Origin of the sequence: Cronobacter sp. EKM101R, assembly GCF_963888145.1 — a bacterium.
GTDB lineage: Bacteria > Pseudomonadota > Gammaproteobacteria > Enterobacterales > Enterobacteriaceae > Cronobacter > Cronobacter turicensis.
Map to the genome: position 1 here is coordinate 1 of NZ_CAWPHW010000023.1, position 114,004 is coordinate 114,004.

Genomic DNA, 114,004 nt, shown 5'->3' on the forward strand with positions numbered 1-114,004 from the left:
GCTGTAGCGCGGTGGTCCCACCTGACCCCATGCCGAACTCAGAAGTGAAACGCCGTAGCGCCGATGGTAGTGTGGGGCCTCCCCATGCGAGAGTAGGGAACTGCCAGGCATCAAATTAAGCAGTAAGCCGGAACAATAATCCGGTGGTGTGAAGAAATTCGGTGGAGCGGTAGTTCAGTCGGTTAGAATACCTGCCTGTCACGCAGGGGGTCGCGGGTTCGAGTCCCGTCCGTTCCGCCACTTATTAAGAAGCCCTGAGTATTTACTCAGGGCTTTTTTTCGTCTGTGCAATGATCATTGCTGTATTGGCAAAAAAGTCTGCTTTTATTGCTTTTCCGCTTCAGTTATTCCTCTCATAATCGCCGTCTCTTCAGAAGAGAGGTAAATCATGAGCTGTGCCCATATCAGCAAAACCGTAAGGTGGTTATATAGGCGCAGGTGGAGGGTATTCATATTACTTCTTATATGACGCTGACCTATGGCAACGCGCTTAAGGATGAAACGTTTATCCGAATCGCACAAAAGCATAATGCCACGCCAGCGCAGATTATCCTTAGCTGGACAATAGCTCTGGTCTATTCCGTGATCCCGTCCTCCACGAAGCGCCAGAACTTACACAGTAATCCGGGTGCTTTAACGATCACGCTTGATGCTGACGATATAAAAGCTATCGCGCCTGGTAAGCCCGGACGGCCTGGCGCCTGAATGGGATTGAAGATAGCCCCTGTTGGGGCTATTTTTTTATCTGCTCGCTCAGAAAATCAATGAATGTCCGGATTCGCGTGCTGACGGCACGATCGCTGTAATAGACCGCGCTGAAGGGCATTTCTACTGGCAGACGATACTCTGCCAGTAACTCCACCACGTCTCCCCGCTTAATTTCTTTATCAATCATATAATCTGAAAGACAGGCAATGCCGTTGCCGGTGAGACACAATTGCTTGAGCGTTTCGCCACTGTTCGAGGTCATTCCCGGCGTAATTTCCAGTAACTGGCCGTCTTCACAGGCGACCGGCCACGTATTCAGGGATACAGGCTCCGTGAAGCCAAGGCAGATATGTTCTTTAAGATCGCAGATGGTTTCTGGCACCCCGTGGCGCGCCAGATAGTCGGGCGACGCAACAATTTTCCGATAACTGATAAAGAGTGGTCGCGCGCGCAGGCTGGAATCGGTCAGCGTACCCGCACGGATGGCTACGTCCACTTTGCGCTCTATCAGATTGATAAAGGTTTCCGAAGAGACCAGCGAAAGCGTGACGTCAGGGTAGCGTTCGCGAAAGGGCTTAATCATGGGCAGCAGCAAATGGAGGATCACCGGCGTAGCGGCGTCAATCCGCAACAGCCCGCGCGGCGTCTGCCGGCTTTCCATCAGTTCGGTTTCCGCCGATGCCATCTCCTGTAAAACTTGCTGGACACGGCGAAAATAACGCTCGCCTTCCTCTGTCAGGCTCAGCTGACGCGTCGTGCGATTCAGCAAGCTCACCCCAAGTTTCATCTCAAGCTTCTTCACCGCGCGGCTGACGGCGGAGTTCGCGAGGTTGAGCTGTTCTGCCGCCCGGCTGAAACTCCCGCTTTCCACGACGGCGACAAAAATAATCAGTTCATCAGAAGAGGCTTTCATTATTGCTCCGTCGACAAAATTTCAGGGCGATTTTAGAATTTTTTGTCATTTAACCACAGCGCCATACGGCGCGCCATTAACGACGCGGTAAGGCGGCGTACCGGCGCGAATTCTCGTCGCGTCTTACATGTAGCACCCATATGGCTTTCATCCCGCCCATTGCATCTGTGAGCTAAAATCCCTATAACAGGTAAAGGTCGCTTATCTTGCGAACACATCTACAGGGGTTAGCAGCGAAACGTGCGAAAAAATACTTATGCCATGCGCTATGTCGCCGGTCAGCCAGCAGAACGCATTCTGGCGCCAGGATCGTTTGCGAGTATAGGAAAGGCATTGCCCGCCGGCGCCCCCTTGCCCGGAGACGGTTCGCTCCGGGTGCTGGTCTGGAATATCTTCAAGCAGCAGCGCGCTGAATGGCTCTCGGTCCTGCAAAATTTCGGTAAAGAGGCGCACCTGGTATTGTTGCAGGAGGCGCAAACGACGCCAGAACTGGTGCGATTCGCCACGTCCAATTATCTGGCGGCCGATCAAGTTCCTGCCTTTGTGCTGCCGCAGCACCCGTCAGGCGTGATGACGCTCTCCGCCGCGCATCCGGTCTATTGTTGCCCCCTTCGCGAGCGTGAGCCTATCCTGCGTCTCTCTAAATCGGCACTGGTGACGGTCTACCCGCTGCCCGACGGTCGTTTGCTGATGGTGGTAAACATTCATGCAGTCAATTTCAGTCTCGGAGTGGATGTCTACAGTAAACAGCTGGGACCCATCGGCGATCAGATAGGCCATCACAGCGGCCCGGTGATTATGGCCGGCGATTTCAACGCCTGGAGCCGCCCGAGGATGAATGCGCTCTACCGCTTCGCGCGTGAAATGTCGCTGCGTGAAGTGCGTTTTACCGATGACCAGCGCCGCCGCGCGTTTGGTCGCCCGCTCGATTTCGTGTTTTATCGCGGTCTTGCCGTACAGGAAGCTTCCGTTCTGGTTACCCGCGCCTCCGATCACAACCCGCTACTCGTCGAATTCAGTCCCGGCAAACCTGAGCAGAAGTAAGGTGTGTCAGGTCTGCCGTTGGGCAGACCCTGCGCCTGCCCTTTCTTTTACTCAACGCAAGGACATGACAATGGCAACACAATCTCATCACGACAACGTCGAAAAGCAGTTTGGCTCCCAGGCGAAGGCCTACTTAACCAGCCAGGTGCATGCTACAGGGCGCGATCTCGTTCATCTGCGCGAACGGCTGGCGGCATTCCCGCAGGCGCGCCTGCTTGACCTCGGGTGTGGCGCAGGGCATGCCAGCTTTACGGCGGCGGAGCAGGTAAGGGAAGTGGTGGCTTACGACTTATCTTCTTCCATGCTTACGGTCGTGGAGGAGGCGGCGCGTGAACGCGGGCTTACCCATCTGTCGACCTGTCAGGGTTATGCCGAATCGCTGCCTTTTGAGGCGGAGAGTTTTGATATTGTCATCAGCCGTTATTCGGCGCACCACTGGCACGATGTCGGGCTGGCGTTGCGTGAGGTGAAGCGTGTTCTGAAGCCCGGCGGCATGATGATCATGATGGATATTCTGTCGCCGGGCCATCCGGTGCTGGATATCTGGCTGCAAACCATCGAGGCGCTGCGTGATACCTCACATGTCCATAACTATGCCAGCGGCGAATGGTTACAGATGTTCAATCAGGCGGGGCTTATCACCCGAGAGGTGCGTACCGACAGGCTGGAACTGGAGTTTGGCAGCTGGATTGCGCGTATGCGTACGCCAGACGTGCTGGCGCAGGCAATACGGCTTTATCAGCAAAGCGCGTCGGCTGAAGTGCAACGCTATTTTGCGCTGCAGGAGGACGGCTCCTTTACCAGCGATACCATCATCGTTGAGGTAAACAAGGCGGCGTAACGTCATAAAAGAAAAAGGCACCGGGGGAATCGGTGCCTTTCTTGATCATGCGGCTTGTCGTCAGGAATCAGGCGTTGAACTGTTCTTCACAAACAGGGTGATTTGATCGCCCGGTTGCAGATTGTCCGTATCACTGTTCCAGCGCAACACATCCTTGATGTTAACGCCATGACGCTTAGCGATGCTTGCGAGCGAATCGCCCTTACGCACTTTGTAGGTGATGCTGTCATTGTTGCTTGCCAGTTCACCCGCGCCGCTAACCGTGCCGACAGAGAGCGTCTGGCCTGGTTTCAGCTTCGCGCCGCGCAGATTATTCCAGCGCTGCAAATCTTTGGTGCTGACGTTCATCCGTGCGGCAATCGCGGAAAGCGTATCGCCAGACCGGACTTTATACGTCCGCGCAGACAGCGAATTATCCGCAACCAGCGTCGGCTGAACCGCGGCGATTTCACCGGCTGCCAGAGACGTGCGCAACTGCTGCGCATGTTTCTGCGGCACCATTACGTACTGTGGCCCACTTACGCCAAGGGTAGAGCCCTTAACGCCTGCATTAAAGGTTTTCAGTTTATTCACTGAAATCCCGGCCATTTCCGCCAGCTGTTCCATTTCCACCGGATTATTGACCTTCACGCGTGCCAGCGCGCGGCTTTCATCCGTTGACGGTAAACGCACCCCATACCTTTTGCTGTTTTTGAGTATGTCACTCAGCGCCAGCATTTTCGGCACGTAAATTTTGGTTTCCTGTGGCAGTGAGAGCGACCAAAAATCCGTGGGTTTGCCACGTGCTTTATTCGCTTTCATTGCCTTCAATACACGACCTTCACCGCTGTTATAAGCCGCGACAGTGAGTAGCCAGTCGCCGTCAAACATACGGTTCAGACGTTGCATCATATTCAGTGCTGCAGTGGTTGAGGCCACCACGTCACGACGCGCGTCGTAATTTCGGGTCTGTTTTAAACCATAATTCCGCCCCGTGCTCGGGACAATCTGCCAGATGCCTGCGGCATTCGCGCCAGATGTCGCGTGGGGGTTAAAAGCGCTCTCCACTATGGGTAGTAGTACCAGTTCCATTGGCATATTACGTTTTTTAATCTGCCCGGCTATCCAGTACATATACGGCTCTGCCCGTAAAGTTACATCGTGGAGATAGCTCTTATTACTCAAGTATTTCAGTTTTTGTTCGCGGATCCGGTCATTTTCCGGAATCCCCATCTTTAGCTCGTCGCCAATGAAAGTCCACAGGTCCTGATCTTGCGCGAGGAACGTTCCATCGTCCATCCACCGCGCAGAAGCCGCTCGACCAGCGAACTTTCCTGCTTCCCCTTGACCAGCCGCAGAAAGGCTCTGTGCATGCTGTTGGACACCGCCGTCATGTTGAGACGCCTGGCACCCCACAAGCAGGACAGAGGCGAGTAAGATCGCTTTTGCCTTCATGTGTGTGTCAATAGTTGCTTAAAAGACGAGCAATGATAACGGCGAAGTTTCCCGAATACAAGTAAGAATTTTTAGAAGTTATCTTTCTTTGACCTTAACCACGCGAATCTCTCCTCAGGGGTTGACAACCGCAGATCTGGATTAATTTTATCAATCAAATCATCATCTTCCAGACGCAGGTAAAGATTTATTTGACGCTCATTTTTAAGAATTGAGGGGAGTGTTTTTTGATTTTTCGCACGTAACTCATTAACTTCTCGATAATATTGGGTTAAAACCGGATCGCCCGGCAAAATAGCCACTAAAAACTTAAGATTGCTTAATGTGTACTCGTGGGCACAGCAAATGAGGGTATTTTCAGGCAGCGCGTTTATTTTCTGGAAGGATTGATACATCTGCGTGGGCGTGCCTTCAAACAAGCGCCCACAGCCGGCCGAGAACATCGTGTCACCGCAGAAAAGATAAGGGAAACTGAAATATGAGAAATGTCCTAAAGTGTGACCTGGCGTAGAGAACGCGAGGAATTCACAACCCAGAACGTTGAACTTCTCACCATCGTTGACTATAACCTGCGCGCCTTTGCTGCGGGTCTCTTCCGGCCCGTACACGATGAGATCCGGAAACCGCGCCACTAACGCTTTTACGCCGCCCGTATGGTCGTGATGATGATGCGTAAGCAGGATTGCCACCGGCTGCCACTGGTTTTCCTCAATGGCGCGAAAAACGGGTTCCGCCTCGCCCGGGTCGACAATCAGGCATTTTCCTTCATCATCATTCAACACCCAGATGTAGTTATCCTCGAAAGCAGGAATACTGTTAAGATTCATAAATCACCTCTTATGCGTTACGGAAGGTAGTGATGAAACCGGCAAGGACACCCGCGACACTCAGCGCACCGGCCCACTGGGATGCATTTTCCTGGGGCGACCATTACCGCGCTACGCTTGAGCGGGAACTCCAGCCCTGGCTTGGGAAAATGTATGGCTTTCATTTACTTAAGATAGGCAATCTCAGCGCGGAGATAAATACCGAAGCCTGCGCTATTTCGCATCAGGTCAATGTCGCCCTGCAGGGAGACGCGTTGCAGGTGCAGGGCGATCCGCTGCATCTGCCGTTTGCCGCGAAATCCGTGGATGCCTGCCTGCTGGCGCATACGCTGCCCTGGTGCCCCGATCCGCACCGTCTGCTTAATGAGGCGGACCGGGTGCTGATAGACGACGGCTGGCTGATTATGACGGGCTTCAACCCGGTCAGTCTGCTCGGGGCCGCCAAACTTCTGCCGGTCGTGCGCAAACGCGCGCCGGTGAATAGCCGGATGTTTACGATGATGCGCCAGATGGACTGGTTGTCGCTGCTTAATTTCGAACTGCTTTATTACAGCCGCTGCCAGGTGTTGCCGTGGTGTCGGCAGGGCGGAAAGATGCTGACCAAACATCTGCCGGCGCTGGGGTGTTTACAGGTGATGGTGGCGCGTAAGCGCACCATCCCGCTGACGATGAACCCGTTAATGAAGGCGCGCGCCCGCACGCATCTGCGCCCGGCGGTCGGCGCCACGCGCCAGTACCGTAAACCTTAGCTGGCCGTCGCTTCCGGCTGATAGCCGGTATCTTCAAGCGTGGGCGCCATGGCGGCGGCGCGGGCCAGTTCGTCGCAGCGCTCGTTTTCCGGGTGACCGGCGTGGCCTTTCACCCATTCCCATTTGATTTCGTGCTGGCTCAGCGCCGCATCCAGCCGCTGCCATAAATCGACGTTTTTCACCGGCTTCTTCTCGGCCGTCTTCCAGCCGCGTTTTTTCCAGTTATGGATCCACTGCGTGATGCCCTGGCGCACATACTGGCTGTCAGTGCTCAGCGTCACAATGCAGTGCTCGCGCAGCGCCTCAAGGGAGACAATCGCCGCCATCAGCTCCATACGGTTATTGGTGGTCAGGCGATAACCCGCGCTGAAGGTCCGCTCATGCTGTTTGTAGCGCAGGATAGCGCCATAGCCGCCCGGCCCTGGGTTGCCGAGACAAGATCCATCGGTGAAAATTTCTACCTGTTTACGCATCTCTGGTAGACTTCCTGTGAGTAAAAAGCCAAGTCTGACATAAACGAGCGCTATGAGCACAGCTATTACACGACAGATCGTTCTGGATACCGAAACCACCGGTATGAACCAGATAGGCGCCCATTATGAAGGGCACCGCATTATTGAGATCGGTGCGGTCGAAGTCATCAACCGCCGCCTGACCGGCAATAACTTCCACGTTTACCTCAAGCCCGACCGGCTGGTGGACCCGGAAGCCTTTATGGTTCACGGGATCTCCGATGAGTTCCTGATGAATAAACCCGTTTTCGGCGATGTGGTGGAAGATTTTCTCGATTACATCCGCGGCGCTGAGCTGGTCATCCATAACGCCTCGTTCGATATCGGCTTTATGGATTACGAATTCGGTATGCTTAAACGCGGCCTACCGAAAACCGAAACGTTCTGCAAAATCACCGACAGCCTGGCGCTGGCCCGTAAAATGTTCCCGGGCAAGCGCAACAGCCTCGATGCGTTATGCTCGCGTTATGAAATAGACAACACCAAGCGTACGCTGCACGGGGCGTTGCTCGATGCCCAGATTCTCGCGGATGTCTATCTGGCGATGACCGGCGGGCAGACCTCCATTGCGTTCGCGATGGAAGGGGACGGGCAACAGCAGCGGGACGATACCGGTATTCAGCGCGTGGTGCGCCAGGCCTCTCGCCTGAAAGTGGTCAGGGCCTGCGATGAAGAGCTGGCGGCGCATGAATCGCGTCTCGATCTGGTGCAGAAAAAGGGCGGCAGCTGCCTCTGGCGCGCCTGATTGTACTGAAAACGCTGACAAATTCGCCGCGCGGGCGATTTTTAAAGCAAACGATTCAAAATGTGAGAAAAAGCGTTGACGGCACAGGGGCCAGTCCGTAATATTCGCCCCGTTCCCCAGGGAACACAACGCGGAGCGGTAGTTCAGTCGGTTAGAATACCTGCCTGTCACGCAGGGGGTCGCGGGTTCGAGTCCCGTCCGTTCCGCCACTATTCAGAAAGCCCGAATCAGCAATGATTCGGGCTTTCGTCATTTCCGCGTCAGGAAAACCGGCGGGCCGCAAAGGGCCCGTGGTGGTTTACCCCAGCGTAAACGGGTCGGCGTCCTGCCAGGCCGGGAATTTCTCACGATAATCTTTAAGCGACTCCAGCGACAGCTCGGCTTCCACGCGTACCGCCTGATGCGCCTCGCTCGCGGCGATGATTTCGCCCTGCGGGTTGATAATGCGGCTGTCGCCGCGATAGTGATGACCGTTGCCGTCGCTGCCGACGCGATTACAGGCCGCGACATACGCCTGGTTTTCGATAGCGCGCGCCGTCAGCAGCGCCTGCCAGTGCAGGGCGCGCGGAGCGGGCCAGTTCGCCACATAGAGCGCCAGGTCATAATCGTCGCGGTTGCGCGACCACACCGGGAAGCGCAGGTCGTAACAGACCAGCGGCAGAATGCGCCAGCCGCGCCACTCCACGACCAGCCGTGCGTCGCCCGCCACATAATGCTGATGCTCATCGGCCATGCGGAAGAGATGCCGTTTATCGTAGCGATGCACCGCGCCCTGCGGCTCCACCAGTAAAAAACGGTTCACTGGCCCGCGTTCGCTCTGCAACGCCGCGCTGCCGGCCACCATCGCGCCGGTCTGGCGGGCTTTTTCCTGCATCCAGGCGACGACGGTCTCTTCAGGCAGCGACGACTGCGCGGCTTCCATCGCAAAGCCCGTGGTAAACATCTCCGGCAGCACAATCAGATCCCGTCCCTGCACCTTTTCCAGCAGCACGTCGAAGTGGCGCAGGTTAGCGGGACCGTCCATCCAGCTCAGCGGCTGCTGCATCAGCGAAATTTTTAAACCAGACACGTTCAGACTCCCCCGTCATTGGCAACTCAGGTCACTTTATCATGCACGCAACAGGATGCGAGGCAATAAAAAACCCCGCCGGAGCGGGGTTTTTTAACAGGGCTGGATCAGGCGGCTTCAACTTTACGTACCGTCTCCGGCAGCTTTACCGGCTGTGTCGCCAGCGCATCCGGCTCGAAATCGTCAACGTTAATGCTGCGCAGACGGCTCTCTTCAGCGCGGATAAGAATGGCGGCCTCGTCTTCATTGATACGGCCTTCTTTCAGCGCGCGTTTCGCCAGCTCATCAAGACGGGTAAACGGCAGGTTTTTGCCCATCTCTTTGCAGATCCGCTGGTGGATAGGATCGGCGGCCATTACCTCCAGCAGCGCCTGCTCCAGCAGCCCGACCGGGTTATGTTCGCTTGGCGTCAGGTACTGACCGCGGCCGATGCGTGAACGGGTCGCCGACGGCGTTTGCAGGATCTTCGCAAGCTTATGGTCAAGCTTATCGGAAGGCGCATCGTAACGGCGGCCCGCCGGGAAAATCGCCAGACTCAGCAGGCCTGCCACCGCGCCATTCGGGAAGTTACGCAGCAGATCGCTGATCGCCTGTTCGGCCTGATGCAGCGCATCCTGCACGCCCCAGTGCACCAGCGGGAGATCCGCTTCCTGACGGCCTTCGTCGTCATAGCGCTTGAGCACCGCCGAGGCCAGATAGAGCTGGCTCAGCACATCGCCCAGACGCGCCGAGATACGCTCGCGACGCTTCAGGCTGCCGCCCAGGACTGCCATCGACATGTCGGAGAGCAGAGCCAGGCTGGCGCTCAGGCGGTTGATATGCTGATAGTAGCGGCGCGTGGCGTCGCGGGTCGGGCTGCGGCTGGTCAGGCCGTTGGTCAGGCCAAGCCAGAAGCTGCGCACCATGTTGCTGCCCACGTGGCCGATATGGCGGAACAGCAGCTTATCGAAGGCGTTAACGTCGTTATTCTGCGCCGCCGCCATCTCTTCCAGCACATACGGATGGCAGCGAATCGCGCCCTGGCCGAAGATCATCATGGTGCGGGTCAGGATATTCGCGCCTTCCACGGTAATGGCGATAGGCGCGCCCTGATAAGCGCGGGCCAGGAAGTTGCCCTCGCCGAGCATAATGCCTTTACCGCCTGCGATATCCATCGCATCAATAATGGATTGTTGACCGCGGTGGGTGCAGTGATATTTCACAATCGCCGACAGGACCGCCGGTTTTTCGCCAAGCATAATGCCGTAGGTGATAAGCGATGCAGCGGCGTCCATCACATAGGCGTTACCGGCGATGCGCGCCAGCGGCTCTTCAATCCCTTCCATCTTACCGATCGAGACTTTGAACTGACGGCGAATATGGGCGTAGGCGCCGGTGGCCAGCGCAATCGACTTCAGGCTACCGGTCGAGTTAGACGGCAGCGTAATGCCGCGGCCCACCGAGAGGCATTCCACCAGCATACGCCAGCCCTGACCGGCCATTTTCGGGCCGCCAATGATGTAATCGATAGGCACAAAGATATCGTTGCCGCGCGTCGGGCCGTTCTGAAACGGCACGTTGAGCGGGAAGTGGCGTCGGCCGATTTCCACGCCCGGCGTGTTCGTTGGGATCAGCGCACAGGTAATGCCGAGCTCCTGCTCGCCGCCCAGCAGACGATCCGGGTCAGAGAGTTTAAACGCGAGGCCCAGCACGGTGGCGATAGGGGCGAGCGTAATGTAGCGCTTGTTCCAGGTGAGGCGCATGCCGAGCACCTGTTCGCCCTGCCACTCGCCCATACAGACCACGCCGGTATCCGGAATGGCGCCCGCATCGGAGCCCGCTTCAGGGCTGGTCAGCGCGAAGCAGGGGATTTCCACGCCACGCGCCAGGCGCGGCAGGTAGTGGTTCTTCTGCGCTTCGGTGCCGTAGTGTTGCAGCAGTTCGCCAGGGCCGAGGGAGTTTGGCACGCCGACGGTGATGGCGAGAATGCCGGAGACGCCGGAGAGTTTTTGCAGCACGCGGGACTGCGCGTAAGCCGAGAACTCCAGACCGCCGTACTCTTTTTTGATGATCATCGCAAAGAAGCGATGCTCTTTCAGGAACGCCCACAGCTCCGGCGGCAGATCCGCCATTTCATGCGTTATCTGGAAGTCATTCGCCATGCGGCACGCTTCTTCCACCGGGCCGTCAATAAACGCCTGCTCTTCGGCGGTCAGCTTCGGCTGCGGGTAGTTATGCAGCTTCTGCCAGTCCGGGTTGCCGCGGAACAGATCGCCTTCCCACCAGGTCGTCCCGGCGTCGATCGCTTCTTTCTCCGTGCGCGACATTGGCGGCATCACTTTACGAAAGCCGCGGAACACGGGCGCGGAGATCAGCGACTTACGCACCGGCGTAAGATTCAACGGCACCAAAATAATCGCCAGCGGCACCAGCAGCCACAGCGACCACAGGCCGACGGCGCCCAGGGCGGCGGTCCAGGCGAGCAAGATCAGACTGCTGAGTGGCAGGCTGACGCGATGGTAAAACAGCGCACCGATAAGAACGAGGGTGGCAACGATACTCAAGATCATCATAAAGAAAAGCTCCCTTGCTTGTAGGAGGTCTGACCACTTGTGATGATATGGTTGTAGAGGATGTTGCTTTTTTTAGCAATGCGTTCACAAAATAATTACAACCTGGCTCACATTGTTGCCGCACGTAAACGCAAAACCTGTAAGCCCGGCGAGGCGTAGCGCTTCTCGCTCCCGGCACTATCCGCTACACTGCATCCGGTTACTTTTTAATGCTGAAGGATATCCCTCATGTACCAGGATCTGATTCGTAACGAGCTGAACGAAGCGGCCGAAACGCTGGCTAACTTTCTGAAAGATGAAGCCAATATTCACGCTATCCAGCGTGCGGCGGTATTGCTGGCGGACAGCTTTAAAGCGGGCGGCAAAGTGCTCTCGTGCGGCAACGGCGGTTCGCACTGCGACGCGATGCACTTCGCCGAAGAGCTGACCGGGCGCTACCGTGAAAACCGTCCGGGCTACCCGGCGATCGCCATTTCCGACGTCAGCCATATCTCCTGCGTCGGCAACGATTTCGGTTACGACCACATCTTCTCCCGCTATGTCGAAGCGGTAGGGCGCGAGGGCGATGTCCTGCTCGGCATTTCTACCTCCGGCAACTCCGGCAACGTTATCAAAGCGATTGACGCCGCGCGCGCCAAAGGCATGAAAGTCATCACGCTGACCGGTAAAGACGGCGGCAAAATGGCGGGAACGGCGGATGTGGAAATTCGCGTGCCGCATTTCGGCTATGCTGACCGTATTCAGGAGATTCACATCAAAGTGATCCACATCCTGATCCAGCTTATCGAAAAAGAGATGGTCAAAGCCTGATAAGGCGCTGTCGCCGGGCGCGCTCGACGCACGACCGGCTTGCCCCAGTGACGCCTTCCGACAGGAAGGCGGCGTGTGATGAGGTGATCTATGTGCGAACTGCTCGGGATGAGCGCCAACGTGCCGACGGATATCTGCTTTAGCTTTACCGGCCTCGTGCAGCGGGGCGGGGGAACCGGCCCGCATAAAGACGGCTGGGGCATTACCTTCTACGAAGGCAAAGGCTGTCGCACCTTTAAAGATCCGCAACCGAGCTACAACTCGCCCATCGCAAAGCTGGTGCAGGATTACCCGATCAAATCCTGTTCCGTAGTGGCCCATATTCGTCAGGCGAACCGCGGCGAAGTGGCGCTGGAAAACACGCACCCGTTTACCCGCGAGCTGTGGGGCCGCAACTGGACGTACGCCCATAACGGCCAGCTTACCGGCTACCGCGCGCTTGATACCGGCCCGTTTCGCCCGATTGGCGAAACCGACAGTGAAAAAGCGTTCTGCTGGCTGCTGCATAAACTCACCACGCGCTACCCGCGAACGCCAGGCAACATGACGGCGGTCTTTCGCTATATCGCGGAGCTGGCGGGCGAACTGCGGGAGAAGGGCGTTTTCAATATGCTGCTGTCCGACGGGCGCTATGTGATGGCGTTCTGCTCCACCAATCTCTTCTGGATAACGCGCCGCGCGCCGTTTGGCGTGGCCAAACTGCTCGATCAGGATGTGGAAATTGATTTTCAGGAGGAGACCACACCCAATGATGTGGTCACGGTGATCGCCACCCAGCCGCTGACGGGCAATGAAACCTGGCACAAGATCATGCCAGGCGAGTGGGCGTTATTTTGTCTCGGGGAGCGTATAGTTTGACGCCAGCTGCGGGTGCACCACGCTGCTGTTGAGCGGCTTGCTGACCACGTAACTGCCGTTCACTACTGAAACCACCGGCGGCTGACGGGTCGTCATAAAGTAATCGTAGCCGGGCTTAAGCTGTTTCCAGAAGCCGATATAGTACGAGTACTTGTGGCGCTCCATATTGGCGTCGGTCATGCGGAACGGATAGATGCTGACCTGCACGTTCGGCTGACCAAATACCAGCGCGCCGGTGACGAACTGGAAAATCTCATCGATATTTTTATCGGTCATCGCGTAGCAACCCACGGAAACGCACGCGCCGTGAATCATCAGATATTTCCCTTCATACCCGTTAGCGCGGTCAAAGGCGTTCGGAAAACCGATATTGATCGCTTTATAAAAACGGCTGTCGGGTTTGAGCTGGCTGCGCTGCACGCTATAGAAGCCTTCCGGGCTTTTGAAATCGCCCTGACGGCGTTTCGGCCCAAGACCGCCGGAATAGTTGCAGATGTTATAGCTATCCAGTAACTGATACTGCTCGCCCATCTTGACGTACAGCTCAAGCTTGCGCTCTTCCTTAAAGATCTGGATATAAACCGGGGAACCCATTAACTGCTGTTTTAATTCTTTTTTTATTGGGGTGACGCTGTCGCTACTGACTGTACTGGCCCATGAAAAGCACGACACCAGAAGCATCGCAATTAACAATGCGATTTTACGCATACTGCTTGTTTCCTTGATAAAGCTAAGACCGATGCCGAAAGGCGAAGGGATCCAAAATAAGACTATTCTGGTTCAGGAGCGCTCACATTAGCACCGCTATTATTTTTCGCAAGCGCTGCCTGCTGCGTTTACAATTAAGTTCCGCTTAACTTCCTCACGCCCCACGGAATTTACTCACTTACGGTGGAATAAGGAAGGTCGCCGCCGCAGTACGGCGGCGTTATTCGATTAACGCGCGCGGGCGCTGAACTGGGCCGGCGAATCAACCATCACGCCGTCCGCGTTCAGCTCCACGGCTTTCTGGTAATCCTGCGGCGAGTTCACGCCAAACAAAATAATGTGCGCATCGCCGTGGGAGCGGAAACAGTCCATCGCCTCTTTATCCCACGTCAGCGTGGCCGGTGAAACGCCTTCGCCAAGCGTAAATTTCTCCACCACTTCCACTTTGCGGTTCAGCTCCAGGCCGTACCAGCGTGATGGTTCATCGGCGCCCGGCGCCGGGCACTGATGAGCGAGGGACACGTTCGCGAGCCGGGTGCGGGTTTCGCTGCGGGTGACGAAGCGCGCAATGGCGGGGGGCAGCGCCTGGAGATACTTATCTTCGGTGGAGTAGACGCGCACCCGCCCGAGGCTATGCGTTTTCTCCAGTACCGCCAGAAGCTGTCGCCCCATGACGTCCGGCGCGGCGTCCGGCGATTTAATGTCGATGTAAAACGGCGTCTGCGGCCATTTTTGCAGCACGCTCTCAAGCGTTGGGATAGCCGCCCCTTTGCCGCGCCACGGGTGTGTGTTGTCGCCCCATTTCCAGCCCGCATCCACGGCGCCCAGCTCTTGCGCCGTGAAACGGGAAACCGGACCGCTGCTGTTGGTCAGCGCGCTTAAGTCGCTCGGACGGTAGAGCACCGGCACGCCATCTTTGCTGAGCTGCACCGTTACCCATATCGCGTCGGCGCGGTTTTGCAGCGCCAGCGCAATGGCGGGCAGGGTATTTTCCGGCGCGTCGCCGGTGCCGCCCCGGTGGGCTATCAATTGCGGGCTGGCGCAGGCCAGCGTGGCGGTGGTCAACAGCAGCGCGGTAAGCGAAACTCGAATCATGTTTTCTCCTTAATCCCTGTGATTCAACGCAGTAGTAGCCATGTTGATATCACAGCTGTGTGACAGCCCGTGGCGGACAGTTGCCGCCGCGCCCATTTTTTGCCAGACTGTATGGACATACAGTGCGGGGTTTCGCGATGCGCAAAATCATTCATGTCGATATGGACTGCTTTTTCGCGGCGGTAGAGATGCGCGATAATCCAGCCCTGCGCGATATTCCGCTGGCGATTGGAGGCAGTCGCGAACGGCGCGGCGTTATCAGTACCGCCAACTACCCGGCGCGTAAATATGGCGTGCGCAGCGCCATGCCCACCGGCATGGCGCTCAAGCTCTGCCCGCATCTCACGCTGTTGCCGGGGCGTTTTGAGGCTTATAAAGAAGCGTCCGCCCATATCCGGGAAATATTCTCGCGCTATACCTCGCTGATTGAACCGCTCTCGCTCGACGAGGCTTATCTGGATGTCTCCCACAGCCCGCACTGTTATGGCTCGGCCACGCTGATGGCCAAAGAGATCCGCCAGACGATTTTCGACGAACTCCAGCTCACCGCGTCGGCGGGTATCGCGCCGATCAAATTCCTCGCCAAGATCGCCTCCGATCTCAACAAGCCCAACGGGCAGTATGTGATCACGCCAGAAGAGGTGCCGGCGTTTTTGCGCACGCTGCCGCTTGGCAAGATCCCCGGCGTCGGCAAGGTGACGGCGGCGAAGCTTGAGAGCCTCGGCCTGCGTACCTGCGAGGATGTGCAGAAGAGCGATCTCGCCGCGCTGCTCAAGCGCTTTGGCAAGTTCGGGCGTGTATTGTGGGAGCGCAGCCAGGGCATAGACGACCGGGAGATCAGCAGCGACAGGCAGCGTAAATCGGTCGGCGTCGAGCGTACCCTGGCGGAAGATATTCATGAATGGGCGGAGTGCGAGGCGATCGTGGAGCGGCTTTACCCGGAGCTTGAACGCCGCCTCGCCGCCGTTCAGCCGGATCTGCGCATCGCCCGCCAGGGCGTGAAGCTGAAATTTAACGACTTCCAGCTCACCACGCAGGAGCACGTCTGGCCGAAGCTTAACAAAGAGGATCTGCTCGCCACGGCGCGCAAAACCTGGGAAGAGCGCCGCAGCGGGCGCGGCGTGCGGCTGGTGGGGCTGCATGTAACGCTGCTCGACCCGCAAATCGAGCGGCAGCTGGTGCTGGGGCTGTAGCTTTTTGTCGTCGGCCCCGGTGGGTGCGCTCACGCTTACCCACCCTACGTGATGATAACTGTCGGGAAGCGTAGGGCGGGTAAGCGCAGCGCACCCGCGGTTGGTGCCCACCATTAAACCCCACAGGGCGGGTAAGCGGAGCGCACCCGCGGTTAGCGCCCACCGTTAAACCCCGTAGGGCGGGTAAGCGTCAGCGCACCCGCCACCGAACCCCTACCTGAACTAATAGTTATCCGTGTCCATCATTGTACCGGCATACCGCACTCGTTATGATGCAGGCCGTTTTTCCCCATTCTCTTCATCTGCAAAGGAGGCACATCATGACTTACACCACGCTGATTACGCTTTGCAGACTGACCCAGGACTAATTCCGCTTTTTTCATTGCCCGGGTTTTCGTCTGCCACATCCTTATTTTTTTCCACATTATGGATTGGTATATGGGCAATTTTATTCGTCCCTTGTCTGACGCTGTCGCATATCTTGCGTCGGACGATCTCTGGATTGAAAGCGCCGCCACGCAACAACTGTTAACCACCGCCAGGCTTGCGGGAATGACCCGCGTGGTCGGCATGCCGGATCTGCATCCGGGGCGCGGTTACCCCATCGGCGCGGCCTTTTTCTCCGTTACTCGTTTTTACCCGGCGCTGGTGGGTAATGACATTGGTTGCGGCATGGCGCTGTGGCAAACCTCGCTGTTAACCCGCAAGCTCAACCTCGATAAACTCGAAAAGCGCCTGCAAACCTACAGCGATATCGCCCCGGCCGACTGGCTGGAAGCGGCGCTGCCGCCAGCGCTTGCTGCGCATCCGTATGCGGCGTCGCTTGGCTCGGTGGGCGGCGGCAATCACTTTGCGGAGCTGCAGCAAATCGACAGCGTCTATGACGACGACGCGATTGAGGCGCTCGGCATTCGCCCTGCGCAGCTCCTGTTGCTGGCGCACAGCGGCTCGCGCGGTTTTGGTCAGCAGATCCTGCGCGCCCACGTTGAGCGCTTCTCCCACGACGGGCTGGACGCGGGCAGCGAAGAGGCCAGCGAGTATCTGGCGCAGCATCAGCAGGCGCTCGATTTCGCGGTCGCCAACCGTGCGCTTATCGCGCGTCGTTTGCTGGCGCATATCAAAGAGACCGGCGAGCCGGTGCTTGATGTTAATCATAACCTGCTGGCGCCTTACACCTTAGGTGACACGCAGGGCTGGCTGCATCGTAAAGGTGCGACGCCCGCCAGTCTCGGCCCGGTCGTTATCCCTGGCTCGCGCGGCGATTACAGCTATCTGGTGCAGCCGACGGGCGGCAGCGAGGCGCTCGATTCGCTGGCGCACGGCGCAGGCCGTAAATGGATGCGTACCGAGTGCAAAGGCCGTCTTTCCGGTAAATTCAGTCCGGCGCAGCTCTCCCGCACGGCCTTTGGCAGCAGGGTGATTTGCCGCGACCGTCAGCTTATCTACGAAGAAGCGCCGCAGGCGTATAAATCGATAGAGAGTGTAATGCAGTGTCTGACGGGCGCGGGGCTGGTGAAGCCGCTTGCGCGCCTGAAACCGGTGCTGACTTTAAAAACCAGCGGGGAGCGAAGCGAATGATCTTATTGCAACTCTCTTCCGCGCAGGGGCCGGACGAATGTTGTCTGGCCGTCAGCAAGGCGCTGGAGGCGCTGCGCAAAGAGGCGGCGCAGGCGCATGTCGCGCTGTCGGTCATAGAAGAAGAGCCGGGGTCCCGCGCCGGTACGCTGCGCTCGGCGCTGGTCTCGCTTGAAGGCGAAAACGCGCAACCGCTCGCGCAGCGCTGGTGCGGGACAGTACAGTGGATATGCGAAAGCCCGTATCGCCCGCGTCATGCCCGTAAAAACTGGTTTATCGGCGCGGCGGTGTTTACGCCGGTGGGTGATATGCCGGAAAGTGACATTCGTTTCGACGCATTGCGCGCGTCCGGGCCGGGCGGGCAGCACGTCAACAAAACCGACTCGGCGATACGCGCCACGCATGTGGCGAGCGGCATCAGCGTGAAGGTGCAGTCAGAGCGCAGCCAGCATGCCAATAAAAGGCTGGCGACGCTGTTGATTGCGCATAAGCTCGAAGCGCAGCGCGACGCGCAGAGCGCAGGGCAAAAAGCGCAGCGGCGGTTGTTTCATCATCAGATAGCGCGTGGCAATCCCACGCGGTGTTTTACGGGGAAAGGTTTTACGCCGGTGAAGTGATCGCGGCCGAGTTAAAGGTGGGTGCGCTCACGCTTACCCACCCTACGTGATGATAACTGTCGGGAAGCGTAGGGCGGGTAAGCGTAGCGCACCCGCGGTTGGCGCTACCGTTAACCCCTGTAGGGCGGGTAAGCGCAGCGCACCCGCCGTTGGCGCCCACCTTTTAAACCCGCCATTTCCCGCCACGCAAAAAAAACCACAACAAAAAAGGCGGCCCCAGGGCCGCCTTTCTTTTGCATCAAACGCTTACTTCGCCGGGATTGCTTTCAGCAGCTCGGTCAGCAGCGTCCAGTAGTGGCCCACGCTTTCGATATGTACCTGCTCATCCGGCGAGTGCGGCCCGGTAATGGTCGGCCCGATAGACACCATATCCATCTGCGGGTACGGTTTTTTGAACAGCCCGCACTCCAGGCCTGCGTGGATGACCTGGATATTCGGCGTCTTGTTAAACAGACGCTGATAGGTTTCACGTACCAGGGCCATCACCGGCGAGCTGGCGTCCGGCTGCCAGCCAGGGTAGCTGCCTTTGGCCGCGGTTTTCGCGCCAGCCAGCGCGCCGAGCGATTCCAGCATGCCTACCACGTAATCTTTACCGCTGTCGATAAGCGAGCGGATCAGGCAGATGATTTCCGCCTGCTCGTCGGTCATGGTCACCACGCCAACGTTCAGGGAGGTTTCCACCACGCCTTTCGCTACGTCAGAGTTGCGAATCACCCCGTTCGGCATCGCGTTCAGCAGCGCGATAAACGCATCGCGGCTCTGCGCGGTCAGCGCGGCTTTATCGGTCGCGGCCGCTTCCAGCACAACGGTGATGTTCTTCTCTTTAGCGGACAGCTCGTTTTTCAGGATATCGAGATAGGTATTCGCCAGCGTTTTCAGCTCGCCTGCGTTAGCGGCAGGTACCGCAACGGTCGCGAACGCTTCACGCGGGATGGCGTTACGCAGCGTGCCGCCGTTGAAATCCACCAGACGCAGATCCAGTTCCTGCGCATGACCGCACAGGAAACGCGCCAGCAGTTTGTTGGCGTTGCCGAGGCCCAGATGAATATCGCCGCCGGAGTGGCCGCCTTTCAGGCCTTTGAGCGTCAGTTTGAACGTCTCAAAACCGGCCGGGATAGCTTCGCGGGAGAGCGGCAGCGTGGAGATAAAATCGATACCGCCGGCGCAACCCATGTAGATTTCGCCTTCTTCTTCGGAATCGGTATTAATGAGGATATCAGCCTGCAGCCAGCCTGCCTGCAAACCAAACGCGCCGTCCATCCCGGCTTCTTCGGTCATGGTCAGCAGCACTTCCAGCGGGCCGTGTACGACGCTGTCATCCGCCAGCACCGCGAGCGCGGACGCCATACCGATGCCGTTATCCGCGCCAAGCGTGGTGCCGCGCGCTTTCACCCATTCGCCATCGATATACGGCTGGATAGGATCTTTCGTGAAATCATGAACGGTGTCGTTATTTTTCTGCGGCACCATATCGAGGTGCGCCTGCAGCACGACCGGCTTGCGGTTTTCCATGCCGGCGGTGGCCGGTTTGCGAATTAAAATGTTGCCCACCCGATCGCGCTCGGCGAACAGGCCTTTTTCCTTCGCCCAGCCCATGATGTGTTCGGCGAGTTGTTCTTCATGGTAGGAAGGATGCGGAATGGAGCAGATTTTCGCGAAAATATCCCACAGCGGTTGAGGGGAGAGTTGAGACAGTTCAGACACGTTAAGTCTCCTTGACTGGGCCCGATGCAGCGCGGCGTACGGGCCTCTGGGTTATCGTTGTGATGTGCCGCAAGACGGGCCTGGGCAATAGCCCGAGAATACCACTTTCTTTTATGCCGTGCAGACCAAAGCGAGTAAAAACCACGGCCCATGCCGCGTGGCACTGGTTTTTAGCGGCTCAGATCTCTATAATCTCGCGCAACCTATTTTCCCCCTGAACACTTTTTAAGCCGTTTTTTAAACTGGCCGGGACACTTCACATGAGCGAAAAATACGTTGTCACCTGGGATATGTTACAGATCCACGCGCGCAAGCTGGCGAGCCGCCTGCTGCCTGCCGATCAGTGGAAAGGCATTATCGCCGTCAGCCGCGGCGGTCTGGTGCCTGGCGCACTGCTGGCGCGCGAACTGGGTATCCGTCACGTCGATACCGTCTGTATCTCCAGCTACGACCATGACAACCAGCGCGAACTGAAAGTTATCAAGCGCGCAGAAGGCGATGGTGAAGGCTTTATCGTGGTGGACGACCTGGTGGATACCGGCGGCACCGCAGTGGCTATCCGTGAGATGTACCCGAAAGCCCGCTTCGTGACGATTTTCGCTAAACCGGCAGGCCAGCCGCTGGTGGATGACTACGTTATCGATATCCCGCAGGACACCTGGATCGAGCAGCCCTGGGATATGGGCGTGGTCTTCGTACCGCCGCTGTCCGGCCGTTAATCCCGTCCTTACGCATCTTTACGCCCGGCACTGCCGGGCGTTTTTGTTTTTATCCGCCGCCTGCGAGTACAATTATCTTTTGTGCTGTTTTTACGGAGGCAGAAAGCATGTCGCAGGCCAATCTGAGCGAAACCCTGTTTAAGCCGCGGTTTAAATACCCGGAAACCTCGACGCTGGTGCGTCGTCTTCAGCACGCGCCGCCTCCGGTGATTCAGTCCACGCTGGACGGCAAAACGGTGCCGCAGTGGTATCGCATGATTAACCGGCTGATGTGGGTCTGGCGCGGCGTCGATCCGCGGGAAATCCTTGAAGTGCAGTCGCGTATCGTACTGAGCGACGCTGAACGCACCGATCCGTCTCATTACGATACCGTCATCGGCTATCGCGGCGGCAACTGGATTTTTGAGTGGTCGAAGCAGGCGATGGCGTGGCAGCAGCGCGCCGGACAGGAAACCGACGAAGAGGCCATTGGCAAGGCCTGGCTGATGGCTTCCACGCTCTACAGCATTGCCGCCTATCCGCACCTCAAAGGCGATACGCTCGCCGAGCAGGCGCAGGTGCTGGCGAACCGCGCTTATGAGGAAGCTGCCACGCGGCTCTCCGGCGAACTGCGCGAGCTGGAGTTTCCGATCCCCGGCGGCGCGACCATCACCGGCTTTCTGCATCTTCCCAAAGGCGGGCAGGGGCCCTTCCCGACCGTTCTGATTTGCGGCGGGCTGGACGCGCTGCAAAGCGACTACTTTAATCTTTTCGAGCGTTACTTCGCGCCGCTCGGCATCGCGATGCTCACGATTGATATGCCGTCGGTCGGCGCGTCGTCCAAATGGACGCTGACGCAGGATTCCAGCCTGCTGCATCAGCATGTGCTTCAGGCCCTGCCTAACCTGCCGTGGGTCGATCACACCCGCGTGGCGGCGTTGGGTTTCCGCTTCGGGGCGAACGTGGCGGTGCGGCTTGCGTATCTGGAGGCGCCGCGTCTGAAGGCGGTGGCGTGCATCGGCCCGATAGTGCATCAGCTCTTCAGCGATCCGGCGCGTCAGAATCAGGTGCCGGAGATGTATATGGATGTGCTGGCGAGCCGTCTTGGCATGTATGACGCCTCGGATAACGCGCTGCGTGTCGAGCTCAACCGCTATTCGCTGAAAACGCAGGGGCTGCTCGGCCGCCGATGCCCGACGCCCATGCTCGCAGGCTACTGGAAAAACGACATTTTCAGCCCGGAGGAGGAGGCGCGTTTAATCGTGTCGTCATCTGTGGACGGTAAACTGCTGGAGATCCCCACTTCGCCGGTATACAGCAACTTTGATAAAGCGCTGCATCAGATTTCCGGGTGGGTAAACCATAAATTGCGTTAATGATTGGCTAATTTCCATTGGTTTGGTAAAACAATGGCTTCACAAAAGGAGATCGCAATGACGTTACCGAGTGGACACCCGAAAAGCAGGATGATTAAGAAATTCACTGCCCTTGGCCCGTATATTCGGGAAGAGCAGTGTGAAGGCAACCGCTTCTTCTTTGATTGCCTGGCTGTTTGCGTCAACGTCAAACCAGCGCCGGAGAAGCGTGAGTTCTGGGGCTGGTGGATGGAGCTGGAAGCGCACGAAGACCATTTCACCTACACCTGGCAGTTCGGCCTGTTTGATAAAGAGGGCGACTGGACAGTGGTCCCTATCAAAGAGGACGAGGTCAAAGAAAAGCTGGCGCAAACGCTGCGCGGTTTTCACGAAAGACTGCGCGCGCTGCTCGCCTCGATGGATTTAAAACTGGAGCCGGTAACAGAAGATCTGAAGCTTTCTGCATAAGCCGCATTTCAGTTAATACTTAAATAACGCATAAAAAATAACCCCGCCGATGCGGGGTTATTTTTTTCGTAGCCACAGTTTTTATTCAGGCGCGGCGTATTTCCACGCCTGAGATTAATCAGAACTGATAGTTCAGGCCGACAGCAACGATGTCGTCGGTAGAAATTTTCAGGCGACGCGTCACGTCGTCTTCATCAATCTGGTTAATTTTGTAATCCACAAACGCGGACATATTTTTGTTGAAGTAGTAGGTCGCGCCCACGTCAACATAATTCACCAGATCCTGGTCGCCGATACCGTTTTCGATATCTTTGCCTTTCTGCATCACGTAGCCGAGGGATGGACGCAGACCGAAGTCGAACTGGTACTGGACCACGGCTTCGAAGTTCTGAGTTTTGTTGGCAAAGCCCTGATCGGCGGCGACAGCGCCTTTAATCGGGGTCATGTTGCGGGTTTCAGAATACATTACCGCCAGGTACAGGTTATTGGCGTCATACTTCGCGCCAGCGGCCCAGGCATCAGCGCGCTCGCCGCCGCCCAGGGCTTTCAGCTCCTGCACGTTAGTACGGTCAGAGGTGGTATAAGCGCCGCCCAGCACGAAATCGCTGCCGCCGAAGTCATAGGTCAGCGAGGTGCCGAAGCCGTCGCCGTTCGCGGTGGAGTAATCAGAGCGCTCGTTTTTGCCCTGGTATTGCAGGGTCATGTTCAGGCCGTCGACAGCGCCGAAGAAATCGGTGTTACGGTAGGTCGCGACGCCGGAGGTACGTTTGGTCATGAAGTTATCGGTTTTCGCGGAGGAGTCGCCGCCGAATTCCGGGAACATATCGGTCCAGGCTTCCACGTCATACAGGGCGCCCAGGTTGCGGCCGTAATCCAGCGAGCCAAAATCTTTTACTTTCAGACCCGCGAACGCCAGACGCGTTTTCTGGGAGCCGTCGTTTTCGGCGCGGTTGCCGGCGATCTCATATTCCCACTGGCCGTAACCGGTCAGGTCGCTGTTGACCTGCGTTTCGCCTTTGAAGCCCAGACGCGCGTAAGTTTTATCGCCGTCGTTGCTCGCGTCGTCGCTCATATAATGCATGGCTTTTACGCGACCATAAATATTGACTTTATTTCCGTCTTTATTAAACACCTCTGCGGCCTGAACAGCAGAAGACGCAACAATACCCATCACCACTAATGCCAGAGTGCTCTTTTTCATCATTAATCCCAATCATTATTTACGCGCTAAAATTCGCGGGTCAAAGACCTGTGAAAAAACAAGATGGGTTTTAACGGTCGGATATGAAAAAAATATGACAAAGTAAGATAAATTTTAAAAAGATATATTTTTCGTAAACGGTAATAAAACTATCAAAATCCGCCGCTATGCTTGCCGGTTCGCCTGCGCGGCGTGCGGTTTTTCCGGCCAGGAGTTGGCAAGGGCGCGCTCTCCTGTTACAACGTCGTTTTGGGTTTAATTTTTCCAATTTCGTTGATACGGCAAAACATCATGAGTAACAGCCAGACCCTGGTGGTGAAACTGGGGACCAGCGTCCTGACCGGCGGCTCCCGCCGCCTGAATCGCGCCCATATTGTCGAACTGGTGCGCCAGTGCGCGCAGCAACACGCCGCCGGGCATCGTATTGTGATTGTCACGTCCGGGGCGATTGCCGCCGGGCGCGAGCACCTGGGCTACCCGGAACTGCCGGCGACCATCGCCTCCAAGCAGTTGCTGGCGGCCGTCGGGCAGAGCCGCCTGATCCAGCTCTGGGAACAGCTTTTTTCAATTTACGGCATCCACGTGGGGCAGATGCTGCTGACTCGCGCGGATATGGAAGATCGCGAGCGCTTCCTGAACGCGCGCGACACGCTCACCGCGCTGCTGGACAACCGCATCGTGCCGGTGATTAACGAAAACGACGCGGTCGCCACGGCGGAAATCAAAGTCGGCGATAACGATAATCTCTCGGCGCTGGCGGCAATTCTGGCGGGCGCCGATAAACTGCTGCTGCTGACCGACCAGCAGGGCCTCTTCACCGCCGACCCGCGCAACAACCCGCAGGCCGAGCTGATTCAGGATGTTTACGGCATCGACGACACGCTGCGCGCGATTGCGGGCGACAGCGTCTCCGGGCTTGGCACCGGCGGCATGGGCACCAAGCTTCAGGCCGCGGACGTCGCGGGCCGCGCGGGTATCGAAACCGTGATTGCGGCGGGCAGCAAGCCGGGCGTGATTAACGATGTTATCGAAGGGCTGCCGGTCGGCACGCGCTTCCATCCGCAGCAGACGCCGCTTGAGAACCGCAAGCGCTGGATTTTCGGCGCGCCGCCCGCAGGCGAAATCACCGTCGACGAGGGCGCGCAGTCGGCCATTCTGGAGCGCGGCAGTTCGTTGCTGCCAAAAGGCATTAAAAGCGTGACCGGCAACTTTTCGCGCGGCGAAGTGATTCGCATCCGTAATCTGGAAGGGCGCGACATCGCTCACGGCGTCTCCCGCTATAACAGCGACGCGCTGCGCCGCATCGCCGGACACCACTCGCAGCAAATTGACGCCATTCTCGGCTATGAATATGGCCCGGTAGCGGTTCACCGCGACGACATGATCACCCAATAAGGAGCCTGCCATGCTGGAGCAGATGGGCCAGGCGGCTAAAGCCGCCTCATATCAGATGGCGCTGCTCTCCTCGCGCGAGAAAAATCGCGTGCTGGAGAAAATCGCCGACTATTTAGAAGCGAACGCCGAAGCGATTTTACTCGCTAACGAGCAGGATCTGCTGGAGGCGCGCCGCAGCGGGCTGAGCGAGGCGCTATTAGACCGCCTGGCGCTCAACCCGCCGCGTTTACACGCCATTGCGAACGACGTGCGCCAGGTGTGTCAGCTGGCCGATCCGGTAGGACAGGTGATTGACGGCGGCCTGCTGGAAAGCGGCCTGCGCATCGAGCGTCGCCGCGTGCCGCTCGGCGTGGTCGGCGTGATTTATGAAGCGCGCCCGAACGTGACGGTGGATGTCGCCTCGCTGTGCCTGAAAACCAGCAATGCGGCGATCCTCAGAGGCGGCAAAGAGACCTGGCGCACCAACGCGGCGACCGTCAACGTTATCCAGAAAGCGCTGGAAGAGTGCGGCCTGCCCGCTGCGGCCGTTCAGGCCATCGAAAGCCCGGACCGCGCGCTCGTCAGTGAAATGCTGCGCATGGACAAATACATCGACATGCTGATCCCGCGCGGCGGGGCAGGGCTGCACAAGCTCTGCCGCGAGCAGTCGACCATTCCGGTTATCACCGGCGGCATCGGCGTGTGCCATATTTTCATTGATGAAACGGCGGAATTCGCGCCTGCGCTGAACATCATCACCAATGCCAAAACCCAGCGCCCGAGCACCTGTAACACGGTGGAGACGCTGCTGGTGCATGAGGCCATTGCAGAACGTTTCCTGCCGGAACTGAGCCGTGCGATGCATGAGCGCGGCGTGACGCTGCACGCCGACGAGCGCGCGCTGGCGCTGCTTTCCGGCGGCCCGGCGACCGCTGTGGCGGTGAAGCCGGAAGCGTTCGACGACGAATGGCTGTCGCTCGATCTTAACGTGAAGCTGGTGGCAGGCATCGACGAGGCCATCGCGCATATTCGCGAGCACGGCACCCAGCATTCAGACGCCATTCTCACCCGTACGCTGCGCCACGCCGACCGTTTTGTGAATGAAGTGGATTCGTCTGCGGTGTACGTGAACGCCTCGACGCGCTTTACCGACGGCGGGCAGTTTGGTCTTGGCGCCGAAGTGGCCGTCAGCACGCAGAAGCTTCACGCCCGCGGCCCGATGGGCCTCGAAGCGCTGACCACCTACAAGTGGATCGGCTACGGCGACGATACGATTCGTGCTTAACGGAGGGCCGGGTGATGCAAAAATCGCCGCTTGAATCGCAAGGGCATTGACGCATCACCCACTTTTTCATAACCTCTTACCCCGTGCTCACGCACACCCTTCCTCAGGGCCGATATAGCTCAGTTGGTAGAGCAGCGCATTCGTAATGCGAAGGTCGTAGGTTCGACTCCTATTATCGGCACCACTTAAATCAAGCACTTAACCTCTGGTCTTTCCTCTTCATTTCATCCATGAGACATATTTGGGACATTAGTTTCCGTATCGCTTTGATTTATGCCTGTCCTGGTGTAAGTATCCCGTGTAATCGTGCCATTCATATTTAGAGCTTCTCCGGCAAGCAATCCACCAAGGTGAACTCGATTGGATAGCAGATAACAGCATCTATCTGATAATTCTACGCATGGGTAGTGGCCCAGATTTTTATCGCTATGAGATTAGCAGGATGGGAGAGTTGAATGCTGTAACCCTGTAATTTATCAAACTGTGGAAACCTACTTAGAGTGTTTTTATAGAACGTTTTAACCAAACGTATCGTACTGAAATAATGGTTTTTTATCTGTCCAGAGCCCTAATTGAAGTACGGGAAATGAAGTAGCGATGGCTATCAGAATATGACAACGTATGCTCGCACGGATAGCTGAATAATATGATACCTGAGGAATATCAGCATCAACATAACAAGGCCTGTATCTCAAAAAAACATTCAAATAAAAATAGTCTATTTACATGGCTCTTTATGCAGTGTTTGAGAGCGTTACGTTAGGGCTACCGGAACTTTCTCCCTTCGTTTGTGAAGATGGCATAGCTACGGTGGCTGATAATCTTAGAATAAAACTAGTTAATAAATAACATCTAGCGAGTTAACATTCATTTGTTTAAGTCTGGCACAAGAAGCCCCGTTTAAATTTCGGGGCTATTTTTTTCGTTTCTGTTAATATATCTATTTGTTTATCTAAATTCTTTCGCTTTCCCAAGCGTGACTTGTGCTAAGATCTCCTTTTTTATTTTCTTTTACATAAATCATATATTTTGAGCCGATAGGGCTATTAGTTATTTCTTGAGAGCATCTCATCACTTTCTTCCCTTGTGGAAAAATTTGATTTTTATCTACAAGAACCTCATTCTTACCGCTTGCATTAAGAGATACGACTACTGTAATACGTGGATATTTACTAAAACTTTCTTTAGGAGGGCTTTTATCTTCTATAAAACTTACTACACCTTCCGTACGGTAAAGAGCGAGTGCTCTTAAGCTTCTCATTAGGCTTATTTTAGAAAAAAGAGGAAGATTTTCAGATTTAGAAGCTGCTGGTTTTTTTGTGATTATACCAAATACTACTTTATAATTATTTCCATCAACTACGCGCTTAAAACTATCTAAATCTCGATGTTGAGCTTTTTTTTCAATTAGAATCTTTAATTTATCTTTACTTTGCTTTTCTAGAATTAACAACTCTATGGAGTTGACACCCTGATTAAAGAGATGACTAAGTTGAGATGAGCGTGAGGATATTTTTATATGATGAAAAATGCATGTATCTCCGTTATAGCTAATTATGTCACAAGGCTCTATTTGCGTATAGCCATCAGGGCTGATATCTGTTTGATCAAGACATATATGTGTTGGAGAACTACGCGCAACATCTTCATTGTAGTTTTCTTCACTATAGCTTCTCATGTTTGCAGCTATGTTATCGTGATCATAAGGTGGAAGTGAGGTGTTCTCACATCTATGATCGATATAATTTTTTAAAGTCACTAAATAATCTTTATCAACCTTATACCATTCTCCTTCGCAAAGATGATAAACAACTCCCTCATCGTCAAAGTGAATATCATAAATAAAGGCTCTATAGATGTTATATGTTTTAGTTGTACTACCTTCTTCATTGCAAAGGTTTAATGAAAATTTTTTTATTTTTTCTATATCAAAAGTATTTAAATCAATCTCTCCTAAATATTCATAAAAATCATCAAGACTAATGTTAGTATATATTGGGGATATTCCTTTTCTTCCTTTGAATATGCAATATATGTTGTCGCTATAATCAACAATGTCCGGAATGGATAAAGATAATTCACTGCTTTTATTTATAAATGCCTCTAAGAGTGAAGCGTCTAATCTTTTTATTTGTAGGGGGTCCTTTTCCGGAACTATTTTTTGTATATTAGGGAAAGACTCTAAATATTCATTGCTGGAATATAAATCTAATAGCTGCTCACATAAATCTATAAGCTCCTCCGGTTCTAATTTTAACCCTACCTTTAAACTTGTAGAACCGGTCGCATTTTTAAATAGTTCTTCATATTGCGGTTTAACCTTTCCTGTTAAGCTTTTTAAAATCTCACTATTACTGTCAAAATCCAAATATGTTAAGTCAGACATGATAGGAACTTGCATTCTTTTCCTTCTTGATGCACCGGGATCCACTATGTCAGCGCTTTTTAACTCTTTAGGTTCAAGGCTGTTTAATGTTACTTTAAGACCAAAATCATACTCATATGAAACATCAAGCAGATTATGATACATGTGGCCAAAAGTTAGAGCGAAACATCGACCTCTAACTGGAAGAAAGATTAACGCTCCCTTATTTTCTTGCTCCAAATCTCCGCGAATTGAGAAGTAATTCACCCACCACGGAGTTGTTCTAAATCTGTCAGAAATAAATAAACTTGCACCTTCAGGAAGATTTTGAGCCTGAAAGTCATCGAGAAGTTGATGATCGGGTTTAAGGGAATTCTGTGCGTTGTAGCCTTCTTTAAGCAAAAAAATAGAAAAAGACCTTGTTTTCATAGCATTTCAGCCCTTTGATAGGTAAGCACATATGAAGTTACTCGTATTTGATAAAAGATTAAATTTTAATTCATGTTATTCGTGATATAGGTCAAATATGCTGCCATATAACACCTCCACTATCCTATTGACTGCGTTATATCAGACATTGAGACCACTTGTATTCTGGACAGTATTGCGTTTTTTCGTAGCTATCCAGCAATGAACAGAACAGATCATCGCAGAGTTTACTTGCCTGGCGCTGGGCGAGCGAGTACTTGATCATGGCGTTGAACTCCGGATTATTAAATGGGTAAGCCTAGAACGGGTTTATCGAAAGCTTTAATGGACTATTTTGAGATGAGTGTCTAGATGAGAGTGGGTTCACTGATAGCGTTCATATCAGTAAAATCATTAACGACTGATGACAGGACTATAACGAGTCTCCGCCTCATTTCTTACTGAATGATCTGACGTCAGCGGAAGTTTCATTGGGCTGGCAAAATGGAAAAATGAATGTAAGCAAACCGGCATTACTTATTGTTTATTATGTTTAATGCTGAGGGCAGAACAGGATGCTTTTCTGATCTTCATAACCTCAAAAGATGATTTATTAGTGTTCTTGTTATTTTATCTTTAAATAATTAATTCACTCTGTATATATAGAGTGAATAGCTCATTCTGCAATCTCACATCACTCTAAACTTTCTCTTATTTATCCATCCCGTCTTTAATAACACACCCTTTTTTATTGGGTGCCCTAACCAAATAGCGTATTCTGTTTGTCATTGAGCCTACCGCTCAATAAGCGAGACCCGAAAGTGCGCCAACACTTCCGGGCCTCTGACCACAAACGTTAATAGGACTAACGCTATGGCTAACGTCAATAGTAACACACCCGCACGCCCTGAAAATGAGGGCCATAATCTCAATCTGAACGCTCCCGCCACCCCGATGCCGCCGTCGGCGCATTCCAGAATGTTGAGCCTGCATACGCTGTGCGAAGGGCCGATCACGGCGGAAATGGATTTTTTCACGCTCGCCACGCTGTGTGAAGAAACGGTCAGCGAGCTGATTGAGTGCAAGGACGCGACGCTGTTTCTGGCGCTGGCCGGGAGACTGGCGCTGATGCTGGAATCCCTCGCCGCCGCGCTCGACAGACCAGTGCCGGCGCATCTGTTTGCCTCACTGACGGCCGATTCGCTCCCTTCAGAGGTGCCGTTCTGCATCGGCAGCGACGCGCAGATGCTGAGCCGCTACTGTAAAGCGCTGAACATGGCGTTAATAAGCCGCGCGCACCCGCCGGAAATGGCGGAAACGCTCACGGGGCTGCTGTTTGATCTCGTGAATCATCTGGTGGAATTTGTGAGAGCGCCCTGTTTTGTGCGCACCGGGGAGGGCTATGAAGACTGGGCCGGGCAGCACGTCATGTCGCTGAACTGACAAAAAGGCCGGGGGTTCCCGGCCTTTGTTTATCTGGTGCGCCAGTACAATGTAATAATCAGGAAGAGATTAAACACCTTTATTCCAGGCTCGTTGTGTGAAGCATTTGTATTTCTTTAATACGCTGTCTGTTCATATTGATGTTACACGCCGTGGCGGCATTCCCAAGGTAGTGCGTGCTCGCTGCTTCTGTCACTGCAACGCCGCAATAATCATCACGATATTTGAGCCATTCGGCCTGGCTTCTTTTGAATAATTCAATCATCCGTTTTTTACGGTCTTCATCGCCCATCCACCATTTAGTGTAATCAAAGTTCTCCATCTCTTTAAGCTTGTCCGCATAAGCCTTATTGAGCGCCCCGGTGGATTTATCATCAATGTCAGCTAAGCATTCGATGTTCTCGTCGCCATATTGATCTTCGCAGGCTTTCACTTCGTCGTTTCTTATTACGTTTGCTGTCTCAGCCGCCAGCGAAGCGTAGCTGACCAGCAGCACAGAAATGATAAAAACGATTTTTTTCATTGCAGTAAATCCCTTACTTTTCGTCTTGAGCCTGAACCCTGAATACCGCCATTCTACTGTGCGTAGCCGCCTTTAACCGGCGTCTCTTTATAATAAAAATCTGTCACCCTGCCAGACGCGTTAGCAAGGGTAGCCAGGGTTCTTCACCGTGTCGTCTCAACCTCTGTCAACTGTATCTCTTTGATGCGCCGTTTGTTCATATTAATGTTACAGCCTACCGACGCCGCACCGAGAAAGTGAGTACCCTGCGCTGCGGTAGTCGCTACGTCGCAGTAACCGTCCCGGTAGGTCAGCCAGTCATGCTGGCTTTTGCGAAAGGCCTCAATCATCCTTTTTTTACGGTCTTCATCGCCCATCCACCATTTGGTGTAATCAACTCGCTCCAGCGATTTAAGCTTCGTCTCATACGCCTTTGTGAGTTCGGCTTCGGTTTTCTCATTGAGATCTTCCAGACACTCGCTACTGAATTCGTAATACTTATCTAAGCACTGGTCGACAGCGTTATCCGCGGTAATATCTTTCTGATCGGCAGCCATTAACGTGTGGCTGATCAAAAGCGTGGAAACGAGAAAGACGGTTTTTCTCATTGCGGTAATTCCTTTACTTTTATCCTTTATCCCGGCGTTACACGCAGTCTGTAGAGAGCGTAACTATCAGGGAGTTAGCCCGTAAAGACTTTCAATTTCATGCTGCCGTGCATGATTCATGTCGATAACACATTGAGTCTCAATGTCGTACTGCGTGGGTGCCCATTCCCCGACAAGAGAAGCGCGCGCCGCACAGAATGCCTCTCTGGATTGCAGCCAGAGCGCCTGTGAGCGTGCAAACCTTTCCCGGAAGACGGCGCTCATCGTCACGCCTCCCAAATCGTTTAATTTGAAGGGAACGTCATAATTGTTATCAATCGCTTTATAGAGCCGTTCAATGGCTTTACTGAGCGCCTCATCAGAACGTTCTCTCGCCTGCGCTTTGCACTCTGACTGGCTTTTCCCGTTTTCTGCATATTCCGGCAGAGAAAAGCAGGGAGCTAATTCTTTACCAAATTTAAAAGAAACAGCTTGAGCGCCAGAGGTTATAAGAAGCAGGAGGATAAACAGGGCAGCTAATAATCTCATCTCAAATATCCTATTCTATTCCGGTTTTCTTCAAATGGCATATAGTATCCACTGCTCCTGATAAATGATATCAACTCACTTCTGCTGTTTTTGGCTATGCAGGCTGTTAGTGTTGCAATATCTTCCACACCTTGATATGTAATATCAATAAAAACTTCTCTTATTTTACGATCGAGACTTCCCCATAGTACTGCGTCTGGAATAATGATGCGACCATTCGTGTAACTATTGTAATAATATTTCGCGAGTTTAACATATTCAGGGTAAACCGCTTCGAATAAACGAATTTGCTGTTGATGTGTAATCTCACCAACAAATGGTCCGTAAACTTTTACGAACTGCCTGGCACTGTTGCCTTTCAGGCCGCTTGCTTTTGCGCAAATCTGAGCTTTGTATTCTTCAATACCTGCATACCGTAGAGTCGCTAATATTTCACCAGCGCTACGGCCACCCATATCGTAACCTCTGCCTAGAGTAACACCAGATAAGCCTTTAGGTGGCCAGTGCAAAATACGTGAGAAAAATGGCATATGCTGAGGTTGACGAAACGGCTCAACTGCTGTGATGTAGTCAACCCCTTCATTGTCAAATGTAAACTGGCCTTCTCTAACATGTAATGGCCCGGCGACATGCCGTGGCCGCCAGCGGGGCGTCGTGGCTTCATGCAGGGCGTGCATAAACCAGTAATCAACCGGATGAATCAGCCCGGATGGTTTCATATTCAGTAAGCGCTGATACCAGTAAATAGCTTCCTGCGTTTGCAAATCACAGCGTCCATTTACGGTAATGTATCGCCCCGTCGTTTGACTGTAACCCGCATCGGCGATGAGTTTTTGCAGTGTTTTAACTTCATCCGGATTATTCGTTCCGCAGAAGCCAACCGAACCTGTGAGTCTGAATACCCTCGGGTTGGGGTAATGACGTTTTGGCATATTTTTCTCCCTGCCTGCCTATCCTTTATGTCCGGGATGCTAGGCAGCGGGAGTGAATAAAAATATGATTCCTGTCATCCTTTAAATGGGTATTATACCGCTCAGCATTCAATGCTAACGCTATTAGTGGATGCTGTTAATGGAATCGGTTATACATCTTATGAATGCTTTTTATAGTTTCATTTTGCTGCGGGTTATTTGTTTAATAAATATTATGAAGCCTCTGTAAGATGAATAATGATGAATAAAGAAGAGGCCGAACAGGCCGTTCTTGACTGGTACAGAGAAACATGGAACGGGAAATCTTTTATTTCAGGAAAACCCTGGAAGCTGGATTTAGACACGTGCCTGACCTCGGGCGAACATCCCTGGGTGGTAGAAACGGGAGAAGAGATTATGGAGCATTACTTTTCACGGTTTAATGTCGATAAAGCAGGTTTCAGTCTTCTGAAATACTGGCCGGTCGAGCCGGGCTGGATCCCGAACGTTTTGCTTCCTGCCTCAATGCGCGTAAAGCGCGTTGCGCCAGCGCCATTAACGTTGCGTATGCTTGCTGAATCCGCAAAGGCGGGCCACTGGCTTTATGGTTAATCTACCCCCATCCCGATAAAAAGCCGGTCTCCCGGCCTTTTACCTGGTTACGCCGCCGCCAGCAAACAGATCTTCAGCGCCACGTTATACGACGCCTCAAACGATTTCATCGGCAGAAACTCAAAGCGCGAATGGAAGTTATGCGCGCCGGTAAAGAAGTTCGGCGTTAACAGGCCTTTCGCGGAGAGCGCCGCGCCGTCGGTGCCGCCGCGCATCGGAATGGTTTTCGGCGCAATGTCGAGCGCCTCCAGCGCCTGGTAAATCAGGTCAATCGGGCGGCGATCGTCGCCAATCGCGTTGCTGATATTGCTGTAAACGTCGCTGATGGTGATTTCCACTTTCGCGGTCGGGTGCGCGGCGGCGATTTTTTCCGCCACGTCATGTAGCTGCTGTTTACGGCGCTCAAAGGCCTGGAGGTCAAAATCGCGAATGCTGGCGTTCAGCGTCGCGCTGTTCTGGCTCGCCTGCATGCCGTTAAACCACACATAGCCTTCGCGCCCGGCGGTGTGCTCCGGCGTCTCCTGGCGGTCAAAGTGGCTGATAAAATCGGTCGCCATCAGCAGCGGGTTCACCAGCACGCCTTTCGAAGCCATCGGGTGCGCCGTCACGCCGGTAAAGCGGATCTCAGCCTGCGCCGCGTTAAAGTTCTCATAGACCACTTCGCCCAGCTCGCAGCAGTCGATGGTATAGGCGAAATCCACGTCAAAGCGCGCGAGATCCAGCGCCTTCGCGCCGCGCAGGCCAATCTCTTCATCCGGCACAAACGCCACCACGATATCGCCGTGGCGCATCTCAGGCGTCAGGTTCTCCAGTAGCGTCATCACCACCGTCACCGCCGCTTTATTATCCGCGCCCAGCACGCTGGTGCCGTCGCTGAAAATAATCTCTTCGTTCGGGTAAGCGGCTATCTCCGGGCGCTCCGCCACGCGCAGCCAGATATCTTCTCTGGCGTTCAGGCAGAGATCTTCACCGGTAAACGTGAGGATCTGTGGATGAATCTCCGGTGACAATCCGACGTCCACGGTATCGATATGCGTGATAAAACCGATGCGCGGCGCGCCCGGCACCGTGCCCTTTTTAACAGCGGTGACGGTCGCGTGTTCATCAATAACAATCTGCGTGAGACCCAGTGTTTGCAGCTCATCGGCGAGGGTGCGGGCCATCTCGTGCTGGCCCGGCGTGCTGGGCAACGTGGTGGCGGACGCATCACTCTGGCTGGTGATTGCCAGGTAGCGAAAAAAGCGGCGGGTTAATTGACTGCCGAGCGGTGATGGCATGGTGGATCCTTCTTTATTTGTGTTATCAGGTGTTTGCGTTGTGATTTTAATGTTATTGATGAAGTGACGAAGAATCAGAATCCTTTGGCACGAAATAAAAAACATAAAGGAATTACGATGATTAGCAAGCACACGATTCACGCGCTGGCGCTCGCCGCCCTCACCACCAGCGCCGCGGCAGGCGCGAGCACGCTGGTGTATTGCTCTGAGGGCTCGCCGGAGAACTTCAACCCGCAGTTGTATACCTCCGGCACCAGCGTCGATGCCAGCGCCGTGCCGGTCTATAACCGCCTGGTGGATTTTAAAACTGGCACCACCGAACTCGTGCCGAGCCTGGCGGAGCGCTGGGAGGTCAGCGACGACGGTAAAACGTACACCTTCCATCTGCGCAAGGGCGTGAAATTCCAGAGCAATAAATATTTCAAACCGACGCGCGATTTCAACGCCGACGACGTCATCTTCTCGTTTATGCGCCAGAAGGATCCGAAACACCCGTATCACAACGTCTCGAACGGCAACTACTCCAATTTTGAAAGCCTGGAGTTCGGCAAGCTCATCACGGCTATCGATAAAGTAGATGATCACACCGTGCGCTTTACGCTGGCCCACCCGGAGGCGCCGTTCGTGGCGGATCTCGGCTGGTATTTCGCGTCTATTCTGTCGGCGGAATATGCCGACGCGATGCTCAAAGCCGGCACGCCGGAGCGCGTGGACATGGATCCGATCGGCACCGGGCCGTTTAAACTCGCGCAGTACCAGAAAGATTCACGCATCCTGTTTACGGCGTTTGACCAGTACTGGCAGGGCAAAGCGAAGCTCGACCGGCTGGTGTTCAGCATCACCCCGGACGCCTCGGTGCGCTACGCCAAACTTGAGAAAAACGAATGCCAGGTGATGCCGTTCCCCAACCCGGCGGATCTGCCGCGCATGAAGCAAAACCCGGATCTCACGCTGATGAGCAAATCGGGGCTGAACACCGGCTTTCTCGCGTTCAATACCCAGAAACCGCCGCTCGATAACGTCAAAGTGCGCCAGGCGCTGGCGATGGCCATCAACAAGCCCGCGATCATTAACGCCGTTTTCCAGGGCACCGGGACGGCCGCGAAAAACCTTCTGCCGCCGGGCGTCTGGAGCGCGGATCAGGGGCTTAAAGACTACGACTACGCGCCGGAGCAGGCCAAAACGCTGCTGAAAGCGGCGGGGATGCCGGATGGCTTCAGTATCGATCTCTGGGCGATGCCGGTGCAGCGGCCCTATAACCCGAACGCCAAACGCATGGCGGAGATGATCCAGGCCGACTGGGCGAAAATCGGCGTCAAGGCGCACATCGTCACCTATGAGTGGGGCGAATATTTAAAACGCGTGAAAGGCGGCGAGCACCAGGCGGCGCTGATGGGCTGGACGACCGCGACCGGCGACCCGGATAACTTCTTCGGCCCGCTCTTTACCTGCCAGTCCGCCAACGGTGGCTCGAACTCCGCGAAGTGGTGCTATGCGCCGTTCGATAAGCTTATCAGCGAGGCGAAAGCCACCAGCGATCGTCCGAAGCGTGAAGCGCTCTATCGTGAGGCGCAGCAGATGATGCACGATCAAATGCCCGCCGTGATGATCGCCCACTCGACGATCTTCGAGCCGGTCCGCAAAAACGTCACCGGTTATGAAGTCGATCCGTTCGGCAAACATATTTTTTATCAGGTGAATCTTAAGAAATAAGCCTGCGCAACCGCCTCTGCGGAGGCGGTTTTATCATGGCGACGGGCGGGGGAGATTACGCGAAAGCGCCACATTCGCCACCGACTGCACTTTCCAGGCATTCCCTTCTTTGACCATGCAATCAATCACCATGTGATCCTGTTTTTCGCCAAACGCGATATAGACCTGCTCGCAGGCCGCATCGACATCGCTGGCGACGGCGGTTATCTGCTGCCAGTCATCGCCCACGCCCTGCGCCTTAATAAACATATCCACGTCCGGGACGTCATATTCATTCGGAGCTAAGGTCGCCTGCGCTTTAAGTTTTTGAAGGGTGCCGGACGTGACATAACGGCTCAGCCCGGCGTAGTCGCTCAGCGGCGCTTTGCCCTGGCTTAACGCCGCAACGTACCACTGGTTAAACTGCACCGCGGCCCGCACGGGCGCGGGCAACTCGTCTGGCGCGGCCTGCGAACGCGATAAAGAGGCGTTTATTCATTTCCGTTCCTTAGAAATACGTTTTCTTTTTAGATTTACCCAATCAACAAAGCCCCATTATTCTGCCGGGGCTGGCTGAATCGCCAATAACGCTTTTTCCCGTTCGCTATTCATATTCAGGATGCAACTCAGCATATTCTCGCTGAAGGCATGGGTTCCTTGATCGGCGGTTGTCACCAGCCCGCAATAGTCATCCCGGTACGACAGCCAGGCCGCTTGATTCTTCTTAAGCGTGGAAATCATCTGGTCTTTTTGCGCCTGAGTGCCTCTCCACCATCGGGTAAAATCGAAAGCGTTAATCTCGCTGAGTTTCGCTTCAAAAGCATTGTTTAACGCTCGCTGAGAACGATCGTTTAGCGTGCCCAGGCATTCATCACTATTTTCACCATACTGTTTTATGCAGCGCTCAACGTCCGGGTGATGTAGAGGAGTCGCAGCGGCTGTCACGTATAACGAGCATAAACTGATTAAAAATAAGAATCTTTTCACTGAAGATACCTCAGCCTTAGGGCCAGTCTTTGAGCGTCTTTTTTCTGATAAATGTCATTGCGAAGATAGTCTATAATATCACTTCTGCTTTGGCCTTTAGCTATAATTATTGCCATTTCATTCGCGGTGTTGTTTCCCTGGTAAATGGTATCTACAAATACGTCGCGAATCCTTAACTCTATCTGTTCCCAGCTAAGTGCATTTTTTATATCAGCAACGCTACGGTTATAAAAGTTTTTTGCATAATCCTTTTTTTCCTTATAAGATAATTCAAAAAGCCTTATTTGCTGTTGATGTGTTATCTCACCAACCAGTGGTCCATAAAGCTCAATAAAAGAAGAGGCTTTTTCACCAGATAAAAAAGAGGCTTTAGCACAAATCTGCGATTTATATTCTTCGATTCCTGCGTGTCTTAAAGTAAATAATATTTCTCCTGCGCTTCTCTTTTTCATATCATAGCCACGGCCTATCGTTACACCTGCACCAATGCTGGGATGATGTAATATACGAGAAAAGCACGGCATACGAGTTGGCTGTCGGAAAGGATCAACGGCAGTAATATAATCTATGCCTTCATAATCAAACGTAAGTTGCCCTTCTCTTACTGATAAGACGCCACTGCTTAAATGGTTTCGTCTCGAAGAAGAAGCATTCTCCATAGCCTCAAGAAACCAGATATCAGTGGGATTAACCAGGCCAGTAACAGAAATATTCAAAAATCGCTGATACCATCTGATAGCCTCTATCGTGTCAGCAGAGCATTTACCATCACGCTTTATATTGCGGCCAGTGTTCCGACTGTAACCAGCCTCAATAATGTTTTTTTGAATCTTTGCAACATCCTCGAAGTTATTTGAACCACATGCGCCGACAGAGTCGGTTAATCTAAAAGTACGTGGTTTATGATAATGCCTCATTGTTATTTCCTGTGTGAATTATATAGCTTAAAAATAAAATTATGGTGATTGTGTTTGATGAATAATATTTGCAATGCAGATGAATGAATCATTCTGAATGTTGTTTTTATTATATGAATTAATCCCAGTCTTTCTGGGTCTATTTTGATTATTTTATTCAATAAGCTCATGATGTAGATCAATGATTAAAGAATAATAAAAAGGGGGGGTTATTCGTCATCAACGAAGTTTTTTTGGGGGGGAATCGGAATATATTATTCAGAATTATATTAAGTTAACGCTCCCCGCCTTCTCCCGCCGCACTGCCCACCCACGCTTTTTGCGTAACGGCGCGCCAGGCGTCACCCTGGCGTTCAAAAAACGCGGTGGTTTCCTGCAACAGCGCATCGGGGGAAAGATGCGGCGACTGCAACAGCGCCAGCAGCCCTTCGTAGCCTGCGCAGGTGTGCCACTGGCACTGCGCCACGTAACCGATATTTTTCTCCACCCGCATATGCTGGAAAAACGGCGCCTGGAGCGCGGTGGCGGCCTCGCGCTGCGAGGCCACAAGCGGCACGAAAAGGAGCAGGGCGCTGTCGGCGCCGTTCGCAGGCAGGGTAAAACGGTGCGGCGCGGGCAGCGGGCGTGGCGGTTTCGGGGTGACGAGCGGGAAGGGGAAATCGCTTAAGCGGCGCGCGAGCGCGTCGCGCAGCAGCGGGCCGCCGCCGTCGAGTGTAGCCTGCCACGCCTGCGCTCTGGGCCCGCCTGTCGCCATCATCAGCTCGCGGGGAAGCTGCGCCAGCAACCGGCGTACCGCGATGGCCTGATCTTCCTGCGCCTGCGCGCGCGCCGCCAGCCTTTCGGCTTCGGCGCTGTAGCGCTCATCCGGCTCCCACAGGTACGTCATCATCTCGGTCACCAGCATCATCATCAGCGCCTCGTCGCCGCAAAGCGCGATGCGCCAGCGCCCCTCAACAGGGGCGATGCGCAGCGCGCCGCCGCTCAGGCGCGCCCGGTCGCACAGCGGGCGCAGACGCGCGAGCAGCTCCATGCCGCGACGATCGCTGACCAGCGTGCCCGGCGCGGGCTCAAGCGTCAGCGTAATGCTCTCCGCTTCCGGCCACCATGCCAGCGACGCGCTGTCGCCCGGCAGCGCCACGGCGAGCGGCGGGGGAAAGTGCGGCGCGGGCGCAAAGGGTGTCACAGGCGGCGCGTCATCCGGCGCAGCCGGGAAATCGCCCGTCGTGAGCGTCAGCCCCTGGGTCGTCACCGTCGCGCCGTGCACTTCAGGAGAGAGCCACAGGCGCGTCGGGCGCTGGGCCAGGAGTGCCGCCAGTAGCGGGCGCAGCGCGGTGCCCTCCACCGGCGGCAGGCCAAACGCGCAGGCGCGCAGATGATCCATCGGCGCGAGTGATTTAACGTCTTCTTCGGCGAGGCGCAGCAGCGGCGAAAGCGCGTCCTCCGGCAGCGCGGCAAGCGCCGCTATCCACTGGCGCGCCAGCGCCTCCACGTGCGCCGGGTTCACGGCGTCACTGGCGAGCGCGAAGGAAAACCGCAGCCAGAGCGTGTCGTCATCCAGCGCATCGGCCTCAAGCGTGGCGTCATCGACGAGCGTCTGCGCGCGCAGCGCGGCCATCAGCCCGCCGGGCGCTTCGCTGCGCAGGCACTGCTCCAGCAGGCGCAGGGCCGGTCGCACGGCGGCGGGCAGCAAAAAGCTCAGCGCCAGTTGCGCAAAGCCCGGTTGCGCCAGCGCGCCCGATGCGCCCGTGCGGGCGTCGATCGCGAGCGGCGCGGTTACCCCCGGCCGGATATGCGCGGCGGCCTCGCAGGCAAGCGCCTCCAGCGTCTCCAGCGATTGCGGGCCGCAGAGCCACAGGTGCAGGTTCCCGGCGTGATAGTGCCGCTCATGAAAGGCTGTCAGTGCCGCGCGCAGCCGCGCCGGATCTTCGCCGAAGGCTGTCTTATTGCCGATGCGCAGCCGCGTGAGACGCGCATCGCCCGCCATTAACGCCAGCAGCGCCGCCTCGCGCCGGGTGGCGGCGTCCTGCGCCAGCAGCCGGTATTCGGCGTCGATCACCTGCGCCTCCTGCATCAGCGCCGCTGGCGTAAAGCGGGGCGCGGCAAGCATATCAGTCAGGCGCGAAAGTCCGGGCGCGAGCGCCTGCGCAGGCACTTCAAAGAAAAACGCGGTCTGGCACAGCCGGGTGGAGGCGTTAAGCCGCCCGCCCTGGTCCGGCACCCAGCGCATCAGGCGCTCGTCATCCCGGTAGCCTTCGCTTTCGCGAAACAGCATATGCTCCAGCAGATGCGCGAGCCCCGGCCACGAATCCGGCTCGTGCAGGCTGCCCGCGTTCACGCGCCACAGCGCCGCGGCCTGTGTGGCCTGCGGCTGGTGGATAAGCGTGATCGTGATACCGCTTTCAAGCCTGCGCGTTTGGATCATTGCGGCGTTTTGAAAATGAGTTGTGAGTTGGCGCGGTTGCGAAACCGCAGATCGCCAATGCCCATCTGCGTACGGTTGGCCGCCTCGCGCGCGGCGAGGATCGTGCCGTGATGCGGCGATTTACTGCATACCGGGTCGGCGTTGGCCGCATCGCCGGTCAGCATAAATGCCTGGCAGCGGCAGCCGCCGAAATCCTGCTCTTTTTCCGGGCAGGAGCGGCACGGCTCCGGCATCCAGTCATTGCCGCGGTAGCGGTTAAACCCGAACGATTCATACCAGATGTGCGACAGCGGCTGCTCCAGCACCGACGGGAATTTCACCGGCAGCTGGCGCGCGCTGTGGCACGGCAGCGCGGTGCCCTCCGGCGTGACGGAGAGGAAAATCGCGCCCCAGCCGCCCATGCAGCCTTTCGGGCGCTCTTCATAATAATCTGGCGTCACAAACAGCAGGTTAGCGAGATTGCCGGTGTCGGCCATTTTCTCGCGGTAGTGTTTCACTACTTCTTCGGCGCGCGCGATCTGCTCGCGGGTCGGCAGCAGCCCTTCGCGGTTCAGGTGCGCCCAGCCGTAAAACTGGCAGGTGGCGAGTTCCACGTCGTCTGCGTCCAGCTGAATGGCAAGCTCGATAATGCGGTCGATCTGGTCGATGTTGTGGCGGTGCAGCACGAAGTTCAGCACCATCGGGTAACCGAGCGCTTTCACCGCTTTCGCCATCGCGAGCTTCTGGTGGAAGGCTTTTTCGTTGCCCGCCAGCGCCGCGTTCAGCGTCTCGTCGCTCGCCTGGAAGCTTATCTGAATATGATCCAGCCCGGCGTCGGCGAAGGTCTGGAGTTTTTTTTCGGTAAGCCCGATGCCGGACGTGATCAGATTGGTGTAAAAGCCCATGCCGCGCGCGGCGGCGATAAGCTCCGGCAGATCTTTACGCACCAGCGGCTCGCCGCCGGAAAAGCCGAGCTGCACCGCGCCCATGGCGCGCGCCTGGCGAAAGACGTCAATCCACTGCGCCGTCGTCAGCTCATTCTCCTGGGCGGCGAAATCGAGCGGGTTTGAGCAATACGGGCATTGCAGCGGGCAGCGATAGGTCAGCTCCGCCAGCAGCCACAGCGGCGGGTTCACCGGTTTCGCGTCACTCACGGAAAATCACCCATTTTTGTTGATACGCGAGGCCCAGAAAGCCCAGCACGTCGTCGGTCAGCGGGGCGGCTTCGGGGAAGCGCGCTTCCAGCGTGTCGATTATCGCGCCCGCGGTCTGCTGACCGTCCACCAGTTGCAGAATGGCGGCGGCGCTCTCGTTCAGTTTTGCCATGCCTTCCGGGTAGAGGATCACATGCGTGTTCTGCGCCTCTTCCCATTGCAGGCGGTAACCGCGGCGAAATTGCGGAATATGATGGCGTTCAGGCTGCATCAGACCAGTCTCCGTTTGTGCCACACCGCCTCGCGGGTGACGGTGTGATAAGGGGCTCTGTCCAGCGTATAGGCCATGGTCATGGCGTCGAGCATGCTCCAGAGGATGTCGAGCTTAAACTGCAAAATCTCCAGCATTCGCTGCTGGCGCTCCATCGTGTTGCAGTACTCCAGCGCGAGCGAAAGCCCGTGCTCCACATCGCGTCGCGCCTGGCTTAAGCGGCTGCGGAAGTAGTCATAGCCTTCCGCTTCAATCCAGGTGTAGTGCTGCGGCCAGCTGTCGAGACGCGCCTGGTGGATCTGCGGGGCGAACAGCTCGGTCAGCGAACTGCACGCGGCCTCTTCCCAGCAGGCGCGGCGGGCGAAGTTTACATAGGCGTCCACCGCGAAGCGCACGCCCGGCAGCACGCGCTCTTCAGAGAGCAGCGACTCGCGTGACAGCCCGACCGCCTCGCCAAGACGCAGCCAGGCTTCAATACCGCCTTCGCTGCCGTCATAGCCGTCGTGGTCGAGAATGCGCTGCACCCACTGGCGGCGCACTTCCGGGTGCGGACAGTTCGCCATAATGGCGGCGTCCTTGATGGGAATGCTGGTCTGGTAATAGAACCGGTTCGCCACCCAGCCCTGGATCTGCTCGCGGGTCGCCTCGCCGTTATGCATGGCGATGTGATAAGGGTGGTGAATGTGATAGAACGCGCCTTTCGCGCGCAGCGCCGCGTCGAACTCGTCGGGCGTCAGCAGTCGTTGCTCGGTCATAAAGCCTCTTATAGCGCGATTACCATCCCGTCGTGGCTCACCTCAATGCCCAGCTGGTGCAGGGACTGGCGCTCCGGGGACTCCTCGTTGAGGAGCGGGTTGGTATTATTAATATGAATGAGAATCTTGCGCTCTGCGGGCAGGCGCGCCAGTAAAGCCGCCAGGCCCTGTTCTTCCGACAGCGCCAGATGGCCCATCGCTTTGCCGGTGTTATGGCCGACGCCGGTGGCGGCAAGCTCGTTGTCACGCCACAGCGTGCCGTCAATCAGCAGCACGTCGGCGCGCTCAAGCCATGGCAGAATGGCGTCGTCCGGCTCGCCCAGGCCCGGCGCGTAGAGCAGGCTTTTGCCGCCTTCTTCTTCGATAAACAGCGCGACGTTATGGCCCGGCAGCGGGCGGTCGCGGTACGGCGAGTAGGGCGGCGCGTTGCTCAACAGCGGAATGGCGGTGAAACAGACGCCAGGGCAGACCCGCACCTGAAAGCGCGACAGCGGCGCAATCGGGTGATGAATCAGCCCGCCGTTCCAGTGGGAGAGCATCGGGAAGACCGGAAAGCCGGTGCAGAGATCGTCATGCACTTCCGGCGTACACCAGACATGGTGCGGGCAGCCTTCACGTAAATTGAGTAATCCCGCGCTGTGGTCTATCTGGCTGTCGGTGAGAATAATCGCGCCGATGCCGGTGCCGCGCAGCACTCCGGGATTATGTAATTCGGGTGAGGCGAGAAGCTGGTGGCAAATGTCGGGCGAGACGTTGCACAGCACCCAGTTTTTTCCGTCATCGCTGACGGCGATAGAAGACTGGGTGCGCGCGGCGGTTTTCATCGTGCCGTTACGCACGCCCTGGCAATTGGCGCAGTTGCAGTTCCACTGAGGGAAACCGCCGCCCGCCGCCGAGCCGAGAACTTTGATTTGCATGTGCAGAACCGGAAAGGAAAAGAGAAAAGGTGCCCGCGAAGCCGCGGGCACAGGCGATTAACGGTTGGAAATGTACAGGGTCACTTCCAGACCCAGGCGCAGGTCAACAAACGCAGGTTTAGTCCACTTGGTCATAGTCTTACTCCTCATCTAGCGGGTGATTTTTCACCACCCTGGTGAAACCGATTACCGGCGCGCTTATGTTGCGTAAATGTGATCCAGATCGCAACTTAAATGCTTAACCATTTATTGCGATTCTCCCCAGGCGAGCCTGAGCACGCGCAACCAGTTGCGCCAGGCGAGTTTTTCCAGCAGCGGCGCGTCGAACCCTGCCGCCGCCAGCGCCTGCATCAGACGCGGTAAACCGGTGACGTCGCCCATCGCATCCGGCAGGCTGATGCCGTCGAAATCCGATCCGAACGCCACCCGGTCTTCACCCAGTTTAGTAATCAGATACTCAACGTGCGTAACAATTTCGGACAAGGGCGTGTCGCCGTTGCGCTGCCCGTCGGCGCGCAGAAAGGCGGTGCCGAAGTTCACGCCGACCAGCCCGTCGCTCGCCTTAATGGCCGCGAGTTGCTCATCGGTGAGGTTGCGCGGCTGCGCGCAGAGCGCGTGGGCGTTGGAGTGCGTCGCCACCAGCGGCCCGCCGCCGATGGCCGCGGTATCGAAAAACGCCTTCTGATTCATATGCGAGACATCCACCAGCACATGGCGCTCGCGACAGGCGCGGATGAGCGCTTTACCGGCAGGCGTTAACCCGGCGCCGGTATCCGGCGAGCCAGGAAACGGCCCGCTGACCCCTTCGCCAAAAACGTTGGGGGTGTTCCAGAATGGCCCGATGCTGCGCACGCCCTGGGCGAGCAGGGCGTCGAGCGGCTCGAGTTGGGCGTCGATCGCCTGCGCGCCTTCGAGATGCAACACCAGCGCCACCGCGTCATCCGCCATGCACTGCTCGATATCCGCCACCGTGCGGCAGACGCGCATTTTCCCGCCGGAGGCCTGCGCCATAGCGTGAAAGAGCTCAATCTGCGCCTGCGTAATGGCGAGCGGATCGTGCATCGTTTCGGCATCCGCCAGCGGCAGATTACGCATCTGCGCGACATACTCCGGCGGCGGCACGAACACCGCGAACAACCCGCCAGCAAAGCCACCCTGGCGCATCCGCGGATAATCCAGATGGCCGCCTTTAAGGCCGCTGAACACCGCCCCGACAGGCTCGGCCTCCGCGCGCAGCCACAGGCGCAGCAGCAGATCGTTATGGCCGTCAAACACGGGTGGGAAAGAAGTGAGAAGGGCGTGCATCGGCGCTCCGAAGTAAAAAAACGGTTAACTTATTGTGGCATGGGTGAGGGGCGACCGCTTAAACGTGGGTGCGGTTTGGGGGAGGGGGAGTGAGGGTATATGAACAAACCTGATGGGGGGAATCTCCTCGGGTATACTATTTAGCGTGCGCAGCGTTATACCGTGATACCAGCCGCCGCCAGACGATTTTCATCAGAATAAATATTGCGAGCGCGACGATGAAATCAGCCGTTGCCATCAACAGCCACCATAATTGCTGGGCATTCAGGAAACCAGGCCATTCGGCGCTATCAACCAGCCAGTCAGTTTCCTGTCGGGTAAGTGGGCGCCAGAAATGTACGAGGGGTATAATTATCAAATAAAGCACAACGAAAAAGAGAATATCAACCAACAGGACAATCGCTTTCATACGCCACCACTTCAATTTCTCCATAAGTCACGGTGCCTTTCTCTGTGACAACTTTATTCGTTGCTAGTAATGCATTGCGCAACACCGCGAAATCGGAATGGCGCTTTTTATTGACCGAAAAACGCCACATCAGCATTCCTTTTTAATCATGCATTAACGTGAATCGCTCTCTGGTATGGTATAACGTGAGTTAACGGCGATATATTACTTTACTACTGAGACTATGTTGCCGTGAAATGCATGCTCTTCGCTGATTTAGGAATAACAATAAGGGGTTGTTGTTAGTAGTAGATTTACCAGGGGGGGGCAGTAAGTGATATGCCTCATTAAATTTATAAATCAATGAGCTTAGCGATTATCAACATTGATGTTCGTTAAATAATTGAAAATTAATCCTCATGCGTGTTGAGCGCCGCTGCTGAAGCTGCCAATTCTGATGGATGGATTCATAAGGGTAGACTATTTCAAGAAAGAAATATATTTCTGATAATTATTTAAAGATATTATTTTTTGAGAGGCGTCATATTTCAAAACAAAGCGTTTGAGCCGCCTGGTAAAGTCGTATAATGATGTCTCACCCATGTGATTTAAAAGGATGTATATCAATGAGTGGACTAGCTCAGCCGTTAACTGTTTTTACAAGCCAAAAACCTTTTAACGATCGCAACGCTGATGATATGAAGTGTGGCGATCTGGATGAAAAAACGCTTAAGGATCGTTTTAAACTGTATCAGGTATCACCCTTCATTGATTATTGCACCTATCGCTCTCCCTATGATCACCCGGCGCTGCGCCGCCTTGCGCCTTATACGAAAGAGAGGGTGATTGAAATGCTTTTTAATGATATGAAAACGCAATCCAAAGCTTTCTCTTTTGTCGGCACATATAAAGGCATTATCACCAGGTTAATTGACCATATGCATTATAAAGATGGTGCGGATTACTATGATTTGCAGATGAATCAGGCTTATAAAGAAGCGATCCTTAATGACAAGTCCGATGATAGTATGCTAAACGTCATTCAAGAGGCGTTGAATGGATTCGACTATAAAAAATATCAATTAACATCTGAAGCTTTTTCCTCTTTTACTCCCAGGGGGCGGTTGCCAAAATTTATGGGGTGGCAATCTTGTATTAATGGCCTGGGGATTTCAATCCACGATGTCAATAGTACGAAGATTACTATAGATTCACTTGACTTAAACTCGGGAAAATACAGTGCCGTTGTCCATTTTAAAGCACAGGACCATTTCGGTCTGGACACGGATGATATCGGTAAAGCTCAATTTAGCGCGTTTACCTTCTTCAGGATTTGGTTTGTATTGCAGCGTTTTAATAGATTTGCTTTTAAGCCGTTTTTCACTAATTTTGAAGCGAAAGTAACGTTGACGGGTAAATGTAATGTTTAAAAAGATAACAATTATTATATTTCTGTTGTCCATTTCTTGGGCTGGATGGGTGTTAATGGCGCCTGCAAAAATTATCAGGGTTGATGGTAATGCTATATATGTTGAAAACCTACCATTAACCAGCAAAGGTAAAATTAAGTGGTGGAAAGAAAATGAAAGGCGCCTTCAGGAGAAGTATAACCTTATTAAAGATGAAGAGAATTTTTATGTAATAGTAATGAACTTTGACAGGTATGAAAGCCCGCCAACGGGCAGTAACGATGGATCTATTGACGATTACCATTGTTTTGATGATATGAAAGAAAAAGAGCGTTGTATTTACAATGATATTGCTTTAATGATACATGGTAATATAAAGGAAAAGGTTTTTTACGGCGTCGATAAGAAAACGTACATCGAAACCCCTGACGGTAAATTGACGCTACTTGAACGTAATTAAATGGTTAGCCTCTGTGCGCCAGTGGCGCAGAGGCATGATCTGTTTGCAGTTTATTTTTTAAACTTGGCATAAGAGGGCACATATTTCACAAACCAGTACAGCACATGAACCAGCCACATAAACGTTAATGCGCCCGCGTGTTCAGGAACGACATAATGAAAAATAACACCGCCGAGCACAATAAAGAAAAAGGCGACGTAAGGTAAATACGGCTCAATAAAAAAGAAAATAGCTTTTTTCAGCATGGCGATTTCCCTTATTTATCCCTCGCTCCGCGCTTCGGTTATTCTACACGGCCCCGGCACATTCCGCTTCCCTGTACTACCCTTTATTTTTAACCTGTTGAAGGAGGCACGATGGCACAGTCGCATCTGATCGATACCCTGGAATTTGGGCCGGAAAACGCGCCTGAGTGTAAATATGAAATCTACGGCGAGGATGACAAACAGCCGCAATACGCCACGCGGTTTGTGCGTGACGATAGCGGTGAATGGCAGCCGCAGCAGGATGAGATCCGCTTTGCCGCGCAGCAGGAGCAGCAGGCTGCCAGCAGCACCATGGATTACGGCTACAGCGACGGCGCGCCGGAGCTGCGCGATTTGCTGGCCGAAGCGAAAGAACACTGCGAGCGCGACTGGCAATCGCGGTAGTAACGCCAGCCCCGCTGCGCCAGCGGCGGGAATTTCCTTAAATAATGACGCAGCCTTGTGGCAAATCTGTACGCTATATTTCCCCTCTTCAGTCATGCCCGCTTTCCTTTTATTCCCTGCGATTGTGCTTATCCCATAAAGCGTTATCCGGGCTACCGGCCACGCCATCACACGATCAGAAAACGCTGTACTGTTAAGTGCTCGTGTTGACTTAATTTGTATAAAGAGTATTTTTCAGGACATGAAAACTATTCTGATTATCGCCCCGGAAGGGGGCATGTTGCTGGAAGCGACCGGCATCGCCGATATCTTCACCCGGGCCAACCAGTTACGGCCTGCGGATGCCCCTGAGCCGCACTATCAGGTGACGCTTGCCACCACCCAGCCGCACCACGTGATCCACGGCGCCTCCGGCTTTAAGCTGCTGGCGGAGCACCGCCTGTGCGATCTCGCGCCGCACACGCCGTTCGACACTATTATGGTGACGGGCCGCGGGCTGACGGAAGAAGAGGGCGACCAGGTGGCGCTGTGGCTGTCCCAGGCGGCACCGTATGCCCGGCGTGTGGTCTCGGTGTGCGGCGGGGCGCTACTGCTGGCGCAGGCCGGTCTGCTGGACGGGCGGCGCGCCACCACCCACTGGCGGTTGCTCGATACGCTCGCCGCGCGCTTCCCGGCGGTGACGGTGGAGCGCGGGCCGATTTATGTGCAGGACGGCGATATCTGGACCTCGGCAGGCGTAACCTCCGGGTTTGACCTGACGCTGGCGCTGTTGGAAGAGGACGGCGGGTTTGAGCTGGCGCGTAACGTTGCGCAGGAGCTGGTGATGTATCTGCGCCGCCCCGGCGGCCAGTCGCAGTTCAGCCGCTATCTGCTGACCCAGGCGAAAACGCCAGGCCCGATCCGCGATCTCCAGGGCTGGATCCTTGAGAACCTGGCGCAGGATCTCAGCGTTGAGCGGCTGGCGGAACAGGTGGCGATGAGCCCGCGCAATTTCACCCGCGTGTTTACGCGCGAAACCGGCGTGCCGCCCGCCCGTTATGTGGAAGAGGCGCGTCTCGACGCTGCCCGCCAGCGCCTGGAGCAGGGGAGCGAAAGTATTGAACAGGTGGCGACGCAGTGCGGTTTCGGTAACGCCATTAATCTGCGCCGCGTCTTTGAGCGCAACCTGCATCTCACGCCGTCGGACTACCGCGAACGCTTCTGTGCGCGCATGATGGCGTAAAGTGATCTAATCTCGTCATTTACGCCATTCGCCCTCTGTTACACACTCTCTACAGACGTTAACAGAGGAGCTTCATCATGGTTAAAGTAGGCATTAACGGATTTGGCCGTATCGGCCGCAACGTACTACGCGCCGCGCTGGGCAATGAGGCGTTTCAGGTCGTGGCGATTAACGATCTCACCGACAGCAAAACCCTGGCGCATCTGCTGAAACATGACTCCCTGCTCGGCACGCTGCCGGCGACCATAGAAGCGGGCGAGGGCGAGCTGAAGCTCGACGGGCGCGCCATCCGCGTCTTCTCCGAGCGCGACCCCGGCAATATTCCGTGGAGCAGCGTGGGCGTGGAAATTGTCATCGAAGCCACCGGTTTCTTTACCGACAAAGCCCAGGCCGAAGCGCACATCACCAAAGGCGGCGCGAAGCGCGTCATTATTTCGGCCCCGGCGAAAAACGACGACCTCACCATCGTCATGGGCGTTAACCATGAGCAGTACGATCCGGCGCGGCATCACGTGGTCAGCAACGGCAGCTGCACCACTAACGGCCTCGCGCCCGCAGCCCAGGTGCTGCATCAGCAGTTCGGCATTCAGCACGGCCTGATGAACACCACCCACGCTTACACCAACAGCCAGGCGCTTCACGACCAGCCGGAGAAAGATCTGCGCGGCGCGCGCGCGGCGGCGCTCTCCATCGTGCCGTACTCCAGCGGGGCGGCGAAGGCTATAGGTAAAGTGATCCCTGAACTCGACGGGCGCATGACAGGTTACTCGCTGCGCGTGCCGGTACCGGTAGTGTCGATTGTCGATCTCACCGTCACGCTCGCCCGCGATGTCACCGTGGAAGAGGTCAACGCCGCGTTCCTGAAAGCATCCCAGGAAGGGCCGCTGAAAGGCATTCTCGGTTACAGCGACGAACCGCTGGTCTCCAGCGACTACCGCGGCGATCCGCGCTCGTCCATTATCGACGGCCTCTCGACGCTGGTGATTGGCGGCAATATGGTCAAAATTCTCGCCTGGTATGATAACGAATGGGGCTTCTCAAACCGGCTGGTGGATCTGGCGCTGTTAATGGCGCGCCGCGGCCTGTAAGGCGCAGTGGTTGATAAAAAGGATGGCCCTGAGCCATCCTTTTTTATTATGCGCGCGGCCCGTCCGGGATACGGGCAATCACTTTGATTTCAAAATCAAAGCCCGCCAGCCAGTTGACGCCGACGGCGGTCCAGTTCGGGTACGGCGGCGCCGGGAAAATGGCCTGTTTAACCGCCATAATGGCCGGAAACTGGCGCTCAGGATCGGTATGAAACGTGGTGACATCCACCAGATCGTCAAAGGTACAACCGGCGGCGGCGAGCGTCGCGCGCAGGTTCTCAAACGCAAGCCGCACCTGCGCTTCAAAATCCGGCTCCGGCGTGCCGTCGGCGCGGCTGCCGACCTGGCCTGAAACAAACAGCAGATCGCCGCTGCGGATGGCGGCGGAGTAGCCGTGTTCTTCATACAACGCATGACGGTTAGCGGGGAAAACGGGTTCACGAGAGGTCATAAGGTGTCCTGTTAACGGTTGGGCAAGAAGCCGGGTGCGCCTTGCCGGGAATTGATTTAATATACGCGGCGTATGTGAATAATCATTACACATACGCCGCGTATGTCAATTGAAATACGTCGCGTATGTGAAAAGGAGATCCTATGGCCGCAAAACGGCGCATCGACACCATGGAAGAAAACCGCGCGAAGCTCATCGCGGCGGCGCGTAAGGCGTTTGCTGAGAAAGGGTTTGCGGCCGCTTCAATGGATGAACTCACCGCCAGCGTCGGCCTGACGCGCGGCGCGCTGTATCATAATTTCGGCGATAAAAAAGGGCTGCTCGCCGCCGTGGTTGCCCAGGTGGACGGCGAGATGGCGCAGCGCGCGAAAGCGGCCGCCGCAGGCGTGGAAGACCCCTGGGAAACGCTCATCGCCGAAGGCGTCGCCTATATTCAGATGGCGCTGGATGAAGAGGTGCGGCGCATCGTGCTGCTGGATGGCCCGGCGTTTCTCGGCGATCCGGCGCAGTGGCCGAGCCAGAATAGCTGCCTTGACGCCACGCGCGAGACGGTTATCAGCATGATGGCGCGCGGGATAATCAAACCGGTGGATGCCGACGCCGCCGCGCGGCTGCTGAACGGCGCGGCGCTCAATGCCGCGCTGTGGGTGGCCGCAAGCCCGGAACCGGAAGAAGCGCTGCCGAAAATGATCGAGGTGTTTACGCTGCTGGCAGGCGGTCTTCGCGCCTGAGTATGAAACAAGGATGGCCTGACGCCATCCTTGTATTGTCAGCTAAACCGAAAGAATGGATGAATCGTTACGTCCGCTATTATTAGCCCCGCAGCTCGTGCGGAGCTATAGCGTTTCTACATCGGTTTAATTGAGCATGTTGCTATAAACGTTGGCATATATTTATCAATAAGAAAACGTGGCGCAGGCTGAAAAGCCTCATCGAAACCCGTCAATATCAAACCGGCTTCCAGCTGGCCGCTAATTTGTTCCGCTAACGTATGGCCAAAAACAAAGGCCTCGTTCATGGCTAACTTTTTTTCAATTTCCTCTGCGCTCAGATCCGTTATATCAGCATAAGGTAAAATGAAAGCTGGCTTCATCAAACCACTCTGGGCTAAATCAGGTGAACGGTCAAAAACAAAGACTACCGGATTATAAAAGCCGCTGAGTAACTTCCCGCCTTTGCGTAGGACGCGGAAACATTCGGCCCAAACTTTACGTATGTTCGGTATATACAGATTAGAGATGGGATGGAAAATCAGGTCGAATGACTCATCCTCAAAGGCTGATAAATCCTGCATATCGCCCAGTACTGTTTTTAAGGTCAGATTGTCGCGTTTCGCAACCCTCTCATCTAAGGCCAGTTGTTCTTTCGAAGCATCAAGTACAATCACCTCCGCGCCGGCAGCTGCCAGCACGGGAGCCTGCTGCCCACCAGAGGCGGCCAGACACAGAACACGTATACCTTGCACGTCGTCAAGCCATCCAGCCGGGAGTTCAGAAGGTATAAGTTGCACCCGCCACTGGCCTTTTCGGGCGGCCTGGATGGTTTCCGTTGTCACGGGACGCGACCAGTCACCATTTTCGCGCGCCATGCGATCCCATACGGCCTGATTGTGATGGTAAATATTATTGAGGGAAAAAGGATTCGACATCATTATCTGTCCTGAGCAAGTTAAAACAATGCCCGACAGTAAAGCACAAAAATTTTGCTATCTGCTGCCATTAACATTAGCGGCAAGCAGACAAATGACATGAACGACAATGCGCATTTACTCCCGGCAAACCAGTAAGTGTTCATAGCACATTAGTTGTTCATTTCAGGAAAACCTCAACAGGCAGGAAGATTATATGAATATGCTCCTGAAATATAATTCCACAAAGCTGTTCATACAAGTCTGATTTTTAAATTAGAGGTATCTGTCGCTATTAACCGGCTCCCTGTTAACTCATACGCGGCAATGTAAGCAAAATTTCAGTGTGGAGTGAAAATTGCGGGCCTCCGCTCCTCGCTCATACCAACCCCCCTGTATCCCCCTTCCTCTCAAACAAATCGGTTTCAGTTTCATCATTAACGTGCAGGTTAAAAAGCCCATCTTTTTGCGTTCTACGCATCCCGGTCCAGACTGAAAGCTGGGCCGTGCCGCCCTTCGGGCCTGAAGCGGCGCGGCAATGTGCTGATAAAAAGAGGGGCCGCTATGTCTGAAGAACGAATGATCAACACCACTATCGTTATCACCGGGGCGTCGAGCGGTTTTGGCCGCGGGGCCGCGCTGGCGCTCGCTAAACGCGGCGCGAACGTCGTGCTGGCGGCGCGTCGGGGCGAGGCGCTGGAAGCGCTGGCGCAGGAGATAAACGCTGACAACGGCCACGCGCTGGCGGTAGAGACAGACGTCAGCCAGCCGGATCAGGTGGAGCGCCTGGCGCAGGCGGCGATCGCGCGCTTCGGGCCGATTAACGTCTGGATCAATAACGTCGGCATCGGGGCGCTCGGCTGGTTCTGGGAGATCCCGATAGCCGATCATGAGCGGCTGGTGGATGTGAACCTGAAAGGCGTGATTTACGGCGCGCACGTGGCGATGAAACATTTTATCGCCCAGGGCTTCGGCGTGCTGATCAACACCGGCTCGGTGGACAGCGAAGTGCCGCTGGCGTTTCAGTCGAGCTACGCCGCCACCAAAGCCGCCGTGCTGAGCCTCGGGCGCACCATTAACGAGGAGCTGCGGCTTAACGATTACCACGACATCAAAGTAGTGACCATCATGCCGTGGGCGGTGGATACGCCGTGGTGGACCCACGCCGCCAACTATACCGGCCACGCGCCGCGCATGGCCGCGATGGATTCGCCGGAGAAAGTGATCGACGCGATGGTCAAAGCCTGCTTCAAACCGCAAGAGGAGATCCCGGTGGGCTGGAAGGCGCGCTCGTCGAATTTATCGCACCATCTGTTCCCGGATATGACGGAAAAACTCTCCGCTAAGGTGATTAACCGCTCGGTGGAAAAAGCGCAGCCGCTGGCCCCGACGACCGGCGCTATTTATACGCCGATGGCGGACACTACCACCATTGACGGCGGCATTCGCGCGCGAATGAAGCAGGAGGATAACGCGCGCTGAGGCTCAGCACTCGCGCAGGGCTTTTACCAGGCGCGTCATTTCATCGAGCAGCCGTTCGCGAGAGGCGTTGCGGTCGCCCAGCGGCGCGGTGGAGCGGCGCTCGATAAAGCGGGTCGGCAGCAGGGTGGAACCACTCTCGCCGTGGCCCGTGAGGCGCGCCACCATGCGGTTCACCGCCTCTGCGCCGAGCCGGTTGAAATCCTGCTCGACGGTGGTCAGCGGCGGAATGAAATAGGCACTGTCCGGCGTGTCGTCATAGCCAATCACCGAGACATCCTGCGGCACGCGCAGGCCCAGCTCATCCAGCGCGCTCATGGCGCCGAACGCCATCTGATCGTTCGCCACCACCAGCGCCGTGATATCGCGCCGGGTGCGGAACAGGCTCAGCGTCTGCCGCCAGGCGTCTTTCGAACTCCAGTCGCCGTGTAATACCGCGCTGGGGGTAAGCCCGTGCGCGCTCAGCACGTCCTGCCAGCAGGCGAGACGCATGCCGGATGCCACCGAGTGTTCGGGCCCCGCGAGCAGCGCGATGCGCTGATGCCCGCCGCCCAGCAGAAACTCCACGCTCTGGCGCGAGCCGTCGCGCGGGTCAAAGCTCACGTGAAAGACGTCGCTGTCGGCGGGCACATCAAGAAACAGGCACAGCAGATCGCTGTTGTCGTTAACGAGGCTTGCGGCCGCCTCCGCCCCGAGCGGCAGGTTGATAATGACGCCATCCACTTTTTGCGCGCGCATTTCATTGAGCGAGCGTTGTAGCTCCTCCAGCGTGCCGGTTTCCAGCGTGGCGATCACCACGCTGTAGTCTGCCCGCGCGGCGTGGCTTTTGATGGCGGCGGCAATCTGCGAGGGCGCATGCAGCGCCAGAGAAACGGTGATAAACCCGAGCGTGCGGGTGGCTTTCCCGGCCAGCAGTTGCGCGCTGCGGTTTGGCACAAACTGCAAGGCGTCCATCGCGTCCAGCACCCGCTGGCGCGTCGCGGGCGAGACCATCTCCGGTTTATTAAGCACGCGCGACACCGTCTGGTGCGACACCCCGGCTTTCTGCGCCACGTCATCCAGCGTGCTGAGTCGTTTTTTCATCGCCATTCCTCTGCCTCTCGTCGCCGCAATGATCGGCGATGGTGCGCGATAAAGTCAATTTATGGCGCGAAATGTCATGCGCTAACATCATTACTGTGGTGCAGATCGCAATTCACGATCCTGCGCGCGTCGCGATGTGATCCAGGATCGCATTCTGCAACGCCGCCATTCGCGATCTGTCCGGTTTCCCGCCATGCTGATTCTTTATGTTAGCGCACGACATTTTTTGATTTCCAGGGAACCATCATGACAGAAAACCCCACCACGACCGCTTTTAACGAACTCCAGACGCGCCCGCTGGCGACGATCCTTGCCCGCAATGACTGGCAAAACCCGGCGATCACCAGCGTTAACCGTCTGCCGTCCCATACGCCGCTGCATGGCTGGCGCGACGCCGACCAGGCGCGCCGGGGCGAGCCGTCCGACGCCGTGCTGTCGCTCGACGGCGAATGGCAGTTCAGCTTTTTCACCAGCCCTCACCAGGTGCCGGAAGTCTGGCTGGCGGCGGATCTCAGCGACGCCCGCGCCACGCCGGTGCCGTCAAACTGGCAGATGGAAGGCTACGACACGCCGATCTACACCAACGTGCGCTACCCGATCCCGGTGAATCCGCCGTTTGTGCCGGACGACAACCCGACCGGCTGCTATTCGCGCGATATCGAGGTGCCGCAGGCGTGGCTGGAGGCGGGCCGCACGCGCATTGTCTTCGGCGGCGTGAATTCGGCGTTTTATCTCTGGTGTAACGGGCAGTGGGTGGGGTACTCGCAGGACAGCCGCCTGCCGGCGGAGTTCGATCTCACCGGCGTGCTGCACGCGGGCCGCAACCGCCTGTGCGTGCTGGTGCTGCGCTGGTCGGACGGCACTTATCTGGAAGATCAGGATATGTGGCGCATGAGCGGCATTTTCCGCCCGGTCAGCCTGCTGCATCTCCCGGAGCAGGCGCTGGCCGATGTGCGCGTGCATACCGAGCTTGCGCCGTCGCTGCGCCACGCCACGCTGTTCAGCGAGGTGGAAGTGACGCCCGCCGCGCGCGGGCTCAGCGTCAGTCTCGCGCTGTGGCGCGGTGATAACGAAGTGGCGAGCCAGACGCTGCCGCTTGGCTCGGCCCCGATTGATGAGCGCGGCAACTACGCCGAGCGCGTAACGCTCTCGCTCGACGTTGACAACCCGCTGCTGTGGAGCGCCGAAGCGCCGCACCTGTACCGCGCGGTGGTGACGCTGCTGGACGCCGACGGCATGCCGCTGGTCTCTGAGGCGCACGACGTCGGCTTTCGTCGCGTGGAAATCCACAACGGCCTGCTGACGCTCAACGGCCAGCCGCTGCTGATCCGCGGCGTTAACCGTCACGAGCACCACCCGGAAAAAGGCCAGGCGGTGGACGAGGCGGCGATGGTGCAGGATATTCTGCTGATGAAGCAGAACAACTTTAACGCCGTGCGCTGTTCGCACTACCCCAACCAGCCGCGCTGGTATGAGCTGTGCAGCCGCTACGGGCTGTACGTGGTGGATGAAGCCAATTTTGAAACCCACGGCATGGAGCCGATGAGCCGTCTCTCGGACGATCCGGTGTGGCTGGGCGCCTACAGCGAGCGCGTCACCCGGATGGTGAAATGCAACCGTAACCACCCGAGCATTATTATCTGGTCGCTCGGCAATGAGTCAGGCAACGGCGCGACTCACACCGCGCTCTATAACTGGATCAAGCATCAGGACCCGACGCGCCCGGTGCAGTATGAAGGCGGCGGGGCGGATACCCGCGCGACCGACATCATCTGCCCGATGTACGCGCGCGTAGAGACCGACCAGCTTATTCCTGGGGTGCCGAAGTGGTCGATCAAAAAGTGGATTGCTATGCCAGGCGAAACCCGCCCGCTGATCCTCTGCGAATACGCGCACGCGATGGGCAACAGCCTGGGGAATTTCGCCGACTACTGGGCCGCGTTCCGCCAGTATCCGCGCCTTCAGGGCGGCTTTATCTGGGACTGGGCCGACCAGGCCATCACGCGCGTCGAGCCTGACGGCAGCCGCTGGTGGGCCTACGGCGGCGATTTCGGCGACACGCCGAATGACCGTCAGTTCTGCATGAACGGACTGGTCTTCCCGGACCGCACGCCGCACCCGGCGCTCTTTGAGGCGAAGCATCAGCAGCAGTTCTTCCAGTTCCGTCTGGTGAGCGAAAGCCCGCTGCAACTCGAGGTGACCAGCGAATACCTGTTCCGCGAGAGCGACAACGAGCGCCTGCTGTGGAGCATCGAGGTGCGCGGCGAGACGCGCCTGAGCGGGGAGCTGACGCTCTCCCTCGGCCCGCAGGCGTCCCGCGTGCTGACGCTCAGCGACACGGGCTTTAGCGCCCGCGCGGGCGACGAGGACGTCTGGCTGCATGTGCGCGTCGAACAGCCGCAGGCGACGCCGTGGTCGCCGGAAGGGCATCTCAGCGCCTGGGCGCAGTGGCCGCTCGCCGCGCCGCTCGCGCTGCCGGAGCCGCTTGTGGCAGGCGACGCGCCGCAGCTTGATATCACCGACGCGGAATTTGTCATCCGCCACGGCCGTCAGACCTGGCGCGTGAGCCGCGCGAGCGGCCAGCTGACGCAGTGGAGCGACGACGGCGTGGATCAGATGCTGACGCCGCTTGCCGATCAGTTCATCCGTGCGCCTATCGATAACGATATCGGCGTTAGCGAAGTGGAACGCATCGATCCGAACGCCTGGGTGGAGCGCTGGAAAGCCGCCGGACTGTATGAGACCGAACACCGCTGCCTGGTCTGTGACGCGCAGACCACCCGCGACGGCGTAGAGGTGCGCGCGCAGCATGCGTACTTCGTAAAAGGCGTGGCGGACGGCCCGGCCATTCTCAGCTACTGGCGTATGGTGGTGGATAACCGGGGCGCGCTGCACTGCGATATTGACGTCGCGCGCAGCCCGGCGCTGCCGCCGTTGCCGCGCGCAGGCGTGGTCTGTCAGTTACGCGGCGGCGAAGAGACGGCAAGCTGGCTTGGCCTCGGCCCGCATGAGAACTACCCGGACCGCCTGAGCAGCGCGTGCTTCTCGCGCTGGACGCTGCCGCTTTCAGAACTCACCACGCCCTATATTTTCCCAGGCGAAAACGGCCTGCGCTGCAACACCCGCGAGCTTAACTGGAACGGCTGGCAGGCCGAGGGCGAGTTTCATTTCTCGCTAAGCCCTTATGGCACGCGTCAACTGATGGAGACCAGCCACTGGCATAAATTGCAGCCGGAAGCGGGTATCTGGCTGACGCTTGACGGCTTCCATATGGGCGTCGGCGGCGATGACTCCTGGACGCCGAGCGTGCACCCGGAATATCTGCTGACCGCGCGGGAATACCGCTATCGCTTTACCCTGCGCAGACGGCAAGGCTGACAGGGCATGACCGCCGGGGCGCGCCCCGGCGTTAACAACAAAAACAACCTCCACACAGAAGGTGAAAGATGAATAAGCCTGCCCTGACCCCGGTTGAAAAACAGAACTTCATATTCTTTTTGCTGTTCTTCTTTTTCTACTACTTCATTATGTCGGCCTACTTTCCGTTCTTCCCGGTGTGGCTGGCGGATGTCGCGCATCTCAGTAAAACGGATACCGGGATTGTGTTCTCGTGTATCTCGCTGTTCGCGATTATCTTCCAGCCGGTGTTTGGCCTGGTCTCCGACAAGCTCGGGCTGCGCAAACATCTGCTGTGGACGATAACCGGTCTGCTGGTGCTGTTCGCGCCGTTTTTTATCTTCGTGCTTAAGCCGCTGCTGGCCTTTAACATCTGGGTCGGGGCGCTGGTTGGCGGCTGCTATCTGGGGATTGTCTTCTCAAGCGGCTCCGGCGCGGTGGAGGCGTATATTGAGCGCGTCAGCCGCGCCAATAACTTTGAATATGGCAAAGTGCGCGTCTCCGGCTGCGTGGGCTGGGCGCTGTGCGCCTCGATGACCGGCATGCTGTTTGGCGTGAACCCCAATATTATCTTCTGGGTGGCGTCGGCGTGCGCGCTGATCCTGGCGGGCGTCCTGTGGTTCTCGCGTCCGGCGGGGGAGAGCGGCAACCTGATCTCCGGCACGAAGGAGACCAGCCAGGCGTTCTCGATGAAACTCGTCAGCGAGCTGTTCAGAATGCGCAGCTTCTGGGCGTTTATCATCTACGTGGTGGGCGTGGCGAGCGTGTATGACGTCTTTGACCAGCAGTTCGCCAACTTCTTTAAAGGCTTTTTCTCAAGCCCCGAGCGCGGCACCCAGATTTTCGGCTTCGTCACCACTGGCGGGGAGCTGCTCAACGCCACCGTGATGTTCTTCACGCCGTTTATCATTAACCGCATCGGCAGCAAAAACGCGCTGCTTATCGCGGGCGCGATCATGTCGGTGCGCATTATCGGCTCGTCGTTCGCCACCGCCGACTGGCAGGTAATCATCCTGAAAACGCTGCATATGTTTGAACTGCCGTTCCTGCTGGTGGGCACGTTTAAATACATTTCCGCCGTTTTTGATCCGCGCCTTTCCGCCACGCTGTTTCTGGTGGGCTTTAATCTCTCCAAACAGCTCTCCGGCGTGGTGCTCTCCACCTGGGCGGGCCGGATGTATGACACCGTGGGCTTCCAGCAGACCTATCTGGTGCTTGGGCTTATCACGCTTGGCTTTACCGTGATTTCCTTCTTTACGCTGCAGGGCCGCCCGCGCCCGGCGCTTGAAAAATCCCCCGATTCTTCACTGGCCTGACGGCCGCACCGTTCACGGGGGGAGCGCGTCTCCCCCATATTCCGCATGATGAATAAATTGCATGGCATTGATGCGACAAATCTGTCCATTTAAGGAAGAGTGACGGGCCGCTTTCTTATACACTATGTGCCGCTATGGTAATCCGCCCGTTCCGACGCGGCCTCCAGAAAGCCAATGGTGAGGCTTCTGCCGCGCAAAAAAGAGTGAGACAGATGGAAATCAAACACAAAAAAAACCGTTCGCTTTACATTCCCTACGCCGGTCCCGTTCTGCTGGAGTTCCCGCTGCTGAATAAAGGCAGCGCCTTCAGCATGGAGGAGCGCAGCAACTTCAACCTGCTGGGGCTGTTGCCGGAAGTGGTGGAAACCATTGAGGAGCAGGCGGAGCGCGCATGGCGACAGTTTGAAGATTTCAAAACGGATATTGATAAACACATTTACCTGCGCAACATCCAGGACACCAACGAAACCCTGTTCTATCGCCTGCTGGAAAACCATCTTGAAGTGATGATGCCCATCATCTACACCCCGACGGTGGGCTCGGCCTGCGAACGGTTTTCCGAAATCTACCGCCGCGCCCGCGGGGTGTTCATCTCCTGGCCGAACCGCCACAACATGGATGACATTCTGCAGAACGTGCCAATCCATAACATCAAGGTGATCGTGGTGACCGACGGCGAGCGTATTCTCGGCCTCGGCGACCAGGGTATCGGCGGCATGGGCATTCCTATCGGCAAGTTGTCGCTCTACACCGCCTGCGGCGGCATCAGCCCGGCGTATACGCTGCCTATCGTGCTGGATGCCGGCACCAACAACCAGCAATTGCTGAACGACCCGCTCTACATGGGCTGGCGTCACCCGCGTATCACCGACGACGAGTACTACGCGTTCGTTGATGACTTCATCCAGGCGGTAAAACAGCGCTGGCCGAACGTGCTTTTGCAGTTTGAAGATTTCGCGCAGAAAAACGCGATGCCGTTGCTTGAGCGTTATCGCGACGAGATCTGCTGCTTTAACGATGATATTCAGGGCACCGCGGCGGTGACGCTCGGCACGCTGATTGCCGCGAGCCGCGCGGCGGGCAGCCAGCTCAGCGAGCAGAAAATCGTCTTCCTGGGCGCAGGCTCCGCCGGGTGCGGCATCGCCGAGCAGATCATCGCGTGGATGCGCACCGAAGGCGGCTTAAGCGACGAGCAGGCGCGCGCGCGCGTCTATATGGTCGACCGTTTCGGCCTGCTGACCGACAACATGCCAAACCTGTTGCCGTTCCAGTCGAGGCTGGTGCAAAAACGCGACAGCCTTCAGGGCTGGGATACGCAGAGTGATTCGGTTTCGCTGCTGGACGTGGTGCGCAACGCCAAACCGGATATTCTCATCGGCGTGTCCGGCCAGACTGGTCTTTTCACCGAAGAGATCATCCGCGAGATGCACAAGCACTGCGCGCGCCCGATTGTCATGCCGCTCTCGAACCCGACCTCACGCGTTGAGGCGACGCCGCACGACATCCTGAACTGGACCGACGGCGCGGCGCTGGTGGCGACGGGCAGCCCGTTCCAGCCGGTGACGGTGAAAGAGAAAACCTACCCGATTGCGCAGTGCAACAACGCCTATATCTTCCCCGGCATCGGGCTTGGGATTATTTCGTCCGGCGCGCTGCGCGTGACCGATGAAATGATGATGGCGGCGAGTGAAGCGCTGGCCTCGCATTCGCCGCTGGTCAATACCGGCAGCGGGCTGGTGCTGCCGCCGCTGACTGACATTCAGGAAGTGTCGAAGGATATCGCCTTTGCGGTAGGCAAAATGGCGCAGCAGCAGGGTGTGGCGGTGAAAACCTCCGCCGAGGCGCTGTTACAGGCCATTGAAGATAACTTCTGGCTGCCGGAATACCGCAGCTATCGCCGCACCTCTATCTGATGCGGCTTCACGCTGGCGCGCCTGCGCCAGCGTCTCTTCCCCCGCCGTTTACTTTATCCGCCCCAGCGCGCCCACAGCGTTCTGCCCGCCACGGTCGTTATCAGTGAACAGATAACCGACACCACCGCCAGCTCAATAAAATAGGCGTTAAAATCATCAAGGAAAGGCACCACGTTCACCACGGCTGCGACGTCGCGTAGCTCGCTGGCATGCAGCAGCGCGAACAGCACATGCGGGATATTCAGGAAGAAAAAAATAAACAGCAGACAAAAGATAATGGATTCAATGGTGTTGGCAGGGGTGACTCTCATTGACGCGCCCGGTTCTGAATAAAGGACAACCCCGACGACGCCTGTCGCCGCGGGGTCTGGCCTCGCATCATACCTGAAACCGCGCCCCGACCACAGGTGATTTTATCGCCGGTTTTCGGGCGCGCTTAGCCCTCAGGCCACGTGCTCTTGCACCCGTGCGATGCTGTTAACTATCTCACGCTCAATATCCGCTTCGCCCCATGACGCCATGGCGGAGGAGAACGGCTCAAAAGAGTAAACGCCTTTATAACCGCGCGCCTCCAGGGCCTTAATCTGCTCTACCGTCTTCAGCCTGTCGCCCGGCATCAGCATCAGGCGCTGATCGTCGGTCAGCGTCTCAAGCGGGCGCGGATCGCTAACGCCGGAGAGATGCACCAGCCCCATCATCGACACGTCCACCTGCGAAAGCGCCTGCGCCGCCTGCGGATAGAGCGCATGGTGGAACGTATCGATCAGCAGCTTAAACGGCACGCTGGCGTCGCGGATCAACGTCTGCGCTTCGGCCGCCGAACGCAGCGAACTTTGCGGATAACCGAGCGGCTCCACCAGCCCGTCAATACCATATTCCGCAAACAGCGGGGCGAGATCCTGCAAGGCCGCCAGGGTTTCCGCCGGCTCCACCTGACGACCGTCGTTTAATGGACAGATCACCAGCCCCGCTGCGCCCACCGCCTGCGCGTCTTTCAGCAGCGACTCGGTCAGCTCGCGCACCGCGGGCGTGCGCTGGTTAAACGGGTAGAGGGCATTAATGGTGACAATCTCAATGTCATAGCGCGCCGCCAGTTCGCGTACCTGCTCAGGGCTCAGATCGTCGGTGACCTTGCCGCTGGCCATATCGTTACGCAGCTCGACCTTGTTCAGCCCAAGCCGGTTGACCAGTTTAAAAAACGCGGGGATATCCAGACCGGTAGCGATTTTGCGGTTAACGCAGAAGCGGTGCATCTCAATAGTCATTATGCTCTCCTGAAAGCGATGGAATGAAACAGTTGGCTGTTTGTAATCAAAACATTTATTTCATAATTGGCAATATTTGAAAATGTGCTTCTTTGAGCAGTCTCACAAAAAATAGTTGATGAGTCTCGAAATTGCCAGTCGATACGTCATATATCCCTAATTTTCAGGGAGTAAAAGCAAGGTTTGAGCGAGGTATCAGGCGGCGATCGCTGAAAATGCGACCATTGTCACCAAAATTAAATTTCATTTATATTTTTATTGAAATATTCATTTCATTTAGCCAGGATGAGGACAGACGTTTTTACGCGAGCCGCCACGGCTCCCGCATTGACCCCCTCCAGACGACGAGGCTAAGCATGAATATCACAGGAAACTTTATCGGCGGAAAAACCTGCAACAGCAGCAGCGGCCAGACGGTGCCGGTCTTCGATCCGGCGACGGGCAAACCGGTGCGCGAACTCACGCAATCCACGGCCCAGGAGATCTCGGCGGCGATTCAGGTCGCTCATGAGGCGTTCACCGGCTGGGCCAATACCACGCCGCTGCGCCGCGCCAGGGTGCTGTTTCATTTCAAAATGCTGCTTGAGAAACATGCCGACGAGCTGGCGGCGATTATCGTCAGCGAGCATGGCAAGGTCTGGTCAGACGCCATGGGCGAGCTGACGCGCGGCATGGAAGTGGTGGAGTTCGCTTGTGGCATTCCGCACCTGATTAAAGGGGAGTATTCCTCTGATGTCGGCACCCGCGTCGACAGCTACTCGCTGATGCAGCCGCTCGGCGTGGTGGCGGGGATCACGCCGTTTAACTTCCCGGCGATGGTGCCGATGTGGATGTTCCCGATTGCGCTCGCCTGCGGCAACAGCTTTGTGCTGAAACCGCCTGCGCTGGCGCCGACCGCCGCGGTGCGTCTCGCTGAGCTGCTGTCAGAAGCCGGGCTGCCGGACGGCGTGTTCAACGTGGTGCATTGCAGTAATGAAGACGCTGAACAGCTCTACACCGATCCGCGTATCGCGGCGGTCAGCTTTGTCGGCTCATCCGGCGTGGCGGAGCATATCTATAAAACCGCCAGCGCTTACGGTAAACGCGTGCAGGCGTTCGGCGCGGCGAAAAACCACGCCATCGTCATGCCGGATGCCGATCTCGACGCCACAGTGAACGCTATCATGGGCGGCGCGTTTGGTTCGGCGGGCGAGCGCTGCATGGCGCTGCCGATTGTGGTCGCGGTGGGCGACGAAACGGCGGATAAACTGATTGCGCGCCTCACGCCGCTGGTGGAAGCGCTGAAAGTCGGGCCGGGCTGTATGCGCGGGCCGGAAGAGAATGAAATGGGGCCGGTGGTTTCCGACGCTCACCAGAAAAAAGTGCTGGGCTATATTGAAAAGGGCATCAGCGAAGGCGCGAAACTGGTGGTCGATGGCCGCACATTCCGCCTGCCAGGCTATGAAGCGGGTTATTACGTCGGCGGCACGCTGTTTGATAACGTAACGCCGGAAATGGTCATCTGGCGCGAAGAGATTTTCGGGCCGGTGCTCGGCATTGTTCGCGCGCCGGATTACGAGCGCGCGCTGGCGCTGATCAACAGCCATGAATTTGGCAACGGCAGCGCGATTTTCACCAGCAACGGGCATACGGCGCGTGAATTCGTGCATGACGTCCAGGCGGGGATGGTGGGCGTCAACGTGCCGGTGCCGGTGCCGATGGCGTTCCACAGTTTCGGCGGCTGGAAGCGTTCGGTCTTCGGCGCGTTGAATGTCCACGGGCCGGACGGCGTGCGGTTCTATACCCGCATGAAAACCGCTACGGTGCGCTGGCCGCAGGGGCAACAAACCGTCTCTGAATTCAGTATGCCGACGCTGGGTTAAGCTTTTCCAGGAGGAGCCATGTCGTTACTTGCAAAGGCGCAGCGCGACGCGCGCCATTTACAGCACATCACCCCGGAAAGCGCCGGCTGGCGCTATATCGGCTTCGATGTCTGGATGTTGAAACAGGGCGAAACGGTCACGCTTGAGAGCGGCGACCGGGAGCTGTGCCTGGTGCTGGTGGCGGGTTTTGCCTCGGTGAAAACCCGCAACGCGGAGTTTCCGGGCCTCGGCGGGCGAATGTCGCCGTTTGAGCGCACGCCGCCGTGGTCGGTCTACGTGCCGCCGCAGGAGCGCGTCGAAGTGACCGCCGATTCGGATCTGGAGCTTGCCGTGTGCAGCGCGCCGGGCAAGGGCACGCTGCCTGCCAGGGTGATTTCGCCTGAAGAGGTGGGCGTCGAGCATCGCGGTAAAGGGCGTAACCAGCGCCTGGTGCATAACATTCTGCCGGACAGCGGCGAGGCGGACTGTCTGCTGGTGGTGGAGGTCTATACCGACGAGGGCGCCACCAGCTCCTGGCCTGCGCACAAGCACGATACGCCGGTGCCGGGGAAAGAGACGCAGCTTGAAGAGACCTACTACCACCGTTTCGATCCGCCGCAGGGGTTCGCCTTCCAGCGGGTATACACCGACGACCGCAACCTGGATGCCTGCATGGCGCCTTACAATCACGATGTGGTGATGGTGCCGCGCGGTTATCATCCGGTGGCGGCGGTCGCGGGCTATGACAGCTATTACCTGAACGTGATGGCCGGACCGGATCGCAAATGGCTTTTTACCTGGGAAGAGGATCACGCCTGGATTAACAGCGACGACTATCCGCGGCGTTAAGCCTGCATAAAAAAACGGCCCATCCGGGCCGTTTTTTATTGCGGTGGCGAGGCGTCAGGCCGTCTGCTGCGTGGTCTTGCTGTTGTTAAGCGCCAGCGAGACAGCGAGCGTCTGGGCGAGACAGAGCGAGGCTACCTGTGAGCGAAACCCATCCACCTGCGCTTCGCGCACCACAAAACAGACGTCGCTGAAAGCGGCAAGCGGACTCACCTGGCTGTCGGTTATCGCAATCTGGCGCGCTTTGCGCTGCGCGCCGAGCTCCACCAGTTCGACCACTTCGCGGGAGTACGGCGAGAAGCTCACCGCCACCACCACGTCTTTCGGCCCCACCAGGCTTAACTGTTCGGTAAACATGCCGCCCAGCCCGTCTATCAGAAACGCTTTACGGTCGAGATGACGCAGCGCGTAGGTGAGATAGGACGCGACGCTGAACGACCGGCGCAGGCCGATCACGTAGATATTCTCCGCCTCGGACAGCAGCCTGACGGCTTTCTCCAGATCTTCCGGCGCCATCTGCATCGCCAGTTGTTGCAGCGCCTGGGAGTTCACCATCGTAAACATGCTGAGGATTTCGGCTGGCGTTTCCGGCGCGCTGGTCTCTTCGCTGGCGGTCTGGCGGAACAGGCGCGCGCGTTCGGTATAGTTGGCCGTTTCTTCCATCAGATGCTGTCTGAACATCTGTTTCATTTCATTGAAGCCGCTGAAACCGAATGCATTGGCGAAACGGATAAGCGTCGATGGCGGCACATCCGCCTGCTGGGCGATAGAGGCGACGGTATCAAACGCCACGCTGTTGCTGTTATCGAGAATGTAGCGCGCCACCTGTTTGAGTCGTTTGCTGAGATCGTCATACCGGCGACGAATTTCATCCTGAAGGATGGAGAGCTGGGTCGGATTATTTGCCATGTATCGTGCCTGATAAAAAAGGGGGAAAAAGGAAAGCTTGTGTCAGTGTATCAAATGAAGCGAAATTTTCATTTTCCCGGATGAAATACGCGATTCATTTCACGAAGCAGGAAAGCGCGGAGCGACGGGGCCGCTCCGCGGGAAGGTTAACGGCGCGCTTCGCGCCAGAAGCCGATAAGCGTCAGGTAATTGTTTTTCACTTCGCCGATAAGCGCCTCGTCGCTGAGCTCGCCCTGCATCCAGCGGCGCGAGGGCTGGCCGAAAATAGTGCGCCCGACCGCGAAGCCTTTGATGAGGGGATGCGTCGCCGCTTCAGCGAAGCCTTCGCGCAACTGCTCCTGCGGCGCGTCGAGCCCGAGTAGCAGAATACCGCGACAGTAAGGATCTTCCCTGGCAATCAGCGCGCTGATTTCCTGCCAGTGGCGGCTCGCCAGCGGCGGCAGTTTCCACCAGTCCGGCTTAATGCCGAGCTGATAGAAATGCGCCAGCATCGTGTGGTAATGCTGTTGGTCTTTATCCGGACCGTTTTCCGGCAGAATCACTTCCAGCAGCAGTTCATGGCCCGACTGCTGACAGGCGCGCCACACCTCCAGCAGCAGCGCGTCCTGCTGTTCGCGAAGCGCCGCCGGATCGTGCGGATGATAAAACACCAGACATTTCACCACGTGTTCCAGCGGCCAGCTCGCGAGCTGCGAGCCGATATCGCCATGCTCAAGGCGCAGCGGACGCGAGCCCGGCAGTTCAATCGGACGGCCAATCCACCAGTTCTGACCGGTGATGGCATTGAGCGCGCGCTGCCCGTAGGTGCTGTCCGCCAGAATACCGCTGCGGCCCGCGAGCCCCGCCTCCTGCGCCGCGTCTTTCGCCGCCTGTAGCAGCAGCTGTTTCAGCGCCGGAATGCGCGCTTCATCGCAGCCGGTTTCACGGGCCAGATCGGCGAGCTGTTTGCGGTGATCGAAGGCGAAAATACACAGCTCCGGCCACGCCTGGCGACGAGAGGTGACGCGATGCAGATGGTTTAAGCGCGCGTCGAGATCCGGACGCGGCACCGCTTCGGCGCGGGCCAGATAGTCATCGAGTTCGGCGCGCGTCGGCATCGCCGGGGCGCAGCCGTGGCGGGAGACCACCAGCGCGCCGCAGGCGTTGGCGTAGCGACAGGCCTGCTCCCAGCCCTCGTCGTTCAGCCAGCCGCGCAGCAGCCCGGACATAAACGCATCGCCCGCGCCAAGCACGTTCAGCACCTCCACCCGCACGCCCTGATAAAGCGGGATGGTGTCCCAGCTGTCCGGCACCGCGCCTTCCAGCACCACGCAGCCCATCGGCCCGCGCTTGCAGACCAGCGTGGCGCCGGTGGCGTGGCGGACGTTTTTCAGCGCAGTCAGCGTATCGGTACTGCCGCCCGCGATATGAAACTCCTCTTCGGTGCCCACCACCAGATCGAACAGATGCAGCACTTCCTGAAGCTGACGTGTCACCGGCTCTGACTCCACGTAGCGCGTTTCGCCGTCGCCGGGGGAGGTCAGGCCCCACAGGACCGGACGGTAGTCGATATCCAGCGCGGTACGCAGGCCGTGGCGGCGCGCGTATTCCAGCGCTTTCAGCACGGCGGCGCGGGTGTCCGGGTGCGAGAGGTGCGTACCGGTCACCGCCAGCGCGCGGGCGGAGGCGATGTACTCTTCGTTGATATCCTGCGGCGTGAGCGCCATGTCGGCGCAATTGTCGCGATAGAAAATGAGCGGGAACGTCTCCTGATCTTTAATACCGAGCATCACCAGCGCCGTCAGCCGCTGTTTATCGGTGATCAGGTATTCGGTATCGACGCCCGCGCGCGTCAGCGTTTCACGCAGGAAGCGTCCGTTATGTTCATCCCCCACGCGGGCCAGCATCGCCGATCTCAGCCCCTGGATCGCGGTGCCGAACGCGACATTGCCTGACGATCCGCCGAGATATTTGGCGAAGGTCGCCACATCTTCAAGCCTGGCGCCGATCTGCTGCGCGTAGAGATCCACGGCAACACGGCCAATACAAATGACATCGAGCCGCTTAACTGCTGCATTCATAGCTACGGTTTCCTTTTGCATGCCTGCTTCACGAGAGGGCCGGAGAGGCGGCGGCGCGCCCGCAAGCAGCCTGAGGGTTAACAGTTGAACGTAGTATGAGAAATAAATATTTCATTTACAAATTACTTTGGAACTAAAAAACCAGAAATGTGAACAGTATTCCACTCTGCATAGCGTCAGGCGCGGGCAGGGGCGCATTGAATACGATAGCCTACGCGCCGCCTGCCAACCTAAAAAAACGCATAGCCTGTGCGGGCTTATCATGTCGAGCGGCTGGTTTCGGATGTCACCGTTTCGCGATCCCCGCCACAGAAAACGCTGCACGGTGAAACAGAGTTTGATCCCTCTCGCAAAATGAAACATTTCATCTGTATTTGGGTTTTATGAAAAATATGTTTGCCTATAATCCAGACAGATTCCGGCAGGCTGGAGGCGTTAAGACCGCGCACCAGAGCAGCCTGCATGACACTGGCTGAAAAAGGAAGGCGAAAATGGGCAAGCTGAGACTGACAATGGCGCAGGCGCTGGTGAAGTTTCTTGATAATCAGTACCTGGAAGTGGATGGCGAAACCGTCAAATTCGTAAAAGGCATTTTCGCCATCTTCGGCCACGGCAATGTGCTGGGGCTGGGCCAGGCGCTGGAGCAGGACAGCGGCGAGTTGCGTCTGTATCAGGGACGCAATGAACAGGGCATGGCGCATGCGGCGACCGGTTTCGCCAGACAGTCGCTGCGCCGCCAGATCCTCGCCTGCACCTCGTCGGTCGGGCCGGGCGCCGCCAATATGATCACCGCCGCCGCGACGGCGACGGCCAACCGTATTCCACTTCTGCTGCTGCCGGGCGATGTCTTCGCCACCCGCCAGCCCGATCCGGTATTGCAGCAGATAGAGCAGAGCTACGATCTCAGCATCAGCACCAATGACGCCTTTCGCGCCGTCAGCAAATACTGGGATCGCATTACGCGCCCGGAACAACTGATGAGCGCCTGCATCAACGCCATGCGCGTACTTACCGACCCGGCGGAAACCGGCGCGGTGACCCTGGCCCTGCCGCAGGATGTCCAGGGCGAAGCGTGGGATTACCCCGAGACGTTCTTCGCCCGTCGCGTGCATCGCCTCGATCGACGCCCGGTAAGCCAGGCGCAGCTTAATGATGCCGTCGCGGCCATCCGCGCCAGCCGCAAGCCGCTGATTATCTGCGGCGGCGGCGTGAAATACGCGGGCGCTGGCGAGGCGCTGGCGCAGTTCGCTGAACATTATCGTATTCCGTTTGCAGAGACGCAGGCGGGAAAAGGCACGCTCCTCTCCTCACACCCGTATAACGTCGGCGGCGTCGGCGAAACGGGCTGCCTCGCGGCCAATCTGTTGGCGAAAGAGGCGGATCTGGTGATTGGCGTCGGCACCCGTTTTACCGATTTCACCACCGCATCGAAATGGATCTTCCAGCATCCCGACGTGCGCTTTCTCAATATTAACGTCAGTAACTTCGACGCCTGGAAACTCGACGGCATCCCGCTGCTGGCCGACGCCCGCGAGGCGCTGACGGCGCTGGACGACGCGCTTGACGATTCCTCGTGGCAGGCGGGCTGGGGCGAGCAGATTGCCGCCGTGCAGAGCCGCCAGATAAAAGAGACGCATCGTGTTTATCAGGCCTCGTTTCAGGAAAAGGGATTCGTCCCGGAGATAGATGACCATCTCGATCGCGAGTCGGTCTACCGGGAGTTTCGCGCGCTGACTGACTCCACGCTGACCCAGAGCAACGTGCTGGGCATTCTTAACGACATGCTGCCGCAGGACGCGGTAATCGTCGCGGCGGCGGGCAGCCTGCCGGGCGATTTGCAGCGCGTCTGGCGCACCCGCGCGCCTAACGCGTATCACGTCGAATATGGCTACTCCTGCATGGGTTATGAGGTGAACGCGGCGCTTGGCGTCAAACTCGCCGAGCCGCAGCGTGAGGTCTATGCGATGGTCGGCGACGGCGCCTTCATGATGCTGCATTCGGAACTGGTCACCTCGATACAGGAGAGGGCGAAAGTGAATGTCCTGCTGTTCGACAACATGGCGAACGGCTGCATCAACAACCTGCAAATGGAGCACGGCATGGACAGCTTCGGCACCGAATTCCGCTTCCGCTCGACACAGAACGGCCAGCTGAACGGCGGACTGGTGCCAGTGGATTTTGCCGCCATCGCGGCGGGCTACGGCTGCAAAACCTGGCGCGTCACCACGCTTGATGAGCTGAAAATCGCGCTGGAGGCGGCGCAGCGCGAGACGGTAAGCACCCTTATCGACATCAAAGTGCTGCCCAAAACCATGGTGCACAAATACGGCAGCTGGTGGAACGTCGGCGTGGCGCAGCAGGCGCTGAGCGAACGTATCCAGCGGGTGGCGCAGCAGATTAATGAAAAACGCGCGCAGGCGCGGGATTACTGAACCCTGTTAACACAAATAGACACCTTACCTTAACCCTGATTATTCCGGAGATAACCCTTATGTCGCTCAGATTAGGCGTAATTGGCGCAGGCGCCATCGGTAAAGAACATATCCGCCGCTGCACCCAGGTTTTGCAGGGCGCGACCGTCGTCGCAGTATCGGACATCAATCTGGATAACGCGCGCGCCGTGGTCAGCGCGCTCGGCCTGAAAGCGGAAGTGTACGCCGACGGGCAGGATGTCATTAAGGCGCAGGATGTGGACGCGCTGATTGTCACCTCCTGGGATCCGACGCATGAAGCGTTCACGCTCGGGGCGATTGAAGCGGGCAAGCCGGTGTTCTGCGAAAAGCCGCTCGCCATGACCGCCGAAGGCTGCCGCCGCATTGTCGATGCCGAGATGAAAGCGGGCCGTCGCCTGGTGCAGGTCGGCTTTATGCGTCCTTACGATGAAGGCTACCAGGCGCTGAAAGGGGTTATCGACAGCGGCGAAATCGGCGCGCCGCTGATGCTCCACTGCGCGCACCGCAACCCGGAAGTCGGCGACAACTACACCACCGACATGGCTATCACCAGCACGCTTATCCATGAGCTCGACGTACTGCGCTGGCTGCTGAACGACGACTACGCCTCGGTGCAGGTGCGCTTCCCGCGCGCCACGTCGCACACTCACGCCCGGCTTAAAGATCCGCAAATCGTAATGCTGGAAACCCGCAACGGGACGCTTATCGACGTCGAAATTTTCGTGAACTGCCGCTATGGCTACGACATCCAGTGCGAAGTGGTCGGGGAGACCGGCATCGCCCGTCTGCCGGAGCCGTCGTCGGTGCAGATGCGTAAAACGGCGAAGCTTGCCACCACCATTCTGACCGACTGGAAAGACCGTTTTATTAAAGCCTATGACGTCGAATTGCAGGCGTTTATTAACGATGTAAAAGCCGGCGAACTGCGCGGCCCGTCGGCCTGGGATGGCTTTGCGGCGTCGGTGGCGGCGGACGCCTGCCTGAAAGCGCAGGAGAGCGGTGCGCTGGAGACCATCAGCCTGCCGGAGCGTCCGGCGTTTTACCTGCGTTAATTCCGCAGCCTGTTACGAATCCGACGGAGGTATACATGAAAATCGCATTTGACGTCGACGTCATCAAAGACCTCGGGATCACCCGCATGGTGCAGCAGGTGGCGGAGTGGGGCTATCAATACATTGAGCAATCGCCGCACCCGCAAATCAACCCGTTTTATAAGCACCCGAAAGCAGGCCGCGAGATCATTGCCGAGTATAAAAAGGCGCTGCGCGACACCGGCGTCGCGCTCTCTTCTTTTATTTGCGTCTACCGCTGGTCAGGCCCGGATGAGCTGCGCCGTCAGGCGGCGGTGAAAAACTGGAAGCGCCTTATCGAAATCGCCATCGAGATGGATGTGCAGGTGATCAACACCGAACTCTCCGGCGATCCGAATCAGCCTGAAATCTGCGAAGAGATGTTTTACCGCTCCATGGAAGAGCTGCTGCCGATTTTCGAACGCGAGGGCCTGCGCGTTGAGATCCAGGCGCATCCGTGGGATTTCTGCGAAGAGAACAACGAAACCGTAGATATCGTGAAGTCGTTTCGCAGCGATAACGTGAAATATGTCTACAGCGTGCCGCACACCTTCTTTTACGACAAAGGCAAAGGGGAGGTGGAAAAGATGCTGCGCTACGCCGGGGACGATCTCTCGCATGTGCTGATTGCCGACACCATGAACCACACCCGCCACTGCCGCTATATCGTCAACCCGCCGGGCGTCGATGCCGCGGTACATCAGCATGTCGGCGTGGGTGAAGGCGAGGTGGATTTCCAGGCGCTGTTCAGCACGCTGCGCGATATGGGCTTCGCCCGCCAGAGCTTTAAGGTGGGCGGCGAGCCGATTGTCGCCGCGTCGCTCTTCGGCTACCCGGAGAAGATGAAATACCAGGCCGTGGAAACCCGTGAACTGATAGAGCGCGAACTGCTCGGCCGTTAAGCCGCCGCGGTTTGCCAGAGAGGCGCATTATGAATAAGCAACACGTGAAGCTCGCCATCGCTCCGATCGGCTGGACGAATGACGATATGCCGGAGCTCGGCAGCGAAAATACCTTCCAGCAGACCGTCAGCGAAATGGCGCTGGCGGGGTTTACCGGCAGCGAAGTCGGCAGCAAATACCCGCGCGATCCGGCCGTCCTGAAACCGATGCTGGCTATCCGCGGTATCGAAATTTGCAACGCCTGGTTCAGCACGTTTTTTGCCGCAGGCGAGCGGGAGAAAACGCTCGACGAGTTTGTGAATCACATGAATTTCCTCCATGCGATGGGGGCGAAAGTGATTGGCTGCTCAGAACAGAGCGGCAGCATCCAGTGCACCACGCTGCCGGTGATGGGGCCAGATAAACCCTGCTTTAGCGAGGAGGAGTGGGCGCGCGTGGCGGAAGGCTACAACACGCTCGGGCGACTCGCCGCCGAAAAGGGCATGCAGGTCTGTCTGCATCACCACATGGGCACCGGCATTCAGACCGCGCAGGAGATAGACACGTTTATGTCGCGGGTGGATGCGTCGGTGTATCTGCTCTATGACACCGGACACGCCTGGTACTCTGAAGGCAGTGAAGCGGCGATGCTGGCGATCCTTAAAAAACATCTGCCGCGTATCAACCACGTACACCTGAAGGATGTGCGCCCGGCAGTGATAGATGAGGTGAAACGCGACGGGCTTTCCTTCCTGGATGGCGTCAGGAAAGGCACCTTTACGGTGCCGGGCGATGGCGCTATCGATTTTCGCCCGGTATTCCAGCTGCTGGATGAGCACGGCTACCGGGGCTGGATGGTGGTGGAAGCCGAGCAGGATCCGGCGCGGGCGAACCCGTTTGAATACGCCGTGAAAGCGCGCCGCTACCTGCGGGAGACCGCCGGGATCTGACTCGCGCGGTGAGACGGGGTTCATGCGCCGTCTCGCTATGACGGGCAGATTGATTCGTTGCTCGCCATTATGAAAACAATGTTTCATTATAGTCGGCGCTGTCTGCATGACGGCGCCGACACGCCTCGCGTTATCCTTGTGCCGCTCTCTGCCATTTTTCTTTCATAATTACTCTTACATATCAATATATTGCTTATTTTTCTGTTTTCATAAAGGCATGAGACAGAGTGGGTTTTGGCTCCGTGGCGTGCTGATTATCACAAATCCATAACAAAATATGACCTGTCGCTCAAAATTAAAGTTTCATTGTTTATATAAATGAAATATTCGATCTAAATTAGATGTGGTGAATATATCATCAATCGGGTCCGGCCACAGGCAATGGCCGCCTCGTTTCCCTGAACGGCAGGTTACTGGAGTCTTTTATGACTAAAGAACAATATCTCACCCTTAACAGAGCATCAGGGCCTAACAGCGACGCGCCGACGGCGCCGTTTGTCAAAGTGATTGCGCTTATCGCCACGCTCGGCGGGCTGCTTTTTGGTTACGACACCGGCGTTATCTCCGGCGCGCTGCTGTTTATGGGCAGCGAACTGCATCTCACCCCGCTCACGACAGGCCTTGTCACCAGCTCTCTGCTTTTCGGCGCCGCCTTTGGCGCGCTGCTCGCGGGCCATATGGCAAACGCCGCGGGACGAAAGAAAATCATCATTTATCTGGCGGTCATCTTCGCGATTGGCGCGATTGGTACGGCGATGGCCCCGGACGTGTCGTGGATGATTTTCTTTCGCCTGGTGCTCGGCGTGGCGGTCGGCGGCGCGGCGGCTACCGTACCGGTTTATATCGCGGAAATTGCGCCCGCCAACAAGCGCGGCCAGCTGGTGACCTTGCAGGAGCTAATGATTGTCTCCGGGCAGTTGCTGGCCTATATCTCTAACGCCTCGTTCCACGAACTGTGGGGCGGCGAATCCACCTGGCGCTGGATGCTGGCGGTCGCGACGCTTCCCGCCGTGTTGCTGTGGTTCGGCATGATGTTTATGCCTGACACTCCGCGCTGGTACGCCATGAAAGGCCGTCTTGCCGAGGCGCGCCGCGTGCTGGATCGCACCCGTCGCCCGGAGGATGTGGAATGGGAGTTGATGGAGATTGAAGAGACGCTGGAAGCCCAGCGCGCCCAGGGCAAACCGCGCCTGCGCGAACTGCTGACGCCGTGGCTGTTTAAGCTGTTTATGATTGGCATCGGCATCGCGGTTATTCAGCAAATGACCGGCGTGAACACCATTATGTATTACGCGCCGACCGTACTGACGGCGGTGGGGATGTCGGATAACGCCGCGCTGGTGGCGACGGTCGCCAACGGCGCGGTGTCCGTATTGATGACGTTTGTGGGCATCTGGATGCTGGGCAAAATCGGCCGTCGCACCATGACCATGATTGGCCAGTTCGGCTGTACCGCGTGTCTGGTGTTTATCGGCGCCGTCAGTTATCTCCTGCCCGAAACCGTGAACGGCCAGCCGGACGCGCTGCGCGGCTACATGGTGCTGCTGGGCATGCTGATGTTCCTCTGTTTCCAGCAGGGCGCGCTCTCGCCCGTCACCTGGCTGTTGCTGTCGGAGATTTTCCCGACCCGCCTGCGCGGCATCTTTATGGGCGGCGCGGTATTCTCCATGTGGATAGCCAACTTCATGATCTCGCTTTTCTTCCCGATCCTGCTCGCCTGGGTGGGCCTCTCCGGCACCTTCTTTATTTTCGCGGCGTTCGGGATTGTCGGGGCGACGTTCGTTATCAAATGCGTGCCGGAAACCCGCAACCGCAGCCTTGAGCAGATTGAACATTATCTGCATGACTGGCTGGATAACAGCCCGGAGGGGCAGCGCCGCGCCCGTGAACGCAAGGCGTACCGGGCGCAGATGGACAAAGCGCGTTCATAACGTTATCGCATCACATCAGGGGAAGCCGGGCGGCTTCCCTTTTTTTTGCCGCTGATTGTTATAATTCTGTAACACATTTTCCGTAGCCTCACGTGCATAAAAACTATTCCCCTTCAAAACGACATCCCGAAAGGAAACCGCGATGGGCAGACCGTTAAAAACCTTATTCAAACGTGAGCATAGTGAAGAGATCAGCAACCCGAGCGATAACCGCGCGTTCTCGCAGGTGGCGGAAGTCTATTTGTCGCGCCGCCGCCTGTTGCAGGCAGGCGCGGTCGCTGGCGCCGCGGCGGCGTTCCCGTTTCTGCTGAAACCGGAAAACGCGCTGGCGAAAGCGGTCTCGAACGCGAGCGGCAATCTCGGTAAAGCCACTACGCTCGGTTTCACCAGTCTGCCGGTTTCCACCGACGATACCGTTATCGTGCCGGAAGGCTACATCGCGAAGCCGTTCTACAGATGGGGCGACGCCACCGGGCTTGCCGGGAATCTGCCGGTTTTTAAAACCGACGGCAGCAACACCACGGAAGAGCAGGCGGCGCAGGCCGGGATGCACCACGACGGCATGGCGTGGTTTAGCCTGCCGCAGGGCGGGCACAGCGCCGATCACGGCCTGCTCGCCATGAACCATGAATACATCGACAACGGCCTGCTGTTTAAGGATGGCGACGCCAACTGGAGCGCCGACAAAGCGCTGAAAGGCCAGAACGCGATGGGCGTGTCGGTTATCGAAGTGAAAAAAGCGTCCCAGGGCTGGGAAGTGGTGCGTCCGTCGTCCTTCGCGCGCCGCATCACCGTTAACACGCCGATGAAAATCACCGGTCCGGCGCTGCACAACCCGCTGATGCAAACGGCTGACGATCCGAAAGGCGAAACCATTCTCGGTACCATGCAGAACTGCGCCAACGGGTTTACGCCGTGGGGCACCTACCTGACGTGCGAAGAGAACTGGTCCGATATTTTCGTGAAGAAAGCCGGGATGAACCCGCTGGAAAAACGCTACGGCATCAGCGACAGCGATGACTCCTACCGCTGGAACGAAGTGGATAAGCGCTTCAGCGTTGACGCCACGCCAAACGAGCCTAACCGCTTCGGTTGGGTGGTGGAAATCGACCCGTACGATCCGCATGCCGCGCCGCGCAAGCACACCGCGCTTGGCCGCATCAAGCACGAAGGCGCGGCGGTGACGCTCGCCCCGGATAACCGCGTCGTCGTTTATATGGGCGATGACCAGAAATTCGAATACATCTATAAATTCGTCTCAGAAGGCAAATTCAACCCGCAGGATCGCAAAGCCAATATGCACCTGCTGGAGAAAGGCACGCTGTATGTGGCGAAATTTAACGACGACGGCAAAGGCGAGTGGCTGCCGCTGGTGTTCGGCCAGAACGGGCTCGACGCCAGCAAAGGCTTTGAAAACCAGGGCGACCTGCTGATCAAAACCCGTCTGGCGGCAGACGCCGTGGGCGCCACCAAAATGGACCGCCCGGAGTGGATTGCGGTCGATCCGTACCACACCGGCAGCGTCTACTGCACGCTCACCAACAACAGCGATCGCGGCAAGGAAGGCAAAGCGCCGGTGGATGCGGCAAACCCGCGCGCCAAAAACGTTTACGGCCACATCATGCACTGGCTGGAGCAGAACGGCGACCCGACCGCGATGGCGTTCGCCTGGGATATTCTGGTGATGGGTGGTCGCACCGATACCGACAAACCGGAAGCCAAAGGCAGCATGAAGGGCGCGGAATTCGGCAGCGCCGACGGCCTGAGCTTTGATCATCGCGGCGTGCTGTGGATCCAGACCGATGTGTCATCATCGACCATCAACCGCAAAGATTACGAAGGCATGGGCAACAACCAGATGGTGGCGACGATCCCGGGCACCAACGAGTTCCGCCGCTTCCTGACCGGCCCTCGCGGCTGTGAAATCACCGGCATCGCGTTTACGCCGGATAACCGGACGCTGTTTATTAACATCCAGCATCCTGGCGAGCCGGGCGAAGGGTTGAGCGATCCGCAGCATCCGACGGCGGTATCAAGCTGGCCTGACGGCGAGAAAGCCGGTCGCCCGCGTTCCTCCACGGTGGTGATTGTTAAAGCCGACGGCGGCATGATCGGCACCTGATTTCTGCTTCATCCGTCATTAAAAACGCAGGCGCAGTCAGCCTGCGTTTTTTTATGGAAACCCCCGTCAGGCCGCGCGCTGCCCCCTTCACCGCTTTGTGGTGCGGTTTAGAATCATCTGTTATATAACATTCTCTTTTATTCATGTTTACATTCAGGCCTTTCGGTATATTCCTCCAGGATAAGACTGAAAGTCAGAAAGCCTGCGCTTCGCGCGCCGCTGAAGGAAAGTAAAACCTTATGATAGTTTTAAGGAACATCTCGAAGCTGTTTCATCAGGGTAAGGACACCATTACGGCGGTAGATGACGTCAACCTGGAAGTCGAGCGGGGACAAATCTACGGCATCATCGGCTATAGCGGCGCGGGGAAAAGCACCCTGATTCGCCTGTTAAACGGCCTCGAAAAACCGACGTCCGGCAGCGTGACCGTGGCGGGTAAAGAGATTTCCGCCGCGCGCGGCGAATCGCTGCGTCAGGCGCGCCTGAAAATCAGCATGGTGTTCCAGCACTTCAATCTGCTCTGGTCGCGCACCGTCAGCGAAAACATCGCCTTTTCGATGCAGATAGCGGGCGTGCCGAAAGCGGAAATCAAAACCCGCGTGGCGGAGCTTATCGATCTGGTGGGCCTGAAAGGCCGTGAAAACGCGTATCCGTCGCGCCTGTCCGGCGGGCAGAAGCAGCGCGTCGGCATCGCCCGCGCGCTCGCCAACCGCCCGGATGTGTTGCTGTGCGACGAAGCTACCTCCGCGCTCGACCCGCAAACCACCGATCAAATTCTCGATCTGCTCCAGGACATCAACCGCCGCTTCGGTCTCACCATTGTGCTCATCACCCATGAGATGCATGTGGTGCGCAAGATTTGCGATCGCGTGGCGGTGATGGAAAACGGCCGCGTGGTGGAAGAGGGCGACGTGTTGCAGGTCTTCACCCACCCGCAGCAGCCGATTACGCGCCAGTTTGTGCGCCAGATTAGCCAGGAAGGGGCCGACGACGCGTTCGATCCGGCGCTGGCGGGCGATCTTAACGGCGCGGTGATTAAACTGACGTTTGTCGGACACAGCACCCACCAGCCGGTCGTTGGCGAGCTGACGCTCCGCTACGGCCTGCCTTTTAATATTCTGCACGGCAAAATGACCCAGACCGCCCACGGCGTGTTTGGCCAGCTCTGGCTGCATGTGGTGGCGACGCCGGAACAGCTTGAGAATATCCTCGCCGATTTACGCCTGCATGAGATCCACTGCGAGGTTATCAAACATGCTTGAGTCCCTGTTTCCCCATCTGAAGCTCGACCAGCTCCTGGCCGCTACCCAGGAGACGCTCTACATGACCGCGCTCTCGGGCGTCGCCACCTTTGTGCTCGGCATTGTGCTGGGGCTGGCGCTGTTCTTAACGGCGCGCGGCGGGCTGTTTGAAAACCGTCTGGTCTACAGCGTTATCTCCATCGTGGTGAACGTGTTCCGTTCCATCCCGTTCATCATTTTGATAGTGCTGCTGATCCCGTTTACCAAAACGATTATCGGCACCATTCTCGGGGCGAACGCCGCGCTGCCGGCGCTGATTGTCGGGGCTGCGCCGTTCTACGCGCGTCTGGTGGAGATTGGCCTGCGCGAAGTCGATAAAGGCGTGATTGAAGCCACTCGCTCGATGGGCGCGCGCATGAGCACGCTGATTTTCCGCGTGCTGCTGCCGGAATCGTCCCCGGCGCTGGTTTCAGGAATTACCGTCACCCTGATTGCGCTGGTGAGCTACAGCGCGATGGCCGGGGTGATTGGCGCAGGCGGGCTCGGGAATCTCGCTTATCTGGAAGGATTCCAGCGTAACCACAACGACGTCACGCTGGTGGCGACGGTCGCGATACTGGTGATCGTCTTCATCATTCAGTTCATCGGTGACGCCTTAACCTCTTATTTAGATAAACGCTAACAACAACAGAGAACACACATCATGAAAAGAGTACTGACGCTGATTGCCGCCGCCACCCTGAGCGTTTCCGCCTGGGCCGACACCCTGACCGTGGGCGCCTCCAACGTGCCGCACGCGGAAATTCTGGAGCAGGCGAAGCCGATTCTGGCTAAGCAAGGCATCGATCTGGAAATCCGCCCGTTCCAGGATTACATCCTGCCGAACACGGCGCTGGCGAGCCGCGACATCGACGCGAATTACTTCCAGCACATCCCGTATCTGAACAGCGTGCTGAAAGATCACGCCGACGATAAAACCTATGATTTCGTGAGCGCAGGCGCGATTCACATCGAGCCTATCGGCATCTACTCCAAAAAATACAAATCTCTGAAAGATCTGCCCCAAGGCGGCAAAGTCATCATGCGTGACGCCGTGGCGGAAGAGGGCCGTATCCTCTCTATTTTCGAACGTGAAGGCGTCATCAAGCTGAAGCCGGGCGTGAACAAAGTGGACGCGCGCATCAGCGATATCGTCGAGAACCCGAAAAAGCTTAACTTCCTGCCGAACGTGGAAGGCTCTCTGCTGCCGCAGATGTATAACAACGACGAAGGCGACGCGGTGGTGATCAACGCCAACTACGCCATCGACGCGGGCCTTGACCCGGTGAAAGATCCTATCGCGGTGGAAAGCGGCGAGAACAACCCGTACGCCAACATCATCACCGTGCATAAAGGCGACGAGAAGAAAAAAGATATCGTGGCGCTGGTGAACGTGCTGCACTCCAAACAGATTCAGGACTGGATCCGCACCAAATATAAAGGCGCGGTTATTCCGGTGAATAACTGATTGGGTATAAATAAAAAAGGGAGCTTCGGCTCCCTTTTTTATTATTGATGGGCTTAAATCCTGTGCCCCGGATTGTCGCAGGACAGCGCGTTGGCGGCGCAGATAAGCGACAGATGACTCAGGCCGAGCGGCATGTTGCCGCGCCAGCCGCCGGTGCGGGTATCGTACATCTCGTTAAAGATTTGCACGTTGCCGCTCTGGCACAGGGTATCGAGAATTTCTTTCATCTCCTCCTGCGCCTGGTCGCGCTTTTTCAGCTCCGCCAGCGCCTCGACGCGCCAGAAGGCGCAGGCCACAAAAGTGCTCTCTTCCACCTCAACACCCGAATAGCGGTAGAGCATCGGGCTGTTATGGCCAAGCTCCTGATAAATCGCGTCGAGCGTTGCGAGCATTCGCTTGCGGTTGATCTTGCTGCCGTAATAGTGGGTAAGGCTGATGGCCGCATCGAGCGTCTCGCTGCCCGCATAGAAGGTGTACGCCTGGCGGCTCTCGCTCCAGCAGTGCGTTTCAATCCACTCGCTGATGCGGTCGCGTTCGCGCGCCCAGCGGCCTTTCCATGTCGGCTCGATATGACCGATATCCGCCAGCGCCACGGCCTGATCGAGTGCCAGCCAGCAGGCCATTTTCGAGTGCGTGTAGTGACGCTCCTCGGGCAACTCCCAGATGCCGGAATCGGGCAGCCGCCAGTGGTCGGCGCAGCGGTTCGCCAGATGCCCGAGCAGGCGCGAGGTGGCGAGATCGAGCACGTGCCCCATCTCAACGAATAGCCGCGCGGTGCCGAGCAAATCGCCATACATGCTCGGCTGAAACTGATCGCGCGCATTATTGCCGACCCGCACCGGCTGCGTGCCCTGATAGCCTTCGAGCTGCGGGTAGCGTTCTTCCGGCACCCGGCCGCCCTCCAGCGTGTAGCAGGCGCGCAACTGACCGTCGTGGCGAATAATCGTCGAGGTGAGCCAGGAAAACGCCGCCTTACAATCCTCAAGCGATCCCAGATAGACGAACGATTTGATAATCAGGCAGGCGTCGCGCACCCACGCGTAGCGGTAGTCATAGTTTTTCTCTTTGCCGATGCCTTCCGGCAGCGAGGTCGTGGCGGAGGCCGCCAGCGCCCCGGTCGGCGCGTACCAGAGAAATTTGAGCGCCAGCGCCGAGCGCTTCACGTGATGCTCAAACGGGCCATTCCAGCAGAGATTCTCCGCCCAGTCGCGCCAGGCGTGGTCGCTGGTTTCGATGCGCTGGTCGATTTTCTCAAGCGGCGGCACCGCCAGCGGCTCTTTTTCGGTCGCCACCAGCGCTATCAGCGAGCGTGAGCCGGGCGAGGTGGTCAGCGTCGCGCGCATGCCCGTATCGTCGCAATATTCGGTGTCCACATCATCGGAACAGCGCACGGCGATCATTAAATCGTCCAGATGAAAAATCGTCTTCTCCTGGACGTGATCCAGCCACGGCGAACAGGTGCGGGCGCGCGTGCCGGGCCTGAACACCACGTTCAGACGCACATGGCCCTTGATGCCTTCCACGCGGCGCGCCATTTCGCTCCACGGCAGGCGGCCAGCGAATGTGCTGTTAATGGATTCGGTAATCAGCACCTCGCCGGAGGCGGTTTTATAGCGCGTCTCCAGCACGTTGCTGTTCTCGCGGTAGCTGCGCGACATTTCCCACGCTTCTTCCGGCGTCAGCGCGAAATAGCCGCCCTCAGACGCGTCGAGAATGCGGTCAAACAGCGGGGGAGAATCAAGATTCGGCACGCACCACCAGTCGATAGCGCCGTCCGGCGCGATGAGCGCCACCGAGCGGCCTTCGCCGATGACGGCGTAATCGCCAAGTCCCGCGTAGCCCTGTTCGCGCGCGGGAGAGCGGTAGGTCTTATTTTTCACAGACGGGATAATCCTTTCTCTTGGTCACTACAGGCTTAACCGCCGCAAACCGGCGACGAAACGGTAATGTTTTAAGCGTAGACCATGAGCGCGCGGTCACAGTTTGACCTGAGAAGGGGAGATGAAAAAACGGCCCGCCGGGGGGCAGGCCGTAAGGGGCAGGATTAACGCAGATTGTTCGGAAAATCCGCGGGGAGTTCGCTTGCCGGGCAGGCGATGACGCTTTCGTCATTTTTAGCGCAGTCGCGCACAAAAGTGATCGTGGCGAATTCGTCAATCACCTCGGTCGGGTAGGCCGGGCCTGCGTCGCGGTAGGCTTCCATCTGTGCGATATGGTCATTCTGGAAGCAGACGGTTTTCTTCGGATCGTTCATCACCCAGCGCGGGAAGAAAATCGTGCCGTGGAACAGACGGTCGCCGAGGTTGGCAATCAGGCTGACGTCGGTACCGGTCGGTTCGGTCCAGGAGATTTTATAGATGTTTTCGCCGACGCGGACGATATAAACACGCTGATCTTTTACCCAACGGTTGCCGACGATGCCGCTGTGGATGCGGTAGTCGATGGTGTTTTCATTTTTAATATACAGCTCGTAGTTCCAGCCGTTGTCGTAGGTGTAGACCAGATGTTTGCCCACAAAACCGCTGAGATCGTGTTTGTCGAAGTTACTCATTGTTGGCCTCCTTTGTTTCGTTGAGTACAGCTTAGGCCTTTATTTTTTTAATGAATAACGCTAATTTTGCATGAAATTGATTCGAAAATTCGATGAATTATGCATAAGACGACGCTCGAACAGTGGGCTTTGCTGGACAAAGTCGTGGAGGAGGGCAGCTTCGCCAGGGCGGCGGAAAGCACGCACCGCAGCCAGTCCTCGGTGAGTTACAACCTCGCGCTGCTTCAGGAGCGGCTTGGCGTGGCGCTGCTCGAAACCCGTGGACGCCGCGCGGTGCTGACGCCCGCGGGCGAACTGCTGCTGACGCAGGTGCGCCCGCTGCTCAGCGCCTTTACCTGGGTGGAGGCCCATGCCGCGACGCTTCGCGACGGCGTGCGTACCCGGCTGGATCTGGTGGTGGACAACATTTTCCCGCGCGAGACGCTGTTCGCGATCCTGCGCGAGTTTCAGCGCCAGCATCCGTCCACGCAGGTGCAGCTGACCGAAGTGCTGGAGAGCCAGAGCGACGCTATCGCCGCGCACTCCAGCGCCGATCTGCTGGTGCTTTCGCGCCGTGAAGACAGCCTCGGGCGCGGCGAATGGCTGATGAACGTGAACTTTGTGGCGGTGGCGCACCGCGATCATCCGCTGGCGCAGATGCCGGGCCCGATTGGCGAAGAGGCGCTCGGGCGCTTCGCCCGCATCCGGCTGGCGGGCAGTCAGACCCAAAGCCCCGGCGGCGCGCCGGAGCAGTGGGTCTTCTCAACGGTGGATGCGGCTATCGAAGCGGTGATGCATCAGGTGGGCTACGGCTGGCTGCCGGAGGCGCGCATCGCAGGCCCGCTCTCGCAAGGGCTTTTGCGCGCGCTGCCGCTCGCTCACGGCGCGCGGCGCGCAACACCGCTGCATCTGATGGTGAAAAAAGATTTTCCCGTGCCGGATGCCGCGGTCAGTACGCTGATGGCGCTGTTCAGCCGTCTGCGCGAGGCGTAGCGGCGCGCCGGTTGCCGAGATAAATCAGCGCCAGCGCGACGGCGAGACACAGCACCGCGCCAAGACGGCTTAAGGAGAACGGGATCGCCGCGTTGCCAAGCCAGCCGAAATTATCGATAAGCATACTCATGGCGAGCTGGCCGAAAATCACCGCCACCGTCGCGACCGCCGTGCCGATACGCTGCACCGCCAGCACCATAATCACGATATAAGGCACGCCGCACAGCGCGCCGGTGAGCTGCCACTTCGGCACGTCCAGCAGCGATGTCGCGTGCGGCGGCTCAAAGAAGAAAATCAGCAGCGCGCAGACCAGCGCCCCCACGGAGAACGTCAGAAAGGCGCAGCGGAACACGCCGACGTTGCCGCCGAGCTGGCCGTTGATCGCCGCCTGAATACTGAGCAGTGCGCCGCCGATAATGGCGAGAATAATCATGATTGTCGTCATTGTGGTTCCTTAACTGTGGGCGACCAGCGCCAGGGCGGCGAGAATAAACACCAGCGCCAGCAGGCGCAGCGCGTCAATCGGGCGGCGCTCAACGCCGAACAGCCCGAAATGGTCGATAATCAGGCTTTTAAATACCTGACCGGCCAGAATGCCAATCATGGTCATGGCGATGCCGATAACCGGCGTGGCGACGGTGAGAATGACCACATATCCCGCGCCGAGCAGACCGCCGGTCAGCTGCCAGCCGGGCTGGGCGAAAAACGACGGGCTGTTGCGCGGGCTGTAAAACAGCATCAGCAGAAACGTGAGCGCCGCGCCGACGCCGAAAATGCTGAACGCCGCCCAGAAATCGCCGACTTCGCCGCCAAGCGGCCCCAGCAGGCCCGCCTCAACCGAAAGCCCCATCCCGCCCGCAATCACGAGCGCTATTAATAAAAGCTGCATGGTAATCCTTAAAAAAATGCCAGGCGGCGCAGTGTAGTGGAGCGCGGTGCGTTAAAAAACGCTACGATCGACGAAACACTTTTGCAGGAATCGCACAGATGAATGAGAGCGGGGCCGTGAATATCCGCGCACTTCAGCTTTTTATCAGCGTCTTCGACGGGCTGAGTTTTTCGGCGGTGGCGCGCCGGGAGGGCGTGTCGGCGTCGATGATCTCGCGCACCGTCCGCCAGCTTGAAGAGGCGCTTGGTCAGCAGCTTTTCTACCGCAATACCCGGGCGGTGATCCCGACCGAAGCGGGGCGGCTGTTCGCGCAGTACGCGCGCGGCATTACCGAGCAGTTCAGCGAGGCGCGCCGCGAACTTCAGGACCGCTCGCTTGAGCCGTCCGGGCTGCTTCGCATCAACGCGCCGGTGTTCTTCGGGCAGCGGCATATCGCGCCGTGGCTAACCGGGCTTGCGGAGCGCTACCCGCGCCTGCAACTGGCATTAACCCAGACCGACGATTACGTCGACCCGCACCGCGACGCCACCGATCTTATCGTGCGTATCGGCACGCTCACCGATTCGAGCTTTCACGCCCGCGTGTTTTGCGAGCAGCGCTACTACTTCGCCGCCGCGCCGCGTTATCTGGCGCGCTACGGCGCGCCCGCCTCGCCGGCGGAATTTCACGCGCACCAGTGTCTGGTTTACAGCGGTTCATCGGGGCCGAACCGCTGGCTGGCGCGCAAACCCGGCGAGCCGTGGGTGCATTACCCGGTGAGCGCGCGACTGGTGTCAAACAACGCCCACTCGCTGCTGACTGCCGCGCTCGACGGCATGGGGCTGGTGCTGTTCCCGGACTGGATGACGGGGGAGTGGCTGGCGCAGGGGAAACTGGTGAAAGTATTGCCGGAGTATGAGGCGGCGATTAATACCGAGGCGCAGCACATCGCGGCCATCTACCCGAACGCGCGCCACCCGCCGCTCAACGTGCGCGCGGCAATCGACTACTTTGTGGAGGTTTTCGGCTCGCCGGTCTACTGGCAGCGCGACTGAGCCGCGCCCATAAAAAAGGCCGCGCGGGGCGGCCCTTTTGATATTTACGCGCGGTTACGGCAGCGCGTAGGCAATCACGTAATCCCCGCGATCCGGAGACTGGCGAGCGCCGCCTGCGGAGATAAGCACATACTGTTTGCCGGTTTTCGGCGAAACATAGCTCATCGGGCCGCCCTGGCTGCCGACCGGCAGACGCGCTTTCCACACCTCTTTACCGGTAGAGGAATCAAAGGCGCGCAAGTAGTAATCCTGAGTACCGGCGATAAACACCAGTCCGCCCTGCGTCGCCAGCGTACCACCAAGCGTCGGCATGCCCACCGGCATCGGCGCGCGCATTTTGATCCCGAACGGGCCGGTATCCTGCACGGTGCCGACCGGCACCTGCCAGACGATTTTCTGCGTTTTCAGGTCGATGGCCGACAGCGTGCCGAACGGCGGCGCCTGGCATGGAATGCCGAGCGGCGACATAAAGCGGTTTTTATTCACCGCGTACGGGGTGCCTTTGAGCGGCACCGCGCCCATGCCGGTGTTGATCGCCTCGCCGCCGTTGCTGCCGCGATCGACAGCGTCGGTATTCGCCGGGATCATCTGCACCCACAGGCCAAGACGCATGTCGTTGACGAAGATGTAATGATTATTCGGGTCGGTGGAGAGGCTGCCCCAGTTCATCCCGCCGAGCGATCCGGGGAAGCTCAGGGATTTATCGCTACCGGGCACGGTAAACAGGCCGTCGTAACGCATACCTTTGAAGGCGATGCGGCAGGCGAGCTGATCGAACGGCGTCGCACCCCACATATCCGATTCCGTCAGCGTCTGCGCGCCAATCTGCGGCATACCGACCGAATGCGGCTGCGTTTTGGTGTACTGCTCATTCGGGATAGCGCCAGGCTTCATCGGCAGCTCTTTGACTTCTGTCAGCGGCTTGCCGGTCAGGCGATCGAGAACGAAAATCTGCCCGGCTTTGGTGCTGAACACCACGGCTGGCGTGGTTTTACCATCTTTTTGCGGGAAATCCACCAGGCTCGGTTGCATCGGGATGTCGAAATCCCACAGATCGTTATGGACGGTCTGATACACCCATTTCTCTTTGCCGGTGGTGGCGTCCAGCGCCAGTACCGACGCGCCATATTTGTGATCGAGCGGCGTGCGGTTCGCGCCCCACAGATCCACCGAGGAGCTGCCCATCGGGATAAACACAGTGTTCATCGCCGGATCGTATGACATCGGCGCCCACGAGTTCGGCGTGCTGCGCGCATAGTGCTGGCCCGGTTGCAGGCGGGCGTTCGGATCCTCGTTACCCGGGTCGAACGCCCAGCGCATCTCGCCGGTGATCACATCAAAACCGCGCAGTACGCCGCCTGGCATATCGGTCTGCACGTTATCCGCGACGCGTCCACCGACAACCACCGTCGTCCCGGCCATCGTCGGGGCGGAGGTGAGCTGATATTTCGGGTCCTGCGCCTCGCCAAGCCCCGCTTTAAGATCCACCACGCCGTGATTGCCGAAGCCTTCGCAGAATTCGCCGTTATCGGCGTTGAGCGCAATCAGGCGCGCGTCGATGGTATTCATCAGAATGCGACGCTGGCAGGCGGCACCCGCGGCAAGCGAAGGCGCTGGCACCGGTGTGGCACCCGGCAGGGTCGGTTGCACGACAGGTTTGGTCGCGTCGAAATACGCAAGGCCGCGGCAGCGGTTCCAGACTTCCGCTTTGGCGTTGATTTCACGTTTCCAGATCTGCTTACCGCTGTCCGCTTCTACCGCAATTACATTGTTGTGCGGCGTGCAGAGATAAAGCGTATTGCCGATTTGCAGCGGCGTCTGCTGATCTTCCGCGCCGTTGCCGGTCGGGCTGTCAGGAATATCGCCGGTGTGGAACGTCCAGGCGACTTTCAAATCTTTAACGTTATCGCGGTTAATCTGATCCAGCGCGACGAAGCGGCTGCCGCCCGGCGTATTGCCGTAATTCGCCCAGTCTTTTTGCGCGTTCTCTTTATCGACCGGTTTTAGCGGCAGTGGATCGCCTTTGAAAGCCACCGTCGGGTGCGGCTGGAACATCTGGATAAGCGTCACCACCATGCCGACGGCAATAACGGCGCTGAACGCGTAAGAGAGTTTCGCCAGCGGCGCTTTGCCTTCGCGACGGCGCAGGGCAGGCCAGGTGAGAAACGCCAGCAGCATCATGCCTGAAGGCACCATCAGGCGCGACACCAGCCCCCAGAACGACAGGCCCGTGTCATACAGCGCCCAGATAATCGTGCCGACAAACACCAGAATAAACAGCGGCACGGCGGAGGCGCGACGGCGCAAAAACTGAATGGCCGACAGCAGGGTCACCACCCCGGCAATCAGAAAGTAGACGCTGCCGCCAAGCGATACCAGCTTGCCGCCGCCGATAACAAAGAAGAGGCCGATAGCAAGCAGTACCAGCCCCAGTAATACAGACCAGATGGCCAGCCCCTTAGAGCCGCCGGTCTTGTTTTCCGTCATACAATTACTCTCCCGAAAAGATGCAAACCCGCGCGTGGCGGAAACAAAAACGCATCATACAGAATATATGATGCGTAAAATTCGCACAAAAAAAGCCTTTCGAGTGTAACATCGGACAGCTTTGAATGGGGCGTTAATGCCGCCCCGGTGTTCTAAACCGCACTTTTTTCAAACTGTTCAGGCGGTTTCATCCTCGTTTTTTTCAGGCAGCGCGTGCGTGCGTCCCGGGCCTGCGGAGAAGGTGTTCCAGCAGGTGACAAAGAGCGCGGCGATAAGCGGGCCGACCACGAAACCGTTAATGCCGTACACCTCCAGCCCGCCGAGCGTGGCGAGCAAAATCAGCCAGTCCGGCATACGGATATCTTTACCCACCAGCAGCGGGCGCAGCAGGTTATCGGCAAGACCAACCACCACCACAAAAAACGCGGTCAGCAGCACGGCTTTGATAATCGCGCCTGTCGTGAAAAGGTAAATGACGGCGGGCACCCAGATAAGCGCGGCGCCGACCGCAGGCACCAGCGACAGAAACGCCATCAGCGATCCCCAGAGAATGCTCGCGCCAATACCCGCGAAGTAAAACGCCACGCCGCCAAGCAGACCCTGCACGATAGCCACCACGACGGTGCCTTTCACCGTGGCGCGCGCCACCGCGGCAAAGCGGCGGAACAGCCGCTGTTTAACTTTATCCGAGAGCGGCACGGCGTTCAGCACCACCGCCACCAGCCGCGAGCCATCTTTCAGCAGGAAAAACAGCAGATAAAGCATGATGCCGAAGCCTATCACCACGCTGAACGTGTTGCGGCTGATAAGGAAAATACTGCCCGCCACATACTGGCTTCCCTTGAGCGCGACGCCGGAGATCTTCTCCTGAATGGCGGCGGCGCTGTCGAGGTGGTTTTCCGCCAGCATCTGTTGCGCCCAGTCCGGCAGAATACGCACGCCATCCGCGAGCAAGGTCGGGAACGTGGTGTCATTGGCCTGCAAATCGGTGTACAGCGTATTGAACTCTCTGACCAGCGACGAGGCGACCACCGCCAGCGGCACAAACACCAACACGCAGATAAGCACCACGGTTAAGAGCGAGGCGATATTGTTACGCCCGTTCATCATGTGGCAAAGGCGGCGCTTTACCGGGTAGAAGATCACGGCCAGGATAACCGCCCACAGCACGGCGGAAAGATACGGTTTTACAAGATTGAAAAACAGGATCGAAACGATAAACAGGATCAGGATAAAAAAGGCCCTGGACATCTCTTTCGAGTTCATGGTGCGTCCTTATTGTCATTAAAAGCAGCCGGATACTACAGCGTTGCGGCATCCGCTTCATCCCGGAGAGTCTTATAAACGTAGCTGAAGGGCGCAAAAAGTGGCGAAGAGGAGGGGCGGGGGCCGGCAAAAAGGCCCCCGGCAGGGTCAGGTCACCGGCCATTGCGTCAGGCGGATGCCGCGCTGCGGCGCGTTCTGCGCAAAGTCGCTCAGGACGGCTTTCACATCCGGATCGAAGTAGTCGGCGTTGTCATGCTCGGCAATCACCACGCTCTTCTCCGGGATCTTATCCAGCAGCGCCTGCAGGCGCGGGTTATGCATAAACGTCAGGTTCTGGTGGATGCGCAGCACATAGTGATCGTCATAGCGCGCCAGTTGCAACGCGTTGCGATGGCTGTGCCACAGGCTCAGCGCTATCTGGGCCACCAGACCGATCCCGATACCGGCGAGCATGCCGAACGCGATAATCCCGATAATGGTCGCGAGAAACGGCACGTATTGCTGGGCGCCCGCGCGGAACTGCTCGACAAACAGGCGCGGCGTGGCGAGTTTATAGCCGGTGTAGAGCAATACCGCCGCCAGGCTCGCCAGCGGAATGGTCATCAACACCTCGCGAAACCACAGCACGCAGATGAGCAGCAGCGCGCCGTGGATGAAAATAGAGAGCTTAGTCTGCGCGCCGGTGCTGACGTTCACGGAACTCCTGACAATGACCGCCGTGATGGGCATCGCGCCCACGAGACCGGCCAGCAGATTGCCCGCGCCCTGCGCCAGCATTTCGCGGTTTGGCGACGGCGGCGGGTTTTGCGGGCGCAGCTTTTTCAGCGCCTCCTGGCTCAGCAGCGTTTCCAGGCTCGCCACCAGCGCCAGCGTGACGGCCACCACATACACCGACGGATTGGTAAAGGCTTGCCAGGCAGGCGTCTCCAGCTCAGAGACCAGCGCGCCTAAGCTTGCGAACTCCGGCAGCGTGATAAGCGGCAGGCGTTCAAGCAGCGCGGGCGAGGTGTGGCTTAGCGCGAGGGACGTGACGCAGCCCACCAGCACTGCCACCAGCGGGCCTGGGATCCACGCGAGGCTTTTCACGCGCCGGACGGTGGACGAGCCCCAGAGCGCCATCAGCAGCAGCCCGGCGGCCGCCACCGCGATAGAAACTGGCGAGAACGCGAAGCCATCGCTAAACACCGCCAGCAGGCTGTTTTCATCGGCTGAGCCCAGCGCCACCGGGATCTGCTGCATGATCAGCAGCAGGCCGATCGCCGCCAGCATGCCTTTAATCACGCTGCCCGGCACCAGCGAAATAAACCGCCCGGCGCGGATAAGCCCGAACACGATTTGCAGGACGCCCGCCAGCACCAGCGCCAGCAAAAACGCGGAAAACGAGCCGAGCGTTTCAATCGAGGCCACCACAATCGTCACGAGACCCGCAGCCGGGCCGCTGACCGCGAAGCGTGACGGGCTCAGCGCCGTCACCAGAAGCCCGCCGATAATACCCGTCAGCAGGCCGACAAAGGGCGGCAGGCCGCTCGCCTGGGCGATGCCAAGGCAGAGCGGCAGGGCCACGAGAAAGACAACCACCCCCGCCAGGCTATCCTGGCGTAGCGTATTCATATTCATACGGCTTCCTCCCCGGTTTGTTCCGTCAGCATTTCAAGATGGCCGGACGCCAGGTCGTAGACGCAGCCGTAAACATTCAGCTCCTGGCCGCTGCGCCAGATATTGCGCACCGTGCGGGTCTGCACCAGGCGGTTAAACTGCGCGATAACGTTGGCTTCCACCAGTTGATTAAGGGTTTGCGCATCCGGCGGCGACGCGTCGCGCCCGGCGATATGCTCTGAAAGCGCCTCTCGCAGGTGGCTGATGCGCCGGGCAAGCGACGAGGACTCCTGCGCGAGCGACATCTGCGGCAGCGTCAGCGCCGCCTGCACGCCGCCGCAGCCGTAATGGCCGCATACCACAATGCGTTTCACCTTCAGGTAATGGAGCGCGTATTGCAGCACGCTCATGAAATTGTCGTCGTCAGGGTCAATCATATTGGCGATATTGCGATGCACGAACAGCTCGCCAGGGTGAGCGCCGGTCAGCACTTCGGCCGGTACGCGGCTGTCGGAGCAGCCAATCCAGAGCGAGTGCGGCTGCTGCTGGTCGAGGTGTTTGCCAAAGTAATCCGGGTCCCGTTGAAGACGCTGCTGCGCCCAGCTACGGTTTTTGGCCAGAAGAGGTTTTAAGGTGGTCAAAATGCTGTCTCCATGAGGATCCCACGAGCCGAATATTGACTGCCGGTAATGGCATTCTCCGTGGACTCGTTACGACGAAATTAATAAGTAGCACTCTTCAGTGATATTTATGTCTCAGGAAAATCCTATAAGAGAAATTAAAGTTTAAAGGTTTATCAGCTTTGTAAAGTTTTAAAAATTATGGGTAAGTAAATGCGAGTGGCGATAATAGAAACAGAAAAGTCATCAGGGATGAAATAATTAGCGGAGTGATAATCAGCTTTGGTAAGCCTTTGTTATATTGTGGCTAATAAAAGGCGTGCATCTGTTTTTTTCAACGTTTTACCTCCTGTAAAGGTTATCGCTTATTCTCTTTGATTCTGACTGATAATGTTTTCCGAATAATAAGGCTTGCTTATGTTATGCAGGCAAAATCATTACCTTTCATAGGCTGTTATGCAAGATGCCGCCTTACTCGTCCATGACAGCATGCGGCGAGTATGCGAAGGTGACCCGGAAAATTACGGTAAAAGGGACAATAACCATGGCAGGGAATCTTCTCATCTGGCTGATATCGTCGGCGTTACTGCTGGCGTATTTCTGGTTTGTGACGCTCAGAAAACCGTTTAAAACGGTAGGTAAGCACTTTCTTATTCTGCTCGGCGTCCATCTGGCGCTCAGTATCACCGCCATTCAGTTAAAAAAATCGGGCCATTTTTTGCCAGCCGAATACCGCACGGCGGGACTGTGGTTTATCAAAGGCTATATAGCGGTGATTGTGATGTTAATGGTTAATTTTTTCGCGGCGCTGGCGGAGCGAGGTGTCGCGAAAATGGCCGGGTTTCATGAAAAATATAATGCGCCGAATCTGCACCGCCAGCCGCTGCGCGCGTTTCTGCGCCATCAGTCCGCTGTAGTCTGGGGCTACCGGGTGCTTCTTCTCACGGGCGGTATATACATGCTCTGGGCGATGTGCTTTCGGATGGGGTTATAGACAGCCCGCGCGGCGGCGCGGGCGTGGGGTTATTTCGCCGTCTGCGCCTCGCGACGCGCTGCCAGCAGGCGGCAGATCTCGGCATGTTTCTCTTCGGTGAAGGTAAAGCGCGACATAAACAGTAAGCGAATCAGCGAGCCGATGGCCGGTAGCAGACAGATACCGAAGAATAGCCCGTTCAGGACTTCCGGCGTCTGGCTGTGCGCCTGCGGCACATAGCCAATAAAGGTCAGGAACACGCCGATAAGTCCACCACCGACCGCGACGGACATTTTGCCGGTGAATGTTTGCCCGGAGAAAGTGATCGCCGCGCAGCGCCGGTGGGTATGGTATTCGGCATATTCGATGGTATCGGCAATCATCGACGAGGTAAGGATGTTCGTCATCATCACGAAAATATTACTCAGGCCCAGCAGCACAAACAGCATCGCGGTGTGCTCAAAGCCTGCGAACCACAGGATGGCGCGTACCGCGATATCCAGCCCACAGAGGATCATAAACAGCCGACGTTTCTGCATCCGGCGCGTCAGCAGCGGCGCGGTCAGACAGACGATGGCGGCCACAATGCCAAGCACGCCGATAACGGTCTGTAAGCCCGCATCGCCCAGATTATAAATAAAGAAGTAAATATAAATGCCGTTCGCGACGTTATGAAATACGCAGAAAAAGAACGACATCAGAATAATAAATAGCGGTTTGTTGTGGCGTAAATTACGAAACGTATCGCGGATGGTCACTTTTTCGGGGCTTGGCGGCACGCGCTCTTTAACCTGCATAAAACCGTTGATCATCAGCGGAAGGCCTATCAACATCATGACCAGCGCACCCATAAAATAGCCTTTATCGTCACTGTACTGAGCGAAAAAGGCGGCGAGACGCGGGAAGAAAATACTGGCGCAGGCGATACCGGCGTTGACGCCGAGCATGGCTGCGGTCACGGCGCGGGTGCGTTGCACGGAATCATTGGTCATCACCGATGACATCGACCAGAACGGAATATCCGAAATAGCATACAGCGTGCCCCAGAGAATATAGGTCACACCGGCATAAATAATTTTGGTCGTCATGTCTGCGTCGATTTTATAAAACGACAGCAGCGTGACGCCGGTAATGAGCAGCGGCGCAATTAACAGAAAGTGACGGAATTGCCCGAAGCGACTGTTAACCGTATCCATGATGCTGGCAAATAGCGGATCGTGAATCGCATCCCAGGCGCGGGCGATGAGAAAAATCGTACTCGCGGCGAGGGCGGAGATGCCGAGTACGTCAGTATAAAAATAGTTGATAAACGAACCCACCAGCCCAAAGCTGAAACACTGTCCTAATCCATAGCCGAAATAAGACCAGAGTTCGCGCGACGGGATTTTCATTGCATTTGCCATAGTGTCCACCTTGATGCCCGACCACCAGGGCCGGGCAAATACGCTTATACAGAAGTTGATGAAAAGACGGGGTGAAGGCCGATTTTGCTTAATCTGCGTACCAGCTCGATTTCCGCCCGCGAAAAAGGAATGCCGTTTTCTTCAAAGACATCGTGAAACCAGAGACGACAGTAGTCGGGGCTGTTTTTCATCACCACCGGCCAGGGCAGCCAGGTCTGGGTTTTGCCACGCACTAAACCCCATTGATAGGGCGCCACATTGGCCGCATGCATCAGCGGTAACTGTTCTTCCATCGTGCTGCCGACGTGGCGCGCCAGCCATTCTGTGCAAAACAGCGGGCGGCCGAGTTGCTGAAGCTGATGGATAATCGCCACCATGCGTGCGGTGTGGGTGTAGGCATGAAAACTGATAACATCCGAAAGCGCGAGCGCCGCCTGGTCGATGGGGTGGGTGAAGTAGCGCTCGTTAGCTTCTTCCGCGGGCAGATGCCAGGCGCAGACCGTCAGCGGTTGTGTCGGATCCTCTTCACGCGCCCAGATAAACGCCTGCTGCATTAGCGCCATGGCAAAGCGCTCCAGTTTTTCGTCATACAGCACTTCTTCGGTGCCGCTTGAGAAAATACCGCGGTTGCCAGGCTCGTTATAGAGATCCCACAGCAGCACACGCGGATCGCGACCAAACTGGCGGATAATATCGCGCACATAACGCTCAACCTGCGGCCAGCTGCTTTTATCGCACACTTTCGCGCGTCCGGGGCTCGCCGCGGCCTGGCTGTTGTGTTTACCCGGTACAGGCGGCTTTTGCGGGCCAAGGTAAGGCTCGTCGCCAGAGAAGCCGCAGTCGTCCATGAGCGTCAGCATGGTGCGAAAACCGTGTACGGTGGCGATAGCCAGAAACCGGTTAATACGCGCCAAAAGCCCGTCGCGATCGTGTTCCCAGACGATAAACGGCAGATTGATACGCAGCGTGTTGTAGCCCGCTTGCGCCGCCCAGCCCAGTTCACGGTTTATCGTCGGTTCATCGAACGTTTCCGCCTGCCAGATATCCGTCCAGTTCACCGCCGTTGAAGGAAGGTAGTTAAATCCGCACAGCCAGCCTTGCTCCTTGTACCACGCCTGCGCCTGCGCCTGACTCCACTGCTCTTTCATTCATCACTCCCATCAATTAATAATAATTAACTAATAAATATTAGTTGTCTGTTGAACCAGCAAATGGCAGGGTGGAGAAAGGTGAAAGCAGTCACAAACTTCCTGGGTGATCCGGTAAAAAGCGTGACGCGCTACGCAGCTCGTTACCCGTGAGCGGGGATGTCAGGTTATGATGCGTGGCTCATAAAGGCGCGGGAAAAGGACGATGCGAAAAAATAAAGTGACGATGAACGATATCGCGCGGGCGGCGGGAGTCTCCCAGGCGACGGTATCACTGGTGATTAACCAGTCGCGCAATATTAAGCTCAGTGATGAAACCCGCCAGCGTGTTATGGCAGTGGCGGCAGAGCTGGGCTATGACCGCATTCCGGCTATCCACTCGCCGCGTAACCAGGAGGAAATCGCGCTCCTGATAAGCTCGTTACAAAGCTTCGATCCGTTTATTGACGCCATCAGTCAGGCGCGCGAGGCCGCCTGGCGCAATCAGGTACTGCTGACGGTGTACGACTACGGGGATGATGAAGAGCTGGCGCGCAATATCATTCGTCAGCTCGAAAAGCGTAACTGCGTCGGGGTCATTCTGGCTTCACCAGTGACGACGGTGATTGATATGACGCCGTTTCATCAGTGCACATCGCTGCCACTGGTGCTGCTGAACCAGAGCGCGCCGCATTCGCCGCAAGTGCCCTCATTCGTGCCAGACGACTACGCTAACGCGTTCTTGCTTACCCGTCATCTCATCGCCCAGGGCGCGCGGCGCATCGCGCATATCACCGGCGAAGAGTGGATGGAAGCGACCAGACAGCGGCTGGCGGGCTATCTGGCGGCGCTGAAAGAGGCGGATATCGCGGCGGAATCCGCGCTTATCCTGCAAACCAACTGGCAGTTCAGCGAATCCTTTCAGGCCACACAGGCGCTGCTTGCGCTGACGCCGCGTCCCGATGCCATCTTCTGCGCCAGCGACTGGCTGGCGATCGGTTGTTATCAGGCGCTGGCGACCCATGGCGTGCGTATTCCGGATGATATATGGGTGGCGGGTTACGACGATCAGAAAATCTCTGAACAGCTCACACCAGCGCTTACCAGTATTCAGTTGCCTTACAGCGAGCTGGGACGAATGGCGGTGGAATATCTGTGTAATGGCGAGGACGCTATCGCCCATGTGACGCTGACCGGGCAGTTGCGCACGCGGATCTCAACGGCGCGAATGGACACCGAAAAATAACCGTTCTGTGAAAATGGACGCGTTCGCCCGCGTCTTTTTTATGAAAGAAAAATAAAATTTTATTACCGCTAAAAAACATCGTAGCGAAAGTAACCGATTATTTTGACGAATTGAATGAAAAATCGGCGATATCTGGCGCTCACTGCGCTGACCAGAATCGATGAATAAGATAAAACTTAACCATCATCATAATTTTTCATAAAATCCGCGTTAAAAATGTCTGCGGGCCGTGAGCTTCAGCGTAAACTGCGTTTTCGCCAGGGATGCTACGTAAATACCAGACTGGAGGTGAATATGTATTCCTTTATCGCCAGGCAGCCCATCTTTGACGCCGCGCTAAATACCGTCGCGTATGAGCTGCTTTATCGCAATGGATTGACCAATACCTTTCCGCTGGTGACGGAAGAATACGCCACCAACCATCTGCTTGCGGAGCAGTTCCTCGTCACGCCGCTGCAACGCCTGGTGGGACAACATACGTCCTATATTAATTTTCCTCATGAGATGATCGTCAACGGCCTGGCGCAAACGCTGCCGGCGGAAAAAGTGGTTATCGAAATTCACCAGAATGCGGCTCCGGAACCCGAGCTGTTAAAGATGGTGCGTGAGATGTACTACAAAGGGTTTCGCTTCGCGCTCGATAACTTCCGGCTCAGCGACGCGTGGGCGAATTTCCTGCCGTATGTCACCATTATTAAGTTCGATATTCAGGCATTAACCCCACAGGAAGTGTCAGCCTTTATCCGTGACAATAATATCAGCCAGCGGAAATTACTGGCGGAAAAAGTCGAAACCCGCAAACAGTTTACCCTTTACAAAGAGATGGGGTTCCAGCGGTTCCAGGGGTATTTTTACGGCGAACCGGAAATGATTAAGACCCGTAAACTGCCTGAGCAGCAGATGTTTATTCTGCAACTGCTTAATGAAGTGGTGTCGGCAAACCCGGATATGCGCAAAATAGAAGAGCTAATCAGCCGCGATGTGGCGATTACGTATAAGCTGATGCGCTATGTCAATAACATTAAATATAAGATTAATCATCACGCCAACGCGGATGTCCTGCCCTTTCGCAATATTCTCTATTTCTTAGGATTAAGCGAGCTGCGCCGGTTTATCGCGATACTGGCGGTGACGCACAGCAGCGAACCGGCGGTGACGGAGCTCTTTAACTACAGCCTCGCCTGCGGGCGATTCTGCGAAATGGCGGTGGCGCACACGGGCGCCGATATCAATGAAAACGACGCCTTTATCGCCGGGCTGTTTTCGCGGCTGGATATTATCCTCAGCGTGCCGATGGCGGTATTGATTGAGCAGATCACCGTACCGGCGATTGTGCGCGAGGCGCTCTTAAACCGCGGCGGCACGCTCGGCGCGCTGCTGAATCTCTATGAAGGCTATGAGCAGAATCACTGGCAGGGCGTTACGCAGGGGATGAAACAGCTCAATATGAGCGAAGCGCAGGTGACGCAACTCTTCCTCGAAGCGGTGGAGTGGGGTGACAGGATCATTTAATACCGGCACCGCCGCCCGAATCTGCCTGGTTGCGGTGCCAAACGTGCAAGTTCCGGCATTATGCCTGCGGCACGTCTGCCAGCGAAAAGTAAACCTCAAGCCCGTGCTCGCGGGCGATCTCCACATCGCGGTCCGCCCCCGTAGAGCTGCCCGGCAGGCGCAGCACCGCGTCGCATTTCGCCACCAGACGGTGCGCGACCGGATATAAAAACCGTTCGCTTATCGCATCGCCCGGTTTTTCGCTGCCTGCGGCCTGGGCGAGCGGCAGCGCGAGCCATTCGCCAATGACCGGCACGTGGCCGCGTTCAAACAGCGCGAGCGCCGCCTGTTCAAGACGCGCCAGATTCTGGCGCATCAGGGTTTCATCGCCGTTCGTGCCGCTGCGCCACGGGCCTGCCACCAGTATCATTTTGCTCATAGTTTTCTCCTTAGACTATCGCGTTCAGCGCCGCGTATTGCAGCAGCATGATGGTTTTGGCATCGACAATCTCACCGTCGCGCACCGCGCGCAGCGCGTCATCGATGGGCATTTTCACCACCTCAATGTCCTCGCCCTCATCCGCGACGCCGCCGCCGGTGCCGCTCCGCCGCGCCGGATCATATTCGCCGATAAAAAAATAGAGTTTTTCCGTGACCGAGCCGGGGCTCATATAGGCTTCAAATACTTTCTCGACGTTATCCACCAGATAGCCGGTCTCTTCTTCGGCTTCGGCCCGGATGCGCGTTTCGGGATCGGCTTCATCCAGCAGGCCCGCCGCCGTTTCGGTCAGTAAACCGTCGTAGCCGTTGAGGAAAACCGGCAGCCGAAACTGGCGGGTGAGAATGACGCAGCGCTCGGCGCGGTTATACAGCAGGATGGTGGCGCCGTTGCCGCGATCGTAGGCTTCGCGGCTCTGGCGCTGCCACTGGCCGTCGCGGCGCTGGTAATCAAAGGTATATTTTTTCAGCACATACCAGTCGTCTGACAGGGTTTGCGTTTCGATGATGCGTACTTTTTCACGAACAGATGGCATGATGACGTCTCCACAGGTAGAATTGGCAACATAACGTGCATATTCGTGCATGGTCAAGAAAATTCGTGCAACAGGAAACCGGCATGCTGACGTCACAACGTAAGAAGCTCATTCTGGAAAAGCTGGCGGCGGAAGGGCAGGTGCAGTCCCGCGCGCTCAGTGAGTGGTTTAACGTCTCTGAAGATACGATCCGGCGCGATCTGCGCGAGCTTTCGGCCGAAGGCCGTCTGCAACGCGTCCACGGCGGGGCGTTGCCCGCCTCGGCGGCAGTGGTGGATTACGCCGGGCGCAGCCAGCTTTCGCTTGATTCCAAGCGGGCGGTCGCGCGCCGCGCCGCCGCGCTGATTGAACCGGGGCAAATCGTGATGCTCGACGGCGGCACCACGACCGGCGAACTGGTGAAATGCCTGCCGCCGGATCTCGCCATTACGGTGATCACCCACAGCCCCGGCATTGCGCTGCAACTGGTGGAGCATCCGCGCATTGAGGTGATCCTCATCGGCGGGCGGCTGTTTAAACACTCGATAGTCTCGGTGGGGGCGGCGGCCATTGAAGCGATGAGCCATCTGCGCGCCGACCTGTTCTTTTTGGGCGTCACCGGCGTGCATGCGGACGCGGGCCTCAGCACCGGCGATTACGAAGAGGCGTGCGTCAAACGCGCGCTGGCCTCACGCGCCGCGGAAACGGTGGTGATGGCCTCGCGTGAAAAGCTCAACGCCGCTTCCGCGTTTTGTATTGGCGATATGTCGCTGGTCAATACGTTGATTGTTGAGGGCGATACCGCCGACACTCTGCTGACGCCTTTCGAAGCCCGGGGCGTGACGGTGATAAAGGCGTAGCCTCCTGAAAATAGCAGGTATAAAAACCAGGCGATGCCTGCTAGCGTGAAGGGATGAACCTATTTTCTGCTGTAAACGCCGCGATTATTCGCACTGCCCTCAGGCCGGTGGGATAACGCGTATCGCTGACCCGCCTGCACGGCGGGCGCCTTGCAGGCTCAACACTGTGAGGTTCGCTATGTCTCCATCTCTTTCATCGCCCCCTACGCCGACGCTCTGTCTGCTGTGCGGCAAAATCGCCGCCGGGAAATCGACGCTCGCGGCAACGCTTGCGCGCGAACATAACGCCGTTATCGTCAGCGAAGACGCCTGGCTTGCGCGGCTTTACGGCCCGGAAATGCGCGATGTAGCCGATTACGTGCGCTGCGCCGCCAGGCTTAAAGAGGCGATGACGCCGCATCTGGAGGCGCTGCTGCGTGCAGGCGTCAGCCTGGTGCTCGATTTCCCGGCCAACACGCCGCAAAGCCGCGCGTGGATGAAAACGCTAATTACCGCGAGCGGCGCGGCGCATGAACTGCACTGGCTGGATGTGCCTGACGCGGTGTGCCTTGCGCGTCTGCGGGCGCGAAACCAGCAGGGTGACCATGATTTTGCCGCCACCGATGCCCAGTTCGCGCAGGTAACGCGGTATTTCGTTCCGCCCGATGCGCAGGAAGGGTTTAACGTCGTGGTGCACCGCGGCGAGCCCGGAAACTGCGCATAATCTGCTAACGCTGTCTATCCTGTGAATAAGCGCGTCTGAAAACGGTTATGCGGATAATTTCAGGAGGGGCAGTATGAAGTTTTTCTATTTTATTTCGTTAATCGCGGCGGCCAGTTATCTTTTCGCCTTTTTGCCGAGAGCGAAAAGCGACCGCGAGCCGCTGGCTTACTGGGGTTGCTGGATTTATCTGGGGGCGTCTGCGCTATACTGGGCGATTTACGGAATAAGACATTATTTTTAATCGTGATAAACATTCGCCGGGGAATAATACCCGGCGTTTAGCAATATTTCCCTTAAAAAGTAAATGACGAGGGTAATAATCCTAAAGCGTTTATTTTTACTCCTCTTCATAATTCCATCGCATTCTTTACAAAAATACGCTATCTTTCCGCGCGCAAAAGCCTCACTCTGACGCTTAGCGTCATCGCCGTGGGTGAAGCCGCCCGGATAATCACCGGGGGTATGTTAAAAAGTTGTTTTAAATACAAGGCGATGCGAGATTCCGGCCGCAGAATATTCTGATGACTGGATCAAATTTCTGTTAATAAAGGTTGTTATCATTAGCGGGTTAATTTTTTTAATGACGGCGTGCCGTCGCCGTTATCGTCAGGAAGTGTGCAGTAATACAACGGAATGTTTCAACATTCACGGAAAGGCCATTTTTTATTCACATTCTGACATTACTGTCATTCAAACCGGGAGCGATAACCGCGCCCCTCTATATTCCTCTTTACCGTCTTTATTACGTAGCAGGAAGGCATTATCCCTGCTGAATGATTTTCTGTCTGGTTTGTACCGCTTACGGAACGGCTTCTTTATGCGATACATCTCTGTGCATAGAGGGGCTTTATGAATAACGTCATGCCTTTTTCCCGGGCGCTGCTGCATCCCCGTTACTGGTTTACCTGGCTGGGCCTCGGCCTGCTGTGGCTGCTGGTGCAGATGCCGCATCCGCTGCTGATGCGCCTCGGCGCATTCCTCGGCCGCAACTCGCGCCGCTTCCTGAAGCGCCGTGAAAAAATCCTGCGCCGTAACCTTGAACTCTGCTTCCCGAATTTTAGCGAGGCGCAAAAAGAGCAACTGATTCAGGAAAATTTCCTGTCGCTCGGTATGGCGCTGCTGGAAACCGGCATGGCCTGGTTCTGGTCGGACGCGCGCATCAAAAAATGGTTTAACGTCGAAGGGCTGCATCACCTGCATCAGGCGAGCGCGCAGCAGCGCGGCGTTATCGTGATTGGCGTGCACTTTATGTCGCTGGAGCTGGGGGGGCGCGTCATGGGGCTGTGTAAGCCGATGATGGCGATGTACCGTCCGCACAACAATAAAGCGATGGAGTGGGCCCAGACCAAAGGGCGCATGCGCTCCAACAAAGCGATGATCGACCGTAAAGATCTCAAAGGGATGGTCAATGCGCTGAAGCAGGGCGAAGCGGTCTGGTTTGCGCCGGACCAGGACTACGGCCCGCGCGGCAGTACTTTTGCGCCGCTGTTTGCGGTGAACGACGCCGCCACCACGCGCGGCACATATGTGCTTTCACGCCTGAGCAAGGCGGCGATGCTGACCATCGTGATGATCCGCAACCCCGATGCCAGCGGCTATAAGCTGATCATTCAACCGGAGCTGCAGGGCTATCCGCGTGAAGACGAGGCTGCCGCCGCGTGCTACATGAACAAAGTGATTGAGCGCGAAATCCTGCGTGCGCCGGAGCAGTATCTCTGGATCCACCGCCGCTTTAAAACCCGCCCGGCGGGCGAAGCGTCGCTCTATACCTGATACGCGTTATCACAGAAAGCCCCGCTCCGTGCGGGGCTTTTTTTTTGCGTCTCTTTGCGAGATTGTGCGGCTGCTTTTGAAAAAGCGCGCGGATTGTGGGTTAATAACATTTTGTTTACATATGGAGCTGCCGCGATGGCCGGGACCGCCGCCCCCTTTTCGTTTCGCGAAACCATGCATCTGCGCGCGCAGGAAAAAGCGCTGCGCCTCGATGCGGATCAGACTCGCCTCATCAGCGAGCTGGAAAGCCTCGCTGCGCCGCTGCTGACTGGACGCGCACGCTTCGCCGGGCTCTATGTCTGGGGCAGGCCGGGGCGCGGCAAAAGTTTCATCGTCGATAATTTCTTTGCCTCGCTGCCGTTGACGGCGAAAAAGCGCGCCCACTTTCATGACTTTTTCCGCGAGCTGCATCAGCGCATGGTGGATAAGCCGCTGGAGCAGGCGTTGCGCGCGCAGTTAGGCGAAGCCCGGCTGCTCTGCTTTGACGAGTTTCACCTGCACGATCCGGGTGATGCGATGCTCGCGAAAAAGCTGTTAGAAGTGGCGCAGGCGATGAAAATCACGCTGATTCTGACCTCCAACTATTCGCCGCGCGAACTGCTTTCGCATCCGCTCTACCATGAACTGTTTGTGCCTTCCATTGCGCTTATCGAGCGCGAGATGACGATTTTCGCGCTCAACGGTGAGCGCGATTACCGCCTTGATGCCGGGAGCGATGCCGGGCTGTTCAGTAAAGGCGCGTGGCTGCGGCCCGGCACGCCCGCCCAGCGCGAGGCGCTGGGGCTCGCCACTACGCATGGCGAGTTCGCGGTCACGGCCGGTTATCACACCTTTTATGCCGCGTCGCCGCCGGAGACTGTGTTGCATTTTACCTTTGCCGGAATATGTGAAGCGCCGACGGCGGTCATGGATTATTTAACGCTGTGTGAAACCTATTCCTGCTGGTTTATTGACGACGTGCCGCTGCTTTCACGCGTCAGCCCGGCGGCGGCGCAGCGGTTTATTAATCTTATTGATGTGCTTTATGATAAACAGCGCCAGTTATTTATTTCGAGCGCGTATTCAGTGGCGGAAATGACAGGTGATGTAGCGTTGGATGATATTGGGCGCACCGCCAGTCGTCTGTCGCAATTACGGCTAATACAAGAATCTGTTACCGGTTAATATAATTAGCGCGCGCCCGAAAATAATAAATAAGGGTGCCTGAAGGCATAAAACCGCCAGTCAAATCGCGGGGATTGCTCCCCGCGTCAGACGCTTACTCTCTGGGTTTACAAGCCAGTGAAGCGACAATCTCCATACTCGCGCCCCGCAAGCGTAGCTCGCAAAGCGTTTCCCGTGAAAGGGTGGTGAACACTAATACCGTCACACAAACAATAATAATGCACCAGATAAAAGTATTGTCCTTCATAGCCATTCTCCTTGCCGTCAGGCGAGTAAGAGGCTAACATATGAACTGTCGGGTTCATGTGTCGGCCTCGGGTTAAGGTAATTAACTCGGGGCCTTCATCTTTCCAGAACCAGCATAATGCCTGAAACCAGAAAGCCTCAGGCACCCGCCGCGAATAATACGCTTCTTTTTAATCCGTAAAATGTTTTGTTTTTCTTATTCTGTTGAATTTAAGCAGAGTGAATATTCACTTCTCTTTGGTGCCGCGAATATTCCCGTTACCGCTTCCTGTTATTCTTTTTCTTATTTACTGCATAACAGAAAAGGTTTACCCGCGCGGCTAAAGGAAGCGTTTTCCGCCACCCGCATGATGTCTTAAATCACTACCCTATTCGTCATTCAGGACATCACCCCTTTCGGTACTCTTTGTTCATCGCAAACACCTCACCTCAGCGGAGAATAACGATGAACAATGCAGCACAACATCTGGGCACGGCTGTCATTACCGGCGCCTCCGGCGGCATCGGAGCCGTCTACGCCGACCGCCTGGCGCGCCGCGGTTACGACCTGATTATCGTCGCCCGCCATCGCGACCCGTTGAACCAGCAGGCGAGCCGGATTTCCGCCGAAACGGGCCGCAGCGTGGAAGTGGCCGCGGTTGATTTAAATGATCCGCAGGCGCTGCGCGCGTTTGAAGCCACGCTGCGCCAGGACGCCAGCGTTACGCTGCTGGTCAATAACGCAGGCGTCGGGACGCATACCTCCCTGCTTGAGAGCGACATCGACCGCATGGAACAGATGATCGACCTTAACGTCATCGCGCTGACCCGCCTGACTTATGCCGTCGTGCCCGGCATGGTGGCGCGTGGGCAGGGCGCGATTATCAATATCGCCTCTATCGTCGGCATCGCGCCGGAAATTTTAAACGGCGTGTATGGCGCGTCGAAAGCTTACGTCCAGGCGTTCAGCCAGTCGCTGCATCACGAATTACACGGGCAGAACATTCAGGTGCAGGCGGTGCTGCCGGGCGCGACCGCCACCGATTTCTGGGCAACCGGCGGACTTGCGCTGGAACACCTCGACCCGTCTATCGTGATGACGCCGCAGGCGCTGGTGGATGCCGCCCTGGTGGGATTCGACCGCCGCGAACTTATCACGCTGCCTTCTTTGCATGACGAAGGGGAATGGCAGGCCTATGAAGCCGCCCGTCAGACCATGATGCAGCATTTATCCGTTAACACACCTGCGCCGCGCTATCTGGCCGCTCACTAATACACAGGAGAATCACCATGAAACTGACCGACAACACTATTTTCATTACCGGCGGCACGTCAGGTATCGGGCGTGGTCTGGCGCAGGCGCTGCACCAGCTCGGCAATCAGGTCATCATCTCCGGGCGGCGCCAGGCGCTGCTCGAAGAGGTGGCCGCGGCGAATCCGGGCATGGATTATGTGGTGCTGGATATTACCGATCCGCAGCAGATTAAAGAGACGGCGGCACGCCTCACAGAGAAATATCCGACGCTCAACGTGGTCATCAATAACGCGGGCATCATGCCCTTTGACGATGCCGCAGGCGCGCTTGACGACGAACAGGCGGTAACGCTGGTCACGACGAATCTGCTCGGGCCGGTGCGCGTCAGCGCCGCGTTTATCGACCACCTGAAAACGCAGCCGCAATCCTGGCTGATTAATAACAGCTCGGTGCTCGCGTTCCTGCCGCTGGCCGCCACCGCGCTTTACTCCGCCACCAAAGCGGCCATCCACTCCTATACGCTGTCGCAGCGTTTTCTGTTGCGCGATACCCGCGTGAAGGTGGTGGAAATCGCGCCGCCGTGGGTCGATACCGATCTTATCTATAAAAGCGGTGACGATCGCGCCATGCCGCTGGATGATTTCATCCGCGAGACGCTGGAAAAACTGGCCAGCGGCGAAGACGAAGCGATTGTCGACCGCGTGCTGCCGGTGCGCGACAACCCGGGGCGCAATGAGCATCAGCTGGTGAATCAGTTCAACCAGGCGATGGTGGAAAACCCCATTCCGGTTCATTAAACCTCATCGGGGGCGCCGCACGAAAATAGCGCCGCCCCCTGTTCAGCCAGGCGTGTTTATCGTAAAACGGTGATTCTTCTTCGCCCCGGAGGCGCGTATGCACAAAATAGGGTTTTTACTGGCGGAGGGTTTCCAGCTGCTGGCGCTTTCCACACCTTCGGTGTTTGAATTCGCCAACCTGGTCATCGGCGAGCCGTTTTACGTGCTGGAAACCTGGTCGGAACAGGGCGGGGCGGTGCGTTCATCGGCAGGCGTGACGGTAAGCAGCCAGCCATTGAGTGACGTAGCGCGCGCCGATACCTGGCTTGTGGGCGGCGTCATTAACCCGCTGGAGGCACCCGCCAGCGCAGCGGTGGCGGCGTTTTTGCGTGCGGCGCCCGGCCATTCGCGGCGCATCGCGGGCATCTGCACCGGCGCGTTTGTGCTCGGCGATGCGGGGTTGCTCGACGGCAAACGCGTCACCACCCACTGGGCGCACGCCCAGGCGCTGGAAGCGCGGGTGCCACAGGCGCGGGTGGAATCGGACCGCATCTTTATCACCGACGGCGCGGTCTGGACCTCCGCAGGCATGACCGCAGGGCTGGATATGGCGCTTGGGATGGTGGAAAAAGATCTGGGCGCGGAAGTGGCGCGCGCCGTGGCGCACCGGCTGGTGATGCATCATCGCCGCTCGGGCGGCCAGACGCAGCACTCGGAGATGCTCGCGCTCTCGCCACGATCCGACCGCATCCAGAGCGCGCTGGAATACGCGCGTAAAAACTTAAGCCGGGCGCTGACGGTCGACGAGCTGGCGGATGTGGTGCATTTAAGCCCGCGCCAGTTCAGCCGCCTGTTTCGCGAAGAAACCGGCAAATCACCGGCGAAAGCCATAGAAGGGCTGCGTCTTGAAGCCGCGCGCCTGATGATTGAGCAAAGCCGCCTTTCTATGGACGCCATCGCCCGCGAGGCGGGGTTTCGCGACCGCCGCCATATGCGTGAAGTTTTCGTGCGCGGTTTCGGCGTGCCGCCGCAGGCGCTGCGTCAGGGGCGGTCATCTTCCCGCGCGGCGTGAATCTTGCCGCGAAACACCCAGAACCCCCAGCTGTTATAGATAAGCGTGATGGGGACAAACACGCCGAAGGCTGTCAGCATCAGCTTCTGCGTGGCAGGCGGCGCGGCGGCCTGAATGAGTAAGAGCCTGGGCGGCAGAATAAACGGAAAAACGGCCAGCAGCATGGCGCCGAACGCGGCGATGAACAGTAAGAGCGTCATCGCGAGCGGCAGGAAATCGCGCCGCTGGCGCAGCGCCAGAATCACCCCCGCGAGCGCCAGCATACCCATCGCCACCAGCGGCCCGCTCCAGCGCCACAGTTGCAGGTGCAGCCGGTAGGTCTCATTAAGCTGCACCGTCCAGACCAGCAGCCCCGCCAGCAGCACGGCGGTCAGGATAGCAAGCCACATGGCCTGACGCCGCGCCCAGGCGTTGAGTTCCCCTTCGCAGCGCCAGATAAGCCAGCACGCGCCCAGCAGCGCATAGCCGACGCTGAGCGCTATGGCGCAGAAGACCGAAAAGGGCGACAGCCAGTCCATCGCGCCGCCGGTAAATTTCGCGCCGTCATGCGTGATGCCTTCAACCCACGCGCCCATCGTCGCGCCCTGGCTCAACGACGTCAGCCAGGAGCCTGCGATAAACAGCGCGTCAAACAGGCGCGGACGCAAGTGGCGGTATTCAATCGCCACGCCGCGCACAATCATCGCCAGCAGCATGATATAGACCGGCAGGTAGAGCGCGCTGTAGAGAATGCTGAAAGCGACCGGGAACATCGCCAGCAGCGCGCCGGCGGTCAGCACCAGCCAGGTTTCGTTACCGTCCCAGACCGGCAGCAGCGAAATATTCATCTGCTGGCGCGCCTGCGGCGACTGAAACGGGGCCAGCAGCCCCACGCCGAGATCCGCGCCGTCGAGCAGCACGTAAACCAGCACGCCTGCGGCGAGCGCCCCGGCGCAAAGCAGCGTTAACAGCGGCAGTGAAAGCAGCAGTTCAGTCATCCGAATGCCCCCGCAGGCTGTGCGGCGTCACGCCGCTGCCGGTTTGCGCCGCCACGGCCGGGTTGGCGTCGGGCGTGTCGTCGCCCGGCGGTTTCGCGAGCAGGCGCAGCATAAACCCCATACCCAGCGCGAAAACCAGCAGATAGACCACCACAATCGCGACAAACGAGCCGAGCACCAGCGACGGCGCGATGGGCGAGGCGCTCTCGCGGGTCAGCAACTGCCCGTAGACGGTCCACGGCTGGCGGCCCGTCTCGGTGACGACCCAGCCTGCGAGCATCGCGATAACGCCCGCAGGCGCCATCGCCACCATGCCGCGTTGCAGCCAGCGCGCCTCCCATAACCGGCCACGCAGCCGCACCACCAGCCCGGCGACGCCAAAGAAAATCATCAGAAAGCCGAGCCCGACCATCGCGCGAAACGCGAAGAACACGCCGGGCACCCAGGGCAGTTCGTCCGGCGGATATTGATTCAGGCTGTGAATGGTGCCGGTGAGGTTGTGGCGCAGATAGAGCGAACCGACGGACGGGATCGCCACTTCAAGGTGATTGCGCCGCGCCTCCATATCCGGGATCGCGAACAGCCGCAGCGGCTCGCCTTCGCCAGGCGGCGGCGGGTTCCAGCTGCCTTCCATCGCCGCCAGTTTGACCGGCTGGTGATCGCGGGTGTTTTCGCCATGCAGATCGCCCACCACCGCCTGTAAGGGCGCGAGCGCGAACAACACCCACAGCCCCCAGGAGAACATTCGCCGCGCGCCCGGCTGTTGCGGGCGTTTGAGCAGGTGCCACGCGCCAACCGCCGCCACCAGGCACGCGGTGGCAAGCAGCGCGGCGATGGACATATGCATCAGCCGGTACGGAAAGGACGGGTTGAAAATCACGGCCCACCAGTCAACGGGCTGAAAACGGCCATCGGGCCCGATGATGAAACCTGCGGGCGTCTGCATCCAGGAGTTCGCCGACAATATCCAGAAGGCGCTGAACAGCGAGCCTGCCGCCACCACGCAGGTGGCGAGAAAATGCACCCATGGGCGCACTTTCCCCATGCCGAACAGCACCACGCCCATAAAGCCCGCTTCGAGGAAAAACGCCACCAGCACTTCCATGTACATCAGCGGCCCCATCACGGCCCCGGCGCGGCTGGAGAGCTCGCCCCAGTTGGCGCCGAACTGAAATTCCATCAGCACGCCGGTGACGACGCCGACCGCGACGTTCAGCGCAAATACCTTGCTCCAGTACTTATAGAGATCGAGATAGATTTGCTGCCTGCGCCACAGCCACAAGCCTTCCAGCAGCATCAGCCACTGCGCGAGGCCAATCGTCAGCGCCGCCAGCACGATGTGAAATCCAATCGTGAAGGCGAACTGACTGCGCGCCAGAAGCAGCGCGGTTTCCGGGCTAATCATCGTCAGGCATCGCTCGGCTTGCCGGTAAACGATGAGATGGGTTTATCCACCTCCTCTTCCATCCGGCGGGAAAAAGCTTTCAGACCGTTCAGCAGCGGCGTCAGCGAGCGCCACAGCTCGTCGTCATGCAGCATTTTCCAGGCGCCGCGCGCGCCCGGCGCGTCGGTCTGTTCGCTTTCAGGGCGTTCTTCTTCGCGGCTCAGCTCCGCGGCGAAATCGCGCACGCCGAAGGCGAGCTTATACATCCGCTCCGGCGGAATGGTGGAGAGCGCCATCAGCAATACAGAGATATTCTGAATAACGTTCAGCGAGCCTTTGCGGCTCAGACCGTCGATGATGACCTTGATCCACTCGTTGTTGGACGCCACCAGATCGTTGGTCAGGCGCAGCACGCCATGTTCATGCAGCGTCTGGAGCAGACGTTGCAGCTCTTCGTCCGCCGTCGGGCCGATGTGCGGCGGCTCGGGCTGATAGTCAATCGCTTTGGCCATTAAAATTTCTCCGGGTGAGGTTCCTGCTCGGGCGGCAGGCGATAATCGTCACGCTGCCATTTCTCTTCGACCGGCACGCCCGCCATCGGCGTGCGGGCGCCGTAGCGGAAATTGTGCCGCGGCAGCGGGGAAGGGTGCGGCGCGCGGGAGCGTTTCTCCATTTTCACCGCCAGCTCCTTATACGCGGGCGTATTGACGTCGGGATCGTGGTGCTCGCCGGTGAGCGCGTTAATGCCCGGTTTGCCCTGATGGATGGAGATAAAGAGCGAGGCGCCCGCCACGCGATCGGTGATGACCACCGGCACCTCCAGCGAGCCGCGCCGCGAGGTGAGCGTCACCCAGTCGCCCTCGCAAAGTTCACGCTCAGCGGCAAGCTGCGGGCTTATCTCCACAAACCAGTCGGGCGACAGCGAGGTTGTGCGCCCGCCGCGGCCGCTCTGGTTGGTCGACTGGAAATGTTCCAGCATGCGTCCGTTGTTAAGCGCCAGATCGTATTCGTCATCCGGCGCTTCGGCGGGCGGCTGCCACTTCAGCGGGTAGAGCACGGCGCGGCCGTCCGGGAAATGAAACCCGTCGGTGTAGAGCAGCGGCGTGCTTTCGCCGTCGGGCTTCACCGGCCAGAGCTGGGAGTTCCAGCCCTCAAGGCGCTCATAGCTGACGCCCGCGAACAGCGTGGCGATACTCGCCGCCTCCGCCATAATTTGCGACGGGTGCGTATAGCCCCAGTTGTGGCCCATACGCGCCGCCAGCTCGGTCAGAATGCGCCAGTCCGGGCGGCTGTCGCCGAGCGGCGGCATGGCTTCATAAAAACGCTGAATGCGCCGCTCGGTATTCACGAACGTGCCGTCTTTTTCGATGCTCGGGCAGGCGGGCAGCACCACATCGGCGAACTGCGCGGTGCGGCTTAAAAAGAGATCCTGCACCACCAGGAAATCGAGGTCGGTAAAGCCCTCGTGCACGTTAGTGCTGTCGGCGTCGGAAAACGCCGTCTCTTCGCCAATGACATACATGGCGCGAACCTGTTTCGTGCGCGCGTGCTCCACCATCTCGAAGTTATCCGAGCCCACGTCCAGCGACAGTTTTTCCGGCGCGACCCCCCAGGCGTTCGCCCATTTGGCGCGTACCTTTTCATCGCTCACCGATTCATAGCCGGGATAGTAGTTTTTCAGACAGCCGAAATCGCTCGCGCCCTGTACGTTATTGTGCCCGCGCATCGGGTAGCCGCCCGTGCCGGGGCGACCGTAGTTGCCGGTGACCAGCAGCAGGTTGGAGAGCGCCGTGCTGGTGTCCGCGCCGTGGCTGTGCTGGGTGACGCCCATCGCCCAGACGATGCAGACGGACGGCGCGTTGCCGATAAGCTCGGCGGCGGCGGTCAGCTCATCCACCGTCAGCCCGGTAATGCCGGCGGCGAAGTCCAGCGTGAACGGCGCGAGTGACTGGCGGTATTCGTCCACCTGGTTGACGTGCGCTGCAAGAAACGCCTCGTCGGCGTAGCCGTGGTCAAACATATAGCGCGCCATCGCTGAGGCCCAGACCATATCGGTGCCGGGGCGAATGCGCAGGTAACGGTCGGCACGCTCGGCCATTTCGTGACGGCGCGGGTCGACCACCAGCAGTTGCTGCCCGTGATGTTTTTTCGCGGCCTTCATGCGCGCGGCGATCACCGGATGGTTCTCGGCAGTGTTGCTGCCGACAATCACAATCAGCGACGCTTTATGCAGATCTTCAATGGTGCCCGCGTCGCCGCCATAACCGACGGTGCGGAACAGCCCTTTGGTGGCCGGGTTCTGGCAGTAGCGCGACGAGTTATCGACGCTGTTCGTGCCAATGATGAGGCGCGCGATTTTCTGCGTCAGATAGGCTTCTTCGTTGCTGCCCTTACTGGAGCCGATAAAGCCGATGGCCTGCGGCCCGTACTGATCGCGGATTGCCAGCAGGCGGCGCGCCACCAGCGCCAGCGCCTCGTCCCAGCTCGCCTCGCGAAACCGGTCGTTCTCGCGGATGAGCGGTGTGGTGAGGCGTGTTTTATCGTTGAGGAAATCCCAGGCGAATTTGCCCTTCACGCAGGTGGAGATGCCGTTGGCGGGCGCGTCGGCGACCGGCTGCACCTTCAGCACGTGGCGGTCGCGCGTCCAGATTTCAAAGCTGCACCCGACGCCGCAGTAGGTGCAGACCGTTTTGGTGCGTTTGATTTCCGGCTGCCGCCAGTGCATGTCCATCACCGAAATACCGGTAATGATCTCCGCTCCGGTGGTGTTTTCGATGGCTTTCACCAGGTCTATCATCGGGCGCTTGAGCGTCTGCTTCATGCTGGTAAACGGCCCGGCGTCCGGCTGCATGGTTTTCTCAAGCAGCGCGTTGCAGGGGCAAACGGTGACGCAATGCCCGCAACTCACGCAGCTGGAGCCGGCGATGGTGTCGCCGCCGTCCCACAGCACGCGCGGGTGCGCCATGGTGTAATCGATGCTCAGCGTCTCGTTGACTTCGACGTTCTGACACGCCTCCACGCAGCGCCCGCACAGAATGCACTGATCCGGGTCGTAGGTGTAAAACGGGTTGGAGTGGTCTTTCACGTAGGGTTTGCGCTGATATTCGTAGCGCTGAATCGGGATATGCATGTCTGCGACGGCGTTGTGCAGGGTGCAGTCGCCGGTGTTGTGTTCGCAGACGGTGCAGTAGAGCTCATGTTTGGCGAGCAGCCTGTCCATCCCTTCGTGCTGCGCCGCCTGTGCCTCGGGCGTGCGGCTGGCGATTTCCATGCCCTGCGCGCTTTTCAGCGTACAGCCGCGCACCAGTTCGCCCTGATATTCCACCCAGCAGACATCGCAGGTTTGCATCGGCTCAAGCGAAGGGTGGTAACAGACGTGCGGCAGCTTTACGTCGCACGCCGTCAGAAAATCGATAAGCGGGATGTTCGCCGGGCCCGTCAGCGGCCTCCCGTCATAAAACAGGGTACAGAGCGACTCTTGCATTGTGCTTCCTCAAACGTGCCTTGCCAGTGCCGCAGGCATGCGCCGCAGCGAATAAGAGCGGCTTCTCCGGTGGGGAGGCGCTCTCGTTATAGTGACTTAAAGGTAGTAACCGCCCTCCGGCTTCGCCAGGCGAGGGTGTTGCGAAGTATGTATGGGGTGAATGACTCACGCGGGCAGGGCGGCCCGGTTGGGGATAAGTGGCTGAGCGCGCGACGGCTTTTGCAATTTCCATCGCTTCCCGGTATAACGTTCAGTTATGGATGTTTAGACGTCTGAACGTATAGAAGGGTTTATGCAGGAATCGCAGCAGCTACAACGCACCATGAAGGCCCGTCATCTGGTCATGCTCTCGCTGGGGGGCGTTATCGGCACGGGGCTGTTTTTTAATACCGGCTATATTATTTCCACGACCGGGGCGGCGGGCACGCTGCTGGCGTATCTTATCGGCGCGCTGGTGGTCTGGCTGGTGATGCAGTGTCTCGGCGAGCTGGCTGTCGCCATGCCGGAGACCGGCGCGTTTCACGTTTACGCGGCGCGCTATTTAGGCCCGGCGACCGGCTATACCGTCGCCTGGCTCTACTGGCTCACCTGGACCGTGGCGCTCGGCTCAAGCTTTACCGCCGCCGGGTTCTGCATGCAGTACTGGTTTCCGCAGGTGCCGGTGTGGATCTGGTGTCTGGTCTTCTGCGTGGTGATTTTCGGGCTTAACGTCTTCTC

General features: G+C 57.4%; 104 protein-coding genes, 3 tRNA genes, 1 rRNA gene and 1 pseudogene (1 of these 109 cut by a window edge). 56 read left to right on the plus strand and 53 right to left on the minus strand.

What is annotated here, in order from left to right:
• From rrf to AACV31_RS12615, 3 genes and pseudogenes are all read left to right on the plus strand, one after another.
• Positions 1-109: ribosomal RNA gene (gene rrf / locus AACV31_RS12605) — 5S ribosomal RNA — on the plus strand; the annotation flags it as partial.
• Between the two features lie 54 nt (positions 110-163).
• Positions 164-240: transfer RNA gene (locus AACV31_RS12610), tRNA-Asp, on the plus strand.
• 150 nt (positions 241-390) lie between these two features.
• Positions 391-715 (plus strand): annotated as a pseudogene (locus AACV31_RS12615) (aldo/keto reductase); the annotation flags it as partial.
• Positions 716-733: 18 nt separating this feature from the next.
• Here the strand turns inward: AACV31_RS12615 and yafC are convergent.
• Positions 734-1,621 (minus strand): DNA-binding transcriptional regulator YafC, encoded by an 888-nt coding sequence (yafC, locus tag AACV31_RS12620; RefSeq protein ID WP_105582490.1) that lies wholly within the window; start codon positions 1,619-1,621, stop codon positions 734-736.
• A gap of 240 nt (positions 1,622-1,861) precedes the next feature.
• On the opposite strand from yafC, the gene AACV31_RS12625 reads away from it, so the two are divergent.
• Together AACV31_RS12625 and AACV31_RS12630 are read left to right on the plus strand one after the other, a co-directional pair.
• Positions 1,862-2,665, plus strand: coding sequence for an endonuclease/exonuclease/phosphatase family protein (locus tag AACV31_RS12625; RefSeq protein WP_012815381.1), 804 nt, complete (start codon positions 1,862-1,864; stop codon positions 2,663-2,665).
• Between the two features lie 70 nt (positions 2,666-2,735).
• A complete protein-coding gene (locus tag AACV31_RS12630) occupies positions 2,736-3,506 on the plus strand; it encodes a class I SAM-dependent methyltransferase (RefSeq protein WP_165153008.1) in 771 nt (256 codons plus the stop codon).
• A 60-nt stretch (positions 3,507-3,566) separates the two neighbouring features.
• Here AACV31_RS12630 and mltD read toward each other — a convergent pair whose 3' ends face one another.
• Together mltD and gloB are read right to left on the minus strand one after the other, a co-directional pair.
• Positions 3,567-4,940, minus strand: coding sequence for a murein transglycosylase D (mltD, locus tag AACV31_RS12635; RefSeq protein WP_041923221.1), 1,374 nt, complete (start codon positions 4,938-4,940; stop codon positions 3,567-3,569).
• A 71-nt stretch (positions 4,941-5,011) separates the two neighbouring features.
• A complete protein-coding gene (gene gloB / locus AACV31_RS12640) occupies positions 5,012-5,767 on the minus strand; it encodes a hydroxyacylglutathione hydrolase (protein WP_165153010.1) in 756 nt (251 codons plus the stop codon).
• 32 nt (positions 5,768-5,799) lie between these two features.
• On the opposite strand from gloB, the gene AACV31_RS12645 reads away from it, so the two are divergent.
• Positions 5,800-6,516 (plus strand): class I SAM-dependent methyltransferase, encoded by a 717-nt coding sequence (locus AACV31_RS12645; RefSeq protein ID WP_105538795.1) that lies wholly within the window; start codon positions 5,800-5,802, stop codon positions 6,514-6,516.
• Here AACV31_RS12645 and rnhA read toward each other — a convergent pair.
• Complete coding sequence (rnhA, locus tag AACV31_RS12650) at positions 6,513-7,088, minus strand: ribonuclease HI (protein ID WP_161571848.1); 576 nt, start codon at positions 7,086-7,088, stop codon at positions 6,513-6,515. The two genes, AACV31_RS12645 and rnhA, sit on opposite strands and share 4 nt — an antisense overlap.
• On the opposite strand from rnhA, the gene dnaQ reads away from it, so the two are divergent.
• Positions 7,042-7,773, plus strand: a complete 732-nt coding sequence (gene dnaQ, locus AACV31_RS12655; protein ID WP_007760502.1) for a DNA polymerase III subunit epsilon — start codon at positions 7,042-7,044, stop codon at positions 7,771-7,773. The genes rnhA and dnaQ overlap by 47 nt on opposite strands.
• Positions 7,774-7,905: 132 nt before the next feature.
• Positions 7,906-7,982 (plus strand) — tRNA-Asp (locus AACV31_RS12660).
• Positions 7,983-8,071: 89 nt separating this feature from the next.
• Here the strand turns inward: AACV31_RS12660 and AACV31_RS12665 are convergent.
• Together AACV31_RS12665 and fadE are read right to left on the minus strand one after the other, a co-directional pair.
• Positions 8,072-8,842, minus strand: a complete 771-nt coding sequence (locus tag AACV31_RS12665) for an amidohydrolase (protein ID WP_165153012.1) — start codon at positions 8,840-8,842, stop codon at positions 8,072-8,074.
• A gap of 107 nt (positions 8,843-8,949) precedes the next feature.
• Positions 8,950-11,394, minus strand: coding sequence for an acyl-CoA dehydrogenase FadE (gene fadE, locus AACV31_RS12670; RefSeq protein ID WP_012815388.1), 2,445 nt, complete (start codon positions 11,392-11,394; stop codon positions 8,950-8,952).
• 228 nt (positions 11,395-11,622) lie between these two features.
• On the opposite strand from fadE, the gene lpcA reads away from it, so the two are divergent.
• A complete protein-coding gene (gene lpcA / locus AACV31_RS12675; protein WP_007698112.1) occupies positions 11,623-12,204 on the plus strand; it encodes a D-sedoheptulose 7-phosphate isomerase in 582 nt (193 codons plus the stop codon).
• 90 nt (positions 12,205-12,294) lie between these two features.
• Entirely contained in the window at positions 12,295-13,062 is a 768-nt protein-coding gene (locus AACV31_RS12680) for a class II glutamine amidotransferase (RefSeq protein WP_165153014.1), read from the plus strand.
• Here AACV31_RS12680 and dpaA read toward each other — a convergent pair.
• Together dpaA and AACV31_RS12690 are read right to left on the minus strand one after the other, a co-directional pair.
• Positions 13,033-13,770, minus strand: coding sequence for a peptidoglycan meso-diaminopimelic acid protein amidase (gene dpaA / locus AACV31_RS12685; RefSeq protein WP_146377757.1), 738 nt, complete (start codon positions 13,768-13,770; stop codon positions 13,033-13,035). The two genes, AACV31_RS12680 and dpaA, sit on opposite strands and share 30 nt — an antisense overlap.
• Positions 13,771-13,998: 228 nt before the next feature.
• Positions 13,999-14,862, minus strand: a complete 864-nt coding sequence (locus AACV31_RS12690; protein WP_370458084.1) for a glycerophosphodiester phosphodiesterase family protein — start codon at positions 14,860-14,862, stop codon at positions 13,999-14,001.
• A gap of 140 nt (positions 14,863-15,002) precedes the next feature.
• Here AACV31_RS12690 and dinB point away from each other — a divergent pair, with 140 nt between their 5' ends.
• The 3 genes from dinB (at position 15,003) to prfH (ending at position 18,250) form a co-directional block, all read left to right on the plus strand.
• The gene (gene dinB, locus AACV31_RS12695; protein WP_007760597.1) at positions 15,003-16,058 is read left to right on the plus strand and encodes a DNA polymerase IV; all 1,056 of its coding nucleotides are present in this window, start codon (positions 15,003-15,005) and stop codon (positions 16,056-16,058) included.
• 438 nt (positions 16,059-16,496) lie between these two features.
• Positions 16,497-17,636, plus strand: a complete 1,140-nt coding sequence (locus AACV31_RS12700; RefSeq protein WP_075199724.1) for an RNA ligase RtcB family protein — start codon at positions 16,497-16,499, stop codon at positions 17,634-17,636.
• On the plus strand, positions 17,633-18,250 hold the full coding sequence (gene prfH / locus AACV31_RS12705; RefSeq protein WP_165153018.1) for a peptide chain release factor H: 618 nt from the start codon (positions 17,633-17,635) through the stop codon (positions 18,248-18,250). The genes AACV31_RS12700 and prfH overlap by 4 nt, the downstream gene beginning before the upstream one ends.
• 246 nt (positions 18,251-18,496) lie before the next feature.
• On the opposite strand, the gene pepD is transcribed toward prfH, so the two are convergent.
• Positions 18,497-19,954 carry a cytosol nonspecific dipeptidase gene (gene pepD / locus AACV31_RS12710; protein ID WP_165153020.1) on the minus strand — a complete coding sequence of 486 codons (1,458 nt, stop codon included), beginning with the start codon at positions 19,952-19,954 and terminating at the stop codon, positions 18,497-18,499.
• Between the two features lie 260 nt (positions 19,955-20,214).
• On the opposite strand from pepD, the gene gpt reads away from it, so the two are divergent.
• The 3 genes from gpt (at position 20,215) to crl (ending at position 22,475) form a co-directional block, all read left to right on the plus strand.
• Positions 20,215-20,673 carry a xanthine phosphoribosyltransferase gene (gpt, locus tag AACV31_RS12715; protein ID WP_007698209.1) on the plus strand — a complete coding sequence of 153 codons (459 nt, stop codon included), beginning with the start codon at positions 20,215-20,217 and terminating at the stop codon, positions 20,671-20,673.
• Positions 20,674-20,780: 107 nt separating this feature from the next.
• Positions 20,781-22,028 carry an esterase FrsA gene (gene frsA / locus AACV31_RS12720; protein WP_165153022.1) on the plus strand — a complete coding sequence of 416 codons (1,248 nt, stop codon included), beginning with the start codon at positions 20,781-20,783 and terminating at the stop codon, positions 22,026-22,028.
• A gap of 57 nt (positions 22,029-22,085) precedes the next feature.
• Entirely contained in the window at positions 22,086-22,475 is a 390-nt protein-coding gene (crl, locus tag AACV31_RS12725) for a sigma factor-binding protein Crl (protein ID WP_165153024.1), read from the plus strand.
• A 118-nt stretch (positions 22,476-22,593) separates the two neighbouring features.
• On the opposite strand, the gene phoE is transcribed toward crl, so the two are convergent.
• Entirely contained in the window at positions 22,594-23,676 is a 1,083-nt protein-coding gene (gene phoE, locus AACV31_RS12730; RefSeq protein WP_075199743.1) for a phosphoporin PhoE, read from the minus strand.
• 291 nt (positions 23,677-23,967) lie between these two features.
• Between phoE and proB the strand changes: the two genes are divergently transcribed.
• The 3 genes from proB (at position 23,968) to AACV31_RS12745 (ending at position 26,519) form a co-directional block, all read left to right on the plus strand.
• Entirely contained in the window at positions 23,968-25,071 is a 1,104-nt protein-coding gene (proB, locus tag AACV31_RS12735) for a glutamate 5-kinase (RefSeq protein ID WP_004385346.1), read from the plus strand.
• 10 nt (positions 25,072-25,081) lie between these two features.
• The gene (proA, locus tag AACV31_RS12740; protein WP_165153026.1) at positions 25,082-26,335 is read left to right on the plus strand and encodes a glutamate-5-semialdehyde dehydrogenase; all 1,254 of its coding nucleotides are present in this window, start codon (positions 25,082-25,084) and stop codon (positions 26,333-26,335) included.
• Between the two features lie 108 nt (positions 26,336-26,443).
• Positions 26,444-26,519 (plus strand) — tRNA-Thr (locus tag AACV31_RS12745).
• A 768-nt stretch (positions 26,520-27,287) separates the two neighbouring features.
• On the opposite strand, the gene AACV31_RS12750 is transcribed toward AACV31_RS12745, so the two are convergent.
• A complete protein-coding gene (locus AACV31_RS12750) occupies positions 27,288-29,129 on the minus strand; it encodes a TIGR04141 family sporadically distributed protein (RefSeq protein WP_165153028.1) in 1,842 nt (613 codons plus the stop codon).
• A gap of 852 nt (positions 29,130-29,981) precedes the next feature.
• Between AACV31_RS12750 and AACV31_RS12760 the strand changes: the two genes are divergently transcribed.
• Positions 29,982-30,551, plus strand: a complete 570-nt coding sequence (locus AACV31_RS12760) for a hypothetical protein (RefSeq protein WP_165153030.1) — start codon at positions 29,982-29,984, stop codon at positions 30,549-30,551.
• A gap of 79 nt (positions 30,552-30,630) precedes the next feature.
• Here the strand turns inward: AACV31_RS12760 and AACV31_RS12765 are convergent, their stop codons facing one another.
• The 4 genes from AACV31_RS12765 to AACV31_RS12780 all read right to left on the minus strand — a co-directional run bounded on the left by AACV31_RS12765 (position 30,631) and on the right by AACV31_RS12780 (position 33,121).
• On the minus strand, positions 30,631-31,074 hold the full coding sequence (locus AACV31_RS12765; RefSeq protein WP_165153032.1) for a lysozyme inhibitor LprI family protein: 444 nt from the start codon (positions 31,072-31,074) through the stop codon (positions 30,631-30,633).
• 143 nt (positions 31,075-31,217) lie between these two features.
• Positions 31,218-31,661, minus strand: a complete 444-nt coding sequence (locus AACV31_RS12770) for a lysozyme inhibitor LprI family protein (RefSeq protein ID WP_165153034.1) — start codon at positions 31,659-31,661, stop codon at positions 31,218-31,220.
• 66 nt (positions 31,662-31,727) lie between these two features.
• On the minus strand, positions 31,728-32,189 hold the full coding sequence (locus AACV31_RS12775) for a lysozyme inhibitor LprI family protein (protein ID WP_165153036.1): 462 nt from the start codon (positions 32,187-32,189) through the stop codon (positions 31,728-31,730).
• Positions 32,186-33,121, minus strand: a complete 936-nt coding sequence (locus tag AACV31_RS12780; RefSeq protein WP_165153038.1) for a peptidoglycan-binding protein — start codon at positions 33,119-33,121, stop codon at positions 32,186-32,188. Before AACV31_RS12780 ends, AACV31_RS12775 begins: the two co-directional genes overlap by 4 nt.
• A gap of 237 nt (positions 33,122-33,358) precedes the next feature.
• On the opposite strand from AACV31_RS12780, the gene AACV31_RS12785 reads away from it, so the two are divergent.
• A complete protein-coding gene (locus AACV31_RS12785; protein WP_165153040.1) occupies positions 33,359-33,712 on the plus strand; it encodes a DUF1493 family protein in 354 nt (117 codons plus the stop codon).
• A 47-nt stretch (positions 33,713-33,759) separates the two neighbouring features.
• Here AACV31_RS12785 and pepT read toward each other — a convergent pair whose 3' ends face one another.
• Positions 33,760-34,989 carry a peptidase T gene (gene pepT / locus AACV31_RS12790; RefSeq protein WP_165153042.1) on the minus strand — a complete coding sequence of 410 codons (1,230 nt, stop codon included), beginning with the start codon at positions 34,987-34,989 and terminating at the stop codon, positions 33,760-33,762.
• A 117-nt stretch (positions 34,990-35,106) separates the two neighbouring features.
• Between pepT and AACV31_RS12795 the strand changes: the two genes are divergently transcribed.
• A complete protein-coding gene (locus AACV31_RS12795; RefSeq protein WP_165153044.1) occupies positions 35,107-36,702 on the plus strand; it encodes an ABC transporter substrate-binding protein in 1,596 nt (531 codons plus the stop codon).
• A 33-nt stretch (positions 36,703-36,735) separates the two neighbouring features.
• On the opposite strand, the gene AACV31_RS12800 is transcribed toward AACV31_RS12795, so the two are convergent.
• The 12 genes from AACV31_RS12800 to AACV31_RS12855 form a co-directional block, all read right to left on the minus strand.
• The gene (locus tag AACV31_RS12800; protein ID WP_255491210.1) at positions 36,736-37,110 is read right to left on the minus strand and encodes a DUF3828 domain-containing protein; all 375 of its coding nucleotides are present in this window, start codon (positions 37,108-37,110) and stop codon (positions 36,736-36,738) included.
• A gap of 126 nt (positions 37,111-37,236) precedes the next feature.
• Positions 37,237-37,668, minus strand: a complete 432-nt coding sequence (locus AACV31_RS12805) for a lysozyme inhibitor LprI family protein (protein ID WP_255491211.1) — start codon at positions 37,666-37,668, stop codon at positions 37,237-37,239.
• Positions 37,665-38,585 (minus strand): peptidoglycan-binding protein, encoded by a 921-nt coding sequence (locus AACV31_RS12810; RefSeq protein ID WP_185155281.1) that lies wholly within the window; start codon positions 38,583-38,585, stop codon positions 37,665-37,667. The genes AACV31_RS12805 and AACV31_RS12810 overlap by 4 nt, the downstream gene beginning before the upstream one ends.
• A gap of 274 nt (positions 38,586-38,859) precedes the next feature.
• Positions 38,860-41,007: a pyrroloquinoline quinone biosynthesis protein PqqF gene (gene pqqF / locus AACV31_RS12815; RefSeq protein WP_165153046.1), complete on the minus strand. Its 2,148-nt coding sequence runs from the start codon at positions 41,005-41,007 to the stop codon at positions 38,860-38,862.
• Positions 41,004-42,140: a pyrroloquinoline quinone biosynthesis protein PqqE gene (gene pqqE / locus AACV31_RS12820; protein ID WP_165153048.1), complete on the minus strand. Its 1,137-nt coding sequence runs from the start codon at positions 42,138-42,140 to the stop codon at positions 41,004-41,006. The genes pqqF and pqqE overlap by 4 nt, the downstream gene beginning before the upstream one ends.
• Positions 42,133-42,411, minus strand: coding sequence for a pyrroloquinoline quinone biosynthesis peptide chaperone PqqD (gene pqqD, locus AACV31_RS12825; RefSeq protein ID WP_004387128.1), 279 nt, complete (start codon positions 42,409-42,411; stop codon positions 42,133-42,135). The genes pqqE and pqqD overlap by 8 nt, the downstream gene beginning before the upstream one ends.
• On the minus strand, positions 42,411-43,166 hold the full coding sequence (pqqC, locus tag AACV31_RS12830; RefSeq protein ID WP_165153050.1) for a pyrroloquinoline-quinone synthase PqqC: 756 nt from the start codon (positions 43,164-43,166) through the stop codon (positions 42,411-42,413). The genes pqqD and pqqC overlap by 1 nt, the downstream gene beginning before the upstream one ends.
• Before the next feature lie 8 nt (positions 43,167-43,174).
• Positions 43,175-44,083, minus strand: a complete 909-nt coding sequence (gene pqqB / locus AACV31_RS12835) for a pyrroloquinoline quinone biosynthesis protein PqqB (RefSeq protein ID WP_165153052.1) — start codon at positions 44,081-44,083, stop codon at positions 43,175-43,177.
• A 57-nt stretch (positions 44,084-44,140) separates the two neighbouring features.
• Entirely contained in the window at positions 44,141-44,218 is a 78-nt protein-coding gene (pqqA, locus tag AACV31_RS12840; protein WP_004387125.1) for a pyrroloquinoline quinone precursor peptide PqqA, read from the minus strand.
• 111 nt (positions 44,219-44,329) lie between these two features.
• Positions 44,330-45,388, minus strand: coding sequence for a dipeptidase (locus AACV31_RS12845; RefSeq protein WP_165153054.1), 1,059 nt, complete (start codon positions 45,386-45,388; stop codon positions 44,330-44,332).
• Positions 45,389-45,524: 136 nt separating this feature from the next.
• On the minus strand, positions 45,525-45,797 hold the full coding sequence (locus AACV31_RS12850) for a hypothetical protein (RefSeq protein WP_075199512.1): 273 nt from the start codon (positions 45,795-45,797) through the stop codon (positions 45,525-45,527).
• Positions 45,772-45,927: a hypothetical protein gene (locus AACV31_RS12855; protein WP_165153004.1), complete on the minus strand. Its 156-nt coding sequence runs from the start codon at positions 45,925-45,927 to the stop codon at positions 45,772-45,774. Before AACV31_RS12855 ends, AACV31_RS12850 begins: the two co-directional genes overlap by 26 nt.
• Positions 45,928-46,402: 475 nt before the next feature.
• On the opposite strand from AACV31_RS12855, the gene AACV31_RS12860 reads away from it, so the two are divergent.
• Together AACV31_RS12860 and AACV31_RS12865 are read left to right on the plus strand one after the other, a co-directional pair.
• Positions 46,403-47,206 (plus strand): YPO3983 family protein, encoded by an 804-nt coding sequence (locus AACV31_RS12860; protein ID WP_165153056.1) that lies wholly within the window; start codon positions 46,403-46,405, stop codon positions 47,204-47,206.
• On the plus strand, positions 47,199-47,645 hold the full coding sequence (locus AACV31_RS12865) for a DUF943 family protein (RefSeq protein ID WP_032806220.1): 447 nt from the start codon (positions 47,199-47,201) through the stop codon (positions 47,643-47,645). Before AACV31_RS12860 ends, AACV31_RS12865 begins: the two co-directional genes overlap by 8 nt.
• Before the next feature lie 50 nt (positions 47,646-47,695).
• Here the strand turns inward: AACV31_RS12865 and AACV31_RS12870 are convergent, their stop codons facing one another.
• Complete coding sequence (locus tag AACV31_RS12870; RefSeq protein WP_105538147.1) at positions 47,696-47,890, minus strand: hypothetical protein; 195 nt, start codon at positions 47,888-47,890, stop codon at positions 47,696-47,698.
• Positions 47,891-48,001: 111 nt separating this feature from the next.
• On the opposite strand from AACV31_RS12870, the gene AACV31_RS12875 reads away from it, so the two are divergent.
• The 3 genes from AACV31_RS12875 to gap all read left to right on the plus strand — a co-directional run bounded on the left by AACV31_RS12875 (position 48,002) and on the right by gap (position 50,605).
• A complete protein-coding gene (locus AACV31_RS12875) occupies positions 48,002-48,295 on the plus strand; it encodes a hypothetical protein (protein ID WP_165153058.1) in 294 nt (97 codons plus the stop codon).
• Positions 48,296-48,536: 241 nt separating this feature from the next.
• Positions 48,537-49,517 (plus strand): GlxA family transcriptional regulator, encoded by a 981-nt coding sequence (locus tag AACV31_RS12880; RefSeq protein ID WP_165153060.1) that lies wholly within the window; start codon positions 48,537-48,539, stop codon positions 49,515-49,517.
• 77 nt (positions 49,518-49,594) lie between these two features.
• Complete coding sequence (gene gap / locus AACV31_RS12885; RefSeq protein WP_165153062.1) at positions 49,595-50,605, plus strand: type I glyceraldehyde-3-phosphate dehydrogenase; 1,011 nt, start codon at positions 49,595-49,597, stop codon at positions 50,603-50,605.
• Positions 50,606-50,651: 46 nt separating this feature from the next.
• Here gap and AACV31_RS12890 read toward each other — a convergent pair whose 3' ends face one another.
• On the minus strand, positions 50,652-51,056 hold the full coding sequence (locus AACV31_RS12890) for a RidA family protein (RefSeq protein WP_007699216.1): 405 nt from the start codon (positions 51,054-51,056) through the stop codon (positions 50,652-50,654).
• Between the two features lie 143 nt (positions 51,057-51,199).
• On the opposite strand from AACV31_RS12890, the gene AACV31_RS12895 reads away from it, so the two are divergent.
• On the plus strand, positions 51,200-51,787 hold the full coding sequence (locus tag AACV31_RS12895) for a TetR/AcrR family transcriptional regulator (RefSeq protein ID WP_032989081.1): 588 nt from the start codon (positions 51,200-51,202) through the stop codon (positions 51,785-51,787).
• 116 nt (positions 51,788-51,903) lie between these two features.
• Here the strand turns inward: AACV31_RS12895 and AACV31_RS12900 are convergent, their stop codons facing one another.
• Positions 51,904-52,704, minus strand: a complete 801-nt coding sequence (locus AACV31_RS12900; protein WP_161589328.1) for a class I SAM-dependent methyltransferase — start codon at positions 52,702-52,704, stop codon at positions 51,904-51,906.
• Positions 52,705-53,247: 543 nt separating this feature from the next.
• Between AACV31_RS12900 and AACV31_RS12905 the strand changes: the two genes are divergently transcribed.
• Positions 53,248-54,165, plus strand: a complete 918-nt coding sequence (locus AACV31_RS12905; protein WP_165153064.1) for an SDR family NAD(P)-dependent oxidoreductase — start codon at positions 53,248-53,250, stop codon at positions 54,163-54,165.
• A gap of 3 nt (positions 54,166-54,168) precedes the next feature.
• Here the strand turns inward: AACV31_RS12905 and AACV31_RS12910 are convergent, their stop codons facing one another.
• Positions 54,169-55,245, minus strand: a complete 1,077-nt coding sequence (locus AACV31_RS12910) for a LacI family DNA-binding transcriptional regulator (protein ID WP_185155282.1) — start codon at positions 55,243-55,245, stop codon at positions 54,169-54,171.
• Between the two features lie 246 nt (positions 55,246-55,491).
• On the opposite strand from AACV31_RS12910, the gene AACV31_RS12915 reads away from it, so the two are divergent.
• The 3 genes from AACV31_RS12915 to AACV31_RS12925 all read left to right on the plus strand — a co-directional run bounded on the left by AACV31_RS12915 (position 55,492) and on the right by AACV31_RS12925 (position 61,870).
• On the plus strand, positions 55,492-58,623 hold the full coding sequence (locus AACV31_RS12915; protein WP_165153068.1) for a beta-galactosidase: 3,132 nt from the start codon (positions 55,492-55,494) through the stop codon (positions 58,621-58,623).
• Between the two features lie 68 nt (positions 58,624-58,691).
• The gene (locus AACV31_RS12920; protein ID WP_041923232.1) at positions 58,692-59,957 is read left to right on the plus strand and encodes an oligosaccharide MFS transporter; all 1,266 of its coding nucleotides are present in this window, start codon (positions 58,692-58,694) and stop codon (positions 59,955-59,957) included.
• Positions 59,958-60,169: 212 nt separating this feature from the next.
• Positions 60,170-61,870 carry an NAD-dependent malic enzyme gene (locus AACV31_RS12925; RefSeq protein ID WP_165153070.1) on the plus strand — a complete coding sequence of 567 codons (1,701 nt, stop codon included), beginning with the start codon at positions 60,170-60,172 and terminating at the stop codon, positions 61,868-61,870.
• Between the two features lie 53 nt (positions 61,871-61,923).
• Here AACV31_RS12925 and AACV31_RS12930 read toward each other — a convergent pair whose 3' ends face one another.
• Together AACV31_RS12930 and AACV31_RS12935 are read right to left on the minus strand one after the other, a co-directional pair.
• Positions 61,924-62,181: a hypothetical protein gene (locus AACV31_RS12930; RefSeq protein WP_007762450.1), complete on the minus strand. Its 258-nt coding sequence runs from the start codon at positions 62,179-62,181 to the stop codon at positions 61,924-61,926.
• A 132-nt stretch (positions 62,182-62,313) separates the two neighbouring features.
• A complete protein-coding gene (locus tag AACV31_RS12935; protein ID WP_105538156.1) occupies positions 62,314-63,135 on the minus strand; it encodes a TIM barrel protein in 822 nt (273 codons plus the stop codon).
• A gap of 356 nt (positions 63,136-63,491) precedes the next feature.
• On the opposite strand from AACV31_RS12935, the gene AACV31_RS12940 reads away from it, so the two are divergent.
• Together AACV31_RS12940 and iolB are read left to right on the plus strand one after the other, a co-directional pair.
• Positions 63,492-64,997 carry a CoA-acylating methylmalonate-semialdehyde dehydrogenase gene (locus AACV31_RS12940; RefSeq protein WP_105538157.1) on the plus strand — a complete coding sequence of 502 codons (1,506 nt, stop codon included), beginning with the start codon at positions 63,492-63,494 and terminating at the stop codon, positions 64,995-64,997.
• Between the two features lie 18 nt (positions 64,998-65,015).
• Positions 65,016-65,825 carry a 5-deoxy-glucuronate isomerase gene (iolB, locus tag AACV31_RS12945; protein WP_165153072.1) on the plus strand — a complete coding sequence of 270 codons (810 nt, stop codon included), beginning with the start codon at positions 65,016-65,018 and terminating at the stop codon, positions 65,823-65,825.
• 54 nt (positions 65,826-65,879) lie between these two features.
• Here iolB and AACV31_RS12950 read toward each other — a convergent pair whose 3' ends face one another.
• Both AACV31_RS12950 and AACV31_RS12955 read right to left on the minus strand, forming a co-directional pair.
• Positions 65,880-66,731 (minus strand): MurR/RpiR family transcriptional regulator, encoded by an 852-nt coding sequence (locus tag AACV31_RS12950; RefSeq protein ID WP_007762518.1) that lies wholly within the window; start codon positions 66,729-66,731, stop codon positions 65,880-65,882.
• Positions 66,732-66,877: 146 nt separating this feature from the next.
• Complete coding sequence (locus AACV31_RS12955) at positions 66,878-68,791, minus strand: bifunctional 5-dehydro-2-deoxygluconokinase/5-dehydro-2-deoxyphosphogluconate aldolase (RefSeq protein WP_165153074.1); 1,914 nt, start codon at positions 68,789-68,791, stop codon at positions 66,878-66,880.
• A 491-nt stretch (positions 68,792-69,282) separates the two neighbouring features.
• Between AACV31_RS12955 and iolD the strand changes: the two genes are divergently transcribed.
• The 9 genes from iolD to AACV31_RS13000 all read left to right on the plus strand — a co-directional run bounded on the left by iolD (position 69,283) and on the right by AACV31_RS13000 (position 80,946).
• Positions 69,283-71,223 carry a 3D-(3,5/4)-trihydroxycyclohexane-1,2-dione acylhydrolase (decyclizing) gene (gene iolD, locus AACV31_RS12960; RefSeq protein WP_165153076.1) on the plus strand — a complete coding sequence of 647 codons (1,941 nt, stop codon included), beginning with the start codon at positions 69,283-69,285 and terminating at the stop codon, positions 71,221-71,223.
• A gap of 59 nt (positions 71,224-71,282) precedes the next feature.
• Complete coding sequence (locus AACV31_RS12965) at positions 71,283-72,296, plus strand: Gfo/Idh/MocA family protein (RefSeq protein ID WP_075197502.1); 1,014 nt, start codon at positions 71,283-71,285, stop codon at positions 72,294-72,296.
• Between the two features lie 35 nt (positions 72,297-72,331).
• Positions 72,332-73,216, plus strand: coding sequence for a sugar phosphate isomerase/epimerase family protein (locus AACV31_RS12970; RefSeq protein WP_041923236.1), 885 nt, complete (start codon positions 72,332-72,334; stop codon positions 73,214-73,216).
• 29 nt (positions 73,217-73,245) lie between these two features.
• Positions 73,246-74,145 carry a myo-inosose-2 dehydratase gene (gene iolE / locus AACV31_RS12975; protein WP_165153078.1) on the plus strand — a complete coding sequence of 300 codons (900 nt, stop codon included), beginning with the start codon at positions 73,246-73,248 and terminating at the stop codon, positions 74,143-74,145.
• A gap of 425 nt (positions 74,146-74,570) precedes the next feature.
• Positions 74,571-76,076 (plus strand): sugar porter family MFS transporter, encoded by a 1,506-nt coding sequence (locus AACV31_RS12980; RefSeq protein ID WP_075197504.1) that lies wholly within the window; start codon positions 74,571-74,573, stop codon positions 76,074-76,076.
• A 142-nt stretch (positions 76,077-76,218) separates the two neighbouring features.
• On the plus strand, positions 76,219-78,198 hold the full coding sequence (locus tag AACV31_RS12985) for a PhoX family protein (protein WP_165153080.1): 1,980 nt from the start codon (positions 76,219-76,221) through the stop codon (positions 78,196-78,198).
• 239 nt (positions 78,199-78,437) lie between these two features.
• Positions 78,438-79,460, plus strand: a complete 1,023-nt coding sequence (locus tag AACV31_RS12990) for a methionine ABC transporter ATP-binding protein (protein WP_075197506.1) — start codon at positions 78,438-78,440, stop codon at positions 79,458-79,460.
• Positions 79,453-80,121 carry a methionine ABC transporter permease gene (locus AACV31_RS12995; protein ID WP_041923239.1) on the plus strand — a complete coding sequence of 223 codons (669 nt, stop codon included), beginning with the start codon at positions 79,453-79,455 and terminating at the stop codon, positions 80,119-80,121. Before AACV31_RS12990 ends, AACV31_RS12995 begins: the two co-directional genes overlap by 8 nt.
• 21 nt (positions 80,122-80,142) lie before the next feature.
• Positions 80,143-80,946, plus strand: a complete 804-nt coding sequence (locus AACV31_RS13000) for a MetQ/NlpA family ABC transporter substrate-binding protein (protein WP_007762821.1) — start codon at positions 80,143-80,145, stop codon at positions 80,944-80,946.
• A gap of 53 nt (positions 80,947-80,999) precedes the next feature.
• On the opposite strand, the gene AACV31_RS13005 is transcribed toward AACV31_RS13000, so the two are convergent.
• Both AACV31_RS13005 and AACV31_RS13010 read right to left on the minus strand, forming a co-directional pair.
• Positions 81,000-82,826, minus strand: coding sequence for a glycoside hydrolase family 15 protein (locus AACV31_RS13005; protein WP_165153082.1), 1,827 nt, complete (start codon positions 82,824-82,826; stop codon positions 81,000-81,002).
• Between the two features lie 164 nt (positions 82,827-82,990).
• On the minus strand, positions 82,991-83,497 hold the full coding sequence (locus AACV31_RS13010; RefSeq protein WP_007763039.1) for a phenolic acid decarboxylase: 507 nt from the start codon (positions 83,495-83,497) through the stop codon (positions 82,991-82,993).
• 99 nt (positions 83,498-83,596) lie between these two features.
• On the opposite strand from AACV31_RS13010, the gene AACV31_RS13015 reads away from it, so the two are divergent.
• Positions 83,597-84,469: a LysR family transcriptional regulator gene (locus tag AACV31_RS13015; protein ID WP_165153084.1), complete on the plus strand. Its 873-nt coding sequence runs from the start codon at positions 83,597-83,599 to the stop codon at positions 84,467-84,469.
• Here the strand turns inward: AACV31_RS13015 and AACV31_RS13020 are convergent.
• Together AACV31_RS13020 and AACV31_RS13025 are read right to left on the minus strand one after the other, a co-directional pair.
• Positions 84,447-84,914 (minus strand): DMT family transporter, encoded by a 468-nt coding sequence (locus AACV31_RS13020; RefSeq protein WP_165153086.1) that lies wholly within the window; start codon positions 84,912-84,914, stop codon positions 84,447-84,449. The two genes, AACV31_RS13015 and AACV31_RS13020, sit on opposite strands and share 23 nt — an antisense overlap.
• Positions 84,915-84,923: 9 nt before the next feature.
• Positions 84,924-85,358, minus strand: a complete 435-nt coding sequence (locus AACV31_RS13025) for a DMT family transporter (protein WP_007763088.1) — start codon at positions 85,356-85,358, stop codon at positions 84,924-84,926.
• 98 nt (positions 85,359-85,456) lie between these two features.
• On the opposite strand from AACV31_RS13025, the gene AACV31_RS13030 reads away from it, so the two are divergent.
• Positions 85,457-86,392 (plus strand): LysR family transcriptional regulator, encoded by a 936-nt coding sequence (locus tag AACV31_RS13030; RefSeq protein WP_105538165.1) that lies wholly within the window; start codon positions 85,457-85,459, stop codon positions 86,390-86,392.
• 54 nt (positions 86,393-86,446) lie between these two features.
• On the opposite strand, the gene AACV31_RS13035 is transcribed toward AACV31_RS13030, so the two are convergent.
• From AACV31_RS13035 to AACV31_RS13050, 4 genes are all read right to left on the minus strand, one after another.
• Positions 86,447-88,879 carry a glucose/quinate/shikimate family membrane-bound PQQ-dependent dehydrogenase gene (locus tag AACV31_RS13035; protein WP_165153088.1) on the minus strand — a complete coding sequence of 811 codons (2,433 nt, stop codon included), beginning with the start codon at positions 88,877-88,879 and terminating at the stop codon, positions 86,447-86,449.
• A gap of 177 nt (positions 88,880-89,056) precedes the next feature.
• On the minus strand, positions 89,057-90,145 hold the full coding sequence (locus AACV31_RS13040) for an AI-2E family transporter (protein ID WP_105538167.1): 1,089 nt from the start codon (positions 90,143-90,145) through the stop codon (positions 89,057-89,059).
• A gap of 147 nt (positions 90,146-90,292) precedes the next feature.
• Positions 90,293-91,756 (minus strand): SulP family inorganic anion transporter, encoded by a 1,464-nt coding sequence (locus AACV31_RS13045; protein ID WP_165153561.1) that lies wholly within the window; start codon positions 91,754-91,756, stop codon positions 90,293-90,295.
• A gap of 2 nt (positions 91,757-91,758) precedes the next feature.
• Positions 91,759-92,382, minus strand: a complete 624-nt coding sequence (locus tag AACV31_RS13050) for a carbonic anhydrase (protein WP_075197515.1) — start codon at positions 92,380-92,382, stop codon at positions 91,759-91,761.
• Between the two features lie 523 nt (positions 92,383-92,905).
• On the opposite strand from AACV31_RS13050, the gene AACV31_RS13055 reads away from it, so the two are divergent.
• Entirely contained in the window at positions 92,906-93,355 is a 450-nt protein-coding gene (locus AACV31_RS13055; RefSeq protein WP_075197516.1) for a hypothetical protein, read from the plus strand.
• Positions 93,356-93,384: 29 nt separating this feature from the next.
• Here AACV31_RS13055 and AACV31_RS13060 read toward each other — a convergent pair whose 3' ends face one another.
• Both AACV31_RS13060 and AACV31_RS13065 read right to left on the minus strand, forming a co-directional pair.
• Positions 93,385-94,737, minus strand: coding sequence for an MFS transporter (locus AACV31_RS13060; protein WP_075197517.1), 1,353 nt, complete (start codon positions 94,735-94,737; stop codon positions 93,385-93,387).
• A gap of 44 nt (positions 94,738-94,781) precedes the next feature.
• A complete protein-coding gene (locus tag AACV31_RS13065) occupies positions 94,782-95,885 on the minus strand; it encodes a cellulase family glycosylhydrolase (RefSeq protein WP_165153090.1) in 1,104 nt (367 codons plus the stop codon).
• Between the two features lie 205 nt (positions 95,886-96,090).
• Here AACV31_RS13065 and AACV31_RS13070 point away from each other — a divergent pair, with 205 nt between their 5' ends.
• Both AACV31_RS13070 and AACV31_RS13075 read left to right on the plus strand, forming a co-directional pair.
• Positions 96,091-97,110, plus strand: coding sequence for a LacI family DNA-binding transcriptional regulator (locus AACV31_RS13070; RefSeq protein WP_075197519.1), 1,020 nt, complete (start codon positions 96,091-96,093; stop codon positions 97,108-97,110).
• Between the two features lie 294 nt (positions 97,111-97,404).
• Positions 97,405-98,622, plus strand: coding sequence for an EAL and HDOD domain-containing protein (locus tag AACV31_RS13075; RefSeq protein WP_165153092.1), 1,218 nt, complete (start codon positions 97,405-97,407; stop codon positions 98,620-98,622).
• Positions 98,623-98,680: 58 nt separating this feature from the next.
• Here AACV31_RS13075 and AACV31_RS13080 read toward each other — a convergent pair whose 3' ends face one another.
• Entirely contained in the window at positions 98,681-99,040 is a 360-nt protein-coding gene (locus tag AACV31_RS13080; RefSeq protein ID WP_075197521.1) for an NUDIX hydrolase, read from the minus strand.
• A 10-nt stretch (positions 99,041-99,050) separates the two neighbouring features.
• Positions 99,051-99,635, minus strand: coding sequence for an NUDIX domain-containing protein (locus tag AACV31_RS13085; RefSeq protein WP_165153094.1), 585 nt, complete (start codon positions 99,633-99,635; stop codon positions 99,051-99,053).
• A gap of 83 nt (positions 99,636-99,718) precedes the next feature.
• Here AACV31_RS13085 and AACV31_RS13090 point away from each other — a divergent pair, with 83 nt between their 5' ends.
• The 4 genes from AACV31_RS13090 to zapE all read left to right on the plus strand — a co-directional run bounded on the left by AACV31_RS13090 (position 99,719) and on the right by zapE (position 104,114).
• The gene (locus tag AACV31_RS13090; RefSeq protein ID WP_165153096.1) at positions 99,719-100,474 is read left to right on the plus strand and encodes a DeoR/GlpR family DNA-binding transcription regulator; all 756 of its coding nucleotides are present in this window, start codon (positions 99,719-99,721) and stop codon (positions 100,472-100,474) included.
• 178 nt (positions 100,475-100,652) lie between these two features.
• A complete protein-coding gene (locus AACV31_RS13095) occupies positions 100,653-101,177 on the plus strand; it encodes an AAA family ATPase (RefSeq protein WP_165153098.1) in 525 nt (174 codons plus the stop codon).
• A gap of 849 nt (positions 101,178-102,026) precedes the next feature.
• The gene (gene lpxP / locus AACV31_RS13100) at positions 102,027-102,950 is read left to right on the plus strand and encodes a kdo(2)-lipid IV(A) palmitoleoyltransferase (protein WP_007763488.1); all 924 of its coding nucleotides are present in this window, start codon (positions 102,027-102,029) and stop codon (positions 102,948-102,950) included.
• 135 nt (positions 102,951-103,085) lie between these two features.
• Positions 103,086-104,114, plus strand: coding sequence for a cell division protein ZapE (gene zapE, locus AACV31_RS13105; protein WP_165153100.1), 1,029 nt, complete (start codon positions 103,086-103,088; stop codon positions 104,112-104,114).
• Between the two features lie 94 nt (positions 104,115-104,208).
• On the opposite strand, the gene AACV31_RS13110 is transcribed toward zapE, so the two are convergent.
• The gene (locus AACV31_RS13110; RefSeq protein WP_032806241.1) at positions 104,209-104,361 is read right to left on the minus strand and encodes a Hok/Gef family protein; all 153 of its coding nucleotides are present in this window, start codon (positions 104,359-104,361) and stop codon (positions 104,209-104,211) included.
• Between the two features lie 444 nt (positions 104,362-104,805).
• Here AACV31_RS13110 and AACV31_RS13115 point away from each other — a divergent pair, with 444 nt between their 5' ends.
• The 3 genes from AACV31_RS13115 to AACV31_RS13125 all read left to right on the plus strand — a co-directional run bounded on the left by AACV31_RS13115 (position 104,806) and on the right by AACV31_RS13125 (position 107,442).
• The gene (locus AACV31_RS13115) at positions 104,806-105,612 is read left to right on the plus strand and encodes an SDR family NAD(P)-dependent oxidoreductase (protein ID WP_165153102.1); all 807 of its coding nucleotides are present in this window, start codon (positions 104,806-104,808) and stop codon (positions 105,610-105,612) included.
• A gap of 17 nt (positions 105,613-105,629) precedes the next feature.
• Complete coding sequence (locus AACV31_RS13120; protein ID WP_075197527.1) at positions 105,630-106,391, plus strand: SDR family oxidoreductase; 762 nt, start codon at positions 105,630-105,632, stop codon at positions 106,389-106,391.
• 97 nt (positions 106,392-106,488) lie between these two features.
• Entirely contained in the window at positions 106,489-107,442 is a 954-nt protein-coding gene (locus AACV31_RS13125; RefSeq protein ID WP_105581414.1) for a GlxA family transcriptional regulator, read from the plus strand.
• Here the strand turns inward: AACV31_RS13125 and AACV31_RS13130 are convergent.
• Genes AACV31_RS13130 through fdhF form a run of 4 tightly spaced genes read right to left on the minus strand, consistent with a single transcriptional unit; the run spans position 107,412 to position 113,287 of the window.
• Entirely contained in the window at positions 107,412-108,419 is a 1,008-nt protein-coding gene (locus AACV31_RS13130) for a cytochrome d ubiquinol oxidase subunit II (RefSeq protein WP_165153104.1), read from the minus strand. The two genes, AACV31_RS13125 and AACV31_RS13130, sit on opposite strands and share 31 nt — an antisense overlap.
• The gene (locus AACV31_RS13135; RefSeq protein ID WP_165153106.1) at positions 108,412-109,824 is read right to left on the minus strand and encodes a cytochrome ubiquinol oxidase subunit I; all 1,413 of its coding nucleotides are present in this window, start codon (positions 109,822-109,824) and stop codon (positions 108,412-108,414) included. The genes AACV31_RS13130 and AACV31_RS13135 overlap by 8 nt, the downstream gene beginning before the upstream one ends.
• Positions 109,825-109,826: 2 nt before the next feature.
• Positions 109,827-110,315, minus strand: a complete 489-nt coding sequence (locus tag AACV31_RS13140) for a DUF1641 domain-containing protein (protein WP_075197531.1) — start codon at positions 110,313-110,315, stop codon at positions 109,827-109,829.
• A complete protein-coding gene (gene fdhF / locus AACV31_RS13145; RefSeq protein WP_165153108.1) occupies positions 110,315-113,287 on the minus strand; it encodes a formate dehydrogenase subunit alpha in 2,973 nt (990 codons plus the stop codon). Before fdhF ends, AACV31_RS13140 begins: the two co-directional genes overlap by 1 nt.
• Positions 113,288-113,579: 292 nt before the next feature.
• Between fdhF and mmuP the strand changes: the two genes are divergently transcribed.
• Positions 113,580-114,004: the 5' end (the start) of an S-methylmethionine permease gene (mmuP, locus tag AACV31_RS13150; protein ID WP_007763896.1), read on the plus strand. It continues 976 nt past the right edge of the window; the window shows 425 of its 1,401 coding nt (coding positions 1-425); it begins with the start codon at positions 113,580-113,582; its stop codon lies off the right edge, out of view.

Bases quoted from the DNA above. Each gene is read 5' to 3' on its own strand.
- AACV31_RS13040 (WP_105538167.1), bottom strand. From the start codon at position 90,145: ATGAACTCGAAAGAGATGTCCAGGGCCTTTTTTATCCTGATCCTGTTT.
- AACV31_RS12845 (WP_165153054.1), bottom strand. From the start codon at position 45,388: ATGCACGCCCTTCTCACTTCTTTCCCACCCGTGTTTGACGGCCATAAC.
- AACV31_RS12980 (WP_075197504.1), top strand. From the start codon at position 74,571: ATGACTAAAGAACAATATCTCACCCTTAACAGAGCATCAGGGCCTAAC.
- proA (WP_165153026.1), top strand. From the start codon at position 25,082: ATGCTGGAGCAGATGGGCCAGGCGGCTAAAGCCGCCTCATATCAGATG.
- AACV31_RS13025 (WP_007763088.1), bottom strand. From the start codon at position 85,358: ATGCAGCTTTTATTAATAGCGCTCGTGATTGCGGGCGGGATGGGGCTT.
- proB (WP_004385346.1), top strand. From the start codon at position 23,968: ATGAGTAACAGCCAGACCCTGGTGGTGAAACTGGGGACCAGCGTCCTG.
- AACV31_RS12970 (WP_041923236.1), top strand. From the start codon at position 72,332: ATGAAAATCGCATTTGACGTCGACGTCATCAAAGACCTCGGGATCACC.
- AACV31_RS12925 (WP_165153070.1), top strand. From the start codon at position 60,170: ATGGAAATCAAACACAAAAAAAACCGTTCGCTTTACATTCCCTACGCC.
- AACV31_RS12950 (WP_007762518.1), bottom strand. From the start codon at position 66,731: ATGGCAAATAATCCGACCCAGCTCTCCATCCTTCAGGATGAAATTCGT.
- crl (WP_165153024.1), top strand. From the start codon at position 22,086: ATGACGTTACCGAGTGGACACCCGAAAAGCAGGATGATTAAGAAATTC.
- AACV31_RS12680 (WP_165153014.1), top strand. From the start codon at position 12,295: ATGTGCGAACTGCTCGGGATGAGCGCCAACGTGCCGACGGATATCTGC.
- AACV31_RS12850 (WP_075199512.1), bottom strand. From the start codon at position 45,797: ATGAAAGCGATTGTCCTGTTGGTTGATATTCTCTTTTTCGTTGTGCTT.
- AACV31_RS12920 (WP_041923232.1), top strand. From the start codon at position 58,692: ATGAATAAGCCTGCCCTGACCCCGGTTGAAAAACAGAACTTCATATTC.
- AACV31_RS13120 (WP_075197527.1), top strand. From the start codon at position 105,630: ATGAAACTGACCGACAACACTATTTTCATTACCGGCGGCACGTCAGGT.
- AACV31_RS12860 (WP_165153056.1), top strand. From the start codon at position 46,403: ATGAGTGGACTAGCTCAGCCGTTAACTGTTTTTACAAGCCAAAAACCT.
- AACV31_RS13135 (WP_165153106.1), bottom strand. From the start codon at position 109,824: ATGATTAGCCCGGAAACCGCGCTGCTTCTGGCGCGCAGTCAGTTCGCC.
- iolE (WP_165153078.1), top strand. From the start codon at position 73,246: ATGAATAAGCAACACGTGAAGCTCGCCATCGCTCCGATCGGCTGGACG.
- AACV31_RS13110 (WP_032806241.1), bottom strand. From the start codon at position 104,361: ATGAAGGACAATACTTTTATCTGGTGCATTATTATTGTTTGTGTGACG.
- AACV31_RS13010 (WP_007763039.1), bottom strand. From the start codon at position 83,497: ATGAGTAACTTCGACAAACACGATCTCAGCGGTTTTGTGGGCAAACAT.
- AACV31_RS13125 (WP_105581414.1), top strand. From the start codon at position 106,489: ATGCACAAAATAGGGTTTTTACTGGCGGAGGGTTTCCAGCTGCTGGCG.
- AACV31_RS12775 (WP_165153036.1), bottom strand. From the start codon at position 32,189: ATGAGATTATTAGCTGCCCTGTTTATCCTCCTGCTTCTTATAACCTCT.
- AACV31_RS12905 (WP_165153064.1), top strand. From the start codon at position 53,248: ATGTCTGAAGAACGAATGATCAACACCACTATCGTTATCACCGGGGCG.
- AACV31_RS12900 (WP_161589328.1), bottom strand. From the start codon at position 52,704: ATGTCGAATCCTTTTTCCCTCAATAATATTTACCATCACAATCAGGCC.
- AACV31_RS12855 (WP_165153004.1), bottom strand. From the start codon at position 45,927: ATGTGGCGTTTTTCGGTCAATAAAAAGCGCCATTCCGATTTCGCGGTG.
- yafC (WP_105582490.1), bottom strand. From the start codon at position 1,621: ATGAAAGCCTCTTCTGATGAACTGATTATTTTTGTCGCCGTCGTGGAA.
- AACV31_RS12880 (WP_165153060.1), top strand. From the start codon at position 48,537: ATGAAAACTATTCTGATTATCGCCCCGGAAGGGGGCATGTTGCTGGAA.
- mltD (WP_041923221.1), bottom strand. From the start codon at position 4,940: ATGAAGGCAAAAGCGATCTTACTCGCCTCTGTCCTGCTTGTGGGGTGC.
- AACV31_RS12890 (WP_007699216.1), bottom strand. From the start codon at position 51,056: ATGACCTCTCGTGAACCCGTTTTCCCCGCTAACCGTCATGCGTTGTAT.
- AACV31_RS12645 (WP_105538795.1), top strand. From the start codon at position 5,800: ATGAAACCGGCAAGGACACCCGCGACACTCAGCGCACCGGCCCACTGG.
- gloB (WP_165153010.1), bottom strand. From the start codon at position 5,767: ATGAATCTTAACAGTATTCCTGCTTTCGAGGATAACTACATCTGGGTG.
- AACV31_RS13020 (WP_165153086.1), bottom strand. From the start codon at position 84,914: ATGACGACAATCATGATTATTCTCGCCATTATCGGCGGCGCACTGCTC.
- AACV31_RS12785 (WP_165153040.1), top strand. From the start codon at position 33,359: ATGATGAATAAAGAAGAGGCCGAACAGGCCGTTCTTGACTGGTACAGA.
- AACV31_RS13000 (WP_007762821.1), top strand. From the start codon at position 80,143: ATGAAAAGAGTACTGACGCTGATTGCCGCCGCCACCCTGAGCGTTTCC.
- AACV31_RS12630 (WP_165153008.1), top strand. From the start codon at position 2,736: ATGGCAACACAATCTCATCACGACAACGTCGAAAAGCAGTTTGGCTCC.
- AACV31_RS12935 (WP_105538156.1), bottom strand. From the start codon at position 63,135: ATGACTATTGAGATGCACCGCTTCTGCGTTAACCGCAAAATCGCTACC.
- AACV31_RS12770 (WP_165153034.1), bottom strand. From the start codon at position 31,661: ATGAGAAAAACCGTCTTTCTCGTTTCCACGCTTTTGATCAGCCACACG.
- pepT (WP_165153042.1), bottom strand. From the start codon at position 34,989: ATGCCATCACCGCTCGGCAGTCAATTAACCCGCCGCTTTTTTCGCTAC.
- AACV31_RS12870 (WP_105538147.1), bottom strand. From the start codon at position 47,890: ATGCTGAAAAAAGCTATTTTCTTTTTTATTGAGCCGTATTTACCTTAC.
- AACV31_RS13055 (WP_075197516.1), top strand. From the start codon at position 92,906: ATGGCAGGGAATCTTCTCATCTGGCTGATATCGTCGGCGTTACTGCTG.
- pqqA (WP_004387125.1), bottom strand. From the start codon at position 44,218: ATGACCAAGTGGACTAAACCTGCGTTTGTTGACCTGCGCCTGGGTCTG.
- AACV31_RS13030 (WP_105538165.1), top strand. From the start codon at position 85,457: ATGAATGAGAGCGGGGCCGTGAATATCCGCGCACTTCAGCTTTTTATC.
- AACV31_RS12985 (WP_165153080.1), top strand. From the start codon at position 76,219: ATGGGCAGACCGTTAAAAACCTTATTCAAACGTGAGCATAGTGAAGAG.
- AACV31_RS12955 (WP_165153074.1), bottom strand. From the start codon at position 68,791: ATGAATGCAGCAGTTAAGCGGCTCGATGTCATTTGTATTGGCCGTGTT.
- phoE (WP_075199743.1), bottom strand. From the start codon at position 23,676: ATGAAAAAGAGCACTCTGGCATTAGTGGTGATGGGTATTGTTGCGTCT.
- AACV31_RS12700 (WP_075199724.1), top strand. From the start codon at position 16,497: ATGGGCAATTTTATTCGTCCCTTGTCTGACGCTGTCGCATATCTTGCG.
- AACV31_RS12995 (WP_041923239.1), top strand. From the start codon at position 79,453: ATGCTTGAGTCCCTGTTTCCCCATCTGAAGCTCGACCAGCTCCTGGCC.
- AACV31_RS13140 (WP_075197531.1), bottom strand. From the start codon at position 110,315: ATGGCCAAAGCGATTGACTATCAGCCCGAGCCGCCGCACATCGGCCCG.
- fadE (WP_012815388.1), bottom strand. From the start codon at position 11,394: ATGATGATCTTGAGTATCGTTGCCACCCTCGTTCTTATCGGTGCGCTG.
- AACV31_RS12810 (WP_185155281.1), bottom strand. From the start codon at position 38,585: ATGAGGCATTATCATAAACCACGTACTTTTAGATTAACCGACTCTGTC.
- pqqB (WP_165153052.1), bottom strand. From the start codon at position 44,083: ATGCAAATCAAAGTTCTCGGCTCGGCGGCGGGCGGCGGTTTCCCTCAG.
- dnaQ (WP_007760502.1), top strand. From the start codon at position 7,042: ATGAGCACAGCTATTACACGACAGATCGTTCTGGATACCGAAACCACC.
- AACV31_RS13090 (WP_165153096.1), top strand. From the start codon at position 99,719: ATGCTGACGTCACAACGTAAGAAGCTCATTCTGGAAAAGCTGGCGGCG.
- fdhF (WP_165153108.1), bottom strand. From the start codon at position 113,287: ATGCAAGAGTCGCTCTGTACCCTGTTTTATGACGGGAGGCCGCTGACG.
- pqqF (WP_165153046.1), bottom strand. From the start codon at position 41,007: ATGATCCAAACGCGCAGGCTTGAAAGCGGTATCACGATCACGCTTATC.
- iolD (WP_165153076.1), top strand. From the start codon at position 69,283: ATGGGCAAGCTGAGACTGACAATGGCGCAGGCGCTGGTGAAGTTTCTT.
- AACV31_RS13060 (WP_075197517.1), bottom strand. From the start codon at position 94,737: ATGGCAAATGCAATGAAAATCCCGTCGCGCGAACTCTGGTCTTATTTC.
- AACV31_RS13080 (WP_075197521.1), bottom strand. From the start codon at position 99,040: ATGAGCAAAATGATACTGGTGGCAGGCCCGTGGCGCAGCGGCACGAAC.
- prfH (WP_165153018.1), top strand. From the start codon at position 17,633: ATGATCTTATTGCAACTCTCTTCCGCGCAGGGGCCGGACGAATGTTGT.
- AACV31_RS13115 (WP_165153102.1), top strand. From the start codon at position 104,806: ATGAACAATGCAGCACAACATCTGGGCACGGCTGTCATTACCGGCGCC.
- AACV31_RS12750 (WP_165153028.1), bottom strand. From the start codon at position 29,129: ATGAAAACAAGGTCTTTTTCTATTTTTTTGCTTAAAGAAGGCTACAAC.
- pqqC (WP_165153050.1), bottom strand. From the start codon at position 43,166: ATGACCGAGCAACGACTGCTGACGCCCGACGAGTTCGACGCGGCGCTG.
- AACV31_RS13095 (WP_165153098.1), top strand. From the start codon at position 100,653: ATGTCTCCATCTCTTTCATCGCCCCCTACGCCGACGCTCTGTCTGCTG.
- AACV31_RS12930 (WP_007762450.1), bottom strand. From the start codon at position 62,181: ATGAGAGTCACCCCTGCCAACACCATTGAATCCATTATCTTTTGTCTG.
- lpxP (WP_007763488.1), top strand. From the start codon at position 102,027: ATGAATAACGTCATGCCTTTTTCCCGGGCGCTGCTGCATCCCCGTTAC.
- AACV31_RS12795 (WP_165153044.1), top strand. From the start codon at position 35,107: ATGATTAGCAAGCACACGATTCACGCGCTGGCGCTCGCCGCCCTCACC.
- dinB (WP_007760597.1), top strand. From the start codon at position 15,003: ATGCGCAAAATCATTCATGTCGATATGGACTGCTTTTTCGCGGCGGTA.
- AACV31_RS12780 (WP_165153038.1), bottom strand. From the start codon at position 33,121: ATGCCAAAACGTCATTACCCCAACCCGAGGGTATTCAGACTCACAGGT.
- AACV31_RS12875 (WP_165153058.1), top strand. From the start codon at position 48,002: ATGGCACAGTCGCATCTGATCGATACCCTGGAATTTGGGCCGGAAAAC.
- zapE (WP_165153100.1), top strand. From the start codon at position 103,086: ATGGCCGGGACCGCCGCCCCCTTTTCGTTTCGCGAAACCATGCATCTG.
- AACV31_RS12865 (WP_032806220.1), top strand. From the start codon at position 47,199: ATGTTTAAAAAGATAACAATTATTATATTTCTGTTGTCCATTTCTTGG.
- lpcA (WP_007698112.1), top strand. From the start codon at position 11,623: ATGTACCAGGATCTGATTCGTAACGAGCTGAACGAAGCGGCCGAAACG.
- AACV31_RS12940 (WP_105538157.1), top strand. From the start codon at position 63,492: ATGAATATCACAGGAAACTTTATCGGCGGAAAAACCTGCAACAGCAGC.
- AACV31_RS12765 (WP_165153032.1), bottom strand. From the start codon at position 31,074: ATGAAAAAAATCGTTTTTATCATTTCTGTGCTGCTGGTCAGCTACGCT.
- AACV31_RS12990 (WP_075197506.1), top strand. From the start codon at position 78,438: ATGATAGTTTTAAGGAACATCTCGAAGCTGTTTCATCAGGGTAAGGAC.
- AACV31_RS13065 (WP_165153090.1), bottom strand. From the start codon at position 95,885: ATGAAAGAGCAGTGGAGTCAGGCGCAGGCGCAGGCGTGGTACAAGGAG.
- AACV31_RS13075 (WP_165153092.1), top strand. From the start codon at position 97,405: ATGTATTCCTTTATCGCCAGGCAGCCCATCTTTGACGCCGCGCTAAAT.
- AACV31_RS12915 (WP_165153068.1), top strand. From the start codon at position 55,492: ATGACAGAAAACCCCACCACGACCGCTTTTAACGAACTCCAGACGCGC.
- dpaA (WP_146377757.1), bottom strand. From the start codon at position 13,770: ATGCGTAAAATCGCATTGTTAATTGCGATGCTTCTGGTGTCGTGCTTT.
- AACV31_RS12760 (WP_165153030.1), top strand. From the start codon at position 29,982: ATGGCTAACGTCAATAGTAACACACCCGCACGCCCTGAAAATGAGGGC.
- AACV31_RS12910 (WP_185155282.1), bottom strand. From the start codon at position 55,245: ATGAAAAAACGACTCAGCACGCTGGATGACGTGGCGCAGAAAGCCGGG.
- gap (WP_165153062.1), top strand. From the start codon at position 49,595: ATGGTTAAAGTAGGCATTAACGGATTTGGCCGTATCGGCCGCAACGTA.
- iolB (WP_165153072.1), top strand. From the start codon at position 65,016: ATGTCGTTACTTGCAAAGGCGCAGCGCGACGCGCGCCATTTACAGCAC.
- AACV31_RS12965 (WP_075197502.1), top strand. From the start codon at position 71,283: ATGTCGCTCAGATTAGGCGTAATTGGCGCAGGCGCCATCGGTAAAGAA.
- frsA (WP_165153022.1), top strand. From the start codon at position 20,781: ATGTCGCAGGCCAATCTGAGCGAAACCCTGTTTAAGCCGCGGTTTAAA.
- AACV31_RS13015 (WP_165153084.1), top strand. From the start codon at position 83,597: ATGCATAAGACGACGCTCGAACAGTGGGCTTTGCTGGACAAAGTCGTG.
- gpt (WP_007698209.1), top strand. From the start codon at position 20,215: ATGAGCGAAAAATACGTTGTCACCTGGGATATGTTACAGATCCACGCG.
- AACV31_RS13130 (WP_165153104.1), bottom strand. From the start codon at position 108,419: ATGACTGAACTGCTGCTTTCACTGCCGCTGTTAACGCTGCTTTGCGCC.
- AACV31_RS13070 (WP_075197519.1), top strand. From the start codon at position 96,091: ATGCGAAAAAATAAAGTGACGATGAACGATATCGCGCGGGCGGCGGGA.
- AACV31_RS13045 (WP_165153561.1), bottom strand. From the start codon at position 91,756: ATGAATACGCTACGCCAGGATAGCCTGGCGGGGGTGGTTGTCTTTCTC.
- pqqD (WP_004387128.1), bottom strand. From the start codon at position 42,411: ATGCAGCCTGAACGCCATCATATTCCGCAATTTCGCCGCGGTTACCGC.
- AACV31_RS13085 (WP_165153094.1), bottom strand. From the start codon at position 99,635: ATGCCATCTGTTCGTGAAAAAGTACGCATCATCGAAACGCAAACCCTG.
- AACV31_RS13035 (WP_165153088.1), bottom strand. From the start codon at position 88,879: ATGACGGAAAACAAGACCGGCGGCTCTAAGGGGCTGGCCATCTGGTCT.
- AACV31_RS12895 (WP_032989081.1), top strand. From the start codon at position 51,200: ATGGCCGCAAAACGGCGCATCGACACCATGGAAGAAAACCGCGCGAAG.